Here is a 109426-nt window from a genome sequence, read left to right on the forward strand (position 1 = left end):
TACTGCCGCCCGATACGCCCGTTCCGCCCGCGCCAATCGTCACCGTCTGCGACGAAAGGCCGCTCGTCACAAGCAGTTCGCCATAAGCGCCCGCGCATCCCCCTGCGCCGATAGAAACCGTTGACGCGCCCGACGCCGCAGCACCGCCGCCCGCCCCGCCCGCCCCTATCGCCCGTACGCGTGCTTTCGTCGCAGTAATGCCGTTGTATGTGCCCGGCGTGTAGGCGCTGCTCGCGGTGAAAACCTGAATGCCAAGCAAGCGGCCGGGCATAGATTTCTTGAGGTTCGCCAACAACGTCGCCGTCGTTCCATCATCCGCTGAATTCGCGCCGGTCTGATCGCTGATAAACTGCGCCAGGACGGCCGCCATGATGCTGGACTGTCGCCACGTCTTGTTCAGCGCAGCCGACTGCGCGACGCCCGACGAGTAGCCGTTTGTGATCGCCGAAAGGGCAGCGTATGCTGATTGAGACAGCACGTTAGCCGATCCGCCTACTGCGAACGGAAGAAAATCATTCGTTGCCATTTATGCTCCGGGCATAAAAATGCCACCCGGCTGGGTGGCTCGTTTCGAAATGTTTGCGTATCAGGCCGGCAAGCCCCACGCTCCAACGTCGAATCCTGAAATCAAGTCGTTTTCCACGTCGAAGCCGAACAGCGAGCCTCCAGAGATCGATGTCACGAGGTAGCCGTTGATGTGGACCGCCTCTGGCTTTAGCGGAATGTATCCGCCTTTCAGCAGAGCGATGAATATCGGAAGAGGTACATCGCCCGCCACACCGTAAGTGATCGACATGTCCCCGTTGTCTTGGATGAAGACATCCGTACCGGTTGGGAAAATGCTGTTAAGAATTGCCGCGGACGATCCCTGTGTTCCGTCCCAACTGTTGGCGCCGATCTTTGCCCTGATGAGCAGACGGTACGTATCGTCGTCGAGCGACACCACCCCAGTGTTCGGATCGAATGGGCCTTGCCAAACACCTTGGTCAAACCCTAGTCCATCGACGTCCAACGAAAAATAGACACCCGTGAGCGGGGTGTCGACGTTGCGCGTGACACCGACCCAAAGACCGACCACGTCGAGCTGCACGCCCACTGCGGAGTCGAGATCGAACGCTGGCGGCGTCGCGTCGAGTTGATTCTGGATGTCGACGAACGCCTGCGCGACGCCGCCGACCATCGCTGTGAATTTAGGCTTGTTAGCGTGCTCGCTGGTGATTAGGCCCGTGTAATCGCTGACTTGCGCCATATCAGGTAACCGTGAGAGTGACGCTCGCCGGAGCGCAGGTGGCCGACTGGTTGAACGCGAGCGGTACGTCCGGCGTTCCAGCGCCACCCGGTCCAGCCAAGGTCAATGCCGTGATTTTGAATGTGTTGCCACCCGCGACTCCCTTCGCCGCCGCGATGCATGAATCCCATTCGACCGCGCCAGCAGCGCCGCCACCGATCGCGACAGAATTTACGTAGTCCGAGATCGCCTGCTGAACCGCGGCACCGATGACAGATGAATACCCAGCGAGCGCCTTCAACGAGACCGCGACTGTGATCGCTTGCGTCGTCGGGCGATAGAAGTTGATCGGATGCGGGATGCCGTAGACGTCCGTCACCGTGACAGTCGTCGTGCCGTACGTGCCGCCGCCCGGAGTCTTCTTCGCAGCGATCGCATTCGCGATCGCAGTCGAGTCGCCGCCCTCTACTACAAGCGAAATCGTGTGCGGCGGAAGCGTGTTCGAGTCCGTCGAGTTCGTGTCGTTCTCGTACGCCGCGTAGCGCGTCACGCCCGACACGCCTGCGACGGCGCCGATGATTCCTGCTAGGACCGTCAACGATGGAATCGCAACCGATGTCGCCTGGCGCGAGCGAAGCTTGGCATCCGTTTCGACCGGAGCGCCCGGCGTCGCGTCATCAGCCGCCGTGGCTGTTTGCCATCCCAAGGTCGGTGTCGAGATCTGAAGCGATGTCCCATTCGCGAGCGCTACAGCACCTTGCGTCTGACATTTGGCTGTGACAGTGACGGATCCACCGGGCGGAATTACGACCGATGCAGGCAACGCCCACTGGTTCTGCTTCCCATCGGTGACGATGCCGTTCGTGATAGTCGCGCCAGCTTGTCCTACGATCGTGACGTCGACGGTCGACTGCGATGAGACAGATCGCCCAATGCCATTGATTTTCACGACGCTCGAGAGATTCGCGCCCTGAGAGGTGGCCGGCGAGAACGCGTTGTAGCATGCGACCGCGGCGTTGTTGCAGTCGTTGATGGCCGTCGCGATGTTCGCGATCCACTGGCCGTCCTGGCTGTCAGCGGTCACGACGACATCCGAGCCGTAGATGCTCTGGAAGGTCGCGATCAGGCTCTGGTAGATGTCATTGAACGAGGGAATCGAAATCCCCGCGCTGGTGATCGTCGGACCGAGCGTTGCGAGAGGGTAAGTCGCCATCAGAGAGCCGCCGTGATTGTCGTTTGGCCGTAGATCGTGTCGATGGTCACCGCGACCGTGAAGGCCCGCGTCGAAGGATCGACCACGCTCGCATAGTCGGTGATGCCGGTCACGCCCTGCGTTTCGAGGATGCGTTCCTGAACCGCTAGGTCGCGCGTCGATGCGGTGCCGCTGCCGAGGATCTCAGTCGCGTATGGCGTGCCCTCTGTCATGTCGAGGAACCATTCACCGGTCGAGAGCTTGAGCCGCGTCAGCACGAGCTGCGCGACTGCGTCGGGCGAGTCCACGAGGAAGTTCGTCGAGCCCTGCCCGAAGGAGTAGTCGCCGTTTTCGTCGAGAGTGCGATAGCGCATGATCAGTTCGGCTGGTTCGTGTTGCTGCCTGCACCGTTTTCATGGTGCGTGTGTGTGCTGACGCTCTTGCCGGCCGCGGTGACGTCGTTGACGACCGTGATCGGACCTTGCAGCGTCGCGGGGTATTTCGTCGAGCCGGTGCCCTGCGCCAGTTGGCCGTTCAGAGTGATCGTCGGCGCATCGACTTCGAAGCCGCCTGGCGCCACGACTTTGACCGCCTTTGAGGACGGGTTCAGTTCGATGTATGCGCTGCCGTCGTTGCTGCGAAGCTGCACCGCACTCGTGCTCACGCCGCTGACCTTCGTCGCCTGCGAGAACGGTCCGAGAATCGCGAAGCCGTCCGACAGATCGTGCATGCGAAGCTCGGCCTGCACCTGAACGCCGCCCGACTGCCACCATGCATCGATGCAGCGCGACGAGAACACGATGAGCGCCTCGTCGCCGGCCGCGACTGGAAATGTCAGCGTGCATCCGCCACCGCGCGGAAAGCACACTGGAACGTCGACAAGCAACGGAAGCGCGACCCACGAAGTGCTACCATCCTGCGCGCGCACCTGTGCCTGAATGGCGGGTTGCGCAGTGCAGGTCAATGCGTTAGCGTCGAAACTCTGGATGATCGCCGGGAGTGCGGTCCAGATTTCGGCCTCGTGGCCGCCGAGCGCGGCGCGCAGCGCGTCTTCGATGCTGGCTGAGCGTTCGGTTTGGAGCATAGGAACCTGAGAATGAAAATAACTACACTGCTTTTGGCCCTTCCGATCACGGCGGCAGCCGCTCAGACGGACAACCCCGAGATCACCATCGCACCGGCCACGGTCGCGGAGCAGCCTGCGCCGACGGCTCGAGTTCCGACCGCGCGCGGCATAGATCTCGTCGATGGCGCGATCGTGTGCGGCTCGTACGACCTCGCAGAGTTCATGTATGGACAGGTCAATTCGGCGCGTCACGCGCGCGCATCGCTACCTCAGGAACTAAGGCGGCAGGCGGCGCTGACCAATGGCTATGACCACGGCGCCGAGCCGCGGCTGTCAGACTATGGCTGCGTCATGGTCCCCGCCGGAACGAAGCTTTCCGTCGCAAAGGGCAATTTAGTGCCAGTGGTAACGGGCATGCTTCCGGATGGCCGAAAGTTCACCGGCGTCACACTGCCGCAGATGATCGCGCGCTAGCCGGCCGCCTGGACTGAACTGCTAGCGGGCGCGGATGTATCGACCGCCAAGCAGATCAGATCGCAATACCACTCCTGCCCGCGCGTGTCCCCGATGAACTCTGAGACGAGCACACGATAGAAGCCGGCGGCCGTCGTCTGCGCTGCAGCGGACAACCCTGTATAAGAGAGCCCCTGCTGCTTGATCGTCAGCGTGTTTATGTCGGCCTGCGCGATCTGCACCAGACATCCGATCCGCACGAGCGGATTCAGAAGGATGCGCGCTCGCACGCCGTCAGACGTCGCCTCGGGCACGCCGATTAGGCCGGTCGTCGACGACAGCACGACAGCCTCGCCAGGCCGGTAGCCGGTGACCGGAACGACCACCGCCTGGCCGTTCTGAATGCTCCACCGGAATCCGTTCTTCGCCGCCCAGTCCCGCGCGTAGTCGCGCGACATCCCGAACAACACCTTGCCGCGCGCGAGCGCTTGCGCCGGCACCCCGCCCACGAGGCCGTTGACGTCTGTCGCGTAGGGCAGTTTCCCAGCGTCGGCGTTCTGCTTCGTGATCGAGTCAAGAATCTGCTTCGGCGTGCTGCCGGCGGCCAACGTCTGGTTGACCATGCCGAAGTTATAGAACTCGTCGCCGTCCGCCGCCCAGATGTCGAGAAACGAATCGACGTTGCGCTCCTTCCCGCGCACGAACTGCTTGATCGTGCCTTGGAAGATGATGCCGAAATTACCGCTCTCGTAACCCGCCTGCAGAGTGATCGTCGTGAACTCGCCCTGAATCGCCTTGACCGTCGCGGGCGCGAGATTGTAGACGCGCACATAGAGCGTGTTCGGCGCCTGCGTGTCTGCCTGTCGCACCTCGAACTTGAAGCGGAGCTGCGAAAGATCGAGCCCCTTCGATCCGGCCGAAACGATCAGTGTCGCCTTCCGTCCGAATTGATCGCTCATGAGGTCACGAAGTAAAGATGCCCTGTCGCCCCGATGTTATCGAACGTCGGAACCGCATCGGGGTCATGGTCGGTTTGCACCACCAGTTTCCCGGTGAAGCCGAGATATGCGTATTGCCCGAGCAGATCAACGCCAGTCACAAGCGGGATGCTTCCGGCCATCGGCTTGCCCGTCGCATCCGCAATATCGAGCATCCACGCGGCGGCCGGCACGTTCCAGCGGAGCGTCATCTTGTAGGTGACGCCGCCGAGCGCGATGCTGAACAGCTGCGGCTTGGCCGACAGCGGGATCTCGTATGCGTTCATGGAATGGCTGTCACATTGATGTTCGGTGCTGGAACCGGCGAAGTCGTTCCAGCGTCTTCAGGAGATGCGGTACTCGCTGGGTTCGACATGACGCTCGAATCAGGCACCGTCACCGTCTGGGTCTGCACCATCAAAATCTGACGGCACGCGATCCTGACGATGACGGAGTTTTCGGTCTCGGCATTGGTCGTCGCCGAGAGCGACTTGATGATCATGTTCCGATACTGCCTCTTCCCAGTGTAGATAGTGAAGAGGTATCGGTTGTGATACATGTCGACAAGCTTCATGTACGCCTTCTTAGAAGGCGTCCAGCCGCTTCCGAGCATGTTCATCACGCCGCTCGCCAACTCAACAGCGCCTACAAGCGCCCGAGCCGCGCCGCTCTGCGCAGCTGCAAATCCGCCCAATGCGCCGAGGATGCTCGTCTGGTTTGGGCTGTTAGACCAAGCTGCGGTGATGATGACCTCCGCAGGCCGCACGAATGCATGGTCCGCGATAACCGTTCCCTGCTCGACCGGATGCTCAGTCACTTCGAGCTCGTCGTTATGGACTTCCTCGAGCGTCGCATCAGGCACCGTGAAGGTACCGTCTGTGGGGTCCAAGAAGCCGCGCTTTGGCTTAATGGTCAGAAGCTGAAGCCCGAGCTGTGCGCCCGATTCGATGTAGCCAAGAACGCTCACACGTAAGCCCCTGTCATGTTGCGCACGAGATCAGCATTCACGCGCGCCTGCTCACCGGCGACCGCGCGCCCGGTGCCGCCCGGATCAGGCGAGCCATGTACGTGCACGTCAGTCTTCTGGCTGATCGTTACCGACTTCGACGCGGCAGAAGCCCCGCCGGCGCCGAGCTTCCCGTAGACAGAGCCGTTCTCGTGCTGAAAGATCGATCCCGCCACGCCCCTAAGTTGCTCGCCGTTCAGTTCGAGATCGGCAGACACGCCGAGCTGCTTCGCAACGTTGGCGATATACGCCTGCGTGTCGTTCTCATTAGCGGGTGCCCAGCGCGAGATAATCTTGCGAATCGTGTTGAAACCTCGATCGGCATAACTGTGCAGCAGCTTAGCGGTCGCCTCCATGCCTGCTTGCATGTCAGAGAAAACCGCAAAGCCCCCACTGTCCGCGCCAGTAGCGCCTGCGCTCTTTGCAAACTCGCCGTAACGGATATTGCCCGGATTGTTGTTCCGAATGCCGCGCGGCGTCTGAGCTTGTGCCGGGCCCGAAGATGGCCCTGCGCTGGGCGCTCCTTGCTGGCCGCGCGAGCCAGAAACAGCAGCAGCACCGGTCGATGACGGAGTTCCGTCGAACCGATCGTGCAGCGATTGCACCTTGTTGCGCAGCCACCCGATGAACGGACTGTCGCCAGCCCGCGCGCCGCTCGTTGAAGACTTTTGCAATGCCGGCGCAGGGACTTCGATGATGGTGCCGGGCGGTTGATCGCCGTTGTCCGGTGTTGCGGCAGGCTGTGCCGGCTGCTCTTCAGAGCCATCACCTCCGAACCACCGCGCAAGCTTCGCCACACCGCCGACGATGTTGCCGATCACCTCAGCCACCTTTCCGGCCTTGTCGAGGAAGATGTCGACGTCCTTGCCGACCTCGGACCAGTTGATCTCTGAGACCCACTTCGCCACGGCCTCTAGTGCCGACGCGATCTTGCGCGCGACTTCATCGGCGTGTCCCGACTCCCACCGCTCAAACTCCGTCGCAATCTTGGCGAGCACCGGTGCGAGGTGCTCCTGCAGCAGAACCCAGAACAGGTGAATGTCGCCCGTCAGATCTCGGATCGAGTTGTCGAACGCGCGTCCGGCGTCCGCCGCCTGCTCGGGATTGATCCCGAACGCGCTCAGCTTCTGACGATACTTCTCCTGCGCCGCCTGGATCTTCGGCAGGCCGTTTTCGAGCATCAGCAGCGTGTCGGGATCGATCCCGAACAGGCTTGCGTATTGCGCCGCGATGTACGGCTGCATCTGCTTCATCTTGCCGATGAAGCTTTCGAACTGCTCGACCGGGCCCTTGCCTGTCACGCCGAGCTGCGAGAGCAAACCGTTCATGCCAGGGTTCAGCCGCAGCGCGCGCGTGAAGCCCTCAAGCGACGCCTGCGCCTGGTCCGCGGTGAGACCGATCTGCCCGGCCGCATAGCGCAGCGCCATGATGTTGCCGACGGTCTCGCCTGTGCGCTGCGAGGCGTAATACAGGCGCTCCATCTCTCCGGAGATGACTTTCACGCCCGCGACCACAGCGACGGCAGTCGCTGCCACCGCGGCGCCGAGCTTCATCACCGTCTTCGTGACGCTCGCGAGCGATGCCGTGAACCGCTTCAGGCTGGTCTCGTCGGTCTTGTAGCCGATCGAGACCAAAAACTCCTTGATGACTTCTTCGTTCATCGCTTGCTCTTTTCCATGTGGTCTTGGACGCGCGCTTCGTTCTCGCGCTTGACCGACAGCGCGTCATTCAGCAGAGCGACGTCGCACAGATCAACCGTGCCGTCGATGAGAGACTCGTACTTCAGCAGCCCCTCCATCACCGGCAGCAGCAGCCAATCCTCGCCATCAGGAAGCGAAGCTAACTCGACGCCGCTCAGGCCGCCGCGGTCGAAGCTGGCGACGGCCCGGCGGGAAAAAAACTGCCGAGGTTCTGCTGAATGACTGCGACCGTCAGCTGGAGCATCGCCGGCAGGTCGATGTCCTGAAACAGCAGGCCGCCGTTCTTCACCATGACGCTCTGCCAGCCCTGGCCGGACTGTCGCTGAACGACGAGCAGACACGTGTCGAGCACGTAGTCCGTGTCCTCGTCGGACATCTTCGCCAGCGCTTCGGCGATCGGGCTGACCATCTCGGCGAAGCCTTTCGCCTCACCCTTGAGTGCACCACCGAGCCCCGCCAGCAGCGGAGCCAGCCGCCGCGCGACGTGGAACTGGCGCTTCGCATCGAGGCGGCCGATCCGGTACTGCTGGCCGCTGATTTCGACAAGTTCGCTCATGGTCAGATGCCTGCGGCCAGTGCCGGGTCGATGATGCCGGCGTTGAATTCCCATTCGAGCGCGCCGGCTTCCTTGGCGTAATCGTTCTTCGGGAACTTCGTGAACGCCACAAGCTGGCACGTATAGACGTCGCCGCGCACGGTGTCGGTCGCGGTGAAAATGTTCTGCGCCCAGTTTGCCGAGCTCGTGCGCTGGAAGTTGTACATCGCCGAGAGCAGAGCGTTTACCGGCGACGTCTTCTGCACGCGGATGGTCAGCTTGCCCGCCTTGCTCGGGTTCAGGCTGTGCATCGGCGTGCCGTCGGCGCCGATCTTCATGTTGTCGGCGTCCTCAGTGAATTCGACCGAGAAGCCGCCTTCGTCGATGCCAGTGCCCGCGCCCAGCGAGATCGCCCCGCCGGGGCCGATCAGCGACGCGTTGAAGTTTTGAAACGAATAAACGCTCATGTGCGCCCCTTTATTGGTTCACGGTGATGGCGATGTCCACCGAGTGGATCGCGCCGGCTTCCTTCGCTGCCACTTGGAACGCGACGGACTTGCGCGCGGCGCGATTGGCCTGGCTCTGGTTCGCGATCGGCGGCGCATAAACGTAGAAACCCTTCGGCATGTAGTCGCCCTGGCTCAACGTTCCGAATCCGCCCGAGTTCCACACGCCCGCGGCGAGGAAACCGTTGCTCACGTACTGAGCGCAGACTTGCTCGATCTTTGTGGCGATAAGGTGATTGCCCGCGTCCGTCTGCGGAATCTTCGTGGTGCTCGTATAGAGCAGGTTGAAGACCGCGTTCTGGATGTCGATCGCGAGGTTGTCTGCGCCCATCACCGAGTCGATGAAGTCGCCCGACGAGCAGACACCTTGCTCGATGATCGCGGTGTCGTTCTCATACTCGACGAACACGTTGCAGTTGAACGCTTCCAGCGCGTTCGCCTGCGTCGTGTTGAGGTTCTCGGCGGCAATACCAGGCTCGTCCTTGAACTTCAGCGTGATGACGGTATTGTTGCCTGTGTAATCCGTCGTCAAGATGCGCGCCAGCAGCGACACGACCGCGTAGGCGTTCGAGCTCGAATACTGCACCGCTGTTTTCTTGTACCCCAGCGCCTTGAGCTGATACGCGACATTCGTCGTGTCGCTTGCTACCAACACTCCGGCCTCCTGCGTTGACACACCGTAGAAGTGCTTCGTGGCCGTAGCTTCGATGTAACCGGCGACCGCGACGTGATCGGCATCGACAGCCGACGGGATAGTCAGCGCATACCATTGCTGGCCGAAGTTTGCATCGAAAAGCGTCGCGGCAGCGAGGGCGGTTTCAGCCGCTGCTCCGCCGGAGACATATGCGCCGGAGAACGTTGACGTCAGGCCCATAAGGCCCGAGATGTCCGTCCCAGAAACTGGCGCCTGTGCGAAGCTAACCGCCGAGGTCGCGCCGGTCGTCGCGCTCGTGATCTCGAAGCGCTGGAACGCCGCATTCCAGACGCACGTGCCGGCGCTGGCGAGAGCCGTCGTAACAGCCGACGCGACGCCATTCAGATTGGTCACGCTGCTCAAGTTGATCGAGGCGAGCGTCTTGAGCGTGCCGTCGATCGTGATCTTCATGCCGCCAGCCGTGACTGCGGTGAAGTTCGACAGCGCTTGTTGCGCGGCCGACAGCGTGCCGCCGAGAAGCTGGCCTGCGGCGGCCGTCTTCGCCCATCGGCCGATCGTGACCGATGCCGGCTGCGGCGCCTGCTGAAACCAGAGAACAGCAGCCTTGTATTCCTCCGACGAGGTGCCGAAATCGGTACCGACGGAGGTGATGTCGCCGTATGTCCGGAAGCGCGACACGAGGTCGATGACCGCCGAGGTTCCGAGAATCAGCAGCGTCGAGGTGTTTTGCGATTGCGCGGCTTTCTGCGTGAGCGTGATCGTCGCGTTGACCAACCGGCTAATCGGCAGTGTGTTCGACATGTGTGCGTCCCAAATAGAAAAGGCCCGCGCGCGGCGGGCCTCGATGCTTTGTGAATGAGGTGTTACTGCGAGACGTGAATCTCGGTCGTTACGGTGTCGGTGTTCAACGTCGAGTCAGACGACAGCACGTTCAGCACGCTGTACGTGCGCACGACCTGTCGGCGAACGCGGAATGAAAGATCGAACCGGCGAAGCCACTGCTGATTGATCAGTTCGGGCGCCGCGGTCATCTTGCCGACGTCGACCAGCCCCATCGAATTCAGGGTGAGCATTCCGTGGTTCTGCTCCACGTAGATGCCGTCGCGCGCCTGCGCGGCGTACTGCATGGCCGACGGCCCATAGAAGCTGGCGAGCAACGTCAGGATCTCGTGCCGGTAAAGCTTGTCCGTGCCATCGGTGTCGGGCACATGCACGAACGCTGGCCGGGCATCCTGCTCGATCTCGGTGACGCCGATAGCGCACCAGTTCTGGTTCGGCTCGGGCATCTTCGGCGTGACCGGCTGCCAGCGCGGCCGCACCATCGCGCCGGGAATCCCCGTCAGGCCGACGATCATCTGCTGGAAGATCGCGTCGAGCGCGGCATCTTCGATCGGCGGCGATGCGACGACTGGCTGAAGGTATCCGCCAGTGCTTGAGTCGTTCGCCATGTCAGCCTCCCGAGAGCGGGATCAGTTCGCACTGCGCGGCCACGAAGCCGCGGCCGTACGTCGACCAGTCCCGCACGTTCACGACGGTGTATTGCCGGCCCTGCCATGTGACGAGGTCGGCGTCGAAGCCGATCTTCCCGTCAATCAGACCGAACCGCGTATGGATCGTGATTGATCCTTCGATGCGCGAGCCGTCCGCCCGGCGCATCAGCTGGTCGCCGGTGTCGTTTGTGACGACGCCTGCGAACCGCGTGACCGCCTGCGCGTTGCTCGCCATGCCGTTCGCGTCGATCGTCTGCGCCTGGCGCGTGCACGTCAGGCTGGTGTCCTGAAACATCGGGTCATTCAGGACATCGGTTACGTCGAGCAGCGGCATTATTTCTTCTCACGAATGACGTGCGTGACGGAGTTGCGAAGCGAGCCGGTGTCGACCAGCGTGTTCTCGCGGGTCACGCCGCGCGCGCGCCGCGCTGCTAACGTTGAGTCGGCGAGCTTCGGCTGGATGTTGCTGTTGATCTTGGCCTTGACGCCCATCTCGGCAGTCAGGCCGGCAGCAGTAAGCGCCGAGTCGACGCCCTGCTGATTGCCGCTGAGCGCGGCTGTCGCGCCTTTCTTCAGACGCTCGGCGCATTCGCTCTGCACCTCTTCAACACCCGGGACGAGCCACGGCCGCGCCGGGATGTTCTTCGCGGGCGAGCCGCGGTCGAGGATGTAGCCGATCTGCGCGTTCGTGACCGGCGTGTCTCTGCGCTCCGGTGCGCTGTCAGGGATGCCGACCAGCACATCCTTCTTGACCAGCGCGTTCATGCTGCGGAGCACTTCCTGCAGCTTGTCGCGCGTGATCTTGACGCTCATAGCTGCATGCCGCCAGCACCCATCAGACGGGCTAGCCCGAGGAAGCGGATGCCGTAGCTGGTCATGTTCCAGAACCCGGCATCGGTCAGACTGACAGCGCCGGAGTCATACCCGACGCTGACCTTGTCGACCGACTTCGAGTTCGTCGGGCCGGTGACTTGCCCCGGGATTCCGCCAGCCGTGGCCGCCTGCTCATCGCGCGCGGCCATCGCGAGATGGTGAGCCGTGACCAACTCGATCCCGATGTTCGTCAGATCGCCCCAGCGGCACGCGTTCACGAGCGAAGTGCCGACGGTCAGCCAGAGATTTACCATCGCGTCGGGGTACTGCGTCGTGTCGGCGAACTCGGGGAAATCCGTTCGGAATTGAGTTGAATCCACGGCTTAGCCTTTGGTCTTGGCGGTCTTCGTCTCGGGCTTCACGACTTGCGCGTGCTCCTGGACGTACCAGTGTTTGGCGATCGCGTCGTCAACCTCATGCTCGCCGGCCGCGAACTCTCGCTGGCCGGCGGCATCGGTGAGAACGAACGGCTTCTCAACGATGATTTTCGGCATCGTTAGATACCGTCACGATAGCCGAGCGTCTCCGGATACACCACTTCGACGACGCCCAGACGGCCGAAATAGGTCGTCAGTTGGCGGATGTCGCGGTATTCCAGCGGCGTGCGTTGCAGCGGCACGAGCGGGAAGCGCACGCGCTCTGCGTCCTTCGTGTACGCGACCATGCGGTTCGTGCTGCTCGTGCCGCGGCTGGTCAGCCACTTCGACGGCAGGATCTCGAGCGGGCGTCCGTTGATCGCGTTCGACAGCGAGTTCATCTTCAGGAACTCGAGGACGCTGATGTTGCCGGCCGAGCTGACGAGCGTCGCGACGAGGCGCGAGTAGCTCAGCGGGTCGATCAACAGGCGATCCGGGCAGATTGCGTACGCCGAAGCCGCCCACACGCTGTTGAGCAGTTCGTTCACGTCCGCGAGCATCTGCGCCGGCGTTGCCGTGCCCCAGCCGCCGGTGACAGCGTTCGAGACGTTCGTCACGTTGGCGTTGTTCACCAGACCCGTCACGCCCAGCACGGTGTCGCCGATGTAGACCTGCTCATCGACGTCCATGTTGTGCTTCAGGTTCATGCCGGCGAACTTTTGCTGATCCACCGGGCGGCCGAGCTTCTGAGCCGATTCCAGTTCCGGAATCGTCCAGCCGATCTGCATCGCCCAGAGGGTCAACGGGTTCGGCGTCTTGCCGATGTCCAGCGCGATGCCGGCGATTGCCGATGCATCCTTGCCGACCCACGACTTGCCGTTCGGCGATGCGCCGCCGGCTGCCGCGAAGGTCGAGTTCGTGAACGACGACGTTTCGTCGGCGATCGACACGTCTTCACGCAGATCGATGTCGCGCGACCAGGTGACCGACGACAGCGGCATGTGGAGGCGCTGATCGAGGCGTTCGAGCTCGCCGATCAGGAATGCGCCGGTGCTGTCGACCGTCTGCGAGTCGAACGTCAGCAGGCTGTCGCGCGTGCGCGAGCGGATGATCGCCGGAGCGCGAACACCAGCGCCGACGATTGCGATTTTCTTGGTCATGAGCTGATTGCCCCTCAGATGTTGAATTCGATCTCGACGTTGCCGTTGGCATCGCCTGCGTTCTTGAACACCGCGCCGGCCATGACGACCGTGTTGGTGCTGTCAGATGCCGCTTCGATGCCGCCGATCGGCTTGCCTGCCGCAGCAGCGGCAACGCGCACGTACACGGTGCCGCCATCTGCCGGCGCGCCCGCGTTGTTCTTGACGGTCATGTAACCGCGGCGCAGCACGTCACCCACGGCGGTCGTCTGCGGCGGCGTCGACGTGCCGACCGGGTCTTGCGACGAGACCGTCGGGTACGGGCGCACGAGCAGGCCGATGATGACCGACGCAGCGTCGCCGGACGCTACCGGACGGATCTTGCCGCTGACCTTCTTGACGGGGATACCGTACGAGGCGAACGGAAAGGCGGAGTCGAAAACGCCGGGTTCGACGGTCGCCTGCGATTGGCGGCTGATGTCACCCGGAATGCCCGAAGGCATGCGAAACAGAATTGCGTTGCCCATGAGGCTTCTCCTTACTTGGCGGACCGATCGGCCCAGTATTCGCGGTTGCGTTGGTTGATGTCGGCGACGGTCGAGCGCTTCCCGAAATCCTTGGTCGGCGCGGCGGATGCGTGCGCGCGGCCGTTGTTCAGCGCCTTCATCAGCTCCGAGGCGCCCATGAACGCGGTGTTCACCATCGCGACCGGCATGGCTTCGAAGTCGGCCGTCATGCCGCCGATGAACGGGGCGATGGCGGCCTTACCGGCGTCCGTCTGGTACGCGAGGTCGAGCGCCTTGCGTTGGCACTTGCACAGCGATGCTGCACGGTCCGCCGTGCTGGCCTTGGCGTCCATCGTCGGCAGCTTGATGCCAGGCGACAGGATTTCCGCGCGCGACAGGATCGTCTTCGCCGAGTCGCCGGTGTAGAGGTCGACTTCAGCCTGATTCAGCTTTCCGGCCTGCTCAGCCTCGAGGATGTCGTCGCCGGTTTCGGCTTTCTCTTCCTCTTCTTCGTCGTCGCCGTCCGCGTCCTTCGCGGTCGCCTTGACGAGCGTCGCGAGCGAGGCGAGGAGCGCATCCTGCGCTTCCATGCGCTTCATGAGCGTCTTGATCAGCGCGGAATCGCCGGTCTGTTCCTTCTTCTCTTCGACCTCTTCCGACTCTTCGTCGTCGGTCTTCTTTTCCGTTTCCATCTCTGCTTCGGCGTCTTTCATCAGAGCGCGAAGCTTGTCGAGAAAGCTGGGCTTCTTCTTCATCTCAGGTTCCTTATCTCCGATCGCGCAACGCGGGCCGCAGCGGCCGCGCTCAACGAGGGCTACGTGGTTGACAACGATGTTCCGCTGAACCCCGCGGCCGGGTGATACCTGTTCGTAGTCGGCTTCATAGCCGAGCGAGACTTCTTCGATGCCGTCGTCCTGCACCGCCTTGATGGCTTCGGCTTCGGTCACCAGCAGGTCGGCGATGATCAGGTCATCCTCGATACCGGTGCCGCGGCGCACATTGAACATCGTGCCGCGCGACAACTGGCCGAAGTTGGCCGGGCCGACGAAGTCCTGCGGGTGATCGAGCGTTACCGGCTTGCCCTCGCAACTCGCGAGCGTCTCCACGCGGAACACTTCCTCCGGCGTGCGGCTGATGCGAATGAGGCCGTCGTGAGCGGGCTCGACTGGCACCTCGCCGGCGCCGTAGAGCATCTCGCCCGTTCGCGCGACCGGAACCTCCTGACACAGCAGGAAGCCCTCGGGCGTCAGCGATCGCTTCGGGCCGAGCTTCTGGATGGTGTAAAAGCGCATGTCGGTCGGGAATCACTGGTTCTGGATAGCAGCGGCAGTTATAGATCTGGCCGGCGTGCGTGACCGTGCCATCCGATAGCCTCGGGGGCGTGTCCCATCGCACATACTTGCCGTTCATCTCCTTGTGCGAGTGCCGCACGTCGGAGTCGTTTGAGGTGCGCCATATATAACCGTCCGAGCCAATATGCTCGGCGCGCGCCTGCGTGAGCACTGACGCTGTCCGAGCAACCTCCGTGCGTGCGATGAGCTTGGCGCGGTTCGCCGACACCTGACCGGAGCGAGCGATTTCCTTCTCGATCTCTTTCGCGCGCGTGCTGTTCTCGATGCCGGCAAGCGTCAGATCGTGCACACGCTGCGCGGCGTCGAGCGGCAGGCTCTTAATGAGCGTCACCTGGTCGGCGAGCAGCGCGCGCATCAGTTCGCCCGTCGGCGCGGTGCGGATCTCGACAGCCAGCCCGCGCGATAGCTCGCGAGCCTGTTCCATCCATGCTTGCTCGTCCCGTCGGTTGACGTCGGCAAGCATGCGCGTCGCGGTCGCCTCAGCCCACGGCGTGAGCGCCTCGGCGTATCGGCGCAGGACATCGGTCATCGTCGGAACGACAGCCGGATCGCCGGGCGGAAAGCCGTTGATCAGCACGCCCACCTGATGCGCGACCTTGCGCAACTGGGTGGCGTACTGAATCTCAGCTTTGCGCGCCCGGACCGGATTCTTGTTTCGGTCCCGCTTCTTGTCCCGCGTTCGGATCATTTGCAAGCTCGGAGAGATCCGGCAGTTCGTCGTCGGCGTCGTTGATGTCTTTGTCGCTGATGTTGCTGAACACGCCAGTGATGTGGCTCGACTGCCGCAACTCCTTCAGCGCCGTCTGCTGGCTTATGAGACCAGCGCCTTCGACCTGCGTTACCGCGTCGCTGATGGTCTTGGCGATGTTCGCCTTGTCCGTATCGGACATCTGCCAGAGCGGATTGAACCCGAACTGGAATCCTTCCGGCGGCGCCTCGCCGATCTCAGACCGGCAGACGACCTGAAGCAAGCGCGTCAGCGGGTTGCGCAGCTTGCGCTCCTGCTGCTGCTTCGTGCTGTCGTAGTAAAGACGGATGTCCGAGTCGCCGGTCGAGTTCAGGCCGGCAGGCGACTGGCCGAACAGGCGAACCAGCGGAATGCCTGTCGCGCCGGACAATTGCTGTCCGAACTGCAGCAGCACGTTGTCGAGACCCGAAAACGAATACTGGTGCGTCTCGAACTTGTCCTTCGCGTCGATGATGGTGATGCCCTCGTTCGACTGAAAGCGCCGGATCATGTCAACGTTCTTGAGCAGGGCTTCCATCGCCGGGCCGCCCATTGCGATGACGCCGCGCAGGTCATCGACCGCCAGCGTGCGCAGGTGCGCCTTATAGACGAGCTGCGCGGCGCCGGCCGTCGTGCTGTCGAACGCGATCAGGCGGTCGAACAGACGTTCAATGACCGACTGGCCCCAGAGGTTCTCGCTGATCTTCTGCCAGTACGGCAACTCGACGCCGTCGAGGCGCAGCACGCGGCTGTAATGGATACGCTGACGCGGTAGCGCCATTGAATCGGCGACCACATCGTAGAACTTCGGCTGGCCCATGTCCGGGCCGTATTCCGTCACCAGATCGTTCAGCGACGGCTGCACGAGCCACCGGTCGAGCACGAAAAGGCCCTTGAACTGATCCGGTCCGATGCCGTCGAGATTGAGCGGCGTTTCCGGCCGCTGCCCGTCGATCATCATCACCGCGAGGGCGCCGCCATATAGGCGCGACCACTTGATGGTGTCGTTGATCCGATCCCAGATCGACATGCGTTCGAACGCGGCGTGGATCCTGTCCATCTTGTCGGGCGCGAGGTCCGACTCGATCTCGATTCCCGCGCGCGTCATGTCGTCGGCAACGACGTCTGTTACAGCGCCCACGACCCACGAGGAGCGATACATCGCCTCGAGCTGGATGCGGTTGCGGCTGATGAAGTCGAAGCCGTATCCCGACCCGGACGTCTGGTTGTTCGTGCCTACGCCGACGCGCGCTTCGAAGTTCTGGAACGAGTCGCCGGCCACCCAGCGTTTGTTGCTCGTCGCTTTCGCGGCGCGCGCGACTGAATTTCCCCGTTTGCGTGTCATGTAAGCAAAATCCTTTCTTGCCACGCGGTGGGCGTCAGCATATTTATCCAGCGAGGCGTGACCAGATGTCGAGCGAGCGAGCCGCGGGCTGATAACAGATCATCACCGCGTCAGCCAAGTTCGGCGACTTCGTGCCGTCCGGCTTCTTGTCGATCGCCACCTTGCCGACGGCATTTATGGTGTAGGTCGGCTGCGATAGCTCCATGATCAGCGTCGACAACTCAGGCAGGTCCGAGCGGATTGAGATGATCGCGTCCGGGTCGTAAGCCATGCGTTCGACCACCGCGCGATAAGTCTCTTGGAACCGCATGCGAAGCGACCACCACGACTGCGCCTTGGCGTTCAGGAAGAAATCCTTATTCTTCCGCTTCGAGATCATCTCGCCTTCCGGATCGTGGACTGCACCGGACCCGCGGAACGGCTCGACCCGCACCATACGGTGACCGGCCTCGCGCCGCTTCTCGTTGATCTCGCGCGAGTCGCCGCGCACACCCGCGCCGAGTCCGTCAGCGTCGTAGTCGAACACCTCGTAGCCGTGTTGGTCACAGATCGAGAACGTTTTGACGACCGTCTGATAGATGTCGCCGCCCTTCCCTGACCACGATTGCAGATGCTGCAGCAGCACGCCATGCCGGCCCGCGAATGCGTTCTTGTCGATGCCTTCGTCGGCAACGTCAAGGCCGCCGCGCAGCGCGCCAGTCGGCTCCATGCCCAGCTTCACATGCGCGTCGATCGCGGCCTGCACCCACGCAGACGGGATCACGACGCCCTCGACAGAAGCCGAGTAGTTGATGTCGATTTCCTGCGCGACCGTCACCGCATCGAGCTCGTTGACCTGCTTCTGATACCAGGCGTCATCCTTGCGCGGATCGTCGCGCCAATGGAACGTGAACACCTTCATCTTCCCGCTGAAACGCTTCTGCGCGAACGGGTTGCCCATCCCATTGGGCGTCGAGATGTCCTGCCGGCAGTTGGTCGTCTGAGAGAGCGACGCATCGACAAGCATCGGCCGCTCGAGGAACGCCGACTCGTCTACGATGTAGAAGCTCGATCGGTCGCCCCGGCCGATTCCATCACCAGACTCGCCGGTGATCGTCGAATCAGTGTCCGGAAACATGATGCGCATGTGAGGTGCATGCTTGTTGATGTCCCAGCTTCCGCGAAACTCCGGCGGAAGCATCTGAAGGAACATCCGAGCCTTCCAGAACAGGGACTTCGGCGCGCCGATCTTGTCGACGTATTCCTCTTTGCGCGATCCGAAACCGGCCACGACGCCACGATTGAACAGGCAGACCGAATCCGCCAGCGCGATCGTCAGCCACGACATTCCCATGTCGCGGGTCTTTTCCGTGATGCCCGGCTCTTGGCTCTTCCAGCGATCGATGAACCAAAGGATCCACTCCTCCTGCTTCGGGAAAAGCAGAAAGGGGATGCTAGCCGGCAGGCCGCGCTCAACGTTTCGAGGATCGAACGTCATGCCCCAGTCGATGATGAACTGGGCCGGGTTGTCCTTGTAGAACGTCTTGAGCGCTGGCAATGCGCCAGGATTCGCACGAATGCGCTGCAGCCGATCGATCCGCCACTCGAACACGGCTTTGTAGTCCGGGTCGCGGAAGTCGAACGGGAACGGCAGCGGCATTACTTTTCCATCATCATCTGCTGGTAGATTTTCGCCGCGTCTTGGGCTGTCGCTGCCTCGGTCACCGCAGGCGGCTCATCAGCTTCGAGCGGCCTGTCCTTGTTCGCATTCAGCAGGTTCAGCGCGATCTTCCCAGACTCGTTCGCAAGCGACGTCAGCGCGGCAATGCCACGCAAGCTCTCGGCACTCGACAACGGATTCGCGTCGTCGATCTTCTCCACTTCGGAATGCGCAAGCGCGCTCAACCGGTGCGCGGTCGCTGCGCCGTAGTCCGCTGCGCTAGCAAGGTGGTTGCTGATGGAGCGGAGCTTCGATGCGAGGTTTTGCGCGGTAATCTGCGCGGATATTGGCAGTGCCGAAAGCGCGCGCTCAGTAATAACTATCTGATTCGCAACGCTTTTGATTTCCGAAACCTGCGCGGAAACCTTCTCGCGGATCGAAGATTCGGAGATACCGAACTCTTTGGCGATCGCGCGTCGTGACTCTCCCTCGAGCAAGCGGCGCTTTATCTGCTCCCACTGGTCATCGGTTAGCTTTGACTTACGACCCATGGTGCGCACGCTAAAAGAAACGCCCCGGGGATTAGCCGGGGCGCCAAACTCTCATCCGAGAGCGAGGAGACACGAGGACGTGTTCAGTGCTTCGGCAGGAAGCCGCGCAGCTCGTCGAACTCTTTCGCGAGGTGCGCGCGGGCTTCTGCCGACAGGAAACGGAAGTTGCCGATGAAGGATTCGAGCCGGTCGACGATGCCGTTCGCTTCTGCTGCGGGGCTCGTGACGGGTTCGGTGCTGCTGGGTGCGGCGTCGGGCATGGTGTGCTCCATCAGAAGTGCTTCTCGCGCGGATCGCAGCAGCGCTCTCCATCGGAAAGTTCACGTGCGCACCACCAGCAGCGGATTCTTTTCGTCATGATCATTGGCGCTCTCAGATTGACGTCGCCCGGGTGTGCTCTCCGGCGCCGACCGCCGGGTGACGGCGCCAATCTGAAAACGCTTTAAGAGACCCGCTCGCGGCACAGAGCCGGCATTCACCGGTTAGCTGCCTTGAGCGGTCCCGCTGTGTCCGCGCCCACTGCGGTGGAATCGAATCCACGCACAAACAGTCGTTGGCGACGCTGTGGCTCACACAGAGCCGTTGTCTTGATCGAAATCTTTGCCGTGCTCAGTCGAGCGTTTAAGTGGCGAAAGCCCTGCTCATCGCTTCATGGCTCACCTCGCAAGCTTGGAACGACAAAAAGCCCGCTCAGTGGCGGGCTTCTCTCAGGTTCAATTCGTGACCAACTCGGCTTTGTCTTGAGGCACCGATTCCTCCCTACGAGGATCGATAAGCTCACGCCGAAGCGGAATTGGTAATCTGAGTAGCATTTTAGCGAAATCTTCGGGGTTTACAAGCACTTTCTTCAGTGAAGCCTCCGCCTCGGCGATGATCAGGTTCCACGGCCGGCCGCGCAGATTGATGCCGTGCGCCTTGCGCATCCGGGTGATGACCTGCGTCTCGCCCATGTTCCAGATGTAGTGATACTTGAGGATGAACTTGTGCACGGGGTGCTGCATCGACGACCATGCGCGCTCGACCAGCCATGCATCGAGTTCGTCCTTCGTCAGCCCGAGCGGTGCGCCGTCGTACTTCGCCTCAGAATCACGGATCGAGACATACCAGCGCGCCCATTGCGCGCACACGCCCGACTGGAACTTCGGAAGGCGCACCACACGCGCCCAATTGTCGAGGCGCTCGCCGAAAGTCTCAAAGTTCATTCATCCCCCGTGTCGTATCGCGCGCAGCGCTTCGATTGCCAATCATCCCGCCAGTGCTTCGACTGGTCCTTCTTGCACGCCATGTAACTGACGTCGAAGACCCGCTGTTCGACGAAGTGCCTGCATCCTCGGCAGGTCCGAGCCTCGCGCTCTTCCACGACGATCGCCGGATCTCTGTAGTCGCCTCGCCGCATGCGCTTCTCACTCATTAGGACGACTCATTTTACCTGAAGGACATAAGGCAAACAATTGTTTCCTATGACATTTCGGCGTTTCAAGCGGCCTCCCTGCCAAGCTTGCGGGCGCGGATCGGCTCCCAGCGCTCATATGCGAGATCCCACGCAGAGAACTTCTCCTCTCGGGGTGCCGGCCCTTGATCGATCCACGCATGACAAGTGAAGCACCCTGGCACCGTGAAGGCGTGCGCGGCCTTCAATGCGCCGCCCTTGCCATGTCTCGACTGGTTACTGTGCGCCGGGACTACGGTATCCCATCGGCCGCAGCAGACGCCTTCGACGCGTAGATAGCACGGTTCATCGCGGCAGGCCGCCAGATACTTCGAGCCCTCCGCGACTGTCGGCTTCTTCGACCGGCGGCGCAGCGTCGTCTTCCGATCAGCCAGTGCGAACGGCTTCGGCTCCTTGCGCTTGAACCAGGTGCGCTTCATCGGTGCCGAGCGCTTCATGCCTGAAACTCCACACCGAGTTCCCCGCTCGCGTATGCCTGCACGTCACTCAGGAACGTCGAGAACTCACCGACGCTCATCTGCGTGGTCGACTTGCGGCGCGTGATGATCTCGCCGTCGGGCAGCACCAGCTCGTCGAGCACGCCGAACTTGCGCGCGAAGAATTCGTGCCAAGCGTCCTTGTCGAACTGGCGGCCATCGACCCACGCCTGCTCGGCGATGTGCTTCAGGACGCCGCCCCAGTAAAAGCGGTTCTGCTGCGCGTTTCGCTGCTTCTCCTCAGCGGTGACGATCACGCGGAGCGGCTCGCCTTTCTCGGCGAAGACGCCCGCGTTGGCTTTGAGGAACGCGACAAGATGATGCGCGACTCCCGGATCGTGCAGACGGAACTCGCGGTACAGAACCTCGCTCATGCGTAAGCGCTCCCTGGCTGGCCCCGCTCATTGCTATTTGTGCACGCGTTGCGGTGATCATTCGCGTGCGGGCAGCGCTTGTTGCCGCACGTTGCGCAGAGGACCATTCGCGTTGCGAGAATCGGCCAGTCGCGGCCGCCAACCTCGAACGTCTTTCCTTCGAGGCAGCTTCGGCATTCGCAGCCGGCATCTGGAAGAACGCGCATTTCAACGGCCGGACCGTTTGCCGCGAGCAGAGCCGACTGCGCGGCCTGCCACGTCTCCCAGTGCTTTTCCTTCACCGTGGCGAGGAGGCAGCCGCCGGACTCCTCGTAGTAGCGGTCGAACTGTTCCCGGGCGCTCATTGCTGCGGCGCCTCCGCCGGCTTCGTCCAATCCTTGCGCTTGATACCCAGCGCAAACCAGAGTGCGTCGAAATCGTCGTTCATGCTGCCCTCGCGAAAAGTGCTTGAATGATCGGATCCTGCATACGTGGGGCCTTGCGCTTTCGTGCTGCGTACCGCTGCTTTCGGATTTCCCCCTCGACCGGGTCAATGCGCTTCATGAAGCGCTCAGCTCGCTGTTTCTGGGTCATCCGCTTCGGCTTCGGCTGGCTGACGCCCGCGCCGATGACATAGAGCGCCTGCCACTGCCCGTTGCACCCGGCCTGCCGCCAGAGCGTGATGTGCGCACGCCCTTCGTTGACAAGTCGGCCGAGCAGCTCACGCGCGTGGCCGAGATCGATGTCGATCTCCTTGAAAACGTCGGCGGCGGCCCGGCATTTGCCGTCAGCCATCAGATCCGCGACCACGCCAAGCATTTCAGAGTGGCCGCGGTGCTTCGCGCCGAATCCCAACTGCTTCGCCTTGCGGAACGCGTACTGCATGCTTCGGCCCGGCAGGAGGTGCATCTGATCCTTCATCGGCACAGACGATTGCCACATGACGCGCAGCGTCTCGATCTCTTTTTGCGTCCATACCGCAGCCATCACGCAGCCCTCAGTTCGAATCGTTTCGTGCCGCCGCTGTTTCGGACCATCACGACCTTCCCGCTTTCGTTGCGCCGCACGGATTCCCCAGCGGCCCTCGTGTATTGAAGCTTCGTCACCGTCTCGATCAACTGCTCAAACAGGTCGATGCCGCTATTCATGGCCGGGAGGCCACCGGCACCGAACACCAGCCGGCCCGTCGCATGAAACCGCTCCGCGGCGTCGATCATCGCGTTCTGCGCCGCGTAGACGACTTCAAGGCCAACCTTTCCGTTGCCCGCCTCTTCGCAGAGGATTTGCGCGATGTTCAGAGCATTGACGACCGTGTGCCATGCGCTCTTGACGTTCTCGCCGCGCGAGATTGACAGTGCCGCTGCATGAACGGCCGTCAGAATCGCTGTGCGCGTGCTGTTGTCGAGCGGCGCGTTGCCCTCGAATAGGAAAGACGTGATGTCCTTCCGCTTAGATCTCGCGATGTATGGCTTTCTGGTCTTTCGGTTCGCCGGCATCACGCGGCCCTCCCCATCAAATAATTAATTGCCTGTTCCGGCGTCTCGACTACGTATGCTTCGCCCTTCCAGTTCCCGAACCAGACCGCCTCGTCGTCGGTCAGCTTCCTCGCGCTGGGCGGCTTCGCCCCGTCCTTCACTTCCATCACCACCGTCCTGCCCCTGAACCCGACCAGCAAATCGGGGCAGCCTGAGCCGACCATGTGAATCGGCGTAACGCTCGCCCCGACTTTCCGCAGCGCCGAGACGACCTCGGCTTGATTCGCATCCACCTTCGCCGCTCGCCTCAATCGAAACCTCTCGTGCGCGATGTCTTGTTCACTGTTGCCGTCGGCCAGGCGCCGGCATGGTTCTCGAACTTCATGAACTCGCCGCGATACGTCAGGGGCACGTCACCAGTGCGGCCGTGGCGGAATTTGGCGACACGCAACTGCGCAAATCCTTGCCACTGCTCGCCGGCCTCCGGGTTCGAGACTTCCTCGCGGTGGATGAAAAGCACGGCGTCGGCGTCCTGCTCGATCGAGCCAGAGTCGCGCAGGTCGGAGAGCATCGGCAGACGGTTGCTACGTTCCTCGACCTTCCGGTTGAGCTGCGCGAGCGCCACGATCGCGACGTTCAGTTCCTTCGCGAGTGCCTTCAGGCCGCGCGAGATACCTTCGATCTCGGCATTCCGGTTCGCGCCCTCGCCCGTCATGAGTTGCAGGTAGTCGACGACAATCACGTCTAGGCCAGCCTTGCGCTTGACCAGACGCGCCTTCGAGCGCACGTCGAGCATCCGAAGCGCTGCCTGATCGTCGATGTACAGGTTCAGGTCGCGGATCTTCATCGTTGCGGCCGTCACGCGGTTCCAGAATTCGTTGTCGTCTTCGGGCGACGCCATCACGGTGTCGAGCGGGATGCGGCCCAGCGACGCGAGGTTCCGGTCGTGGAGCTCCGATTCGGGCATTTCCATCGACAGAAACAGCGCGCTGTGATCGATGGCAACGTGAGTGGCGATGTTCAGTGCCAGAGCCGTCTTGCCCATGCCGGGGCGCGCAGCGAGGATCACCAGCCAGCCCGGGCGCAGGCCGCCGTTTAGTTGTCGATCGATGTCGTCGAGGCCCGTCTTGATGACGCGATCGGAACCGGTCGAGCGGCGCTCAAGCGCGCTGATGTGCTCGGCGAGACCTTGCGCGGCCAGCTTCGGTTCGCGCTTGATCGTCGCTTCACCGAGCGCCTCGAGCTTTGCCGCAGCGCGGTCGATCAGCGTTCCAGCGCTTTCCGGCGTCGCGCCGACAGAATCCTGAATCTCTGCCGCGACGGTGAGCAGGCCGCGCTTCTGGGCCCGGTCACGGACGATTTCGGCATAGCGCGCGACGTTGGCCGAGCTGGGCGTGCTCTGCGCCAGGTCGTTCAGGTACTTCAGGCCGCCCACGTCAGCCGCACGGCCGTCGACGTTCAGGCGCTCGAACACGGTCATCACATCGGCGCCGACGCCGCCAGCAATCAGCTTCGTGATCTCGGCGAAAATCGTCCGATGATCCGCGCGGTAGAAATGCTCGGTGCGCAGGTCACCGATACGGTCGATCGCGTCGTTGTCGATCAGCAGCGCGCCGATGACGCTTTGCTCATGCTCGATGCTGTGCGGTGTCGCTCGTTGGATGTCGTTGGCGCTCATGCTGCTTCCTTGTTCTCGTAGTTGCCCTGGATGACCTTCGCGAAGTTCTCGGCCTTCATGAGCCAGCCAAGGTCGCAACTGGTCCACTTTCCGCTCCGACCGGTCAGGAAGTCGCTTTCACTGACGAACCGGAAGAACCGATCGAAGAACGCCAGAGCCGTCTCCTCGTCCGTCGCGTACCGGCTGCCGTCACGCTTCGTCGCCGTCAGAGCCCAGCGCCACCGAGTCCGCATCGCCTTCTGGCGCTCGCCTTCCCACACCCGGGGGAAAGGCAGAGTCGGCAAATGCTGGGCGTACAGGTCGATGAGCTTTTGCTGAGGGCAGTTCGGCAACTTGTCGCCAGAAGCGGAATCGGCATCGCCGATTGCTACCTCACCGTCAGGTGAGGTTTTCTCTTGCTCCTGCTCTTGCTCCTGCTCTTGGCTTGCAAGGGGCTTAGAAGGGGCTTCGATGAGGCTTGGCTTTCCCGCAGCTTCAGGGCGACATTTGCTCATGTGAAAGACCGAGCGAAACTTGTCGAAGAAGGCCGCCAGATAAGGGTTTTCAGGGAGTGCGTTGTACTCGTTCTGAACGCCTGCGCAGCGCTTGTCGGTCGCCACGAGAGACGATGCGATCTGATACGACGCCATCTCCATCACCCAGACCATCTCCGAAGCCTCGTCGTACTGGCAAAAACCCGCTTCGATGCAGCTTTGAAGCCCCTTCGAAGCCCCTTCCATGCCTAATCCAGTCTCATGCGCGATGTAGAGCATCGGCACGTAGTAGAGGCCGAGCATGTTGGCGTGCGGAGACGTCATCAGGTAGAGGCCGACAACCTGAGCTTCGGCTCCGGCCTTGCGTAGCCTCTTCCCGGTCTCGCCGATCCAGAATTGCGGGCTAACCTTCGAGTAGTCGCGCATGTCAGGCTCCAACAGCGGCCAGTGCGTCGTTGAGACGGACAAGACGCGCGTCGCTCAGAGCCTTGATCTCGCGCATCAGCTGGTCACAAATCCAAACGCGCGCGGCGCGCTCCTCGCACACCGTCATGCGATGGCAAAGCTCGCTGATGTGTGCTTCGCGCTTCGAGTCGAGGTTGGTCGCATCCATGATTAAGCCTTGGACAATCCGAGAAGTTCTTGACGCTTGCCGGTGTGCAGATCGCGAACCGAACCGCGAACCTGCAGGCGGCCAGCATCGATCAGCGCGCGCGCACGGCCGCACACACTGGAAAGCTTCAAGTTGGTTTGCGCGCTGATCTGCTCACGCGTCAGGAGGATTTCCGACGAATCGAAGCAGTCCATCACCATCTGCTGGGTGTGACAGAGCTGCTTGACCGTCAGCGAGTGAAACGACTCCGACTGGGTGTCGGAGACTCGGCGACCGGACCGGCCGCTGTAGTGTTCTGTGTTCATATGGGTTTCTCCTTTGAGGAGTACTAAATCGGAACAGAAGGAGGCTCCCGAAGAACCTGCTTGTGTGTCGACTCATCCCATTCGATGCGCCGGCAGGCCGTGCCGGCGCGGTGTTCTAGTGCCCTTGCTGCGTGGACTGCATCAACTGACCGATCTGTTTGAATGCTTCGAACAAAGTCGGGTCGGTTGCTCGCTGCTGCCTGAGGTCCTCCCTTATGGCGTTTTTGTCGTCTCCCACTCGGCTTCTCGCTGCTTCGATTGCCTTGTGGACTCTTGCAAGTGCTTCCTCGTCAGACATGTCACCTCTTGTTGGCGATCATTCTCTCCAATATGGTCAACTCGACCCGGTCAGCCCACCACTGACTGACGGCCCGGTTGCCTACAACACGCTCGAACTCGTCGACCTTTTCGGCCGGCAGGTCCGCCCGCTTCTTGCCCTTCGCATCGAACGCCTGCGGATTCACGAAGTTCGTGACGTGCGGCGCATACAGGCCGCACAGTTCCGCGAGTGTTCTTTTCGTCATGCCTTTGACGGCCCGGTTCTCCCAGGCAAGCCAAACGGCATCGCGAAAAGTCGCACACTGAGCGATCTCGTCGTCGGGAAGGAACCGCGGTGCATCTGCAGGGCCTTCCGACTTCAGGTTGGTTGCAGCGGCCTTGTGCGGCGTTTGTTGTGTCTGCATCGTCCTTTCCATTTAGTTAAAAACAATCGCATTACGACTTGGATTACTGCATAGAGCCGGGGGAAATTGAAGGGGTCGACCGACCCCTTTACCCCATGAAACTCACCCAGAAGAAAGTCCGCCAGATGATGCGCTCGAGACGAATCTCAACCTCAGGACAAGCCCCTGCGCTTGCTCAGGAAGATGTGCGGCCAGTCGAGCTTGACGGCCGCCGGTATGCCACGACGCTTCCAGTTGTCGACGCGCTGGACTCCCCCGAGTCCGAAGTTGAGGGTCTTGGCAACCTGAGCAGACCCACCGAGGGACTCGATGAGCTTACGGTCGGCAGTGATGTTGGGTTTGGTGTCCATGCCTTATTAAACACGATGTTTAAACAAAACGCAAACACTATGTTGAACAACAAAGTGTTTAAGTGCGAGAACATCCGCACTATGCACGACACAATGATTCGCCTCTACGAAGCAGCGCGGCTACTTTGCGGGCTCAAAACGCCCACGGAGGTTGCTCGGCTGCTCAATTTGTCGCCCCAGGTCGTAAACAACTGGGAGCGCCGCGGAATTTCCAAGGCTGGGATGCTCGACGCGCAGGAAAAGGTAGGCTGCAGTGCGGTATGGCTTATGACGGGCCAACCGCCGATGACAGTTGAGGGCAATCACGGCACCACGGCATCCAATTCGTCGAACAGCGAACAAAAAGGGGACGAAATCGCCTCTTCAGCGGCCACTGAACGCAGTACGATGGCCGTCGAAACTGATGCGGCTCGGATGTCGGCCCCTCAACGGGTGCGAGCAGCGCTCCACAACAAGGGGCTGACCGCCGCGGAGATCGCTTCCGTCGCGGGCGTGGGCGTCGATACCGCATCGAAGTGGCTAGAGGGCGAAGGCCCCGAGCTGACGCTGCCGCAAGCTGTGGCTTTGCAGAACACGTATGGCGTGAATTCGGTCTGGCTGACGAAGGGTAAGGGCGAGCCCGGCATCGCGATTCAGTTCGCGGACGAGTATCGGCCGATCACAATCACGAATTGGAGAGCTATTCCAGTGGTAGGCAGGGCACAACTGGGCGACAACGGACACTGGGCCGACCTTGAATATCCGGTCGGGCACGGCGATGGTTACGTCGACTTCCCATCTAAAGATCCAGACGCCTATGCGCTCAAGTGCGAGGGTGACTCGATGCGCCCCCGCATCAAGGCCGGCGAGTTCGTGATCATCGAGCCGAACCAGCCGATCGAGCCCGGCGACGAGGTGCTCGTGAAGTCGAAGGATGGCCGCGTGATGGTCAAAGAATTCCTCTACAAACGCGGCGGCCGGACGCACCTGATCTCGGTCAACGACGCGCATAAGCCGATGGCGTTCTCGGACGACGAAATCGAGAAGATACACTTCGTGCGTGCGATCTGCCGGCCGTCGACGTGGCGGCCGGAGTAGTCAGGCGATAGCGAAAATTCACGCGCCGAGTGCGGTCCAACACCTATAAAAAACGTAGCACAAACCTATAATTTTTAGGGTATATTCCGTGGCGTGGTCGAAGAGGGACTGGGAAAAACACATCAGAAAGCTGTCGACATCCGACGAATGCATTTTCTGGTCCAAACACGCAAAGCAGCAGATGCGCAGTCGATCGATCACGATCCCATCTGCCATGGATGTCATCAGGAAGGGCGTGATTCACCTCGAGCCCGAGGTTGACATGAAGAAGGGAAATATCGTCTGCAGGATGGAGAGGTTTGTGTCTGGGCGCTCATTGGCGATTTGTGTCGCGCTCGAGTGCGAAGGCGCATCCGAATGCCTCGTAGTCACTGCAATCGTAATCGGGAGCTAGTCGTGTACAAATTTACAGACGGCGGCCTGCGCAATGTCTGGCTCGCCAATGGTTACAAGATCAAACAGACGCCGTATGGCGAGGCAGTGTCGTTCCAGCATTTGGACGGCCTAGTAAAGGCAATTTGCCATGCACTGATCCGCAAGAAGTCCAAGTTGACCGGCGCCGAGTTCCGTTACATCAGACAAGCCATGCTACTGTCGCAAGCGTCGATCGGAAAGACGCTTGGCCGGACAGACCAAGCCGTAGCGTTGTGGGAAAAGCGAAGCATGGTGCCGAAGTTCGCCGATATGATGATCCGAGTGCTGTACGCAGCTCATGCCGACGGAAATGAGAGGGTCAAAAATATCGTGCATGCACTGAACGACACCGAGCGGACGATCCACATCGTCCTAAAGGAAACAGCCAGGGGATGGACTCACACGGAACAAGATGAAGTCGAGGACGAACTTGAGCCTGCCTGACCCCTGCTTTCCGCCACGATAAGCCCCGCCCCGAGCGGGGCCTTTCACATCTTCCCTAGCCCGCCGCGTGCGGGCTTTTTTGCGTCCGCGCCACACTCCCCTCCCCGCCTTAAACAGCCTCATCTCTCGTTAAACAAAATGTTTGACAGCAGTTTAAACATAGTGTTTAATTCGTTCATGCGCTGAACGAACAGCGCGGCGGCGAAAGCCGGTGCTCTTTAACACGACTGGAAACGATAGAACACGCCGATGGCTCTTCGGAGCGGCTAGGCGCAGGACGTAACCCTCGACTCCTGATGAAAGACCCGAGGCTATCCGTGATCCGCCTGGCTGCCAGATGCAGCTATAGAACGGGTCACGGATTGAATGGTTTTATCAGTGCGCCACGTGTTGACGCACCGCTAAGACAAACGGAGATGGGAATGAGCCAGAACGCGCAAGACCTGATGGAGCTGCAGCGCCTCGCACAAGGAGGTGCCGGTGCGCTGACCGAAACCCTGCTGCGTGAATACGCGCTGCGGATTATCGCCGCGGGCTTGCGCGACGAACGAGGAGGTTTGTGATGGGAGCGATCACCCCGATTCACGTGACGAGAGCGGGCGAGCACGTCTTCGGACGCGAACTTGACGCACTCGAGCGACTGGACGAAGCAGCGCAGGCTGCGCGATACCAAGCGGAACAAGACTCGACGTTCGACGAAGTGCTCGAGGAGATCGCCGAGAGCTTCACGAGCATCGACAAGGCGATGTTCATGGATCGCCTGATGAAAGACACGGACGAAGCGCGCAAGGTGCTGCACCGGCTCTGCCAGAAGACATACGAACGTGTCGTCGAGAAGGTAATCACGCGGCAGGCAGCGCAGTAAGCCTGCCGAAAAGGAATCCAGCAGGGCCCTGACTGATGAGCGTTCAAGAGCGCTTATTTTTCAGTGCCTTGCCATTAGCAGTCCTACCCGCCTGGCTGAGTCTCAGGCACTTGGAGATCACATGGAAACGAAGGAACTGACCGTCGTAGAGCGCGCAGCAGTCGCACTCGGCACGCCGGAGCACGAGAAGAAGCTGGTCGAGCTGGTGAAGCAGTCGGCCACGATCGTCGAGATCAAGAACGCCGATGCGCGCACGCAGTGCCATTCGGCTTACATGGTGCTGAAGACGGCCCGGGTCGACATCGAGAAGGCCGGCAAGGCAGCGCGCGAGGATGCGACGGCGTTCTCGAAGGCGGTGATCGCTGAAGAGAAGCGGCTGGTCGGCATCACGTCCGCCGAGGAAGCACGGCTGCAAGGTCTGCGCGACGTGTGGGATGACGCGCGAGAGGCAGAGAAGCGCGCTATCCGCGAGGCGGAAGAGCGGCGAGTAGCGGCGATTCGCGCTCGCATCGAAGCTTTCATGCTCGACGCGGTGACGGTGGCATCGAAGTCGTCTTCCGAGATCGCAGCGCACGCCGAGAGCGTCGAAAAGATGGCGATCTCGATCGACGAGTTCGCGGAACTGACCGGCGAAGCGCAGGCAAAGCAGTACCAGACGGTCAAATGGCTGCGTGAGCGCCACGCGGACGCGGTCGAGAAGGAAGAGGAACAGCAGCGCCTCGCAGCTGAGCGCGCCGAACTCGCCCGTCTCCGGGCAGAGCAGGAAGAGCGCGATCGCAAGGCAGCCGCGGAGCGTGCGGAGCAGGAGCGCAAGGCGCGCGCCGAGCGTGAAGCCGAAGAGGCGAAGCTGCGCGCAGAACGCGAGGCACACGAAGCAGCGTTGCGCGCCGAGCGCGAGGCAGAAGAAGCACTGCTCCGCAAGCATCGCGAGGAGCACGAGGCGAATATGCGCGCGCAACGCGAAGAACTCGCCCGTCATCAGGCCGCCATCGATGCCGCGCGCCGTAAGGTCGAAGAGGAAGCGGAGGCGAAGCGCAGGGCCGAAGAGCAAGCGGCACGCAAGGAAGCCGAGCGCATCCGCGCCGAGCAAGACGCCAAGATCGCCGAGCAGAAGCGCCGAGAGCGTGAGCAGTTCGTCGAGAAAGGCCCCACCGATGACGAGCTCGTCGACGTTCTCGCCTCTCACTACGACGTGACGGCCGGCGACGTTCTTCGCTGGCTCGAGGCCTTCGACGTCGAGTCGTTCAAGTCCAACATCGCAGGTTAAACAAGCGCATCACCGCGCCCGCACGAGGAAAAAAAGCATGGGATGCGACATCCATCTGTACAAAGAAAAATTTGTCGAAGGCAAATGGGTCACGGCCGATGAATGGGAGGCCTACGATTTCGGCGACGACGACAAGGGAATCGAAGTTCCGTGGAAGAAGCGCTTCACGGAACGTAATTACCAGCTTTTCGGGCTGCTCTCGAAAGGCGTGCGCAGCGTGCATCCGTTCTCGTTCGAGCCCCGCGGGCTGCCGTTTGACCCGTGCGCGGAGATCGCTCAAGAAGCAGAGCGCTGGGGAGAGGACGGCCACAGCCATAGCTACCTGTTCCTCCACGAACTGAATGCGATGCTGCGCTACGTCGAAGCCAAGACGATCCCGATCAGCGGCATGAAGGACAAGGAAGGACTTGAGGCTCTGAACGCTTCAATCGCCAGCGGGTCGCCGAACTGGGATCTTCTCTGGCCTTACTGCCAATGGACGAGCAGCGACCAATACGTCGAGTTCAATGTGGACGTTCCCGCGTCGCTGTACTTCGGCGAATCGCTCCAAAAGATCATCGACGGCTTCGAAGGTATGGACGGTGAAAACCACCGCATCGTCTTCTTCTTCGACAACTAAGTCTCCCGAAACCCAATCCACGACGCCCGACAGAGTCTCGGGCAAGGAGAAATCATGTCTGACCTGATCCCGGCGCAGTCCTTTGACCTGTCGCCCAAGTCCCTCGAGGAAGCGCTGAAGTTCGCCGACTACCTCGCTGATTCCAGCATCGTCCCGAAAGACTTCCAGCAGAAGCCCGGCAACATCCTTGTCGCCATCCAGTGGGGCATGGAACTCGGCTTGAAGCCGATGCAGGCCATGCAGAACATCGCCGTGATCAACGGCCGCCCTTCCCTCTGGGGTGACGCAGTTCTCGCGCTAGTGCGCGCCTCGCCGCTCTGCGAGTACGTCTACGAGTCGTTCGAGAACGGAACGGCCATGTGCCGCGTGAAGCGCCGCGGCGAAGACGAGCAGTTCCGGACGTTCTCCGAGGCCGACGCGAAGCAGGCTGGCCTGATCGGCAAGCAAGGCCCGTGGGCGCAGTACCCGCAGCGCATGAAACAGATGCGCGCCCGGGCATTCGCGCTGCGCGACGTCTTCCCCGACGTGCTGAAAGGAATGCCGATCGCAGAAGAGGTTAGCGACTTCGCAACCGAGAAGGACATCACGCCGCGAGGCAAGCAGACGCCGACGCAGATCGCCCAGGCGGCGCAACAGTCGGCTCAGATCGCTCGCACCGATAAGCACGAAAACATGATCGCCGACCTTGAGTTGATCGCGAAGGAAGGCGGGCCGGAGCCCCTCGCCGCAGCGTGGGGCCGCATGACGAAGGAAGACCGCAAGGCGATCGGACCGGACGAACTGAATCGTCTGAAGGCAATGGCCGGCGCCGAAGACGTCACCCCGAACGAAGGAGCAAGCCATGAGTGAAGCCATCGAGCAACGGTCGGACGAGTGGCGCGCGCAACGCGCCGGCCGCCTGACCGCTTCGCGCTTCGTCGACGTGGTCAGCATGACGAAGGCCGGCAAGCCGACGGCAGCGCGCGACAAGTACATGCGCGAGATCGTCTTCGAGCGGCTCGCGGCGGCGCCGAAGCATTCGATCGACGGCCATGCGCTGCGCTGGGGAACGGAGGTCGAGGCGTTCGCAAAGGAAGCCTTCGAGCTCGAAACCGGCCACATCGTGATGCCCGCCGAGTTCACGCTGCACCCCGACTATCCGTTCATCGGGGCCAGCCCGGACGGGCTGATCCGTGCCGACGGCGGCTATGAATCGAAGTGCCCGATGGATGAAGCGGTGCACATCAACACGCTGCTCAACGGGATGCCCGACGAGCACAAGCCGCAGGTTCAGGGCTGCATGATGGTCACCGGCCGGAAGTACTGGATGTTCGTCTCCTACGACCCGCGCGTCTCCGAGCGCTTCCGCCTCTTCCACCAGCGCATCGAGCGCGACGACGCCTACATCGACCAGATCCTCCTGCCAGGCCTGCTGCAGTTCAACGCAGAGGTCGAGCAGATGATCGCCGAACTCAACCGCCGCGCCGCGTAACGGAGAACGACATGAGCGAGATCGCCAACAAGCGAGTGCTGATGGAACGCGCGCAGGCTCTGATCAAAGCGTCCGAGCCGACGCTCGATCAACTAGGCGGCGTCGCTGAGGCGCTCGCTCAAGTCGCAACGGACCTGATCGGCGCCGATTGCCGGATCGTCATCAAGGTAGATCAGAAGGCGCTCCAAGTCGCCATTGAACGGAACGAACGAGTCAGAGGGGCAGCATGAACCACACAGCAGATCCCGCACCGCTCTCCGAAGTCGAAGCCATGCTCGGCGCGGTGCTTGTCCTTTCCGTCGTCGGAATCGCAGCGACGGTGATCATCGCAATCCTCGGGAGCCTGGCCTGATGAAATCGCCCAGCAAAAACACCGACCTTCGCCACCTGGACACGAGCGGCGCGCTGACTACCGAAGAGCGCCGCGCGATACAGCGGCAGCGCCAGCGAGAAGCACTCGGCTTGACCGGCCCGCGCGTGAAGATCAGCAGCCTGTTTGTGCCGGCGCGCGTCGCCAAGCAGTTCGCCTACATCCACGTCGGCGCTCGATAACTCCCGCAAAGGCTCACCGATGGAAACCCTTCTCGTCGCGCTCGTCTGGGCGCTTTGCTGTGCCGCCGTGTGTGTATTCATCCACGGCGCGAAGAAAGCGCGTCGCACTCGGAGCTGGGTCGACGAAGCGCGCCGCAACGTGAAGTGGCCGGCAAGAACTGAGTAACGAGCGCACGAACGCTCAGAGGTAACCGCTGCGACTACTCGTGAGGCTTTCGGTTGCTTTTTTGCATTCCACAGACGCCGAATCAAGTAGGGCCGCGACTTCGCCAAGGAGGAAACTTATGCCGTTTGCAGCTTCCTTTCTGCGATTGCTTTCCGCGCGCCCTGGGCTTTTCATAAAGGCTCCAAGCGTTTCAACCACTGAATGAAGGCGGTCATTCGCGCCAGCCAGCTTGTACGCGCAATTGTTTGGAAGGGGGATAAGAGCAAGTTGCTCGTCCCTTGTGCTCAATTTAAGACCGGACAGCCGGGCAAACCACCAATCGAACTTCGTCGGGTCCCCATCGGCTTGCCCTGCTGCCTTAAAAAAATCACGAGCGCCCTCAACAAGGGTGACGTTGATCGAAAGCTTGGTGGTCATTCCAGAAGCGCTCAGTTTGGCCGCGATGAGCGACTGCTCCTTTCGTCGCCTATCTTCCTGCGATGCAAGCCAGATCGCTGCGCCGACCGCGGCAACGCTTCCAATCGCTTGAGCCCAAGACGCCCAATCGCTCCTGTTCAGTTCCCAGAAGTTTTGGGCGGCGATCACGCATGCGATGAGTACTACCGTGGCTACGTATCCGCTAAGCCATCTGTTCATACATCCCTCCGATTTTGCGACGGCATCGTATCACGAGCGGAAACATCGAAAAATTAGACAACGCTGGCGCATCGCGCCGGACACGATAGAGAGAAGAATATGAGCACTGAGCACAACGTCGTTTCGGTTTCTGGCGGCAAAGATTCGACGGCCCTGCTGCTGCTCGCTATCGAGCGCGGCACAGAGAACTTGCAGGCCGTGTTCGCGGACACCGGCCACGAGCACCCGGAGACGGTCGCGTATGTCCAGTACCTGAACGACACGGTGTTCCCGATTCGGACGATCCGCGCGGACTTCACTGATCGGATCGCAGCGAAGGCTGTGTTCATCGCGGACGAGTGGCGGGAGCAAGGCGTTGCCGAGGAAAAGGTTCTGCGTGCACTGGCGGTAATGAAGCCCACCGGCAACCCGTTTCTCGACCTGTGCATCTGGAAGGGTCGCTTTCCGTCGACGAAAGCCCGTTTCTGCTCGGAAGAGTTGAAGCGTAACCCGATCATCGAACAGGTCCAGCGGCCCCTTCTCGATGCAGGCGATGACGTGGTTTCGTGGCAAGGCGTGCGCCGCGACGAGTCTGAAAACCGGCGCAATCTGCCCGAGCGCGAGTGCAAGGAAGTCCGTGCCGATACCGGTGCGGAACTGTGGAACTACCGCCCTATCCTCGACTGGACCGTCGACGACGTGTTCGCGATGCACCGCAAGCACGGCATCAAGCCTAATCCGCTGTATCAGCAAGGCATGGGGCGCGTCGGGTGCATGCCGTGCATCCACGCGCGCAAAGACGAACTTCTGGAGATTGCTTTGCGCTTTCCTGAAGAGATTGAGCGCGTGTCGGAGTGGGAGCGAATCGTTGGAGACGCCGGCAAGCGAGACGTCGTAGGACAGACGTTCTTCACCGCGCGTGGCGAGTCAAATGAAACCGCGTACTCCGTGGGCTCGATATGGCAGCGCATCGAATGGTCCAAGACCAGCCGAGGCGGCCGCCAGTACGACATTTTCAGAACCGAAGGCGAGCAGGAAGGCATCGCGCTCTGCACGTCGATTTACGGGCTATGCGAATGACCCCCACAAAGACAGCCGCTCTCACGCACCTACGAGCGCTATGCAACGCCATGAAGCCGACGAGCGTGCTGCTGCATCAAGCGGCGGCGTCGAGCGCGGCACTCTTTTCAAAATGCGCCGGTCAGCCGGTCGAGATCAAGATCGGCACCGTGCTGATCGCAAGGAGCAGAAGTGAGCTCTGAAAAACGCGAGTACATCATTGTTTGTCCGCACTGCGAGCACGAGATGACGGATGACGAGATGCACTCGGCACGATACGCGCCCGGTAGCGACGACGCCGATCTTTGGGGCATTGCACCCAATGAGGAACGCGTGAAGATCGTCTGCCCATCCGTGATGTGCCGAAAGCCGTTCTATGTTCAAGGCGGATATGTGCCGACCTACGCCACCGCAACGAATGAGGAGGACCTGTGACAGGCAACAAACGCGCGGCAGACGATGCGGAGCGGGAAGCGTTCGATACGTGGGCGCGAGGATGGTGGTTTGTAGATGACCCGGACGAGCCGAGCGCGCATGAGGCTGCTTGGGAAGCATGGCAAGCCGCGCTGTCGTCTCGCGCCGATGGCGGCAAGGATTCGAGCGATGTACTGGTGTGGAAACCAGCTTATGAGGCAGAACACAAGCGCGTACAGCGACTCGAAGCGATTCTGTTACGCGAACTTGGATATGACAAAGCGCGCGAAGCTATCGCCGCCATTGCAGGAGAGAAGAAATGAGCGAATCTCTGATTGAACGCCTTCGCATCCATGCGAGCGACGAACGCAATACGGCCTTCTCGCGCTCGACAATGCGTGAAGTGCTTGAAGTCCTAGCCGATGGCGGCAAGGGTGAGGCGGTGACTTTGACAGGCGCGCAATTGCTCGAAGCGCTTGATTTCGTTGCGCCGGACGGACCGCATGACGCAGACCAGCTTGAGTGTGAAGTAACGATTCAGCGGGGCGAGGGTCACGACGGACCGGGCACATATTGCTGGCTCACCGAATACCCGGAAGAAGGCGCGACCCTGCTCGACGGCAAAGCAGCCCCGCAAGCCGAGTGCGCACCGCAACAGACAGACGCCGAAGCACTCTACGAAGCATGGCAAAACACGATCAAGCATATGGACGCGCAAGCCGAGTGCGCACCGCGTGAGGCGCAGCCGGTGGCGTGGGAATACCGAAATCAGACCGGCCATTCGTTCTTGACGCATACAGACCCGGCGACATACCACCCAGACGTTCGCGCGCAGTTTAAAGACTTTAGAGCACTCGCCTACGCAACTCCTACGCCTGAGCGTGCGGACGCCGACACATCGGGGGCGAAGCCGGAAGATGCGTCGGGGGCGTGGACTTACGATCAGGTCGTAATGCTTTGCGAAACTAATGGCGTGCCTCTTCCCGTCGAGTTTATCGAATGGGTCGCAGAGAAAATGACCAGAGCAGCAAACGAAGCGTTGATTGCAGCAGGCGCGAGTCAGGAGCGTGCGGACGCCGGGAAGGATGAGGCGCTGACACTAGGCAAAGTGCTGTTTGCGCTCACTGAACGGCAAAAGGGCAATGTTACCCGCAGCGAAGATGAATACGTTGACGAAGCCCGCGCAATCCTAGCCGCGAACAAGGAGCCGAAGTAATGTGCGCCCGATGCGGAAGCATGATGCTCGCGGAGCATCCGGAAGGCTGGTGGTGCTGCATGATCTGCGGCAATACCTGGAGAGAGTGATGGCTACGATCGAGCCTCGATCTCTTGCTGCGCGACTTGGAAACCAGCATCGAATGCCTCATCCATGCTGTCGACAATCCACTGCCCTTCGACCTTTTTGCCGTCGATATATATGTGAATGGGCCATTTATCCGTCCGTATTTCGTAGCCGGTTATCACAGCGATCTCGAGCCCTTTGTGCAGATCGACCTGTTTATTCCGAATACCGCTCTCAGTCTGGACTCTCGTCATTACGTCTCCTTCGATTGGACCGAGATCCTAGCATGACGCAACACATCGAAGAATTCATGCGCGCGAGTCGCGCGTACCTTGGAGTGAAGGAATGAAAGATGAGTGAACGTCTAATGACGCCCGAAGACCTGAAGAGGATCACCGGACGCGTGCGCTACAGCAAACAGGCCGAGTGGTTCATGCAGATGTTCGGCGTGGAAATCACCCGATCGTTCGACGGCGCTCCGGTCATGACCTGGGCGCTTTACGAATCACTGCTCGCGCGCCGAGCCGGCCTTGTCGAGGCCGGAAATGATCGATCGTCCACCAGAAAAACTAAAATCTGCTCGCCCTTCGTATGAATGCACGTCGTCGTCAAAGACCATCGAATCTGCCCGCGCGCGTCTATGCGAACGGCGCGAGCTGGTACTGGGTCGTTCCCCGCACGAACAAATGGGTCCGTCTTTGCAAGACCGCCGAAGGCGAGACCGCCATGCTGGCGCGGCTCGTCGTCGAGCGCCGAAAGTATGAAGCACCGCCTGGCACTGGCGACGCAGGCCCGCTGATCGATCGATATATCGAAGAAAAGGGGCCGACGCTTAGATCACAGAAGTCATGGGCGCGAACCGGCCGCTACGCGCGCAACGCGCTGCGCGACGCAAACGTGGCCGACATCGAGCCGGGTGACATCAGCGACGTGCTCGACTTCTGGGCTGAGAAGCTGAGTATGCAGAACCACATCAGGTCGTTTCTGTCGGGGTTCTTCTTTTGGTGCGTGAAGAAGCGGCACACGAAGACCAATCCGGTGCGCGACGTCAAGGTCAAAACGCCGCCTCGGCGCGGTGTGTACATCCCGGACGACCACTTTGCGGCGATCCGGAAGCAGCTGGCGCACTTCGAGCATAAGAGCAGCACCAGAACGAAGGGAGGAACCTTCGCCCGCAATGGCCGCATGATGCAGTGCTTTGTCGATCTCTGCTACCTGACTGCACAGCGCTCGACTGAGATCCGCACGCTGAAGTGGTCACAGATCGACCGCGCGGCGGGTGTAATCCATTTCTTGCCGAGCAAGACCGCCGATAGCAGCGGAGTCACCGTCGACTTCGCCATCACGCCGGAGATCGATGCCGTGCTCGCACGCATCCGCGAGATCGACCAGCAGCCTCGCATCGGCGATGCGCATGTGATCCACAACCGCAAATTCGAGCCTTACAAGCCCGAAGCACTTCTAGCCGCCTGGACGCGCGCGGCGGAAAAAGCGGGACTCGCGGCCGAGAAATACACGATCAAGGACATCCGCGCAAAGGCGTTGACGGACGCGAAACGAGCCGGCTACGAGACGAAGGACTTGATGGTCGCCGCGGGGCACACGCGGGAAGCGACGACGCAGATTTACTTCAAAAAACTCGACATTCCAACTAGTCACGTTCGTCTAACGATCCCGAAATCCGCTTGAGCTACTCCTAATATTTTGATGATCGCTCACCGCCGTGCCGCATCCCATCGTGCTCAATTAACGAGCATTTAGTTAGGAGACAACTTACGGAACGGGAAGCCCATCAAGGAAGAAATAGACTCTTGCCCTTCTGATGGACAGTGAGCATGGGCAGGGATGGAATGTGATTTGCAAGGCGTCGTGAGTTGCGCCGCAGCATACCAACGAACCGGCGGGCGCCGAAGCGTCGAACGCAGAAGGCCGCTTCGAAAGCGGCCGGGTTCGATCACAACCAACAACGCAGGCACAAGGGAGAATTCGATGACACTCATCATTTATCTGGTCGGCTGGCTGATCTTCATCGGCGGCGTGGCGTGGGCGCTCGTCGCGATGCACGTCGCGCAGCACACGATCGCCATCGTGGCCGTCATCCTGCTCGGCATCGCCGTCATCACGGGCGCCACGCGAGTGCGCAACCGCGACCGTTCTTAGCATCACAGTCGGCGAGGAAAGGAAGCGCGCGCGGCGCGCCTCCTTTCGCCGCGCTTCAGGACATCGCGCGCGCGTTCAGCGAATCGTGGATCAACGTCACCAGTTCGTCGGGATGCGCCGGTTTGGTCATGAAATGCTGAAAGCCTTCGCCGATACTTCGCAATCGATATTCGTCGCCGTGGTGGCCCGTCAGCGCGATCGCCACGGAGGGCGGCAGATTCCCGCGAATCTCGTGATCGCGCAAACGTTGTATCAGGTAGAAACCGTCCATGATGGGAAGGTCGATGTCGCAGATCACTGCATCGGGCAGAAGCCGGATCGCGGTCTCCACGCCCTCCTCGGCATCGGCGACGGCAACCACGTCCGCGCCTTCCTCCTCGAGCAACATCTGCAACGATTCCCTGCTCTCCGGATCGTCTTCGATCAGCACGATCCTCGTGTGCCCCAGTCTTGCTACTTCGTTCATCATTTTGTTTTCAAACTGCATAAGCGGAATTCATATGCCGGCGATTCTACTGCTTGCCGCTCGACCCTATTCGCTTCCGGGTCGCGACATGGATTCCGACAGCACCGTTGTTGAGCGGTTGGAGGGCCGCGCTTGTCCGGTGCGGAACGCGCGCGGTACTTTAGGGGAAACAGGAACCCGGCGTGCCGCCGGTCCTGTCCGCATCCCGTTGAGCAAGAAGCAGGCCGGAACCTCGCTACCCCGCCACGCCCTGATGGCGCGGCACGCGCGTCCGTGCCCGAGTCCCGCGATAAGCACGACCGTGTAAATCCTCCATCGACCGTGCCCGCTTTCTAGTCAGACTTTTCGGGCGCCGCGCCGGCGTGGAGAAGCGCGCGATATTCAGTGGGCGTGACGCCGACCGTCGCCTTGAACTGGCGCGTGAATGCGCTGTGATCGGTGTAGCCGCACAGCGCGGCGACGTCGGTGACCTTGTCGTGCGTGACGAGCAGCGCGGTGGCGGCATCGAGCCGCGTCTTGAGCAGCACCTGACGCGGCGTCAGGTGAAAGACCTTGTGGAAATAGCGTTCGAGTTGCGCGATCGACATGTTCGCCATCGAGGCCAGTTCGCGCATCGTGAGCGGCTGCACGAAGTTTTCCTGGATGTGCTGCACGACCGCGGCGAGCCGGCTGTAAGCCGGATGCGTGCCTTCGGCCGCCTGCAGGTCGCGCGAAATGCCCGCGAGCCCGACCACCTTGCCCGACGCATCCTGCAACGGCTGCTTGCAGGTCATGCACCAGCCGGGCTCGCGTCCGGCATAGAGATGCAGTTCGAGCTGATCGATCAGCTGATTGCCTTGCCCGATGATCGCCTTGTCCTGCGCGGTGTAGATCCGGCCGAAGCGGCGCGGAAACACGTCTTCGGCCGTCTTGCCGATGAGCGCGCGCTTGTCCTTCTGGCCGCAGCGCCTGGCGAGCGTGCGGTTGACCATCGCGTAGCGCGCTTCCTCGTCCTTCACGAAGAACACGACGTCGGGCATCGCGTCGAAGACCGGTTCGAGCAGCATGAAGTGCCCGAGCATCGCGTCGAGCGTCGATCCGCCCGCGCTCGCGCGCAATGCGGCGGCGCCGAGTTCGTCGGGGGGGCGGTCCATCGTGATGGTCATGCGCGTATCGCTCGCGTGTTTTCCGACTTTGCCTTCATGGACGGATGCGCGCGGCCGTCGTGGCGCGGCATGGCTGCGCTCGATTATAGGGGCGCGCGGCCGCATTCAAAAATGCGTGCTCGATCGGGCTATGGGGCGATGTCGCCGGCTGCGATCAGCGTGTCGATGCGCGCCGGGCTGAACGGCTCGCGCGGCGCCCCGACGTCCCATCCGAAATAAGCCGATGCCGCCGCGCCGCACACGCGGCCCTGGCACGGCCCCATGCCGCAGCGCGTGTGCAGCTTCGCGTCGCGCCAGTTCGCGTGCGGCGCGAGCGCGCCGACGCTGACGTCCTCGCAGCGGCAGATCAGCGTATCCGGCGATGGCAGGCGGCGCGCCTCGTCGCCCAGCTCGAACGCGGCAGCGACGCGTGCGCCAAAGCGCCGCCAGCGCTCGCGCGCGCGACGCTCGGTCGCGACGCGCGCATCGTCGATGCCGAGCGCCGCGTAAGCCGCGAGCGCGCCTTCGACCCAAGCGCGTTCCATCCCGCCGACGCCCGTGCATTCCCCCGCCGCCAGCACGCCCCGTACCGACGTGCGCTGCGAATCGTCGACGCGAATCGCGCCGTTCGAATCGAGCGCGCAGCCGAGCGCCTGCGCGAGCGCGACGTTCGGCACGAGCCCGTAGCCGCACGCCACGCGATCCGCTTCGATCGACCGCTCGCGTCCGGCGGCGCGGATCGTCACCGCTTCGACGCGCTTCGTGCCGTGCGCCTTCACGACGACCGCGCCCGTCCGGTAGCGCGAAACGCGGATCGCGCGCATCAGCGCGACCGCCTGCGCCAGCTTGGCCGGCGTAAGCGCGAGCGTCGCGCCGAAGCGCAGCACCCGCCCGGCCGACGCCTGTTCGACGACGGCGCGCACGTCGCCGCCGCGCTGCGCCGCTGTCGACGCCGCCGCGAGCAGCAACGGCCCGCTGCCCGCGATCACGATGCGCTCGCCCGCGACCGGCATGCCGCCCTTGATGAGCGCCTGCAAGCCGCCCGCGCCGGTGACGCCGGGCAGCGTCCAGCCGTCGAAGGGCAGCAGCAGCTCGCGGGCGCCGGTCGCGAGAATCCAATGCGCGGATTCGATGCAGGCGGCTCCCTCGGCGGATTCGAGCAGCAGCCGGTTCGTGCCTGTCGCCGACACGACTTTGGCGCCACTTTTCACGGCGACGCGAGGCGCGGTGCCGCGCAACCAAAGCGCGAGCGGCGCCGTCGGCACGACGCCCGGGCCTTGCCGCCAGATTTGTCCGCCGGGGCGCGGATTGTCGTCGATCAGCGCGACTTGCGCGCCCTCGGCCGCCGCCACCTGCGCGGCACGCAAGCCCGCCGGCCCCGCCCCAACGATGGCGATGTCGTAGCGTTCGATCTTCATCGCGCAGTCCCGGTCGCGGTCGAGATCGCGAGGCCGTCGCGGCAAAGTGTCTGGCAGGCGAGCACATGCGCGCGCCCGTCGACGCTCACGCGGCATTCCTGGCACACGCCCATGCCGCACAGCGGACCGCGCGGCTCGCCGGTCACCGAAAGCCGCGTCGCGAGCGCGCCGTGCATCGCGAGCGCCGCGGCGACGGTCGTGAACGCCGGAACGCTGCGCGCTTCCCCGTCGATCGTGACGGTCACGGTGTCAGTCATGCGCGTGCTCCGTCGAAAAGCGGCGCGGCGCGAACGCCGCAGGATCGAGCGCGCAGGCGTGGTTCAGCATCTGCGCCGCAAGCAATTTCGCCGTGCCGAGCGAAGTCGTCACGCCGAGCCCTTCGTGGCCGGCGGCGAGCCAGATACCGTCGTCGACGTCGCGCGCCGCGCCGATCAGCGGCAAGCCGTCCGGCGACGCCGCCCGAAACCCGGTCCACGCGCGAATGGCGTTGAGCGTCGGCAAGTCCGGCAGATAGCGCGCCGCCCGCGCCAGCATCGCGGCGAGCACCTGCGTTTCGACGGCGGGATCGAGCGTATCGAACTGCCGCGACGATCCGATCAGCAATTGGCCGGTCGGCCGCGGCTGCGCATTGAACGCGACCGAGGTTCCGGCCGCGTGATGCGCGCTCTTGATGTAGCCGAGTTCGAGCAGTTGATGACGGATCAGGCCCGGATAGCGGTCGGTAATCAGCAGATGACCCTTTTTCGCGGTGAGCGGCACGTCCGGCAGCAGCTCGCGCGCGGCCAGCCCGTTCGCGACGACGACATGCGCCGCCGTGCGCGCCTCGCCGTTCGTAAGCGTGACGCGTCCGCGCTCGATCTTCGTTGCGCTGCAACCCGTCGATACGCGGATGCGCGACGCGTGAGGCGATTGCGTCAGCAGCCAGTCGGCTGCGCGCGGCGCGTAGACGATGGCGTCGTCCGCGACGAGCAGGCCGCCCGCAAACCGCTGATGCAACGCGGGTTCGGCCGTCCGCAGCGTGTGCGTGTCGAGCAGGTCCGCGTGCACGTCGTGCGCCGCGAACGCGTCGCGCATCGCGCGGGCGGCGGCCATCTCTTCGTCGTCCTCCGCGACCCACAGCGTGCCGCAACGCGCGAACGCATCGCAGGCGCGCAGCTGCGGCGCGAGTTCGAGCCACAGTTCGCGCGAATGACGCGCGAGCGCGAATTCGGCGGGCGAATCGTTCATCACCACGATGTGGCCCATGCCCGCCGCCGTCGCCCCGCCGCCGATTCCGCGCGACTCCAGCACCTCGACCGCGAGACCGTGCGCCGCCAGTTCCGCCGCACACGCCGCGCCGACGATTCCCGCCCCGACGACGATGACATCCGCGCTCATCGGATCGGGTCTGCGGGAACGGCGGGAATGCCCCACGCGAACGGATCGGCGGGATCGAAAGAAAGGCGCCCTTCGCCCATGATGTAGGCGTGGCCGGTGATCGTCGGGACGATTCCCGCGTCGGCCGGCTTGTAACTCGCCTCGTAGCTCGCCTCGAACACGCTGCCGATCACGCTCTCCTGTCGCCAGACTTCGCCCGGCGCGAGCAGCCCGTCGGCGGCGAGGCACGCCACTTTGGCGCTGGTGCCGGTGCCGCATGGCGAGCGGTCGTAGGCGCTGCCCGGGCAGAGCACGAAGCTGCGGCTGTCCAGCCCCGCGCGCGGCGAGTCCGAAAACAGTTCGATATGGTCGATGTACGCGCCATCGGCACCGGTGATGTTCTGCGCGGCGAGCGCGTCGCGGATCGCGCCGGTGAACGCGGTCAGTTGCGCGATGTTGGCCGGCGCGAGTTCGCGCCCGTGGTCCGCGACGAGAAAGAACCAGTTGCCGCCCCACGCGACATCGCCCGTGAGCGCGCCGTGGCCCGGCACGTCGACCGTCACCGCCTGCCGGTGCCGGTAGGCCGGCACGTTGCGCACGCTCACGCTGCCGTTCCCGTTGAGCGTCGCCTCGACGATGCCGACGGGCGTCTCGATCCGGTGCGGCCCCGGCGCGATCCGTCCCAGATGCGCGAGCGACACGACGAGCCCGATCGTGCCGTGCCCGCACATGCCGAGATAGCCGACATTGTTAAAAAAGATGACCGCGGCCGCGTTCGCCGGATCGTCGGGTTCGCACAACAGCGCGCCGACGACCACGTCCGAGCCGCGCGGCTCCGTCACGATGCCCGCGCGCCAGGCGTCGAATTGCGTGCGAAAGACGTCGAGCCGTTCCTTAAGCGTGCCGCGCCCGAGATCCGGCCCGCCCGCCACGACGAGGCGGGTAGGCTCACCGCCCGTGTGCGAATCGATGATGTCGAGTGTTTTCATGCTGCTATCGTAGAAACGCGGCGACGGCGCGTCTTGGCGCAGCTAACCGGTTTTCGTGACGATTTCGGCACAGTGGAGCGTTTTCCGGACTATGCCGAAATCGGCACGCGAGACGCTTGATTCGCGCAAGACGCGTGCATTTTCGCTGCCTAAACTGGCGGCTACATTCACTCGAGGAGAGCCGCCGTGGCGCATATCTGGGAAGGCGTGATTCCCGCCGTCACCACCAAGTTCAACGCGGATTTCAGCATAGACCGCGCATGGACGAAGAAGAATATCGAAGCGCAGATCGAGGCGGGCGTCGACGGCATCATCGTGGGCGGATCGCTCGGCGAGGCGTCGACGCTGTCGCTCGACGAGAAGCTCGACGTGCTCGACGTCGCCGTGGAGGCGTCGCGCGGCCGCGTGCCCGTCCTCCTGACGATTGCGGAAAACAGCACGCTCGACGGCTGCCGCCAGGCCGAACGCGCGGCCCGTCACGGCGCGGCGGGCTACATGGTGCTGCCGGGGCTGCGTTACCTGTCCGACCGGCGCGAGACGCTCAACCATTTCCGCATGGTCGCCGACGCGAGCCCGCTTCCGATCATGGTCTACAACAATCCGCTCGCGTATGGCGTCGACGTGACGCCGCAGATGTTCGCGGAACTCGCCGAAAACGAGAAATTCGCCGCGATCAAGGAATCGTCCGGCGACGTGCGCCGCATTACCGATCTCATCAACGAGACCGGCGACCGCTACGCGCTCTTCTGCGGCGTCGATAATCTCGCGATGGAAGCCATCCTGATGGGCGCGCACGGCTGGGTCGCGGGACTCGTGTGCGCTTTTCCGCACGAGACGGTGGCGATCTACCGCCTGCTGCGCGCCGGACGCATCGAGGAAGCGCGGACGATCTACCGCTGGTTCGCGCCGATGCTCGCGCTCGACGTTTCGCACAAGCTCGTGCAGAACATCAAGCTCGCCGAGGCGATCGTCGGGCTCGGCACCGAGCCGGTCCGGCCGCCGCGCCTGCCGCTCGCGGGCGAGGAGCGCAAGGCAGTCGAGGCGCTGATCCGCCGCTCGATCGAAACGCGGCCGGCGCTGCCTTCGCTGTAAGGCGTCGCGCGGCGTACGGACAAAAAAATGCCGTCTTGCGACGGCATTTTCGTTGGAGTCGTCAGGCGGCGACACCCGACGAATCGCGCTCGAGCTGTTCTACTTCGTCCCCGTAGAGATGCAGCAGCCGGTAACCGCTCTTGTAGACCGGTTGCAGCCGGAAGTGATTGACCGGCTCGATGTCGAGCGCGAGGCGCAGGCGCGACACGTGGCTGTCGATGGTGCGCGTGGTTTCGCGGAATTCGCGGCCCCAGACCATCGCGAAGATGTGATCGCGCGACAGCACGCGCCCGACGTTCGAGAAAAACAGCATCGCGAGCCGGAACTGCGTGCCGCTCAGTTGCACCGGCTTGCCGCGCACGGTCACGCTCTGCTGGCGCGCGTCGAAGTGATAGCAGCCGACGTCGATGCTCGCGGACGTCTGCGCGGGATACGCGCGCCGCAACAGCGCCTCGACGCGCGCGCCGAATTCGGCGGCGCGCACCGGGTGGGCGAGGAAGTCGTCGGCGCCGGCGGTCAGCGCGCGCACGATGTTGTGCTCGGCGCCGTCGGCGGTCACGAACATCACCGGGACGCGTTCGCCGAAGCTCGAACGCACCGACTTCAGCAGGTCGAGGCCACACAGGCCGGTGGAATGCCAGTCGAGGATCAGCATGTCGACGGTCGAGCGCGACATGGCTTTCGAGAGCACGAGGCCGTCGCCATAGACAACGCAGGTATGGCCGAGCCGCTTGACGAGTTCGCCAAGCAGGAGACGGTGAGTGGGATCGGTTTGAAGAACGGCGACACGCATGAAATCGGGCCCGGTGAGTCGGAAAATGCGGCGACAAGGATTCCGGGACCACCGGAGCTTGGTTCGCCTTGGCCCCGGAAGCAGTCGCGTCACAAGGCCAATACAGAGGCGAATTCTGAAGAAGGGCCCGAGCGTGTCACATTGGATAAGTCTTATTTTTTTACACAATGTGATGTGCTTACGAAGTGCCTGCATCGGTGCACAGCGCCTTATCCTGTAACATCCGATGTTTGGCAAAAAGTTCCCGCCTTGGCCCTGCCACCCGCAGACCGTGAAGGCAGGCTGCGCCGCGGCTCCGAGCCGCGCTTCGCGGCCGCGGTTTTCGCGCTGATCCGGCGCAGCTTTTCCGCAGTCGGGCGATGCCTCGTCCTGCGCGCTCCCACACGTTCCAACGCCGTGCGCGCGGCTTTTCCATTTACCGACGACTTTCATCGATGCAAGCAACACCACTCAACGGCGCCGTTCCCGCCGCTGGCCGCGCGCTCACGCGCGGCGACTATAAAACCCTGTCGCTCGCGGCGCTCGGCGGCGCGCTCGAGTTCTACGACTTCATCATTTTCGTGTTCTTCGCGCCGGTGATCGGCCAATTGTTCTTCCCCGCGTCGATTCCCGACTGGCTGCGCCAGTTGCAGACCTTCGGCATTTTCGCGGCCGGCTATCTCGCGCGGCCGCTCGGCGGGATCATCATGGCGCACTTCGGCGACCTGCTCGGCCGCAAGCGCATGTTCACGCTTTCCGTGCTGCTGATGTCCGTGCCGACGCTCCTGATGGGCCTTTTGCCCACTTACGCGTCGATCGGCCTGATGGCGCCGGTGCTGCTGCTCCTGTTTCGCGTGATGCAGGGCGCGGCGGTCGGCGGCGAGGTGCCGGGCGCGTGGGTGTTCGTGTCCGAGCACGTGCCGTCGCGGCACATCGGCTACGCGTGCGGCACGCTGACCGCGGGTCTCACGGCCGGCATCCTGCTCGGCTCGCTGATCGCGGCGGCCGTCAACCGGAATTTCGCGCCTTCGGAAGTCGCGGATTACGCCTGGCGCGTTCCGTTCTTGCTCGGCGGCGTCTTCGGATTGTTCTCGGTTTATCTGCGCCGCTGGCTGCATGAAACGCCGGTATTCGCTGAATTGCAGAAGCGCAAGTCGCTTGCGGCCGAGATTCCGCTGAAGGCCGTCCTGCGCGACCACGGCCGTGCCGTGATCGTCTCGATGCTGCTCACGTGGATGCTGTCGGCGGCGATCGTCGTCGTGATCCTGATGACGCCGACGCTCCTGCAGAAACAGTTCCACATTCCCGCGGCGACGGCGCTGATCGCGAATTGCGTCGCGACGCTGTGCCTCACGATCGGCTGCGTGCTCGCCGGCGCGATCGCCGGGCGCGTCGGCGCGGGCAAGACGATCTTCGTCGGCGGGATCGCGCTCGCGATCTCGTACTACACGCTGTTCCAGCAACTGGCTGTCGATACGTCCGTGCTCGTGCCGTGGTACGCGTTCACGGGCTTCACGGTCGGCGTGATCGGCGCGATTCCGTTCGTGATGGTCAAGTCGTTTCCGGCGGTCGTGCGCTTTTCGGGCATTTCGTTCTCGTACAACGTCGCCTACGCGATTTTCGGCGGCCTTACGCCGATCGTCGTCTCGCTGATGATGAAATCCAATCCGATGGCGCCCGCGCTGTACGTGGCGGCGCTGTGCGTCGTCGGCGCGTTGACGACGCTTTTCATCCGGCACGCGCCGGAAAAGCACTGAAGGCCGGGCATTGGCGGTTTTGCGGCAAGGCGCGCCTTCGGGCGCGCTTTTTTTTGCCTTCGCCACGCGCGGCCACGTTTCACGCCATCCGGAAACATCGCGTGCGCGACGCGCCTACGATGTCCACATGAACTCGAACCCCACCTCCCCTTCCTCCGGCCTCGACGCGCGGCACCTGCTGATCGTCGGTGCGACGAGCGTCGGCTTTGTCGTCTCGCAACTCGATGTGTCGATCGTCAACGTCGCGCTCGCGAGCATCGCCCACGACCTGAACGCGAGCCTCGCGAGCCTGCAATGGACCGTCGACGCCTACGCCCTCGCCTTCGCCGCGCTGATGCTCTCGGCGGGCGTGCTCGGCGAGCGCTTCGGCGCGCGGCGGCTGTTCGTCGCGGGGCTCGCGCTCTTCGCGCTGGCGTCGCTCGGCTGCGCGTTCGCGGCCGATGCGCCGCAACTCGTCACCGCGCGCGCGTTGCAGGGCGTCGGCGCGGCGGCGATGCTGCCGAATTCGCTCGCGCTCCTGAACCAGTCCTGCGGCGACGACCGGCGCCTGCGCGCGCACGCGGTCGGACTCTGGACGGCGGCGGGCGCGGTGTCGATCGCAGCGGGCCCGATCGTCGGCGGCATGCTGATCGCGGCGTTCGGCTGGCGCGGGATTTTCTGGGTCAACCTGCCGCTCTGCGCGGCCGGCATCGCCGCGACCTTCGTCTGGGTCGACGACACGCCGCGCGCGGCGCGCGCAAGCGGCGTCGATCTGCCCGGCCAGGCGCTCGCGATCGTCGCGCTGACGGCGTTCGTCGGCGCCATGATCGAACTGAGGCCGCGCGGGATCGCGCATCCGCTGGTGCTCGGCGGGATCGCGCTCGCGATCGCGGCGGGGATCGCGTTCGTCGCCGTCGAAAGGTGGAGCGCCGCGCCGATGCTGCCGCTCTCGCTCTTCGCGGACCGCACGTTCAGCGCGGCGGTCGTGTTCGGCGGGCTCGCGAACCTGACCTATTACGGGATGGTGTTCGTGCTGAGCCTGTATTTGCAGCGCGTGCTCGGCCATACGCCGTTGCAGACGGGCCTCGCGTTCCTCCCGCTGACGGGCGGCTTCCTGCTGTCGAATCTGGCGAGCGGCCCGGTGGTCGCGCGGTTCGGCTCGCGCGGGCCGATGATCGCGGGCGCGCTCATCGACGCAGCCGGTTTCGCGGCGCTCATGTTCGTCGGTGCATCGACGTCGACCGCCGCGCTGCTGCTGCCGTTCCTGCTTATCCCGACCGGCATGGGTCTCGCCGTCCCCGCGATGACGACGGCCGTCCTCGGCACGGTCGGGCAGGAGCGCGCGGGGACGGCGTCGGCGGTGCTCAACACGGCGCGGCAGTCGGCCGGCGCGATCGGCGTCGCGGCGTTCGGCGCGCTCGCGGGCCACGCCACGGACGCGAGCCAGACGGCGAGCATCGTCGCGGGCGTGAAGGGGTCGGCGGGGATTTCGGTGGCGCTCCTGATCTGCGGCGCGCTGACGGCGCGCCGGGTGCGCAACGCCGGGCAGCCGGCGGCGAAAGGCATGGCGGGCCAGGCGCCACGGCCGTGACAGCGCGGCCGGCATGGGCTTGCCGCGCCGCGCGCGGAGTTGGTGAAAACGCCGAAGGACCGCCCCGGCGTCCCATCCCGATCATCCGTCGCGGGAACGCCCCTTGCAGCGTCAAGCAAGCGCCCATCGTGCAAACGCGCGGCCCGCAGGCCGCTTGAGGAAAGCCGACATGTCCACGCCGCCCGATTCCCCGCCGCTCGATCCCGATCCGGACGAGTTGCTCGACCCCGACGCATCGCCGAATCCCGACGATCCGGACCTGCCCGACGGTCCCGATTCCGTCGCGCCGTTCGCACCCGGCGATTCGCCCCGCGCCTAAGCGCGCCGCGCGCCGATGCAAAAGCGCCCGCATCGCGAAACCGCGACTGGGCGCGAGTATGGCAGCAGCGGGCCTACAGGCTCGTGGTCTGCACTTCGCCGGTTTCGAGCGCGCGCTCGATCAGCGCTTCCTGCTGCGCCTTGCGCACCGCATCGGCGACGAAACTCTCTGGTGCTTCCACTTCCGCCTTGATCGCGCCGATGATGCCGCTCGCGTCGACGATCACGAGCGACTCCGCCGAATCCGCGCGGCTGATGATCACGCGCTGCGGCCCGCCGCCCTCCGCGATGCTGGCGCAGAACGCCATCCGCTGTCCGCCGATGGTTTGCTCGAAGGTATGGATCATCGCTTTCTCGCCCTTGTCTGATGCTTCGTTAAATGGTTCGCCGGGTCGTGCTTCCGGCGCTCTTGCTTCATCGCGAACGACGCGCGGCCCTGTTTCACTGATCGGCGGCCCGGCCGGAGGTTCCATTTCGCCTGCGCCGCCCGTCACGCGGATGCCGTCGCGCGCAAGGCGGCGGCGGTCTCGGCGTCGGCGGGAAAGAACGCCTCGATCGCCAGTTCGGACAACGTGATGTCGACCGGCGTGCCGAAGACCGTCGTCGTGCTGAAGAACGACAGCACGCCCGCCGCCGTGCGCAACCTGAACGGCACGACGACCGCGTCGATCTCGCCGTGCATACCGTGAGCAAGCCCCGCGCCCGCATGCGGCGGCGCCGGATACGACTCCAGTTCGCTCAGCAAGTCGGCCAGCACCGGATCGCCGGAAACTTCGATCTGGCGCCGCACGCGCGCGAGCAGATGCGCGCGCCACTCGTGCCAGTTGACGATCGCGCCGGCGAGCCCCTTCGGATGCAGCGACAGGCGCAGCACGTTCACGGGGCCTTCCAGCAGCACCGGATCGGCGAGCGCGACGAGCGGCGCCACGGCCGCGTTGGCGGCCATCATCGTCCAGTGGCGGTCGACGGCCAGCGCCGGATACGGCTCGTGGCCCTTCAGCACCAGATCCACCGCCCGGCGCGCCGCGGTCAGTTGCGGATCGGCGAGATTGCGCTCGCGATACAGCGGCGCGTAACCCGCCGCGACGAAGAGCGTGTTGCGCTCGCGAAGCGGCACGTCGAGCTGTTCGGCGAGGCGGATCAGCATCTCGCGGCTCGGCACCGAACGGCCCGATTCGACGAAGCTCAGATGGCGCGTGGACACCTGCGCGTCGCTCGCGAGATCGAGCTGGCTCAGTCTTCTGCGCTGCCGCCATTCGCGCAGCAAGGCGCCGACGGGCTTGCGCGGCGCGGCGTGGGCAAGGGTCGAGTTCATGACGGCGATCATAGTCGAAGCGTGTGCGGGCGTTCCATTCCGCCAAGGCCAAACCATCGTGAAAGGCACCGATTTCGGCACGCTCGACGATAACGAACGCATCGTGTCAATCAAACGCGCGGCGCGGTGTTGTAAAAACTACCTACAAAACGTTTGCCGACAAACTTTCTTTCCTCCCGCCCTAAATCTCCGCCCAACCACGCCGTTAAGACCAGAGACGACTTTGCGCAAGGTACGGCCACCGAATTTCGGATATTGCGCAAAGCCCCGGACTCTCGCGGAGAAAGAAATGTTTGTTGTAATCGGATGGGTGTTGGTCATCGGCTCGGTGATCGGAAGTTTTGTCGGCGTTGGCGGGCATCTGGCCGCGCTCGTGCAGCCGTTCGAGTTGCTGTGTATTTTCGGCGCGGCGGTCGGCGCGTTCGTCGTGTCGAATCCGATCGCCACGCTGAAGAAAACGCTCAAGGCGCTCCCGGGCATCTTCAAGAGCGGCGCGTACACGAAGGAGAAATATCTCGCGCTGATCGCTCTGCTCTACGAACTGCTTCAGAAGGCGCGCAAGGAAGGCATGATGGCGCTCGAAGCAGACGTCGACGCGCCCGAAGCCAGCCCGCTCTTCCAGAAATATGACGACGTGATGAAGGATCATCACTTGCTCGATTTCATCGTCGACTATCTGCGCATGATGTCGAGCGGCAACGTGAACGCGCTCGAAATGCAGGACCTGATGGACGAGGAACTCGAAACGCACCACACCGAGGCTTCCATCGCCGCGAACGCGATCCAGAAGATGGCAGACGGCCTGCCCGCGTTCGGCATCGTCGCGGCGGTGATGGGCGTCGTGCACACGATGGGTTCCGTCGGCGCGGCGCCCGCCGTGCTCGGCGAGATGATCGCCGGCGCGCTGGTCGGCACGTTCCTCGGCATTCTGCTCGCGTACGGCTTCATCGGGCCGCTCGCGGACCTGCTCAACGCCAAGGGCCAGGCCGAAGCCAAGCCGTATCAGTGCGTGAAGTCGGTGCTGCTCGCCTCGATGAATGGCTATGCGCCGACGCTCGCCGTCGAGTTCGGCCGCAAGGTGCTCTTCACCGCCGACCGCCCGAGCTTCAAGGAACTCGACGACGCCGTGCGCGCCACCAAGATGCCGAAATCGGCCTAATTTTCGCATCGAACGGACGAGATCATGGCTGAAAAACCTTCACGCGACCCGCTGCAATCCGTGCTCGCGCCGACCGTCGTCGTGCGCCGCAAGAAAAAGAGCGGCCACGGCGGCCATCATGGCGGCGCATGGAAGATCGCCTACGCCGACTTTGTCACGGCGATGATGGCGTTCTTCCTGCTGATGTGGCTGCTCGGCTCGACGTCGAAATACGACAAGCAGGGCATCGAGGACTACTTCAACACGCCGCTTGCCGCCGTGTTCGGCGGCAAGGACGGCAGCGGCGCCGCGCATACGAGCGTGATCGAGGGCGGCGGGCGCGATCTTTCCAGCTCGCGTCCGGGCGAAGCCAACAAGAGCCAGACGCAGCCGGTGCCGCCGTCGATCGCCCGCGCCGCCGTCGCCGCCGACGACGCCCAGCGCCTCCAGCAACTCAAGCAGAAGCTCACCGCGCTCATCGAGAACACGCCGGCGCTGCGCGCGTTCAAGGACCAGATTCGCATCGCGATCACGAGCGAGGGGCTGCGCATCGAGATCGTCGATTCGCTCAAGCGGCCGATGTTCGCCTCCGGCAGCTCGCGCCTCGAAGGCTACGTGACGACGATTCTTTCGCAGATCGGCGCTTCGCTGAACGACGTCGACAACCGCGTGTCGATCGCCGGCCACACCGATGCCGTGCCCTACTCCGGCGGTCAGGCAGGCTATTCGAACTGGGAACTGTCGGGCGAGCGCGCGAACGCCGCGCGGCGCGCGCTGGTCGCGGGCGGCATGAGCGAACGCAAGGTGCTGCAGGTGCGCGGCCTCGCCGAAGTGCTGCCGCTCAACAAGGACGTCGCCGACGAGCCGACCAACCGGCGCATCAGCATCCTCGTGCTGAACAAGGCGGCCGAACAGGCATTCTTCAGGGATGGCGGCCGCACGGCCGTCGATGAGACAAAGGCCGTGACCGAAGGCGTGATGCCGGTGGCGGAGACGGCGGCGGTGACGGGCAAGTCGTCGTAGACCGGAAGCTCGACATCGCGGGCGCCGCGACCGGCGATTGTTCGACGAGTCGCGCGCGGCCCCAAATCCGCCATGCGATCGCCGGACGCTCCGGCGATCGACTCCTCGCGCAATGCGAGACTCGCGTTGCAGCGTCATGCTTTGTGATCCCAATCAATGCATTCGAGTCCGCTCTCAATACAATCGCGTTTCCGTCCGGCCCCAATTGACGAAACGCGTTGCGATAAACTTAGCTTTCCAGATTGATCAGGTCAGCACACCGGCCATCACCGCGCGTCTGTACGTCATCGAAAGGGTCGCCCTTCCCCGCGTTCGACTGACGTTTCATGATCGCCACACTGCATTCGGTCGACAAGACCTACTGGCTCGGCAAGATCGCATTGCCCGCACTTCGAAACATCAGCATCGGCATCCGGCCCGATTGCTTCACGGTCATCGCCGGGCCCTCCGGCAGCGGCAAGAGCACACTGCTCAACGTGCTCGGCGGCATCGACCGTCCCGATCGCGGCGAAGTGGAGATTCGCGGGCAACGGCTCGGCCAGCTCGACGACGACGCATTGTCGGATTTTCGGGCCGCGCATCTCGGCTTCGTGTTCCAGAACTTCAATCTTCTGCCCGTTCTGTCCGCTTACGAAAACGTGGAATATCCGCTGGTTCTCGCGCGCACCGACGCGGCCACGCGGCGCCGGACGACGATGGACCTGCTCGAACAAGTCGGTCTCGCCGACAAGGCACGCCACCTCCCCGGGGAACTGTCGGGCGGCCAGCGGCAGCGGGTCGCCATCGCCCGCGCGCTGATCGCACGCCCGCAACTCGTTCTGGCCGACGAACCGACCGCGAACCTCGACAGCCACACGGGCGACTCGATCCTTGCACTGATGCGCGAGATGCAGCGTGAGCACCACGTTTCCTTCGTGTTTTCTTCTCATGACCACCGCCTGATCGAAGCAGCCGACGACGTGATCGAGATACGCGACGGCCGCATCGCGGCAGTGCGCCGGCATCGCCAGGCGCAGACGTCCGCCCGCGCGGAAGCGTTCGCATGAACGCCTGGACGCTGGCCGCGAGAAATCTGCAACGCAACCGCCGCCGATCGCTCACCACCCTGAGCGCGATCGTGATCGGCGTCGTCTCGGTGCTGATCTTCGGCGGCTTCTGCCGGGACGTGACCTACAGCCTGCGAACCTTCTTCATCCAGAATCATGCGCACCTGCAAGTGATGAAGCGCGACTACTTTCTCCTGGGAACGGGCGACCCGCATCGCTACGGCATCGCGCCTTACTCCGCGATCTCGGACATGATCCTGCACGATGCAGAGCTCGCGCCACTCGTCCGCGTCGTGACCCCCACGCTGCAGTTCGGCGGAATCGCCGGAAATTTTGCACAAGGCGTGTCGCGCACGGTCTGGGTCACGGGCATGGACGCCCGCGCGCAGAACCGCTTGCGCGAGTGGAACGAGTACGGCTACCGGACGGCCGGCAACCGGCTCGCGCTCGCCGGCACGCCCGACGACGCGGCCACGATCGGTGCCGGGGTCGCCCGGGTTCTGCAGCTTTGCACGACGTTGCACATCCCGGACTGCCGAACGCCCGCCCCTGCGGTTTCCGACGGCCGCGAGGCGACGGCGCGCGCGATTCCCGACGACATCGGAGCGCTCGCCGACGGTATCGGCCGCGACGCCGCATCGACGGGCGCATCGCACGTACCCGCGGGCGCGCGCATCGAACTGCTGGCGGCGACGAGCGGCGGCGCGCCGAACGTCGCCTCGCTGGCGGTGGTGTCGGCGGAGAACAAGGGGGTCAAGGAACTGGACGACGTGTTCGTCGCCATGCATCTCCAGTATGCGCAAACGCTGCTCTACGGCCGGGACTCGCCCAAGGTCACCGCGATCGAAATCCAGCTTCATCACACGTCGGACCTGCCGCGCGTGCAGCAACGGCTCGCAGCCTTGCTGAAAGCGCGTTTTCCCGGAGACGACTTCGACGTGCTGGACTACGCCGCGCTCAATCCGTTCTACGGCCAGAGCATCGCCATGTTCGACACGATCTTCGCGTTCATTTCCGTGCTGATCGGCGCGATCGTGCTGTTCACGGTGGGCAATACGATGAGCATGGCGATCATCGAGCGAACAATGGAAATCGGAACGCTGCGCGCAATGGGCCTGCGACGCCGCGCGAGCGGCGGCATCTTCATCCGCGAAGGCATCCTGCTCGGGGCGGGCGGAATGCTTCTCGGCCTTGGCTGCAGTTTCGTGCTGGGCGCGGCGATCAATCGCAGCGGGCTTGCATGGACCGCTCCCGGCGTCGCGCGTCCGGTTCTCCTGAGCGTGCGCATCTGGGGCGAAACGGGACTCATCGCCGGCACGAGCGCGGGCGTGATCGCCATGGCGGCCCTGTCCGCATGGTTGCCCGCGCGCCGCGCGGTGAAGATGCAGATCGTGGATGCCCTTCGATACACCTGAATCGCTCCCACTACCAGGAAGTCCTCATGCTTCGCACCCTGTCTCCAGTACGCTTCTCGGCCGCTCTCGCCGCCTTTTTCCTGTGCGCCACGGCCAGCGCCGTCCCGGACGCGCAGAACATTCTCGCGGCGAGCGACCTGATCCGCAATCCGGGCGGCACCTTTTCGGTGACGACGCGTCTCGCCGAATATCGCGACGGCGCGCAAGTCGGCACGGCGGGCGTCAGCGTTCTGTCGCGAACGGCAGAGGACACCGGTCAATACAGCACGCTCGTGACCTTTTTCGACCCGGCGCGCGATGCCGGCAAGCGCATGCTCAAGCGCGGCAACGATCTCTGGTTCTACGATCCGGTCAGCCAGTCGAGCATCCGCATTTCACCTCAGCAACGACTGCTCGGCGGCGCGGCCAATGGCGACGTCGTCACGGTCAACTTTGCGAAAGACTACGCGGCCACGCTCGCGGCGGAGGAAGACATCACGGACGGAGACCGGACCGCGCGCCATTGCTACCGGCTGGCGCTCGCCGCGCGCAACAAGGATGTCACCTACGACAACATCGACATGTGGGTCGACACGGCCAACAACCGTCCGGTCAAGGCCCGCTACTACGCGCAATCCGGCAGGCTGCTCAAGACGGCCTTCTATCGCGGATACCACAAGGAACTCGGCGTCGAGCGGCCCGTGGAGATCGTCATCATCGATGGACTGGACCCCAAATGGGTGACTGTCATGCGCTTTTCCGACTACAAGCTGCGCGATGCGCCGGAATCGTGGTTCCAGCGTGATTATCTCGCGCGCTATCAGCCGGGTTGATCCATGCGACATGCCTGGTTGATATTCATGCTGGCCTACAGCGAGATCGCCCTGGGACAGGACGCGGAACTGGATGCGCTCGACGTCGCGAACTCGGCGAGCGCGCTCATGCTCGGCGCGGAGCAGGCCACCACGGACCCGCGCAGGAGCGACCTCGCCGCGTCGGTCGAGCCGGCCGCGAATGTCTTTCAGACCGCGGACGATCCGGGCGCGCTCGACGCGTCCGAGCGTGCCTCGCTCGACGTGCGTTACGCCCCTGTCCTGCCCGCCGCCCGCCTGCGCTTTGGGTTGTCGGATCGTCTCGATCTTCGTCACGGCGCGGGGGCGCAGGCCAGCGTGAACACATTGCGTGAGGCGTTCGCCAGTTGGGACGCGCCCGGTGACGCATCGCTCGACGCGGGACGCGTCAACGTGCGAAACGGCGTGGGCGCCGGGTACAACCCGACGGATTATTTTCGCAGCGGCGCGCTTCGCTCCGTGACCACATCGGACCCCGACAGCCTTCGTGAAAACCGTCAGGGAACGGTCATCGTCGGCGGCCAGAAACTGTGGAATGGCGGTTCGGCTTCGGCGCTCTTTTCACCGCGCATCGAGCGCAACGGGAACACCGGCTCGTTCAACCCGAACTTCGGTGCCACGAATTCGACCGACCGCTGGCTCGTCAAGACAAGCGCGCGCGTCTGGGATGGCTTTGCGCCTGAACTGCTGGCGTTCAAGGAAGCAGGCGAATCGGCGCAGGCTGGCATCAACGCCACGGCGCTTTTCAACAACGCGACTGTCGGACACGTCGAATTCTCGGGCGGGCGCGCGCCGTCGCTCCTCGATCAGGCACTCGGACGAAGCGATGACACCGCCTTCCGCTATCGGCTGGCGGCCGGGGCAACTTACACGACGGAAGGTCGCTTGTCCCTCACGCTCGAGTATCAATACAACGGCGCGGGGCTCGAGACCCGGTCGTGGGACGCGTTGCGCAACGGGCCGCCGCCCGCGTATGGCGCCTACCGCCGATGGATCGCGGTCGCTCAGGACCCGCCGACGCGCCGCCAGGCGTTCGCCTTTCTGCGCAAGCCGGACGTGCTGATTCCGAAGCTCGATCTGTCGATGATGCTGCGCATGGATGCCAGCGACCTGAGCATGCTCGGCTGGATGGAATTGCGGTATCACTGGAAGCGCACCGATCTGGCCTTGCAGGTGCAGGGCACGCGCGGAAATGCGACATCGAACTACGGCGCGCTTCCGCAGAAACGCCTGGCCCAGCTCACTGCCACGCTTTTCGTGTAAGCGGGCGGCTTTTGCATCAAGCCTCCGGATTGTCGATGTCCCCCGCGACGATCCTGCTTCCGAACGTAGCCGCTGCCGTGCGCGCTTCCTGGCGCGTCGGAAACGGACCGATCACCGGCGCGCCCGCGAACGGGAACAGCAGCCGGCCGTCGGTCTTACGCACCACTTTCAGCGTGCCGATATACAGCCCCGCCGCGTTGACCTGATACGACGCGTAGATTTCGAAATCGTGCTCCGTCGGCGGCCCGCTTTGCAGACCCGGCTTGCGCATCGTCTTCGAATAGGCCAGTTTCGGTTTTCTCACTGCGTGCCTCCTCGTTTCACACAGTCACCTGCCGGATGTCCGGGGCGCCGTGCATTTCCTGCCGTCGTGACGCGCGCTTTTACACATCGCGTGCGAGGCGAAACGCAACCGACCGGACATTCTTAGCAAGACTACCTAGTCGTGACGGCCTCGGCGCACCGACGCGCAATGCGTATAGGCCGCGTTTCGTACATCCGGACGGCCACCGCACAAGGCGCAGCGACGCACGAGCGCGTTGCGCGTGCGCTTGCCCGCGATGCCCGATGCGCGTGGACGCCCGGTCTCGTGGCATAGCAATACGCATGCGCCGTTCCCTCTCGCGGGAGCGTGCGTGAAAGGAAGATGGGAGACGGGGGCGCAAGCCCCCGTGAATTACTGCGCGACCCGGGGCGCGAGCAGTTCGCGCAGGTCGTCCATGTCGAACGGCTTGGCGAGAATCTGCACGCCGAGATGCCTGGCGCGTTCGAGTTCGTCGGCGTAACCCGTCATCAGTACCACTTTCTGCGAGGGCAGCCGCGCGATGATCTGCTCCGCGAGGTCGATACCGTTCATGCGCCCGGGCATTTGCACATCCGACAACACGAGATCGAACCCGTAGCCCTGGCCGAGCAGGTCGAACGCGGCGTCGGCGCTTTCCTCGTGATGCACCGCGCAGCCGAACACCTCCAGCACGGCCATGATGCCCGCTGCCACATCCGCGTTGTCTTCGACGAGCAGCACCGACATCCCGCGCAATGCGTGCCCCGCTTCTTCGGCTGGCGCGGTGACGAGCGGCTCGTCCGCCACGGTCGGAGGCGGCGCCTCGACGTGCGGCGCGTGATGATGCGGCAGATAGAGGCGCACCGTCGTGCCCGCGCCCGGCACGCTCGTGATGCGCGCGGAGCCGCCCGCCTGCTCGCACGCGGCGAGCACCTGCACGAGCCCGAGACCCGTGCCCGCGCCGCGCACCTTGGTCGTGAAGAGCGGTTCGAACGCGCGCTGCCGCACGTCGTCGCTCATGCCTTCGCCGTTGTCGGAGATCGAGATCAGCACGTATTCGCCGTTCGGCAGCTCGGTTTCCCCGGCCTTCACGCGCACGTTCTGGCAGCGGATCACGATGCGTCCGCCGCGCGGCATCGCCTCGCTCGCATTGACGACGATGTTCACCAGCGCGAGTTCCAGTTCGACCGGATCGGCCATCACCGTCCACAGATCCGGCGACAGTTCGATCGACAGCAGGATGTTCGGCCGCACCGATGTCTTCACCAGTTCGGCGATCCCCGACAGCCAGACGGCCGGTTCGATGAGTTCCTGCTTGAGCGGCTGCTTTCTCGCCACGCTCATGAGTCGCCGCGCGAGCGATTCCGCGCCCGCGGTCGCGCGCTCGACGGCCAGCACTTCGCTCTCGACGTCGTTGAAATTTTTACGCCGCGCCAGTTCCATGTTCGACGACACGACCATCAGGAGGTTGTTGAAGTCGTGCGCGACGTTCGCGACGAGATTGCCGAGCGCGCCCATGCGGCGCAACTGACGGCTCGACGCCTCGATGGAAAGCCGGATCGCCACTTCCGCCTGCCAGCGTTCCCACGCGGCCTGCTCGGCGTTCAGGCGGCGGATCGAGAACACGACGAGCAGCCACACGACCACGCACGGCACCAGCGCGATCGCGCCGACCAGAAGGCCATTGCGCCACCAGTTCTGGAATATCGAATCCGTGGCGTAGCCGGCGGCGACGTAAAGCGGATAGTCGGCGACACGCCGGTAGGCGAGCAGCTTCTCGACGTGGTCGACCGTCGACGTCATGCGCACCCGGCCGTAGAGTTCGTTACTGCGAAACGCGTTGGTGAACGGCGTGTTGCTCGCCGGTTGGGCCCCCGCCGGCGCTGGCGGAAAGCGCACCATGATGCCGCCGTCGCGCCGGTACAGGCCGATGGTCAGCGCGGGGTCGCCCGCGGCGAGTTGACGATAGTAGTCGCTGAAATATTCGCGCTTGAGCGCGATCGACACCACGCCGAGAAACTGCCCGCCGTGCGACACGCGGCCCATCGTCGAGGTGAAGACGTCCGCCTGTCCGACCTTGCCGCGCAGCGGCAGCGAGAAATACGTGACGGGCGCCATTGCGCGGGCCGAGCGGAAGTCGTCGCGTTCCGCGATCGACACATGCGGCGCCGGGTAGTAGCGGCTGTTCGCCAGCAGTTCGCCGTTCACGCCGAACACCGAAATCGCCGCGACTTGCGGAAAGCCTCCGCCGACGTCGTCGAGCGTGCGGTGCAGCGTCGATTCGCGGCTCGTGATGCTGACGTCGTCGCTTTCGCCGAGCATGTCGACGATGCGCGTCTGTAGCTGCTGGTTCAGGTCCATGACCTTGACCGCGTGTTCGTTCGCGACGCGCACCACGCGCTCCACCAGTTCATCCGCGTTGGCGAGACGGCGCTGGTAGTCGTAATAGCCGTAAGCCGTGAGACACGCAAGCGGGATCAGGATCGACCCGATCAACACGATCAGGAGCACGCGGTGCGTCGCGGCGAAGTTGCGCGAAGGCAGCGGCAGGTCGAAGGTCGCAGTCTCAGTGGGGTTCAAGCGTCGGGCCTCGGAATGTCGAGTCGACATCATACCGGCGCGCGGGCCTCGGCATGGAGCCTGCCGAACGGCCAGGCTCATGCGGCGCGAGACACCGCGTCGATCGACATCGGCACGCGGCCCGGGCTCAACCGCCCGTCATGGTGCGATGCAATGCAATAGGCCGAAGAAGGCCGTCGATGAACCGTGGATGAACGCATCCACGGACCGCGAAGGCAAGCGCCGTCATTGCCCCTTGGCGTCGCTGCTGGCGTTGGCGCCGGGGAAATTGGTGGTGTCGGTCGCCGATTTTTTCGGCGACTTGGCCATTTTCTTGCTCGAACCGCTCATCGCGCCCGATGCCGGATCGCCGCCCGCGGTCGGTCCCGCCGTCGCCGCGCCGTGCGCATTGCCGCCGCCCGTGCCGCCCTGTCCGCCGGCGCTGCCGCCGCCGTTCTGCGCCATCGCGGCACCGCAAGCAAATGCGAGCAGCGTCGATAAAACCAGCTTCTTGCCGTGTTTCATGTTTCCTCCGGTTGTCCGAGCGGACGGCGTAGAGAGCCGCCGCGTCGTCGACCGTTTCAGCAAGCGATGTGCCGCTCAGCGCGCCATCTCGCGCTCTGGCGTGGACGAGATGCGATGCACGGACAGATCGGCGCCGTTGAACTCGTCCTCGCGATCGAGGCGCATGCCCACCGTGAACGCGATCGCGCCGTAGACGCCCACGCCGCCCGCAACCGCCAGCATGATCGCGCCGCCCGTGCCGATCAGTTGCGACCACATCGACACGCCGCCGATCCCGCCGAGCGCCTTCTGCCCGAAGATTCCCGCCGCGATGCCGCCCCACGCGCCGCACAGGCCGTGCAGCGGCCAGACGCCGAGCACGTCGTCGATGCGCCAGCGGTTCTGCACGCAGGTGAACATTTGCACGAAGAGCGCGCCCGCCACGCCGCCGACAATCAACGCGCCGAGCGGATGCATGATGTCCGAGCCCGCGCACACGGCGACGAGTCCCGCGAGCGGCCCGTTGTAGGTGAATCCCGGATCGTTGCGTCCGGCGACCCAGGCGGCGAGCGTGCCGCCGACCATCGCCATCAGCGAGTTGACCGCGACGAGGCCGCTGATTTTGTCGACGCTCTGCGCGCTCATCACGTTGAAGCCGAACCAGCCGACCGCCAGCACCCACGCGCCGAGCGCGAGAAACGGAATGCTCGACGGCGGATGGGCCGAGATCCGTCCGTCCTTGTGATAGCGGCCGTGGCGCGCGCCGAGCAGGAGCACGGCGGGCAGCGCGATCCAGCCGCCGAAAGCATGCACGACGACCGATCCGGCGAAGTCGTGGAACGGGGCATCGAAGGTGTTCATGAGCCAGGCCTGAATGCCGAAACGCCCGTTCCACGCGACGCCTTCCAGAAGCGGATAGATGAAGCCGACGATCGCGAAGGTCGCGAACAGTTGCGGGTTGAACTTCGAGCGCTCGGCGATGCCGCCCGAGACGATCGCCGGAATCGCGGCCGCGAAGGTCAGCAGGAAGAAGAAGCGCACGAGCGCGTAGCCGTTCTGCTCGGCGAGCACGTCGGCGCCATGCAGGAACTGCACGCCATACGCGATGTTGTAGCCGATGAAGAAGTAGGCGAGCGTCGAGACCGCGAAGTCGACGAGGATCTTGACGAGCGCGTTGACCTGATTTTCCTTGCGTACCGTGCCGAGTTCGAGGAACGCGAAACCGGCGTGCATCGCGAAGACCATCGCCGCGCCGAGCAGCAGGAAAAGGGTATTGGTTCCGGATTCGAATGCCTGCATGTTTGACGGGGCAAAAAAGCAGCTTTCAGTGCAAGTTCCGGACCAGCTTTGGTGCCACCCGCGCCGATCCTGTGCGGGACGGGCCCGCTGGCCGTTTTGGAATGGTGCATCGCGCACCGAAGCGGTGTCGGCCGATGCATGAATCTGGTGCTGACGTAGAAACCTTCGTAAGCTTGCGCACCGTTTTCGAGCAGTCATGCCCATCAATGGCGAAAGAGGGTCGCGCGCGGCGGTGAATGACCTTTTGATCAATGAAAATACGCCGAAGAAGTTCGGCCGCGTTGACTTCCCGCACGCGCGAACTAAGGTTTCTATGGAACGCGTGCGTTCGTGTCGCCGGATCATCGAGGGAAGCGCAGCATGGAATCGGTCTATGAGAATCGCGCCGAGGCGGGCCGCGTGCTCGCCGGACTGCTCGCGGGCTACGCGCATCGCGACGACGTCCTCGTGCTCGGCCTGCCGCGCGGCGGCGTGCCGGTCGCGTTCGAAGTGGCGCGCGCGCTCTACGCCGATCTCGACGTGCTCGTGGTGCGCAAGCTCGGCGTGCCGATCCAGCCGGAACTCGCGATGGGCGCGATCGCATCGGGCGGCGCGTTCTATCTGGACGACAGCATCGTGCGCTATGCGGGCGTAAGCCCGGCCGAACTCGACGCCGTGATCGCGAGCGAGCGTATCGAACTCGCGCGGCGCGAGCGCGCGTATCGGGGCGATCGCGGACCGGTCGACGTGGAAGGGCGGATCGCGATCGTGGTCGACGACGGCATGGCGACCGGCGCCACCATGAAAGCCGCCGCGATGGCCTTGCGCGAGCGCAAGCCCGCGTGCATCGTCGCCGCGCTGCCGGTTGCGCCCGCCGATTCGGAGTCGCGTGTCGAAGCGGTCATCGACGAATTCATCTGCGCGATGCGGCCGCGCAGCTATTTCGGCGTCGGGCAGTTCTATCTCGACTTCTCGCAGACGAGCGACGAGGAGGTGTTCGAGCTGCTGGGCGAAGCGCGGCGCGACAGCGAAGCGCGGCGCCTGAAGAAACCCTAGCGCGAAACGTCCGGAAGCGGCGCGGGCCAGCGATTCTCGTCGACGCACAGCGCGCCCGGCACGCGCTTCGCCCAGCCTTCGGCCTGCAGCATCGGCTCGTCGTAGAAGCGCTCGACGTGCCCGATGCAGAGAATCGCGACCGGCTTCGCATCGGCGGGCATGTGGAGCAACTGGCGCACCGCGTCGACGTCGAACAGCGACACCCAGCCGACGCCGAGCCCTTCCGCGCGCGCCGCGAGCCACAGGTTCTGGATCGCGCAGGCCACCGAGGCAAGGTCCATCTCCGGCAACGTGCGACGCCCGAAGACATGCCGCTCGCGCTGCTCCATCAGCCCCGCCACCACCACTTCGCCGCAATCGAGAATGCCCTGCACTTTGAGACGCATGAACTCGTCGGCGCGTTCGTTCAGCGCCTCGGCGGTCGCGCGGCGCTCCGCCTCGACGACTTCATGCAGCGCGACACGCAGCGCGCGGTCGGTCACGCGCACGAAGCGCCACGGCTGCATGAAGCCGACGCTTGGCGCGTGATGCGCGGCCTGCAACAGGCGCGCGAGCTGGTCGGCGCGGACCGAGGCATCGGTGAAGTGGCGCATGTCGCGGCGCTCGCGGATCGCGCGATAGACGGCGGCGATCTCGGCATCGGAGTAGCGGTTGAAGGAGTCGGGTTCGGTCATCGGAGTTATTGCCGTGCTTGGGAGGCTCGCTGACTGGCAGTGTCCGCGAGAAAAACGGATCGACGCACCCGCATTCTCACCGATGCGGCGCAAGCGTAGTAGCCGATTTTCACCCGACTCCCGACATCTCCCACGACGGCCCGCACGCCGTCACCGCGTGGATACTAACGCTGCCACGGCGCGCCGCTCGGGCGCTTGCCATAACGTTCGCGCGCGCTCGCGACCTGTGCCGCGTCGATCGCGCCGTCGTCAGCGAGCGCCTTCAATGCCGCGATGACGATCGACGCGCGATCCACTTCAAAGAACTCGCGCAACGACTGCCGCGTGTCGCTGCGGCCGAAGCCGTCGGTGCCGAGCGTCACGTAGCGGCGCGGCACGTAAGCGCGGATCAGTTCCGGCAGCGCGCGCACGTAGTCGGTCGCGGCGATCACCGGGCCGCTCGTCGATGCCAGCGCGCGCGTCACGAACGGTTCGGCAGCCGCGGCGCCGAGCCGCTCGTCCCGCTCGCAGGCCGCGCCATCGCGATGCAGTTCGGTAAAGCTCGTCACGCTCCAGACGTCGGCGGCGATGTGCCAGTCCGCTTCGAGCAACGCTTGCGCGGCGATGACCTCGCCGAGAATCGCGCCTGCGCCGAGCAGTTGAACGCGCGCGCCGTCCTTCGCTGAAAGGCGATAGAGACCCTTGAGAATGCCGGCGCGCGTCGCGTCGTCGAGATTGCCGGGCGCCGAAGGATGAGCGTAGTTCTCGTTCATCGCGGTCATGTAGTAGAACACGTCGCGCTGGCGTTCGACCATCTCGCGCATGCCTTCGTCGACGATCGCCGCGACTTCGTAGGCAAACGCGGGATCGTAGGCACGGCAGTTCGGAATCGTCGATGCAACGAGATGGCTGCTGCCGTCCTGATGCTGCAATCCTTCGCCGCCGAGCGTCGTCTTGCCCGCCGTCGCGCCGATCAGAAAGCCCCGCGCGCGCTGGTCGGCGGCGGCCCAGATGATGTCGCCGATACGCTGGAAGCCGAACATCGAGTAGTAGATGTAGAACGGCAGCATCGGCAGGTCGTGCACGCTGTAGGACGTCGCGGCCGCGATCCACGACGAGATGGCGCCCGCCTCCGAGATGCCCTCCTCCAGGATCTGTCCGCGCGTGTCCTCGCGGTAATAGAGCATCGAGCCCATGTCTTCCGGTTCGTACAGTTGCCCGAGCGGCGAATAGATGCCGACCTGACGGAACAGGTTCGCCATGCCGAACGTGCGCGCTTCGTCCGCGACCACCGGAACGATGCGCGGCCCGAGTTGCGCGTCCTTCATCAGGCTGCCGAGCATGCGCACGATCGCCATCGTGCTCGACATCTCCTTGCCGTTCGAGTCGATGGCGAACTGCGCCCAGCTTTGCATCGGCGGCACCGTCAACGCTTGCGACGCCACCTTGCGACGCCGTGGCAGATAGCCGCCGAGCGCTTCGCGTCGTGCATGGAGATAGCGCATCTCGGGACTGTCGTCGGCGGGCTTGTAAAACTTCACCGCCTCGACGTCCGCATCCGAAAGCGGCAGGCGGAAGCGGTCGCGAAACGCCTTCAGATCGTCGAGATCGAGCTTCTTTTGTTGATGCGTCGTCATCCGGCCTTGCCCGCCCGCGCCCATTCCGAAGCCCTTCATCGTCTTCGCGAGGATCACGGTCGGGCGGCCTTCGTGCGCGAGCGCGGCCGCATACGCGGCGTGCAGCTTGCGCACGTCGTGGCCGCCGCGCCGCAAGCGGTCGATGTCGTCGTCGGAGAGATGCGCGGCGAGCGCGGCTAGCTCGGGGTTCTGGCCGAAGAAGCGCTCGCGGTTGTAGTGGCCGTCGTTGGCCGAGAAGGTCTGGAACTGGCCGTCGACGGTATGCGCGAACGTGCGCAGGAGCGCGCCGGTGCGGTCGCGTGCGAAGAGCGCGTCCCAGTCCGAGCCCCACAGCACCTTGATCACGTTCCAGCCCGCGCCCGTGAACTGCGCCTCTAGTTCGTCGACGATGCGGCCGTTGCTGCGCACCGGGCCATCGAGCCGTTGCAGGTTGCAGTTGATGACGAAGACGAGGTTGTCGAGCTGTTCGCGCGCCGCAAGCGAGAGCGCGCCGATCGATTCCGGCTCGTCCATTTCGCCGTCGCCGAAGAAGCCCCAGACCTTGCGACCATCGGTCTTTTGCAACCCGCGGTTCTGCACATAGCGCATGAAGCGCGCCTGATAAATCGAGTTGATCGGCCCGATGCCCATCGATCCGGTCGGAAACTGCCAGAAGTCCGGCATGAGCCACGGATGCGGATACGAACACAGCCCCGGCCCCGCGATCTCGCGCCGATAGTGACGCAGATGTTCTTCGTCGAGAAAGCCTTCGAGGAACGCGCGCGCATAAACGCCCGGCGACGAATGCGGCTGAAAGTAGACGAGGTCGCCGTGCTGCCCGTCCTCGCCCGACGCGCGGAAGAAGTGATTGAAGCCCACTTCGAACAGATCGGCCGCCGACGCGTAGCTCGCGATATGCCCGCCGAGTTCGCCATACGCGCGGTTCGCGCGCACGACCATCGCAAGCGCATTCCAGCGCAGCACGGCCGCGAGCTTTTCTTCGATGTCGAGATTGCCCGGATAGCGCGGCTGGTCAGCGACGTCGATCGTATTGCGATAAGGCGTCACGCGGGCGCGCGCCGACTCCACGCCGATGGAGCGCGCGTGGTCCGCGAGGCGGTCGAAGAGATACTGCGCGCGTTCCTTGCCGACATGCTTGACGACGGCATCCAGCGCTTCGAGCCACTCGGCTGTTTCCTGCGGATCGGTATCTTCGCGACCTTTCGCTAAGGAAATGATCTGACTGGTTCCGCTCGCTAAATCCGTCATGGCGCGACTCCGCAAAAGGGCTCAAGGCGATTCGAATAGATTCAAAAGAGCATAGCCATCGCCGGCCAGAATGTGCGTCTCTTTTGTCTGGCCTTCACGCCACGGATAGTGTATTTATTCCTGGTCCCGAGCTTTTCACGGAATATATCGACTATGACGGCATCGGCCAAACAGCGTCTCGACCGGATCGACATCGGCATCCTCAACCAGCTTCAGCACAATGCGCGCATCACCAACGCGGAACTAGCGCAGGCGGTGAACCTCTCGCCGACGCCGTGCTTCAACCGCGTGCGTGCGCTCGAAAAGGCGGGTCTCTTCAAGCAGCATGTCACGTTACTTAATCCCGAAGTGCTCGGGCTGCGCATCAACGTGTTCATCCAGGTGAGCCTCGAAAAGCAGGTCGAGGATGCGTTGCGTCGCTTCGAGGAAGCGATCAGCGCGCGCCCCGAGGTGATGGAGTGCTACCTGATGACGGGCGACGCCGACTATCTGTTGCGCGTGGTGATGCCCGACATGATGGCGCTGGAACGCTTCATCCTCGAACGGCTCACGAAGATTCCGGGGGTGTCGAATATCCGGTCGAGCTTCGCGCTCAAGCAGGTGCGCTACAAGACGGCGCTGCCGTTGCCGACGGCGGGTCTCACGCTCGCCGACCCCGACGACACGCCGACGGACTGGACCTGAACCCGACCGTTCACGGTTCTTGCGGTCGCGCGGCCCGTCGCCTATAAATCTCAGGGCATCAGCGAAGAATTTTCCGATTGGCGCGGGTCAAGCGAGAAAGATATGAACATCGAAACGGTGCGCGTTTTCATCATGACCCGTGGGGTGGACTTCGCGATCAACGTGATCGCGGCCATCGCTCTGTGGATCATCGGGCGATGGCTGATCGGCGTCGTGATCGGCATGATGCGCAAGGTGCTCGCGCGCAACGGCCGCGTCGATCCCACGCTCGCGCACTACCTCGGTTCGATCATCGGCGCGCTTCTGAACCTGCTGCTGATCCTCGCGATCCTGCAGGTCTTCGGCGTTCAGACGACCTCGTTCGCCGCGCTGCTCGCGGGCCTCGGACTTGCAATCGGCGTCGCGTGGGGCGGCCTGCTCGCGCACTTCGCGGCGGGCATCTTCATGCAGGTGCTGCGGCCGTTCAAGGTCGGCGACTTCGTCACGGCGGGCGGCGTGACCGGCACGGTCATGGAACTCGGCCTCTTCGGCACGATGATCACGACGCCCGACAACGTGGCGACCATCGTCGGCAACAACAAGGTCTTCTCCGACACGATCTGGAACTACAGCCTGCTGCCTAACCGGCGTGTCGAACTGACCGCGAAGATCGCGAACGGTGTCGATCCGCTCGACGCCATCGCACGGCTGAAGGCGGCGGTCGCGCAGATACCGAACGTGGCCGAGAGCCCCGCACCGGATGTCGAGATCCTCTCGTTCACGCCCGAAGGCCCGCTGCTCTGCGTGCGTCCCTACACCACGACGGAACACTACTGGCAGGTCTACTTCGACACCAATCGCGCGATTGCCGAGACGTTCAAGCAGGCGGGCTTTCCGACGCCGGAAACACCGTTCGTGCATCGCACGGCGGGCTAGAATGGTTGATAGCCGGGCCTGCCTCGCGGCCCGGTGTTGGAGACGAGTCATGCCGACCTATCAGTATCGATGCGAGCAGTGCGGCGAAACGTTCGAGCACGCAGAACATCTCGCCGAGCACGCAACGATTCATCTGCGCTGTCCGAAGTGCGGAAGCGAAAAGGTGCAGCACGCGCCGACGCACTTCGTCGCGAAGACTACCCGCAAGAGTTGACCTTCAGCGCCCGTTGCGGCGGCGCGCGATCACGACCGCATAAATCGCCACGTTCACGGCGGTCAGCACGAATGCGAGCCCATAGCGGAGCATCGGCGTGAGGTCGCCGGGATAGAGCACGCGTCCGATGAGATGCTCGATGAAGCCGCCCGCGTAACCCGCTTCGCCGCCCAGTTTCAACAGACGGTTTTCGAGCGGCGTCAGCGGGCAGACCCGGCCTGCGAGTTCCACCGCGATGCCCCATGCGAGCGCCGGCAAGTGAAGCCATGCGAAGCGCCGGTGGCGCAGCACGAGCAAGCCGCCGAACGTCACGAACGCGACGAACGCCAGATGCGCGATAAGCACGGCATTGGCGAGCAGGATGTAGGTCATGCGTCAGGGCGCGCGTCGTGCGCCCACCCGGCCCTATGCGTTGAGTTCGTTATGCAGCGCGAGATATTCCTGCGCGAGCTTGTGACGCGGTTCGAGGTAGATCATCGGCCGGGCGTGCTGATGGCTCTCGCGAATCTTCACCGAGAGCGACAAGTGCGAGTTCAGCACCGGCAGGTCTTCGCCGCGCAATTCGTCGACGAGTTGCTGGGGCAGGCTCGCGCGCGGCTGGAACTGATTGATTACGATGCCCTCGACGGCGAGCCCGGGATTATGGTCGTGGCGAATCTCCTGCACGTTTTCGAGCACGGAATAGAGCGCGCGGCGGGAGAAATCGTCGCAATCGAATGGAATCAGGCAGCGCTCGACCGCGATCAGCGCCGAACGCGTAAAGAAATTGAGCGCGGGCGGCGTGTCGATATAAACGGCGTCGTAGTTCTGCAGGCCTTTCAGCGCATCGCGCAGCTTATATATTTTGTAACGCGATTCGAGTTTTCCCATCAGCGCATCGAGGCCCGGATGTGACGGAACAATGTCGAGATTGTCGAATGGTGTCGAATGGATGAACGAATTGAAATCCGGCTCGCGGAAACTGTAACTCAGCGCCGATTCGAAGAAACTGGCGAGATTCGGCTGCGCATCCTGTGCCTTCGCACCGAGCAGATACTGGCTGGAATTGCCTTGCGGATCGAGGTCGATCACGAGCGTGCGCAACCCTTGCGACGCACTGATCGCGGCCAGATTACAGACGATGGTGGATTTTCCGACCCCACCCTTTTGATTGAACACTACTCGGCGCATCGATTTTCGATCCTCGGTTAAAAACCATCGTTAATTCGAATCTTCGCGATTTTTTCGCTTTTTTTAAAGCATCTCGGGGAAATTCGGCGGCGCGTCAATGCGCGTGCTTCGCATACCGGCAAGTGATCTTAGCGCATCAGAAAAAAGCCGCGCGAAGCGCGCGGCCTGAATTCACGGAAAGGCGGGAATCGTCGGGTCCGTGCCCTCGACGTCCGCTTCGGGATGGTGGCTCTTCACGAGTTCCTCGATCTCTTCGACCCGATCCTTCGGCACGTCCACCATCATCAGCAACTCGCCGTTCTCGATCGCCTTCTCGAAGCGTTTGAGCCGCGTGTTCGGCACGTCGACGCCGATCATCGTTGCGGTCCATGCGCCGAAGCCTGCGCTCGCGAGCGCCATGCAAACCACCGCGCCGCCGGCGATGGTGAGCCCGGCCGGCGGAAACGCCATCGCGACGAGACCCGCCAGCATGCCCGTCACGCCGCCCGCGGCCGTGCCGCGTCCAAGCGCATAGAGCAGGTCGCTGCGTTGCGCGAGCGTCGCTTGCGGCAGGTCTTCGAGCGGCGTATGTGGCCGCGCGAGCACGTGAATGTGACGCCACTCGACCCGCTTGAGCAGCAGTTCGTCGATGATGCCCTTCGCGCTCTTCACGTCGGGCAAAAGAAAATAGATGCGCCGCATGTCGTCCCTCCTTGCAGGACGCGCGGACCATAGTCCTGCTCTTTCAATATAGTCCCATTCAGGAGCGGATGCGTTCGCCCGAAGCCTGGTCGAAGAAATAGACGCGCTCGCGGTTCACGCGCACGCCCGCCTCGCTGCCGATCTCGCCTGCAAACATGTTCGAGACCTTCACGACCACCTGCTGCGCGCCGACATTCATCGTAACGAGCGAATGGTCGCCGATCAGTTCGACCGAGTAGATGCGCCCTTTCAATTCTCCATCGGACGCGGCCACGAGCGTGCATTCCTCCGGGCGCACGCCGAGCGTCGCTTCGCCCTTTTGCGTGACGCTTGCACCGAGCGCGAGGCCTGGCGCTTCGAAGCGATGATCTGCAAGCGTGCCGCGCAGGAAGTTCATCGGCGGCGAACCGATGAAACCCGCAACGAACAGGTTGGCCGGATCGGAATAGATGCGCGCGGGCGTATCGAGCTGCTGCAACACGCCCTTGTCGATCAGCGCGACGCGATGCGCGAGCGTCATCGCCTCGATCTGGTCGTGCGTGACGTAGATCGTCGTGATGTCGAGCTGGTGCTGCATGTGCTTCAGTTCCGCGCGCATGTGTCCGCGCAGCTTCGCGTCGAGATTCGATAGCGGTTCGTCCATCAGGAACGCGGCGGGCCTTCTGATGATCGCGCGCGCGAGCGCAACGCGTTGCCGCTGGCCGCCCGACAACTGGCGCGGATAGCGCGCGAGCAACGGTTCGAGCTGCACGCTCGCCGCCACTTCGCGCACGGCGGCATCGATCTCGGTCTTCGGGCGTTTTCTCACCAAGAGCGGATACGCGATGTTCTCGAACACTGTCTTGTGCGGATAGAGCGCATAGGACTGGAACACCATCGCCACATCGCGGTCGCGCGGCAACTGCTGCGTTACGTCCTTGTCGCCGACATGCACGGTGCCCTCGGTCGCCGACTCCAGCCCCGCGATAATCCGCAACGCGGTGGTCTTGCCGCAGCCCGATTCGCCGAGCAGCACGAGGAACTCGCCCGCGTGCACGTCGAGCGTGAGATCGCGCAGCACGCGCGTGTCGCCGAACGTCTTGCCGACGTTGCGCAGCGAGACGCTCTTCGAATGCTGGCCCGCCGCGATCTGGCCGAGCCGCGCGTCTTGCGCGGGCATCTGCATGTCCGTCATCCCTTGACCGCTCCCACGAGAATGCCCTTGACGATAAAGCGCTGCAACGTGAGCGTCAGCAGCATCACCGGCAGGATCATGATCAGAATCAGCACCGACATGTTCCACCATTGCGGACCGCGCGTCGCGTTCTGCGCGGCCACCAAGAGCGGCATCGTCTGCGCGTTGGCCGTCGTGAGGAAAAGCGCGAACAGGTACTCGTTCCACGAGAGGATCAACACGAGCAGGCTCGTCGCCACGAGGCCCGGCGCGACGAGCGGCAGCACGATGCCGAACAGAATGGCGAAGCGCGTTGCGCCGTCGATCTGCGCGCTCTCTTCGATTTCCTTCGGCACGCCGTCGAAGAAATCGAACATCAGCCACACGACGATCGGCACGTTCGCGGTCGCGTAGGTGATGATGAGCGCGAGATGCGTGTCGAGCAGGCCGACGCTCTTGAAGGTGAGATAGATCGGGATCACCGTGACCACCGGCGGCAGGATGCGCTGCGAAACGATCCAGAAGAGGATGTCTTCGTTGCCGAGATGCCTTCGCGCGCGACGGATCAGCGGGCGCAGCAGCAGGAAGAAGAGCGCGAGCGCAGCGGCTGCCGCGATGCGCAGATCCACGCCGCCCCAGCCGACCGCCGCCACCAGCGCGGCGATCAGCAGCGCGCCCAGGCCGACCGCCGCGACGGGCGGCCGGTACTCGATGCGCGCGAGCGCATACGCCGCCATCGACCCGAAGAAGACCGCCGCTGCCGTGCCGCACGTCGCGACGATCAGCGAGTTCAGGTACGGCCGGAACGTGTCGGGCCCGAGGTCGACGAAGATGTAGTGCCACGCGTCGAGGCTCGGCTTGAAGTCGACGAAGGGCAGATACGCGGGACCGCTCGACACGTCGACAGGCAGCTTGAACGACGTGATCGCCATCCAGTAGAGCGGAAACAACACGACGAGCGACCACAGTGCGAGCAGCGCATAGGCGACGAGGCGCGCGCCCGGCGGCATCTCGTCGATGCGCGCGCGTACGAAAAGACGCTTGAATGCGTTCATGAGCGCTGCCCTCGCGCGCGTCTCACGACGAGTTGAAAGAACGACACGCAGGCGATCGTCGAAATGAAGAACAGCATGTAGGCCACCGCCGACGCGCCGCCCAGATTGAGCGTGCGCCATTCGATGAACGCGTGCAGGGTCATCGATTCCGTCGCGATGCCGGGGCCGCCGTTGGTCAGCACGTTCGGCAGATCGACGATCTTGAATGCTTCGATAAGCCGTATCAGCACGGCGCTCGCCGCAACCGGCGCGATCGACGGCCAGGTGACGTCGCGGAAGATGCGCCAGCCCGATGCACCGTCGAGTTGTGCCGCCTCGATCTGGTCGCGCGAGGTGCCTTCGAGCGCCGCGAGCAGCACGAGGAACATGAACGGCACCCATTGCCACGTATCGCCGATCACGACCACGATTCTCGCGAGCCACGGGTCCGCCGCCCACGCGATCTGGCCGAGGCCGAGCAGCGACCAGAGCGGCGCGAGCGGCCCGACCGACGTGTCGGCCATCATGCGGAACATGTACGCGATGCCCACGGGCGTCACCATCAGCGGCAGGAAGAACAGCAGGCGAAAGAAGCGGCCGCCTTTGAGCGGCAACGTGCAGAGATACGCAAGCCCGAGCCCGATCAGAAACTGCAGCACCACGCCGAGCACCACGTAGAAGAGCGTCACCATCAGGCTGCCGAGCGCGCCGCCCCTGCCCGTCGTTTTGATCGCGAGCCATACGATCGCCACGAAGGTCACGGCCAGGATCGACCGCCCGGCGAAGCCCGTGACCGAGCGCCGCGTACCGCGCAGATAGCGCACGAGCCACCAGGCGGTCGCAAGCAAAGCTGCGAGCGTCACCGCCATGCTCACGACGCCGGGCGGCCGGAACACGCCGACGAAGTGGAACTGCTGCGTGCCACTGAAGAGCCGTACGTAGTTGCGCAAGCCGACGAACGACAGCTCGTACCCGCCCTCGCCGATCCCGAAGCGCATCAGCGAGAGATAGGCGGAGGTCACGAGCGGAAAGATCGAGAAGCCGAGGATGACGAGCACCGTCGGCAACACGAACACATACGGCGCCTGCCGGTCGAGCCAGTTCGAGACCGACGAGCGCCGCCATGCGTGACGCGGCGTCTCAGCCGATGAAGCATGCGACGAAGATTGCATCGAAGCGGGCCTCCCGTAGTCGCTACTTCGCCCCGATCGACGCCTTGTAGGCGCGCAACTGGCCGTCCTTGCCGAGGTCGTCGGTGATTTCGTTCCAGCCGCTTTCGATGGCCTTCATCGTGGCATCCGCGTCGAGTTCGCCCGCGAGAAAGCGCGCGACCGCCGTGTCGAGCACGACCTGTTCATAGCGCTGGTTCTGCGGGATGCGCAAGTCGATGACCATGTTCGGGCTTTCGAGGCTCGTCTTGATCGCGCCGAGATAGGAACCCGCCGCCGTATCGCTCATGCCCGCCTTCTTCCACATCGCCATGTCGGTGAACTGCGAGCGTCGATACGGATTGAAGCCGCTCGCGCCGATCGTCACGTCCACGTTCGACTGGGCCGGCTGGCTCATGAACGAGAGGAACGCATAGGCCGCTTCCTTGACCTTCGGCTTAGCCTTAGCGTTGATGCCGCCCGACCATCCGCCGAACGCCGCAAACGGCGCGTGATTCACGCCATCGACCGCGTAGGGGCACGTGCTCGTGTCGCACGCCACGAGCTTGCCGGTGTCGCGGTTCAGCACCTTCGTCGAGCCGGGCAAGATCACGGCGCCGACCTTGTCGATCACCTTCGACTGCTTCGGATCGATCGCGAGCACGCCGACGTCGCCCCAGTCGAGCGTCAGCGCGCAGTGCCCCGAGATGAATGCGCTGCGCGTATCGCCGACGTCGAGGTTGATCTCGTTCTGCGGACCATAGTTCGTCGATTCCTTCAGCACTTTGAGCGCGGCCTTGAAGGCGTCGTTGTTCACGAGCGGCTTGAAATCGCGCGGGTCGAAGAACGCGCCCTGCGCCGTGCCCTTCGACTGGAGATAGCCGCCCGCGATCGAGATGATCGCCCAGTAGGCTTGCGCGTTGCGTTTCTTCGAAATGCACGAACCCGCGACCGGCTTGCCGTCGCCGCCGAAGGTCTTGCCGTTCGCAGCCTTAGCGATGTCGAGATAGTCGTCCCAGGTCTTAGGCGGCTGCTTGCCGAGCTGCTTGAGGATGTCGGTGCGGTAGTAGACCATCTGGAAGTCGCCGTCGAGCGCAACCAGATACGTCTTGCCATTGAACTTCTGCGAGAAGTCGCTAAAGAACGGCATCACGTCGTTCTCCTTGAGCGCTGCGTCGTTGGCGATGCGCCCCGAGAGGTCTTCGAGAAAACTGCCCTTCGTATAGTCGACCATCCATTGCGGCGCGAACACCGCCGCATCGACCGAGTTCGATCCGGAAGCCCAGTCGGTCAGCAGCTTCTGATAGAGGTCGGAGAACGGCACCGTCTGGATGTTGACCTTCGCGCCCGTCAGCTTTTCGAATTCGGGCGCGCGGCGTTGCAGCGGTTCCGCGATCTGCGGGCCGGCGAAGGTCATCACGTTGACCGTCACGCCCTTGAAGTCTTCCGCGGCCCGCGCACCGGTCGCGACCATGCCCGCGGCCGCCAGTATCGCGGCCGCGCTTGCCAGTTTTAGCAGCTTCATTTGTTTGTCTCCTCCACACCGAGTTGACTGCATTGAGCCTTTTGTTTCGCGTCTTACTCCTTGAACAGATCGGGTCTTTCGCCAGCAAAGCGCCGCAACTCGGCGACCACTTCATCGAGGTGACGATGCATCGCCTGCGCGGCGGCATCCGCATCGCCTGCGCGGATTGCATCGACGATGCGCTCGTGCTCCAGCAGCGTGTTCGCGTGACGCTCCGGGCTCGCCATCAGGCGCCGCGCGCGGTCGAGCGCACTGCGCGAGACCGCGACGATCTCCTTCACGCGCGGCAGCCCGATGGCGTCGAGCAGGATCTCGTGAAAGCCGAGATCGAGCGTGTGAAATTCCGGGCGCAGCCCCGCTGCGACCACCTCGCGCTGCCTCGCGAGATTGGCCTCCAGCGTGTCGAGCGTGTCATCAGAGGAATCGCGGTCAGCGCTCGCGAGCATGCGGACGGTCTCCACTTCGAGCGCGCTGCGAATGAAAAGATGCTGGCGGATGTCGTGCATCACGATCGGCATGACGCGCGTGCCGCGCTGCGGCAAGACTTCGACGAGCCCCGCCGCCGCGAGCTTCGCGAGCGCGGCCGACACGGGAAAGCGCGAGACGCCCATGCGTTCGCAGATCGCGAGCTTGTCGATCATCATGCCGGGCTCCATCGCGAGGCTGACGATAGCGGCGCGCAACGCTTGTGCAACCGCGTCGGTAAGGCTGCCGCGGCCAGCGCCATGAAGCGTCGCGAGCGCGCGGTAGGGGTCGGCGGCGAGATGCGTATCGTGGGTCGAATCGCTCACACCGCCCCTTGATTTCGAACTAACATGCTAGCAGGCTAGGAGGCGGAATCAAGCTTGTCAACGTCCTCTTAGGCGATGAGATCCGAAGTGCGATCCGCCTGAACATATCGTCGCGGCTTTTAAGCCGTCATGTTCTTTTCAAGGAGCCGACAATGACCACCATCACTAAGCTGTCCGCGCGCGACATCCGCTTTCCGACCTCGCGTTCGCTCGACGGCTCCGATGCGATGAACGCCGCGCCCGACTATTCCGCAGCCTATGCAATCCTCGAAACCGATTCGCCCGACGGGCTTGCCGGTCACGGCCTTACGTTCACGATCGGGCGCGGCAACGAGGTGTGCGTGGCCGCGCTCGAAGCGCTGGCGCCGCTCGTCGTCGGCCGGCCGCTGGAAGATATCGCGGCGGACATGGGCGACTTCTGGCGCGCGATCACGTCCGACAGCCAGTTGCGCTGGCTCGGCCCAGACAAGGGCGTGATCCATCTCGCGACCGCGGCAGTCGTGAACGCAGTGTGGGATCTATGGGCGAAGGCCGAGGGCAAGCCGGTGTGGAAGCTGCTCGCCGACATGAGCCCGGAAGCGATCGTGCGCTGTCTCGACTTTCGCTATGTCACCGATGTGCTAACGCCTCATGAAGCGCTTGCCATCCTGCGCCGCCATGCGCCCACGCGTCACGAGCGCGAACGCGAGATGCTCGCCAAGGGTTATCCCGCATACACGACTTCGGCAGGCTGGCTCGGCTACGACGACGACAAGATCCGGCGTCTCGCGCGCGAAGGCGTGGCGCAAGGGTGGACGCACTTCAAGCAGAAAGTGGGCGGCAATCTGGACGAGGACGTGCGGCGCGCGCGCATCCTGCGCGAGGAGATCGGCGCCGAACGCAAGCTGATGATGGATGCGAACCAGGTCTGGGAAGTGGATGAAGCGATCGCCAACATGCGACGCCTCGCCGAGTTCGACCCGTGGTGGATCGAAGAGCCGACGAGCCCCGACGACATCCTCGGTCACGCGACGATCCGGCGGCGGCTCGCGCCCATCGGTGTCGCGACGGGCGAGCACTGCCACAACCGTGTGATGTTCAAGCAGCTGCTTCAGGCGCAGGCCATCGACTTCTGTCAGGTCGACAATTGCCGGCTCGGCGGCCTGAACGAAGTGCTGCTCGTGCTTTTGATGGCCGCCAAGTTCGGCGTGCCGGTCTGCCCGCACGCGGGGGGCGTCGGATTATGCGAGTACGTGCAGCATGTTTCGCTGTTCGACTACATCTGCGTCTCCGCATCGCTCGACAATCGCGTGCTCGAATATGTCGACCATCTGCACGAGCACTTCATCGATCCCGTCGTGATCGCGAACGGGCGCTACATGCCGCCGCAAGCGCCGGGGTACAGCATCGAGATGCATGCGGCGTCGCTCGAACGTTACGCGTTTCCAGACGGCGCGGCGTGGCAAACGTGAAGACACCAAAGACGCCTCAGGCGATCGAGCGCTCAGGCGCGCTGTGCGGCGCGCGGACGCTCTCGCTCGTTTCAGTCCAGGCGTGCCAGGTCGTCGCGCGAACGCCCCGGCCGCAGCGCTTGGCTTGGTACATCGCCTGATCGGCCTTGCGCACGAGATCGCTCGCGGTGTCGCCGGCGCCGAGCACCGCGAGCCCGAGGCTCGCGCGAATCACATAAGGCTTGCCATGCACGCTCACGTCCGCTGCAAGCGCGGCCGCGATGGCTTGCGCGCGCGCCATCCCGGCATCGAGCGCATCGCGTGTTTCGATCACGACGAGAAATTCGTCGCCGCCGAGCCGTCCGATCGCGCCGTGCTCGCCCACCGCCGAGCGCAGCCGGTCGGCGACGACCGTGAGCACCTGATCGCCGCACTGATGACCGTAGCTGTCGTTGAGTTGCTTGAAATTGTCGAGGTCGACGAAAATCGCCGCGACGTTGCCGCATGCGCCGGGCGCCGCGACCGCGTCGTGCAACACGTCCTTGATGCGGCCGCGGTTGTAGAGTCCCGTCAACCGGTCCGTTTGCGCGAGGCGCCGCAGTTCGTCCTTGCCCCGGTGCAGTTTCGACACGAGCGCCATGATCCATACCGCAAAGCCGATCAGCATCGCGGAGATGACGGCGGCCATCGTCACATAGACGCGGCGCATGTGGTAGTAGTCGTCGAGCGCTTCGTCGAGCGAGAGGCCCGCGACCACCGCGAGCCCGTACCGGTCCACCGTGCTGCCCGCGACAACCCGTTCGATGTGATCGACCGGATCGACCATCGTCGCGACCGGCGCATGCGAGATGTCGCGATAGCGGTCGAGTGTCGGTCCGCCTGTCGTGCTAGGCGCTTCGCCCGCGCGGCGCGAGAGCGTGAAGCCCTGCTTCGAGATCACCGCGATCAAACCGTGTCGTCCCAGGGCCGCGCTGTTATAGAAGCCATCGGTGAGATACGCGGGGTTTTCCGAAATCACGACGACACCGCCGAAACCGCCGTCCGAAGCGTCGATGCGGCGGGTCGCCTGAATCGACCATTGCTTCGACACGCGGCCGATCACGGGACGACTGATGAACAGTCCTGTCTGAGGATTCGAGCGGTGCACGAGAAAGTGTTCGCGATCGCTCAGGTCGACCACGCCCTTGAACGGCAGCGTCGAACTGAGCACATGGCCGTTGGCGCCGACGACCGTCACTTGCAGCGCGGTATCGGCGGTGATGAGCCCGTAGGCCTGATAGCGTGCGAGATCGAACGTGAGGGGCGCGGTTTCGTAACCGTACTTGATGAGCAGCGCGATGACGTCGACGTCGTGAATCGTCTTGAGCGTGTGGATCTGCAGCGAACGCGCGATCGTACGCGCGGCGTCTTGCGTATCGCGCAGCACGGCCGACTTCTCGATCTGCAGCCGCACGAGAATGGTGATCCACAGCACGCACAAGACGAGAAGCGTCAGCGCGGGAATTTGCACGAGTGCGCGAAGCCGTGCCTTTTCCCCGTCGATGGCCGGCCGGATCGGTCGCATGATTGCCTTGAGTTCTTACGTTGGCAAGCATTGTGCGCGCGGCATCGCGCCTGCGATCCGACGATTAGCGCGCGCTTGGGCCGTCTCTTCGGCGAATTGGCGTGCGGCCTCCTAGAATCAGTGCAACGCGTCTCATGCAATACGCAATAAGCACGGCCGACCATCGACGATGAACCCCGCTGACGACGACCAGGTCGTGGCCGCGCTCGCGCCGGGGCCGCCTTCGGGCCGCAACGGCATGTCGGCGGAATTCATCATGGGATTGCAGGCCGCAACCGGCGCGCTCGCGATCGTAGCGATGAACGACGCAATCGGTCTTGTCGAATCCTCTTGGGCGATCACGGCCTGCACCTACGTCGTCGCGGGCTCGGCAACCGGGACGCTTGCCCGGGTGCGGCGCCGGATCGTCGGGACGCTGGTCGGCGTGCCGCTCGCGCTTGCGTGCCTGCCGCTCGCCGCGCATGCGCCGCTCGTGCTCTGGTGCGTGGCTGCGTTCGCGATGATCGTCTATGCCATGGCCTTGCCGGAACGCTACGACATCGCATGCGCGGCCTTCGCGTTCACGCTGATCGTGACGATGGCGGCAAGCGGCACGCACTCGCTGCCGCTCCTCGCCGCGCGTGCGTGGGAAACGTTGACCGGCGGCGTGCTCGGCATCGTCGCGGCCGTTGTCATCTTTCCGTTGAGGGCCGGGCGTGAATAATCGAAGCCGCCTTGCTACCATCAAACCATCTGCTTCAACAATCCCCTCGACACGACCCGACGAGAACGCATGGACCGCTTTCTGGAAATGCAGGTGTTCATCCGCATTGCGGAGAGGAAGAGCTTCACGCAGGCCGCCGACGATATGCAGATTCCACGCGCGACCGTGACGAACCTGTTAAAGCGCATGGAGGAGCGGCTCGGCACGCGCCTGCTCGAACGCACGACGCGCACGGTGCGCCTCACGCACGACGGCGAGGCGTATTACCGGCGCTGCGTGCGCCTTGTCGCGGACGTGGAAGAAGCCGAAGGATCGTTTCGTCATGTCGCGCCTAAAGGTCTCCTGCGCGCGAACGTGCAGGGCACGCTCGCCAGACACTTCGTCGTGCCCGCGCTGCCGGCGTTCATCGCGCGCTACCCGGACATCGAGTTGCAGATCGGCGAGGACGACCGGCTCGTCGATCTCGTGCGCGAGGGCATCGATTGCGTGCTGCGCGCGGGCACGCTGCAGGATTCGTCGATGGTCGGCCGGCGCGTCGCGCTGATGGAGCAAGTGACAGTGGCGAGTCCCGCGTATCTCGCGAAGCATGGCGCACCTGCATCGCTCGATGCGCTCGGCAAGCCGGGCGCCCATCGCGCGGTCAACTACATGTCGAGCGGGACGGGCCGCATGATGCCGCTCGAATTCAGCGTCGGTGGCCGCCTCGTCGAGATGGAACTGCCGTCGAGCGTCTCGATGACGGGCGCCGAGCTCTACACCGGCGCCGCGCTGGCAGGCCTCGGCATCGTTCAGGTGCCGCGCTATCGCGTGCTCGACGATCTTTCCGCCGGCAGGCTCGACATCGTGCTCGCCGGCTTTGCGCCGCCGTCCATGCCCGTTTCCGTCCTTTATCCGCAAAGCCGTCAGCTATCGTCGCGCGTTCGCGTCTTCACGCAATGGCTGCGCGATCTTTTCGAAGGCACGGCCTGACGCGCTTCCCGCAACAAACCGGGGCGCGGGCAAACGCTTGCGCGATGCGACTTGCTGGTGGTGTGTGTGCGGACGAACGTTACGCAGACGAATCCCCGGTGCACCATATTGGCAAGCAAGCCCGCGAGCGATAGGCTTCTTTTACCGAGGGTCACGAAGTAGCGGATAAAAATTACCGGACCCTCTGCGGCGCTCCATGCGGGGCGTTCTGCATCGCCTGAAAACCATAAGTTCAAAACAAACATAAGGCGAGCCGCGTCCGTCGATTCGAACCGACGCGAAGCTCGCCCCCGAAAAAGCGCGGCAATAAAAACCGCGCACCAGAGCAAGAAGTCTGCATGACAGCAGAACGCGTTCGGCACGTAAGCGGAGAAAACCAATACCGCACGGCCGGCCGTCGCACATGGCATCGCGGAAATACTATCGCGCCAGCGTTCACGCGAACGCGGACCGCTCGGGGTGGGCGGCGAACGCACTGGCATTCGGGTGATTCAACGAGAAGAACAAATGAACCATGGATACGAAGGGTCGCTCGTCAAACGTGTGGTGAACCAACTGGTTACCGGCATCGTCAATGGCGAATACGCAGCCAATGTGCTGCCACCGCAAATCGAGCTCTCGAAGAAGCATGGCGTGAGCCGGACCATCATGCGCGAGGCGCTTTCGATTCTGATCTCGCGAAGGATGCTCGACGTGCGGCCGAAGACGGGCACGCGCATCCGGCCGCCCACGGACTGGCTCATCATCGACCATGAAGTCGCCGAATGGCGGCTGCGCGCGGCGGCGGACCCGGCGTACCTGCGCGGGCTGATCGAATTCCGCTTGTTCGTCGATCCGCGCGCGGCGGCGCTCGCGGCCGAGCGCGCGACCCGCAACCAGCGCATCGCGATTACGGCGGCGTATCAGAAGTTCGCTCAGTCGGACGCAAACAGTGCGGCGGTGTGCGCGGCCGAGGACGCGCTGCAATCTGCGATCGTCGATGCGAGCGGCGACGAACTCCTGCGCCAGATGGGCCATATCGTGCGCATGGCACTGCGGGCGGCGAAGCCGGCCGACCATCCGCACGCGCTCGCGCACGAGTCCAATCTCGCGGACTACGCGAAGGTCGTGCAGGCGATCGAAGCCTCCGACGCCGACAGCGCCCGGAACGCCATGACGTACCTCCTCGCGAACTGCGCGACACGGCTGTTAGAGGAAGCTGCCTGAAGCGCGCCTCGTCCGGGACACCGAAACCGGATGCGCGCGCCTTTGTCGTGGCGCCTTGGCACGCTTTCCTCTTCCATGTCCCACCGTGGTCTTGGGACCATATCTTGCGCACAGAGCGCATCGTCGCGAAGGCGATTCGACAAACGCCTCGCACGATCCGCCCGCGTGACTACAATTAGCTGATGTCGGAGATCGCGGCTAACAGCGGCCCGACGCGTCGCGCACTGGCCGCGCAAGACACGAATGGAGGCAGCAATGTCAGAGATCGACAAGGAAATCGACAAGGAAAAAGTCGTCGCCGTGCTGAACCAGATTCTCGAGTCCGAACTGGCCGGCGTCGTCCGCTACACGCACTATTCGTTTCTCGTCTTCGGCTTCGGGCGCATCCCGATCGTCTCCTGGCTGCGCGAACAGGCCGACGAGTCGCTGCTGCATGCCCAGCAGGTCGGCGAGTGGATCACGACGCTCGGCGCGTATCCGTCGCTCACAATCGGACCGCTGCTCGATTCGCACACGTTCGATATCGCGTCGATCCTGCGCGAATCGCTTCAGGCCGAGAACGTCGCGCTGAAGCTCTATCGCGATCTGCTCGCGCTCGTCGAGGACCGCTCCGTCGCGCTCGAAGAGTTCGCAAGGCAGATGATCCATACCGAAGAGATGCATGCGGGCGAAGTCGACAAGATGCTGCGCAGGCCCGGCGAAGTGACGACTTCGCCCGAGCGCCAGACGGGCAAGACCTGACACCAGCGCCACACCGATGACGATGCGGGCCTCGGGGGAGCATCGGCGCGCGGTATTTCTATTAGGGTAATCCTGTGCCCGCGAGTGTCGACGCCCATGCGGGTGCGCTGCACAATTCGGGGAGCGAACGCATGGGGCGCAACGCGCCGTGCGTTGGAGTCTTCACTCTCGGGGTCATAAAAAATGGATAAAGGTACGACCGTCAACATCCAGACGTTCCTGAACGAGCACCCGTTCTCTGGATTTCAGTGGCGCATCTTCGTGATGTGCTTCGTCGTCGTGCTGCTCGACGGCTTCGATACGGCCGCCATCGGCTTCATTGCGCCGTCGCTCGTCGCGGAATGGCACATCAGCAGGCCGGCGCTCGCGCCGGTGCTGAGTGCGGCGCTCTTCGGACTCGCATTCGGCGCACTCGCCGCGGGTCCGCTCTCGGACCGGCTCGGGCGGCGTCTGCTGCTGATCGTCTCGGTGACCGTCTTCGGCTTGGCGTGCCTTGCATCGGCGTGGTCGGGCGACCTGTTCCAGCTCACCGTATTGCGCTTCGTCACCGGCCTCGGGCTCGGTGCCGCGATGCCCAACGCGGTCACGATGATGAGCGAGTACTGCCCGGACCAACGCCGTGCCACGCTCACGAACCTCATGTTCTGCGGCTTTCCGCTCGGCGCGGCATTCGGCGGCTTTCTTGCCGCGTGGATGATCCCGCATTTCGGCTGGCGCAGCGTGCTCGTCCTCGGTGGCGTGACGCCGCTCATTCTCGCCGTGCTGCTGATGATCGTGATGCCCGAATCGGTACGCTACATGGTCGCTAAGAACCATCCGGTGGAGAAGATTCGCGCAGCGCTCTCGCGCGTGTCCGCGAGCGCGTCGCGCGCGACCGCCTTCATCATGACCGAACAGGCGCCGCGCACGAGCGCCAAGGGCGGCCTGAGCGTGGTGCTTTCGCGGTCATACGTGGTCGGCTCCGTCATGCTGTGGCTCGCGTATTTCATGGGCCTGGTGATCTTCTACGCGTCGATCAACTGGATGCCGATTCTCTTGAAGGAAGCGGGCCTCACACCGCAGCGCGCAACGCTCATCTCCGCGCTCTTTCCGCTCGGCGGCGTGGGCGCCGTGCTGTTCGGCATGTTGATGGACCGCTTCAATCCGAACCGCGTGATCGCGGCCGGCTATGCACTGACCGCCGTGACCGTATATGCGATCGGCCAGTCGATCGGCGATGTGGGTTGGCTCATGGTCAGCGTCTTCGCAGCCGGTATCCTGATGAACACCGCGCAATCGTCGATGCCGGCGCTTGCGGCCGCGTTCTATCCGACTCAGGGTCGCGCGACTGGCGTCGCCTGGATGCTCGGCATCGGGCGCTTCGGCGGGATCGCGGGCTCGTTTCTCGTCGCTGAACTCACGCGCCGGCAGTTCACGTTCGCGGGCATCTTCACGGTGGTCGCGGTAGCGGGTCTGATCGCGTGCGTCGCGCTGCTGATCAAGCAGGCCGTCCATCCGGTCGATGCCGCGACGGCGCCCGCCGATCCGTCGATCGCGGCCCACTAAAAAAAGGCCGCACCCTCGACAGGTGCGGCCGGCCACTTCCGCGCGACAGCCTTACTTTGGCTGCTCGACCGTACGCAGATACGGCTTCAGCGTCTTGAAGCCCTGCGGATACTTCTTCTTTGCGTCCTCATCCGACACCGACGTCGGAATGATCACGTCCTCGCCTGGCTTCCAGTTCACAGGCGTCGCCACTGCGTGCTTCGCGTTGAGCTGCAGCGCGTCGAGGAGACGCAGCACCTCGTCGAAATTGCGGCCCGCGCTCATCGGATACGTGAAGGTCGCCTTGATCTTCTTGTCCGGGCCGATGATGAACACGGCGCGGATGGTGGCGTTGTCCACCGCCGTGCGCGGACCGCCGCTCGCGTTCGGATGGATCATGTCGTAGAGCTTGGCGACGTTGAGATCGGCATCGCCGATCATCGGGTAGTTGACCGCCGTGCCCTGCGTTTCCTCGATGTCCTTCGCCCACTTCGCATGATTGTCGACAGGATCGATGGACAGGCCAATCACCTTGGTGTTGCGCTTGTCGAATTCGGGCTTGAGTCGGGCCATGTAGCCCAGTTCGGTCGTGCAGACCGGCGTGAAGTCTTTCGGATGCGAGAACAGGATGGCCCACTTGTCACCGATCCACTCGTGGAAGCGGACGGTTCCTTCAGTTGTTTCTGCCGTGAAGTCGGGGGCTTCATCACCAATACGAACGGACATATTCAATCTCCACTGAGTGAGTAACCCGGGGGGGGACCCAAGGGTCCACTGGCTCGCAAACCTGACCCGGGGTGAAAACGTGCGACTTACATTGCGATTATAGTGCGGTCCGGGCGCGCGTCTTGCTCGCGTTTAAAGCTCGAATTGTTCTATCAAATCTGCTATCACGGTATAAGCTCGCCCCCTTCAATGATGCCTCAGGGAACAGGAGAGTATCGTGACGATGATGCAAAGAAAGTCCATCGATGCATTACAGGCCGAGGCCTCCGAAAACGATGAGGTCCTGCATGAGGCGGGCGGCCATACGCTCATGCGGTCGCTCTCCGGCCTCGACCTCACCATGCTCGGCATCGGCTGCATCATCGGCGCGGGGATCTTCGTGCTGACGGGGCACGCGGCCGCAACCAACGCGGGACCGGCCATTACGATTTCGTTCGTGCTCGGTGGCATCGTCTGCGGGCTCGCGGGGCTGTGCTACGCGGAGATGGCCTCGACCGTGCCCGTCTCCGGCAGCGCCTACACGTATGCCTACGCGACGATGGGCGAGTTCATCGCGTGGCTGATCGGCTGGGACCTGATCCTCGAATATGCCGTGGGGGCGACGACCGTCGCGATCGGCTGGTCGGGGTATGTGGTCAGCTTTCTGCATTCGCTCGGCGTCGACATTCCCGCGCGTCTCTCGCAGGCGCCCTTCTCCTACGAACCCGGGCACGGATGGAGTCATGCGGGCGCGCTCCTCAATGTGCCGGCGATGGTGATCGTCGGGCTGATCACGATACTGCTCGTGATCGGCATCCGCGAATCGGCGCGCGTGAACAGCTTCATCGTGATCGTGAAGGTGGTGATCGTGATCGCGTTCATCATCGCGGGCTTCGGATACGTCGATACCGCGCACTGGAAGACGAGCACGAATCCGCAGGGCGCGTTCATCCCGCCGAACACGGGCGAATCGGGCGTATATGGCATTAGCGGCGTGGTGCGCGGCGCGGCGGTCGTGTTCTTTGCCTACATCGGCTTCGATTCCGTATCGACTGTCGCGCAGGAGACGAAGAACCCGAGCCGCGACATGCCGCTCGGCCTGCTCGGCTCGCTTGCGATTTGTACGCTGCTTTACGTGCTCGTGTCGTATGTGCTCACGGGTATCGTGTCCTACGACAAGCTCAACGTAGCGGACCCGATTGCAGTCGGCGTCGATGCGATCGGCATGCGCTGGCTCTCGCCGATCGTGAAGCTCGGCGCGATTTTCGGGCTGACGTCGGTCGTGCTCGTGCTGCTTTTGAGCCAGCCGCGGATTTTCTACTCGATGGCACGCGACGGGCTGCTGCCGCCATTTGCTTCGAAGATTCATCCGCGCTTTCGCACGCCGTACATCACGACGATCATCACGGGCCTGATCGTGATGGTGCTTGCGGGGTTGTTGCCGATCGGGCTGGTCGGAGAGCTGGTGAGCATCGGGACGTTGTTCGCATTTGCGGTCGTCTGCATCGGCGTGCTCGTGCTGCGGATCACTCAGCCGGACTTGAAGCGGGCGTTCAGGACGCCGGCCGTGTTCGTCGTCGCGCCGCTGGGGGCGCTGTCTGCCGTGTTTCTGATGGCCGGGCTGCCCGCCGATACATGGATTCGCCTTATCGTCTGGATGGGCATTGGAGTCGTCATCTATTTCGGATATGGCATCCGGCACAGTCGGTTGAAGATTGCCGCTGACGGCGAGGCTCGGCGCCGACGCGTGCCTTAACGCAATCACACGGCGTTATGCGCGCCCCCGGCAGCAGCCGCACGCGCTTCCTCCGGACTCTCATAGATATACGCGGCCAAGCCGCGCTTCTTAAGCGCATCGCCGAGCTTGAGCCTGAGAAAACTCGAAGTCGTGTACCGCGTAACGCCTTCATAACAGCCATTCACGAGCTTCGTGACCATCTCCGAGTAAGCATCGAGCATGTCCGGCCGGATCGAGAAATTGTCATAGTTGACGATGGCGTGCGGCCTGACTTTCAGCCCGCTGAGCTTCGCCTCGACTTCGCGCCGTATCGCCTCCACATCGTCGAGCGTGGCGACTTCATGTCCTTCGAAGTTGATGAAGAACATGTTCTTCTCGGCGTCATAGCTGAACCGTTCGTCAAGACGCAAGCGCAGCAGGATATTGCGCAACCCCATCGGCGTATTCTGGAAGATGCGTGCATCCATCAAACGCGGCGGCTTCTTGATGACGGGCGCGAAGCCCATCTGCGAAACGATGTCGCGCTCCACGTCGATGCCCGGCGCGACCTCGATCAATTCAAGCCCTTCGGGCGTCAGCGAAAACACGCAGCGCTCGGTGATATAGAGCACCGGCTGACCGCGCCCGGCCGCATACCCGCCGCTGAACGTTCGGTGCTCGACGGCATCGACGAACTTCTGGCAAGTGCCTTCGCGCACGATCCGCAGACGCCCGTCTTCGATCGCGATATCCAGCTTGCCCGCGTTGAACGTGCCGACGAACACCACCTTCTTCGCGCTCTGGCTGATGTTGATGAAGCCGCCCGCACCCGCGAGCTTCGGGCCGAACTTGCTCACGTTCAGATTGCCTTCGCGATCGGCCTGCGCAAGTCCGAGGAACGCAATGTCGAGTCCACCGCCATCGTAGAAATCGAACTGGTACGGCTGGTCGATGATCGCCTGGGTGTTGGTCGCGGCACCGAAATTCAGCCCGCCCGCCGGAATGCCACCGATCACGCCAGGCTCCGTCGTCATCGTGAAGAGATCGATCACCTGCTCTTCGTTCGCGACGCTCGCGATCCCCTCCGGCATGCCGATGCCGAGATTCACGATGCTGTTCGCCATCAGTTCGAACGCAGCCCGACGCGCAATGATCTTGCGCTCGGACAGCGCCATCGGCGGCACCGAACTCGCGGCGACGCGCAGTTCGCTCGCAAATGCGGCGCTGTATAGCTCGCCGAACGTCTGCCAGTGATGCTCGGCCTCTGCGACCACCACGCAATCGACCATCACGCCGGGAATCTTCACCTGCCGCGAGTTGAGCGTGTTCGACTCTGCAAGCCGCTCCACCTGCGCGATCACGATACCGCCGGAATTGCGCGCGGCCATCGCGATCGACAGCCCTTCGAGCGTCAGCGCTTCCTTTTCCATCGTGATGTTGCCGTTGACGTCGGCCGTCGTACCGCGCACGATCGCGACGTCGATCGGAAAGGTCTTGTAGAAAAGATATTCCCGGCCGTCGATCTGCATGAGCGTGACGAGATCTTCTGTCGTGCGCGCATTGAGCTTGCCGCCGCCGTTGCGCGGATCGACGAACGTGCCGAGACCAACCGTCGATAGTTGTCCGGGACGGTGCGCGGCAATATCGCGAAAGAGTTGCGAGATCACGCCTTGCGGCAGGTTGTACGCTTCGATGCGATTGTTGATCGCGAGCTGCTGCAAGCCGGGCACGAGGCCCCAGTGTCCGCCGATCACGCGGCGCACGAGCCCTTCGCGCGCGAGATGATTGAGTCCCTTCGACTTGCCGTCGCCCTGACCCGCTGCATAGACGAGCGTCAGGTCGCCGACCGGTTCGCCGCTCGCGCTATCGCCTTCGAGGAACCGCTCTTCGAGCGCGACCGCCACCGCCTCCGCAAAGCCGATGCCGACGAAGCCGCTCGTCGCGATCGTGTTCCCCGAGCGGATCAGGCGCACGGCCTCGCGCGCCGATACGATCTTGCCCCGCTCGACCGTGCGTGCGGTCGCGGGAAGATGAGGCCGGACAGCTTCGCTCATGTCGTCTCCGTTCAGCACGTCGTCGCGTGCTTGTCAGTGGTCGGTCGCGTTCAGATCTCGACGCGCGCCCCGAGTTCGATCACGCGGTCGGCGGGCAGTTTCAGATAAGCAGCGACGTTGCCCACATTGTGCAGCATGACGGCAAAGAGCCGTTCACGCCAGAGCGCCATGCCCTTGCCCGGCGTCGGCACGACTGTCGCGCGGCTCAGGAACCACGAGATCTGCGTGCGATCGAACCGCACGCCCGACGATGCGCACGCTTCGAGCGCAGCGGGCAAATCGACTTCGTCCTTGAAGCCGTAAAGAACCGTCACCTGATAGCAGCCCTGTCCGAGCGCCTGCACCGACACGCGTTCGTTCGACGGAATCCACGGCACCTCGCTGTTCGCAACCGTCAGAAAGATCACGGTCTCATGCAGCACGCGGTTGTGAACGAGATTGTTCAAAAGCGAATGCGGCACGCCATGCGGATCGGCGTTCATGAAGATCGCGGTGCCTTCCACGCGCACCGGCGGCTTCGCCAGCAACGATGCGAGAAACGGCTTGAGCGGTGTCGTGCCCGCGCGCAGACGCGCTTCGGCCAGCATCATCTCCCAGCCGCGGCCCCACGTCGCCATGATCGTGAACATGACGAGGCCGATCGCGAGCGGGAACCAGCCGCCCTGCGCGATCTTCAACAGATTCGCGGAGAAGAACGTCGCATCGATCACGAAGAAAAAGGCCGTCGCGCATGCGCATAGCAGCCAGTTGTAGTGCCACGCGTAGCGAATCACGAAGAACGTCAGCACGGTCGTGATGAGCATCGTCCCCGTCACCGCGATGCCATAAGCGGAGCCGAGCGCGGTCGACGAACCGAACGCGAGCACCGCCCCGACCACGGCAACCAGTAGTGTCCAGTTGATGCCGGGCACATAGATCTGCCCGATCTCCTTGGCCGATGTGTACACCACGTTCATGCGCGGCAGGAAGCCGAGCTGCATCGCCTGCTTGGTCATCGAATAGGTGCCGGAGATCACGGCCTGCGATGCGATCACGGTCGCGACAGTCGACAGCCCGACCATCGGATAGAGCATCCATTGCGGAAAGAGTCGATAAAAAGGATTCTGCAGCGCGGACGGATCGGCGAGAAGTAGCGCGCCCTGCCCCAGATAGTTCAGCGCGAGCGCAGGAAAGACCATGCCGAACCAGGTCAGGCGGATCGGTCGCGCGCCGAAGTGACCCATGTCGGCATAGAGCGCCTCGGCACCCGTCAGCGAAAGCACGACCGCGCCGAGCGCGACGAACGCGAGCCAGCGGTGACGCATGCAAAACGCGAGACCCGCGAGCGGATCGAGTGCTTCCAGAATGCGGGGCGCGTCCGCGATATTCACGGCACCCGCGATCGCGAGGACGAAGAACCACACCACCATCACCGGCCCGAACACCGCGCCGATGCCGGCGGTGCCGTGCTTCTGCATCATGAAGAGCGCGATGAGCGCGATCAGCGTGATCGGAATGACGTAAGGCTTGAGAAGCGGCGTGGCGACTTCGAGTCCCTCGACTGCACTCAGCACGGAGATGGCTGGAGTGATCACGCCGTCGCCATAGAACAGCGCGGCGCCCATCACGCCGATGCCGAGCAGCACATGGCGCAGCCGCGGCCGGTTTGCGACCGACGAAGCCGCGAGCGCGAGCAACGCCATGATCCCGCCTTCGCCGTGATTGTTCGCGCGCAGGATCAGCGTCACGTACTTGAGCGACACGACGACGATGAGCGACCAGAAGATCAGCGACACGATGCCGATCACGTTGAGCGGTTCGAGCGGCAGTCCGTAGGCGGGATCGAATACTGTTTTGAGCGTGTACAACGGGCTCGTGCCGATGTCGCCGTAGACGATGCCGAGTGCCGCGAGCGCAAGACTCCAGAGGGCCGGATGATGCGGGGCCGGATGAGGGGAAGCGGGCGCGTCGCCCGATGCAGTCAATCCCATGATTCCTCCAGATTCACGCTACCGCGCGCTCGTTTATTCGACAGAGGATGAGAGCTGCTACTTGTGCATCAACGAAGTATAGGAACGGCCGCGCGCGCCGTGCAGAGTAAATGGGCCCGCATAGGTCGTGCTTCTATCGGCGGCGGCCGTTCGATGCGGCGGTCACGCGTATTTGATTTGCGAAACCGCGCGAAGCTCGTCGGGCGTCGCCGTGCCGAAGCCGAAAAACTCCAGGTACGCGGGGATCATCTCGAACAGCATGTCGGTGCCGACCTGCACCGTGCAGCCCTTCTCCTTCGCGGCGCGCAGCAACGGCGTGTACTCCGACTTCATCACCACTTCGCCAACGAACGTGCTCGGCGCGATGCGGTCGATATCGAACGGGAGCGGATCGTCTTCCTTCATGCCGAGCGGCGTCGCGTTGACGATCACGTCGAAGCCCGCCGGGTCTTTCGATCCGGTCGTGACGACGAGTTGCGAATAGTGGTCGCGCAGGCGGCCCGCGAGCGCTTCGACGGAAGCCGTGTTGGTATCGAAGAGCGCCATCTCCGCTACGCCGGCTGCGGCGAGCGATGCAGCAATTGCCGAGCCCACTCCGCCGCTGCCCACGACGAGCACGCGTGCGCCCTTGAGCGCGCGGCCCTTGCGCTCGATGCCGCGCACGAAGCCCGCGCCATCGAACTGGTCGCCGACGAGCTTGCCGTCCGCACGTTTGAGGATGGCGTTGCAAGCGCCCGCGATGCGGCCGGTGGGCGTCACTTCGTCGACGAGGCCGACGGTCGTGACCTTGTGCGGCATCGTGACGAGCGCACCCCGGATGTTGCTCAGGCGGAACAGCATCGGCAGGAAGGCCTCGTAGTCCTCGGGCTTGACCCCCATCGGCATCACGACTGCGTCGATGCCGTTCTTCTCGAACCACGGGTTGTAGATCATCGGCGCCTTGAACGCCTCGGTCGGGAATCCCAGATGGGCGATAAGCGTCGTCTTTCCGCTGATCATCGCAGCGCTCCTTTTTTCTAACGAGTTCCTGGATCAGGCCTTACGGTTCCGCTGCAAGCACGTCGACGGCCGACATCACCCTCATAGTGCGCCTGCCGGCGACCGCGCGCCAGCACCTGGAATCGCAGCGCCTGAATATGTACCAAATAGTACATTTTATTGCGAACGACGTCCATCACGATTACCCGCATTCAGCGTCTGCTGAACAAGAGTGGTTTTTGACAGCACGTGGGTGATGCGCGGCGGCACGCTGTTTCGTCCGATTAATCGGTGCGTGCCGCGATCTTGCGCAAGTTGGGGTCGACCGTTGGCGGTCAGTGGCTGGTGCCGAGGTAGGCGGCCTTCACCGAAGGATCGTTGCGTAGCTGTTCGGCCGGGCCGTGCGTGGCGATGCGGCCGTTTTCCAGCACGTAGCCATAGTCCGCGACGTTGAGCGCGGCGGCCGCGAACTGTTCGACGAGCAGCATCGTCACGCCTTCCTGCTTGAGCCTTGCGATGATGCGAAAGACTTCTTCGACGAGGATGGGAGCGAGGCCCATCGACGGTTCGTCGAGCAGCACGAGATCCGGGTTGAGCATGATGGCGCGTGCCATCGCGAGCATCTGCTGTTCGCCGCCCGAGAGCGTGCCGGCGAGTTGATGACGCCGTTCCTTGAGGCGCGGAAAGAGTTCGATGGCGCGTTCGAGGTCGGCGGCGACGTCGCCCTTCGGACGCGCCCAGGTCAGGCGCGGGAATGCGCCCAGGATGAGGTTGTCGGTGACCGACATGGTCGCGAAGACGCGCCGGCCTTCGGGCGAATGCGCGAGGCCCAGGCGCGCGATCTTGTGCGAGTCCATCGCGTCGATGCGTTTTGCGTCGCTGCCGACGCCCATGGTGATCTCGCCGTCGGTCGCCTTGATCATGCCGGAGATCGCGCGCATCGTCGTGGTCTTGCCGGCTCCGTTGGAGCCTATCAACGTGACTACCTGCGCCTTCGGCACGTCCATCGATATGCCATGCAGCACTTTTACCTTGCCGTAGCCGGCGTGCAGGTTTCTGATCGATAGCATTTTTTTCGGTTCTCTGTGTGGCGGTTTCGTCTTGCGGGAAACTTGGTTTCGCGTCGCTAAAAGACCGCTAAGAAAGCAAGTTCCATGGAGGCGCAGATACGGCAAACGGCGCGCGAGCGACAACCGCTCTACGCCGCCTGCCCCCCTAAATACGCCTCGATAACCTTCTCATCGGCCTGCACCTCGGCAGGCTTCCCTTCCGCGATTTTCTGCCCGAAGTCCAACACCGAGACCGTGTCGCAGACACTCATCACCACGTCCATGTGATGCTCGATGAGCACGAGCGTGATCCCGTGATTCCTTACCTTGCGAATGATCGCGATCAGCTCGCGGATATCGGGCGCCGTGAGCCCCGCCGCGGGCTCGTCGAGAAGGAGCAGTTGCGGATCGAGCGCGAGCGCCCGAGCGATCTCCAGGAGCCGCTGGCGTCCATAGGGGAGATTGCGCGCCTCCTCGGTCGCAACATCCTCGAGCCCGACGAAGCGCAGCAGGTTGAACGCGCGCTCCCGCGCGGCACGTTCTTCGCGCCGGTAGCGCCCGGTCATCAACCCGACATCGGCGAAATTGGATTTGAACGTGTGATGCAATCCGACCAGCACGTTCTCCAGCGCTGTCATCTCGCCGAACAACTGCACGTTCTGGAACGTCCGCGCAATGCCCGACAGCGCGATGTTCGCCGACGTCCGCCCCGCAATCGACTGACCGTCGTATTCGATCGCCCCCGCGCTCGGCACATAGATGCCCGTCAGCACGTTCATCATCGTGCTCTTGCCCGATCCGTTTGGCCCGATCAGACCGTGAATCGTGCCGCGCCGCACCGTCAGGTTCACGTCGTTGAGCGCCTTCAGGCCGCTGAACTGCATCAGGATGTTGCGCAATTCCAGGATGTTCTCGGCACCCTCGGGGCGCACCGCGAGCACCGCATCGGCCTGCGCGTCCTCGAGATCGGCGGGATCGATCTTCGTCACGCGCACGCGCCCGAGACTCAGGATCTTGCGCACGAAGCCGACAATGCCGTCCTGCAGGTAATACACGACCAACAGGATCATCAGGCCGAAGATGGTCAGGCGCCAGTCGGTCAGTGCATCGATCCAGTACGAAAAGATCGCGAGGCCCGCCGTGCCGATCACCGGAATCGCCACCTTCTTCGGCGTGCTGACGCGGCGCGCGAGCGCGATCACCGCGCCGATCACGACGACCGCTGCAAGCAACGTCGACACCGTGCGGAACATCGAGATGTCGTCGAGCAGTTTCGGCAGCAGCACGATGATCGTCGAGCCGAGCACCGCGCCCGTGCGCGTCTTGCGTCCGCCCATGATGATCGCGAGCAGGAACAGGATCGTCAGTTCGAAGTTGTAGGTGTTCGGCGAGATGTACTGCTCGGAATACGAATACAGACAGCCGGCAAGACCCGCGAAACCCGCGCTGATGACGAACGCATAAACCTTGTGGCGATACACCGACACGCCCATGCAGTCCGACGCGATCGGGCTGTCGCGCAGCGCCTCGAACGCGCGGCCCAGATGCGACTTCAGCACGCGATGCACGACCACCAGCGACACCACCAGCAGCACCGCGACGAGCCAGTAGTACTCGACTTCGTCCAGCCTGTGACCGGCGATCGTGGGCTTCGGAATCTTGAGGCCCATCGGTCCGTTGGTCAGGAAATCCATCTCGTTGATGAGGATCTGGATGATCGTGCCGAACGCGAGCGTGACCATCGCGAGATACGGGCCGGACACGCGCAGCGCAGGCAGCGCGAGAATGGCGCCGAAGCCCGCCGTCACCAGGATCGCGAGCGGCGCCGTGACGAAGAACGGCATGCCGAGCTTGATGAAGAGCACGCCCGCCGTATAAGCGCCGACGCCGAAGAGCCCCGCGTGCCCGAGCGACACCTGCCCCGTATAGCCCACCACGATGTCGAGACCGAACAACAGGATCGCGTAGATCATGATGGTCTCGACGAGATGGATGTAGTACGGATTACCCGACAGCACCGGGAATACCGCGAGTGCGACGAGCCCGACAGCACCCGCGACGATTTTCTTGATATTCACGGTAGCCTCAGACTTTCTTGATGGCGGTCTTGCCGAAGAGACCCGCCGGCTTCATCGCCAGCACGATTAGCAGGAGTACGAGTCCCGGCACGTCCTTGTAGCCGGTCGAAATATAGAAGCCGGTCGTCGTCTCGGCGATGCCGAGAATCATCCCGCCCACGATGATGCCCATGCCGCTCGACAGCCCGCCGATGATCGCCACCGCGAACGCCTTGAGGCCGAGCACCGCGCCCATCGTCGCGCCGGTCAGCGTGAGCGGCGCGATCAGCACGCCCGCGAATGCGGCCGTGAGCGACGAGAGCGCGTACGAGAACGTGATCACGAGTCCGGTATTGATGCCCATGAGCGAAGCGGCATCGCGGTCGTTCGCGGTCGCGACCACGGCCTTGCCGAAGATCGTCTTGCGGTTGAAGAACTCGACCGCGAGCATCATCACGAGTGCGCCGCCGACGACGAGCAGTTCCATCGGCAGCACGTTGGCGCCGAACACCTTGATCGGCGCTTCGGGCAACGGCGACGGAAAGCGCAGGTCGTCGCGGCCCCATACGTTTTCCGCGACGTTCTTGAAGATGATGCCGAGCGCGATCGTCGACATGATCCAGCCGAATTCGGATTTGATCTTGATCGCGGGCCGCACGCCGATGCGTTCGACGAACGCGCCTTGCGCCAGGCCGAAGAGGCATACGAGCGGAATCATCAGCCAGTAGTTGACGCCCAGCGAAACGAGCGTGAGGCCGACGAGCGCACCGAGCATCAGCGCATCGCCTTGCCCGAAGTTCAGCGTGCCGGACGTGGCAAACGTGAGTTGATAGCCGAACGCGATCACGGCATAGATCATGCCGAGCGCGATGCCGCTATAGACAAGCTGGAGAAGAATGGACATCGTCGGGCCGTCGAAGGGAACCATAAGGAAAAGCCGCCTTCGCCATCAGGCGAAAGCGGCTCCCGCGCACATGACCAACGTCTTAGTTGGATGCCGTCGTCTGCTTCGTGCGAAGCGTGCTGCCGCCCTTCTTGTCGGCGTCGTAGGCGTAGACCACGCGGCCGCCCTTTACTTCGCCGACTACCGGCACGTTCGGGCTGATCGCGTCGTGATCGCCGTGCGTGAACGGCTTGTCGTAGACCATCACGACACCTTCCACTTTCGAGTTCAGGTTTTCGAGCGCGGCGCGCACCTTCGCACCTTCGGTCGAACCGGCCTGCGTGATCGCCGCGGCGAGCAGGTAGATGGAGTCGTAGCCCTGCGCCGCCGACACCGGCGAATCGATGCGATCGTTCTTCGGCTTGAATTCCTTCAGGTACGCGTCGATGAACGTCTTGCGCTTCGCCGTGTTCGCTTCCTGGATGAAGGTCTGCGGCATGCGCGCACCTTCGCCGTTCGCGCCGGCGTTGTCGATGTAGTTCGCCATCGAAAGCGTCCAGCTGCCGACGAGCGGCACCTTCCAGCCGAGCTTCGCCATGCCGTTCGCGATCTGCGCGAGTTCCGGTCCGATGCCATATGTGAGCACGGCTTCGGCGCCCGCTTCCTTCGCCTTCAGCAACTGGGCCGTCATGTCGACGTCCTTGATGTTGAACTTCTCGACGGCCACCGGCTTCACGCCCTTCGCCGACAGCGCCTTCTCCAGATCCTCGCGGCCGAGCTGACCGTAGTTCGTGGAGTCGGCGAGAATCGCGACCTTCTTGAAGCCGCGCTTCGTGATCGCTTCCTCGACGATCATCGGCGCCTGGATGCGGTCAGGCGCTGCGTTGCGGAAGACATAGTTGTCAGGCTGGTCGTCGAACTGGCGCGTGATGATCGTGCCCGTCGCGACGTTGTTGAAGACCGGCACCTTCGCTTCCTGGAAGAAGCGCTGCGACGCGAGCGCGACACCGGTATTGATGTAGCCGACCACCGCGACGACCTTCTCCTTGTTGATCAGCTCCTGCGCGATCTGCACGCCGCGTTCGTTCTTCGCTTCGTCGTCGCGTTCGACGAGCACGATCGGCCGGCCAAGCACGCCGCCCGACTTGTTGATCTCGGCGGTCGCGAGACGCACGCCGTCACGCATGCTCACGCCCATCGACGAAGAGCCGCCGGTGAACGGGCCGTCGACGCCGATCTTGATCGGATCCGCCGCGTAGGCCGTGGCGAATGCGCCAAATGCGAGCGCACCCGCGATGAGCTTCAGTTTGATACCCATGATGTGTCTCCGTCGCATGAACCGTTTTTGCCGGACGGGATGCCTGTTCGTGGCGTGCCGCTGGCGCTTTTCTTTCCGAACGTTTGTGCATAACCGATCGGTGATCGAGTGTAGAAATTGTAAGGATCAGACAATATTCGGAGATACCCGAACGCATGCGCGCTGGCGCACATGAAAAAGCGGCGGGTTTGGCGAAAAACCCGCCGCTTTGTTGTGTCCGATGAAAGTGAGCGAAGCGTTCTTGTCGTTCGACCGCGCTGTCTTGTGTCTTCAGGTTTTTGTCATCGCTTCGCCGGCCGGGCCGGTGTCGCTCTGGTCTGCCGAAACCGGTTCGACATCGTCGCCGCCGAGATTCGCGCGCGCCTCTTCCCAAAACTCGTCGGCACGCCCTTCCGGGTTGCCCGCCGCTTCCCAAAGTTCATACGCTTTCCTGCGGATTGCTTCTTCCTTCGACATGTCGTCCATACGGGGCTCCAGGGAGTCGGTCAGACGGATGATTCGCTGCCCGCGCGCACCCTGACGATGCGTGCGTGCCGCCACGCCATCCGTTTGCGCTGCGGCCTCGCCATGTCAGCAATCACCATGCCGATGGCGAAACGTTTGCGCTATGTCTTCCGTCAGCGGCTTTCGTCCGTCTGAAGCGCCTGCGCGAACTGGCGCAGCACCGAACTCGATGCGTCGCTGACCGCCCAGTAGCTCATGCCGTCGCGATGCCAGTTCGCGAGCGCATAGCCATCGTCGGACTGCGTGACGGCCGTCGACGGTTTGCCCGCCGGCGCGTTCGCGGCATGGCTGCCGTCGGGAAACACGTAGACGTCGATCGGATGCTTCAGGTAGCGATACACCAGCACCGCGACCGGCCGATGCCCCACATAGTCGAGCCGCCCGCCGACGAGCGCGAAGCCCGGCTCGCGCGGATCGACGACCGGCGGCACATAGTCGATGCGTCCGTTGAACCACGGCTTGACGGTGTGCTTGTCGCTCGACAGCACGTCCATCGTGCGGTCCGAGATCAGCGCGCGCACATGGCTCGACACGACCTCCTGGGCGATGCCGTCGGACGGCGCGGGGCGCTGCAAGGTCAGGAACGCGGTGAACGCGAGCGCGCACAGTGCGCTGCCCGCCAACGTCCCGCCGACGAACGGACCGGACCATGTCGTCCATGCAGGCCAGCTCCAGCGCGAACGCTTGTCCGGACTCGCCCGCCGCGCGGGCGTCGCTTCGCTGCGCACACGCGCCACGATCTGCGCGCGCAGATGATCCGGTGCGCGCTGATACAGCGAGCCGTCGCGCAGCCGCGCGCCCAGCGAAACGATGTCGTTTTCATTGTCCATTGCTCGACTCCCCTGCGTCGGCTGATCCCAACGATGGCCTGCGCACGAGCCGCACGCCCGGCCGCTCGCCCGCACCGCCTTGCGCGGCGCGCACCGCGGCGGCAAGCAACGGCCGGCCGCGCGCGAGCCGCGACATCACCGTGCCGACGGGCACGCCGATCACCGATGCGACATCGCGATAACTCAGGTCCTCCAGTTCGCGCAGCACGAGCACTTCGCGGTAAGCGACCGGCAGCGCTTCCAGCGCGCGGTGAATCAGGTGCACTTCGTCGCGGCGCACGGCGAGCGTCTCAGGGTCGTTGCCCGACTCGTCGATCCAGCCGGGCAGCGGATCGTCGCCCTGCAGATCGTCGTCGTAGGACGTGCTGTCCGCCTTGTGCAGCCGGCGCCGCCATTCCGTGAACCACGTATTGCGCACGATGCGCAGCAGCCACGCCCGCGCGTTGCCGGCCTCTTCGCCTTCGAAGCTATCGAAGAAGCGGAATGCGCGCAGAAACGCTTCCTGCACGACATCGTCGGCGTCGCTCGGACTGCCCGTCAGCCAGCGCGCAAGGTTGTACGCGGCGTCCAGATGCGGAAGCAGCGTCGCCTCGAAGCGCGTTGGCGCATCGCGGGCGTCCTGTTTGGCGGATCTCTGATGCCACATCGCGCGGCTCTCCTTTCGTATGACGCCGCCGTGTTGCCGCCGCGCCGTCTCTGCTTCCAAAGACTGACGCCGCCCGCGGTTTATTCCCGCTTTCGCCCGCCGATGCAAAAAATATAGATGGAATAAGCGCGCGGCGCCGCGGGTTCGATGGACGAATGCCGCGCGGGCCTCGCCCGACAGCGGCTCGTTCGTTCACGCAACCGGCAGCGGCGCATCGCGATGACAACGCCGCAGCCTTTTCGAGGAGACCGCAATGACCGCTTCCACCAATTCGACCAATTCGACCGATCACGACCTGAGCGCACACGGCCAGCGCCGCCGCACGGCGCTCTCATGCATGGCGTGGGCGGGCGCCGGGGTCGTCTGGACGCTTTCCGGCGGCGTGCCCGGTTCGCGCTTGTTCAACAGCGCCGAGGCCGCGCAGACCGACAGCCGCGCGTTCAGCTTCATCCAGATCAGCGACAGCCACATCGGCTTTGCGAAGGACCCGAACATGGAGCCCGCGAGCACGCTCGCCGACGCCGTCGCGAAAGTGCGCGCGATGCCGCAGCGTCCCGCGTTCATGATCCACACCGGCGACATCACGCATCTCTCGAAGCCCGCCGAGTTCGATACGGCCGCGCAGATCATCGACGGCGCCGGGCTCGACGTGCATTACGTGCCCGGCGAGCACGACGTGCTGGTCGACGAAGGCGCGCCCTACTTCGAGCGCTTCGCGAAGAGCAACGGCGGCACGAAGTGGTACAGCTTCGACCAGGGCGGCGTGCATTTCATCGGGCTCGTCAACGTGATCGACCTGAAGGGCGGCGGCCTCGGCTTTCTCGGCGACGCGCAACTCGACTGGCTCAGGCGCGATCTCGAAGGCCGTGCGAGCAGCACGCCGATCGTCGTGTTCGCGCACATTCCGTTGTGGTCGCTGTATCCGCAATGGGGCTGGGGCACCGACGACAGCGCCCGCGCGCTCGCGCTGATGCAGCGCTTCGGCTCGGTGACGGTGCTGAACGGCCACGTCCATCAGGTCGCGCAGAAGGTGGAAGGCACGATGAGCTTCTACTCGGCGATGTCGACGGCGTTCCCGCAGCCCGCGCCGGGCGCGGCCGCCGGCCCCGGGCCGATGAAGGTGCCCGCCGAGCGCCTGCGTTCGATGCTCGGATTGCGCTCCGTGAACTACATCGCGCAACGCGGCGAACTCGCCATCGTCGATACGACCCTCGGAGCCTGATCATGAACGAGTCACGCAGACACGCCGCCCTGACCCTCTTCGCGCTCGCCGCGATCGCCGCAAGCCCGCTCGCGCGATCCGCCAATTCCAATGCCAAACCCGATGCCAACGACGCGACGATCCACATCGACAACTTCGCGTTCAGCCCGCAGACCCTGCGGGTGGCGGCGGGCACGAAGGTGACCTGGGTGAATCGCGACGACATGATCCACACCATCGTCGACGAGAACAAGAGCGCGTTCAAATCGACGCCGATGGACACGGACCAGAGCTTCTCGTTCGTGTTCTCGAAGCCGGGGACATACCGTTACTTCTGCTCGATTCATCCGCAGATGACAGGGACGGTAGTGGTGGAATGACGCGGCCTCAGACCGCCGGATTCAACTGCGTCTTCTCCGATCCGAACAGGTCCTGCGCATGCACGACCACCGCCGAGATGTTGTCGCGCCCGCCGCGCGCGAGCGCGAGTTCGACGAGCCGCGCGGCCGCCCGCTCGCAATCGCCGGTGGCGAGCTCGCTCAGGATCTCCTGCTCGCTCACTTCGTTGGAGAGACCGTCGCTGCACAACAGGAAGGTGTCGCCGTCGTTCAGGTCGACGGCGTCTTCGTCCAGTTGCAGCGAATCAGTCGCGCCGACCGCGCGCGTGATCAGGTGCTGCGCCGGATGATGCAGCGCTTCCTCGGCGGTGAGCTGGCCCCGTGCCTTCAGTTCCTCGACGTGACTGTGGTCGCGCGTGAGCTGGCGCAGGCGCCCGTCGCGGCACAGATAGATGCGGCTGTCGCCGGCCCACAGATAGCCGCAGCAGCGCTCGCGCGCCAGCAGCAAGACGACGGTGCTGCCGATGCGCTGCACTTGCCGCCGCGCCGCTTCCATGCGCAACTGGCCGTTCACGTGCACGAGGCGCTCGCGCGCATCGGCGACGACGCTCGCGAGGCCGTCGGGCGCCCTGACGCCCGCGAGGCTCTCGATCACGAGACGGCTCGCCAGATCGCCGACGGCATGGCCGCCCATGCCGTCGGCGACAGCCCACAGGCCGCGCGCCGGCTCGTCGAGCAAGGCGTCCTCGTTGATCTGCCGCACGCGTCCCGCGTCCGTGCGAGCGGCCGATGTCCATCGAAACTCAGTGGTCATGGTCACGACACCCTCTGCGATCTTCCGATCATCAATACTGCGTTGATCCGATGCGGCGCGGCGGCACTCGCGGTGCCGTTCAATTGTGCACCCGCGCGCCGTGCCTCGCGTGGCAAATCGAGCAGGTCTCGCTCGCGCGGCCTCGTCGCTAGACCGTCTTGGCGTTGCCGGCGATCGCGTTCGGGCTCACGGTGATGTTGGAGTTGTCGCCGCTGTTGCGGACATCGACCGACTGGAACTGATTGATCATCTGGTCCGCGGTGAAGTTGTTGGTGATGTCGTAGATGTTCACGACACCGCCGAAGCCTTGCTGCCGCTGCGGCGAATAAGGCGTGATCCATCCATAGACCCAGGGCGCGCCGCCACCGCCGCCGATGGAGGCCATCGCCTGGTGGTCGAGGTCGCGGTCGTATTGCAGGTCGGTAACGGTGATGGCGCTCATGTCGGGTCTCCAGGCGTGTGCGTCGAAGATGGAACGCCCGGTATCTTGCAAGCCCCATGCCGGTTTTCACTTCGACGCCTGCATTCGCGCCAGCGCCTGACGCGGCGGGCTCGCCCGCGTTTTCGCGTTGCCGGCGCAGCGCCCGGCCGCTCCGCTTTCGTTGGCGCGACGCCAACACCCGGCGTTGCATGCCCCGCGCGCCGCCAACACTCCCTCATCCCTTCCCCGGCTTAAATGCGCGCTGAAGGCAGTGATGCAGGGCACCCAACCAACCTCCTTCGAAAGTGTTGGTCACGTCGCGACAGGCGACGGCTCAAGTTCGCCCACCAAAACGATATTTTCCATTTAAATCAATAACTTGAAAGAACTGGCCCGATTGATGCAATGACCTTCGCAACGAGACGCAAAACAGACACTCAGCGGCTCAGACGAAAAAACAATCGGAGCGAGCCATGTACGTCAACCAACCTTCCGCGATATTCGAACACCAGGGCGCCGTCTCCGCGACCGCCTTCTCGTTCGACACGGAACCGGCGCTCGGCACCCAACTCGTCACCCTCCGCTCCGGCTACGAACACCACGGCATCTACATCGGCAACGGCCGCGTCATTCATTACGCGGGCTTCGCCAAGTCGCTGCATCGCGGTCCGGTCGAAGAAATCTCGCTCGACCAGTTCGCCGCCGGCCATCAGGTTTCGATTCGCCTCAACCCGACCGCCGCATTCGTCGGGCTGGAGGCCGTTCGCCGCGCGCAAAGCCGCCTCGGCGAAGACGACTATCGGCTGCTGACGAACAACTGCGAGCACTTCTGCGCGTGGTGCCTGTTCGGCGTGAACCGCAGCCAGCAAGTGGAAGCCTGCTTCGCCAGCCCGCGCGTCGCGATTCATGCGGTCGCGGTACTTTTCCGGGCGTTGATCGTTGCAAAGCGCAGCCGGTTCTTCGCCGGCGCTCACGCTGCCTGAAGCGCAGCTCGCCTGGACCCAAGGGGAAGATCATGCACACGGACACGAAATCGCTGCACTGGGCCGTCGACAAATGGCTCGCGCCCACGCCAGCCATGCCGGCCCGCGTCGTACGCTTTTGCCGCACGGCGCTCGGACGCCATGTCTGCGTCGAGGCGCTGCGGCCGACCGGCATGCTCGCGATCATCTTCTTCCGTCACGACGACGGCTCGTGGAACGTGTTTCCGCCGCAGGCCAAGCGGCCGTCGATGGGCGTGGGGCGGCTGGCTGCGTGAGGCTTTATCCGGGGCTGCCGGTACGGTCTTTGCGTGAGCCGGTGCACCGCGCGGCAAGCCCGACGTCGCCGGCTTTGACATCCCGATCGCGCAACCGCTACTCTACGGGCAACTTTTCCCCCTTTGCGTGACGTGGCCGCTGCGGCCCGCCTGTACCGCGCATCGCCTGGATGCTTGCCGACCCATTAGAGATAAAGCCGATGACTCACTTCGACTCCGATTCTTCCGCCCGCCCGACGCCCGACGAAGGCGCCGGCGACAATCCGCTTGGCATCGCGGGACTGGAATTCGTCGAGTTTTCGAGCCCGGACCCGGAGGGACTCGCGGCGCTGTTCGGGCGCATCGGCTTCGTGCCGGTCGCGCAGCACGTCAGCAAGGCGGTGACGCTGTACCGGCAGGGCAGCATGAATTTCCTCATCAACGCCGAGCCCGACTCGTTCGCGTCGCGCTTTGCAGAGACGCATGGCGTGGGTATCTGCGCGATCGGCATCCGCGTGCTCGACGCGCAGACGGCGCACGAGCGCGCCGTCGACTTCGGCGCCTGGGATTTCGAGGGCGAGAAGATCGGCCCGAACGAACTGGCGATTCCGGCCATCCAGGGCATCGGCGACTCGCACATCTATTTCGTCGATCACTGGCCGGGCAAGCATCCGTCGGGCGACAGCGAGGCCTCGATCTACGACATCGACTTCCGTCCGGTCCAAGGCGCCGATGCCGAAAGCGAGCCGGACGCGGGCACGGGGCTTTTCGAAGTGGATCACCTGACGCAGACGGTCGGCGCGGGACGCATTCGGGAATGGCTCGATTTCTACCGCGAAGTGCTGCACTTCGAGGAGATTCATCAGGTGCATCCGGACTGGCACGTTTCGCAGGATTCGGCGGTGACGGTGTCGCCGTGCGGTTCGATCCGGATTCCGGTGTACGAGGAAGGCACGTACCGCACGGATCTGATGCAGCAGTATCTGCCCGATCACGAAGGCGAAGGCGTGCAGCATATCGCGCTGGCATCGACGGATATTTTTGCTTCCGTCGATGCGTTGATTGCGCGCGGCGTGCGCTTCGTCGAGCCGCCGGCGCGCTATTACGATCAGCTCGATGCGAGGCTGCCGGGGCACGGGCTCGACGTCGCGCAATTGCGTTCGCGCGGCATTCTCGTCGATGGCGAGATCGGCGAGGACGGCACGCCGGAGTTGTTCCTGCAGACGTTTCTCGAACGCGCGCCGGGCGACATGTTCTTCGAGATCGTGGAGCGGCGCGGGCACCACGGCTTCGGTGAAGGCAACCTGGGCGCGCTCGCGCTGGCTCGCTCGATGGGTTGACCGGCTAGCGGTTCAGCCCTCCTTGTCTCGCTGGCGAAAGTCCTTTGAATGAAGTCCGTGCTTCTTCAAGAGCATCTGCACGTGCGAGCGATTCATCTCGAAGCGCCGCGCCAACTCCGCGACCGTTCCGCCGACTTCTATCAACCCGCGCTCAAGGAACGCGCGCTCCGCTTCATCGCTCGCGGTGCGCTTCGCTTCGCTGAGCGACGTCGCCCCGCCGATACCGACGCTCACCTGCGCATCGTTCATCGCGACCATGCCCGCCGACTTCGGCCGGATATCGAGCGGCAAATGCTCGATGTCCGCCATATCCGCCGCGAGACAAGCAATGCGGTAAACCACATTGCGCAGCTCGCGGATATTGCCCGGGTAATCGTAGTTCTTCAGGAAGTCGCGTAATCTCGGCGACATCCGCACGGGCCGGCGCTTGAGCGTTGCCGCGGCCTCGTCGCCGAAATAGGCGAGCAGGAGCGCAATCTCGTCGCGGCGCTCGCGCAGCGGCGGCAAGGTCAGATGGATCACGCTCAGCCGATAGAACAGGTCCTCGCGAAAGCGCCCTTCCTCGCAAGACTTGCGCAGGTTGCGATTCGTCGCCGCGACGATGCGCGTGTCCACGCCGATCGGCTCGTCCGACCCCACGCGCTGGATCTCGTGCGCCTCCAGCACGCGCAGGAGCTTGACTTGCCCCGACAGCGGCAACTCGCCGATCTCGTCGAGAAAGATCGTGCCCGTATGCGCGCTCTCGAACTTGCCTTTACGATCGTTCGACGCGCCCGTGAACGCGCCCTTCTTGTGCCCGAACAACTCCGACTCCAGCAGGTTGTCCGGAATCGCGCCACAGTTCACGGAGATATACGGCTTGTCCGCGCGCAACCCGTTCGCGTGGATCACCTTCGCCATCAGTTCCTTGCCCGTGCCGCTCTCGCCGTCGATCAGAACCGGCAGGTCGGTGGGCGCCGCCTTCTCCGCGATCTCCAGCGCTTCGAGCAGTTTCGGGTTGTCGCCGAACGTGCCTTCGAAGATGAAGCTGCGTTCGAGCAGCCCCTGGCGCCGCGCGCCGGGCGTCTGATCGACGCGCTTTGGCTCGGCGGTCGCCGCCTGCACGAAGCGCTCCTTGTGCGACAGTTGCATGACCTCGTCGCGCAGGGAACTCGCCTGCTTCAGCAGCTTCTCGATCTCGGGCCGTTCGAGCTTCGACGACCATCGCAATGTCGAGCGAAGAATCTCGATCTTCTCGATGAGCCCCGCATACGAGATGGCCGAGCCGGGCTGAGGCGTGATGTCTTCCGGTTGATCGAGTATTTTCATGCTGCGCTCAGTTGCTTCTGCACCAGTTGATAGTACATGCCCTTGCGCGCGACGAGTTCGTCGTGCCTGCCTTGCTCGACGATGCCGCCCTCGTATAGCACGAGAATCTTGTCGGCGCGCATGATCGTCGAAAGCCGGTGCGCGATGATCACCGCCGTGCGGCCCTTGAGGATCTCCTGCATGTTGCCGAGGATGTTGCTCTCCGATTGCGTATCGAGCGCGGACGTCGCTTCATCGAATACGAGTAGCCGTGGGTCGTGATAGAGCGCACGCGCGATGCAAAGCCGCTGAATCTGTCCGCCCGACAAGCCCACGCCCCGCTCGCCGACGATCTGCTCATACCCGAGCGGCATCTTCGCGATGAACGCGTGCGCATCGGCCATCTTCGCGACTTCCTCGATGCGCCGCCGGTCGGGCGCTTCGTCGCCGCTCGCGATGTTCTCCGCGATCGTCCCCGAGAACAGCAGGTTGCTCTGCATCACGTAGCCGATCTGCGCGCGGTAGTAGCCCTTGTCGATCACGTTGATGTCGTAGCCGTCGACCATCATCTTGCCCTCGGTCGCGGTATAGAAGCCGACCAGCAGTTTCGCGAGCGTCGTCTTGCCCGAACCGCTGCGCCCGACGATCGCAACCAGTTCGCCCGGCTTGATGTCGAAGCTGATGTTCTCCAGCACGTAGTCCGCATCGGACTCACCGTATTTGAAGTACACGCCGTTCAGGCTAATGTCGCCTTGCAGGTCGGGCAGCATCACGCGCGATGCCAGATCGCCGGGCTTCTCTTCGGGCTCCATGTCGAGAACGTCGCCGAGACGTTCCATCGCGACGCCCGCATCGTTGAGCAGGCTCCATAGTCCGATCAGCCCCATCAGCGGCGAGAGCACGCTACCCATGAACGCATTGAATGCGATCAACTGGCCGATCGTCATCTCGTGCGCGAGCACCATGTTCGCGCCGACCCAGAGTATCGCGATCGTCGTCGCCGTGTTGAGCAACTGGCTGCCGAGGCCCACGGCAATATTGAAGCGCTGCGCCTTGTACTGCACTTCCAGCGACTTCGCGTACTTCTTCTCCCACTTCAGGCGCACGGGCCGCTCGATGCCCATGCCCTTTACCGTTTCCACACCGCCGAGCGCTTCCATCAGGAACGACTTCGCATCGGTGGCGGCGGAGAAGACTTCGCGGGCGTAGTGCTTGATCCTCGGCGTGGCAACCGCGGTCAGCACCATGATCGGAATCACGAACACGATGAGGATCAGCGTCATCTTCACGTTGTAGAGGAACATGATCGTGAAGTAGATGAAGATCATCAACAGGTTCAGCACGGTCGTAACCGTCGATTCGGTCAGGAACGCGCGGATCGTGTGATTCTCCTGGAAGCGCGCGAAGATGTCGCCGGTCTTGCGCTTCGCGAAGAAGCCGAAGGGCAGCGAGAGCGTGTGCTTGAAGAACTGCGACATCATCGCGAAGTCCATGTTGCGCACCATGAAGTTCGCGAGATAGGCGCGTATCGTCGACATCAGTTGAGAGAACAGGTTCGAGATGATGAGCCCGACGATCAGCACATGCAGCAGCCCGACGTTCTGATGCACGATCACGCCATCGAGGATGTTCTGGATGATGAGCGGCGGGATCACGCCGAGCACCTGGATCACGAATGTCGCGAGGAAAAGATGCAGCAGGATCTTGTGATACGGCTTGAGGTAGCCGACGAAGCGAATCCACGGGGAGCGCGACACCGAGATCTGCGCCATGTCCTGCCCGGGAGTGAAGAGCAGGCACGTGCCGCTCCAGCCGCGTTCGAATTCGTCGATCGTCATTTTCTTGAAGCCGATCGCCGGGTCCGCCACCCACACGCATTCCTTCGACACACCATACACGATGATGTAGTGGTAGCCCTCCCAGTGCACGATGAACGGCAAGTCGAAGCCGCGCAGCGATTCGAACGTGCATTGCACGCCGCGCGTCGTGAAGCCGAGCGATTCGCCCGCACGGGCGAGGCTGTCGAGCGTTGCGCCCTGCGTCGTGACGTTCGCGAGTTCGCGCAGCTTGCCGAGCGTCATCGAGATGCCGTAGTGCTTGCAGATCATCGCGAGGCAGGCGGCGCCGCAGTCCATTTCCTCGGCTTGTTCGACCCACGCGAACCGCTTGATGATGCGCTCGCCGAATTCGGGCTTCGTGTGCAGGTCGAGCATCGAAGGCAGCTTGCGGCGCTCCGCGAGCTTCTTCTGCCGCTGCAATTCCCGTTCGGTAAAACGAATGCGCTCTTCCAGCACTTCGCGCAACTTCGTGTTGCGCTCCAGAATGAAGTGCACCGTCTTTTCGGGAATCACGAGCAGGCGTGTGTCCGCGCTCGCGACAACTGAAGCCATCTGCTCCTGGCGCATCACGCACGCTTTCTCGCCGAAGATTTCGCCGGGGCCGAGCGTCGCGATGAGATGCTCCGTGCCGCCCTCGTTGCGCACGATGCGCACTTCGCCCTGCCGCACGACATAGAGGCGCCGGTCGTCGCGCGAATCCTGCTTCAGGATTTCCTTGCCCGCGCCGACACGCTTCACGCCCACGCTGCGCACGCATTCCTCGAGTTCCGGCTTGTTCAGCTTGCCGCGCAGATCGAAAAGACGCGCGACGAAACCACCCGCCGAATTGATCGCGACATAGCTCGTCACGAACGCGAGCGCGGCCGGATTCATCGAAATGACCGGTTCGATGATGCTGCGGGGAATGAAGAGCAGTTCGGTCTTGCCCGAAGACCGCACCGAAGACTCATGGCGGTATTCGCGCAGCATCGCGATGTCGGCGAAGACTTCGCGCTCCTTCTTCACCCCCATGCTGATTTCCTTGCCGTGCTCCTCGGTGAAGATGCGCACGGACCCGGCCTTGATCACGAAGAGTCCCTCGGCGACGTCTCCCGCGTTGCACACGGTCTCGCCGAATGCG

126 protein-coding genes and 2 pseudogenes (2 of these 128 only partly in view) are annotated in these 109426 nt (G+C 63.6%); 48 read left to right on the plus strand and 80 right to left on the minus strand.

Annotated elements, in window-relative coordinates; all coding sequences use genetic code 11:
• The 5 genes in view from AWB66_RS07335 to AWB66_RS07355 are tightly spaced (at most 60 nt apart) and all read right to left on the minus strand, a layout consistent with a single transcriptional unit that may run on beyond the window.
• Positions 1-526: the 5' portion of a hypothetical protein gene (locus AWB66_RS07335; protein ID WP_087629614.1), read on the minus strand. 395 nt of this gene lie to the left of the window's left edge; only the first 526 of its 921 coding nucleotides appear in the window; its start codon is at positions 524-526; its stop codon lies off the left edge, out of view.
• A 60-nt stretch (positions 527-586) separates the two neighbouring features.
• Entirely contained in the window at positions 587-1249 is a 663-nt protein-coding gene (locus AWB66_RS07340; RefSeq protein ID WP_087629615.1) for a DUF2612 domain-containing protein, read from the minus strand.
• Position 1250: 1 nt separating this feature from the next.
• On the minus strand, positions 1251-2441 hold the full coding sequence (locus tag AWB66_RS07345; protein WP_087629616.1) for a baseplate J/gp47 family protein: 1191 nt from the start codon (positions 2439-2441) through the stop codon (positions 1251-1253).
• Positions 2441-2794 (minus strand): contractile injection system sheath initiator, encoded by a 354-nt coding sequence (locus AWB66_RS07350; RefSeq protein ID WP_087629617.1) that lies wholly within the window; start codon positions 2792-2794, stop codon positions 2441-2443. The genes AWB66_RS07345 and AWB66_RS07350 overlap by 1 nt, the downstream gene beginning before the upstream one ends.
• Before the next feature lie 2 nt (positions 2795-2796).
• Positions 2797-3504, minus strand: a complete 708-nt coding sequence (locus tag AWB66_RS07355) for a Gp138 family membrane-puncturing spike protein (protein WP_087629618.1) — start codon at positions 3502-3504, stop codon at positions 2797-2799.
• Positions 3505-3537: 33 nt separating this feature from the next.
• Here AWB66_RS07355 and AWB66_RS07360 point away from each other — a divergent pair, with 33 nt between their 5' ends.
• A complete protein-coding gene (locus tag AWB66_RS07360; protein WP_125469675.1) occupies positions 3538-3960 on the plus strand; it encodes a hypothetical protein in 423 nt (140 codons plus the stop codon).
• Here AWB66_RS07360 and AWB66_RS07365 read toward each other — a convergent pair.
• The 34 genes and pseudogenes from AWB66_RS07365 to AWB66_RS07525 form a co-directional block, all read right to left on the minus strand.
• Positions 3957-4898, minus strand: coding sequence for a phage protein (locus tag AWB66_RS07365; protein WP_087629620.1), 942 nt, complete (start codon positions 4896-4898; stop codon positions 3957-3959). The two genes, AWB66_RS07360 and AWB66_RS07365, sit on opposite strands and share 4 nt — an antisense overlap.
• Positions 4895-5203, minus strand: coding sequence for a phage baseplate plug family protein (locus tag AWB66_RS07370; protein ID WP_087629621.1), 309 nt, complete (start codon positions 5201-5203; stop codon positions 4895-4897). The genes AWB66_RS07365 and AWB66_RS07370 overlap by 4 nt, the downstream gene beginning before the upstream one ends.
• A complete protein-coding gene (locus tag AWB66_RS07375) occupies positions 5200-5883 on the minus strand; it encodes a phage baseplate protein (protein ID WP_087629622.1) in 684 nt (227 codons plus the stop codon). Before AWB66_RS07375 ends, AWB66_RS07370 begins: the two co-directional genes overlap by 4 nt.
• A complete protein-coding gene (locus AWB66_RS07380; protein ID WP_087629623.1) occupies positions 5880-7583 on the minus strand; it encodes a hypothetical protein in 1704 nt (567 codons plus the stop codon). Before AWB66_RS07380 ends, AWB66_RS07375 begins: the two co-directional genes overlap by 4 nt.
• The gene (locus tag AWB66_RS33990; RefSeq protein ID WP_200818940.1) at positions 7580-7720 is read right to left on the minus strand and encodes a DUF6889 family protein; all 141 of its coding nucleotides are present in this window, start codon (positions 7718-7720) and stop codon (positions 7580-7582) included. Before AWB66_RS33990 ends, AWB66_RS07380 begins: the two co-directional genes overlap by 4 nt.
• A gap of 56 nt (positions 7721-7776) precedes the next feature.
• Positions 7777-8178, minus strand: coding sequence for a phage tail assembly chaperone (locus AWB66_RS07385; protein ID WP_087629624.1), 402 nt, complete (start codon positions 8176-8178; stop codon positions 7777-7779).
• A 2-nt stretch (positions 8179-8180) separates the two neighbouring features.
• Positions 8181-8624, minus strand: a complete 444-nt coding sequence (locus AWB66_RS07390) for a tail tube family protein (protein WP_087629625.1) — start codon at positions 8622-8624, stop codon at positions 8181-8183.
• Between the two features lie 10 nt (positions 8625-8634).
• A complete protein-coding gene (locus tag AWB66_RS07395) occupies positions 8635-10119 on the minus strand; it encodes a DUF3383 domain-containing protein (protein ID WP_087629626.1) in 1485 nt (494 codons plus the stop codon).
• Positions 10120-10181: 62 nt separating this feature from the next.
• Positions 10182-10766, minus strand: a complete 585-nt coding sequence (locus AWB66_RS07400; RefSeq protein WP_087629627.1) for a phage neck terminator protein — start codon at positions 10764-10766, stop codon at positions 10182-10184.
• 1 nt (position 10767) lies between these two features.
• Entirely contained in the window at positions 10768-11142 is a 375-nt protein-coding gene (locus AWB66_RS07405; protein WP_087629628.1) for a hypothetical protein, read from the minus strand.
• The gene (locus AWB66_RS07410) at positions 11142-11621 is read right to left on the minus strand and encodes a hypothetical protein (protein WP_087629629.1); all 480 of its coding nucleotides are present in this window, start codon (positions 11619-11621) and stop codon (positions 11142-11144) included. The genes AWB66_RS07405 and AWB66_RS07410 overlap by 1 nt, the downstream gene beginning before the upstream one ends.
• On the minus strand, positions 11618-12001 hold the full coding sequence (locus tag AWB66_RS07415) for a DUF4054 domain-containing protein (protein WP_087629630.1): 384 nt from the start codon (positions 11999-12001) through the stop codon (positions 11618-11620). Before AWB66_RS07415 ends, AWB66_RS07410 begins: the two co-directional genes overlap by 4 nt.
• Before the next feature lie 3 nt (positions 12002-12004).
• Positions 12005-12175, minus strand: coding sequence for an STY1053 family phage-associated protein (locus AWB66_RS33610; RefSeq protein WP_159462885.1), 171 nt, complete (start codon positions 12173-12175; stop codon positions 12005-12007).
• Between the two features lie 2 nt (positions 12176-12177).
• Positions 12178-13197, minus strand: coding sequence for a DUF2184 domain-containing protein (locus tag AWB66_RS07420; RefSeq protein WP_087629631.1), 1020 nt, complete (start codon positions 13195-13197; stop codon positions 12178-12180).
• Positions 13198-13211: 14 nt separating this feature from the next.
• Positions 13212-13703 (minus strand): structural cement protein Gp24, encoded by a 492-nt coding sequence (locus AWB66_RS07425; RefSeq protein WP_087629632.1) that lies wholly within the window; start codon positions 13701-13703, stop codon positions 13212-13214.
• Between the two features lie 11 nt (positions 13704-13714).
• Positions 13715-14974, minus strand: coding sequence for a DUF2213 domain-containing protein (locus AWB66_RS07430; protein WP_087629633.1), 1260 nt, complete (start codon positions 14972-14974; stop codon positions 13715-13717).
• Between the two features lie 28 nt (positions 14975-15002).
• Positions 15003-15722: pseudogene (locus AWB66_RS07435) on the minus strand (phage head morphogenesis protein); the annotation flags it as partial.
• Positions 15658-17106, minus strand: coding sequence for a DUF1073 domain-containing protein (locus AWB66_RS07440; protein WP_087629634.1), 1449 nt, complete (start codon positions 17104-17106; stop codon positions 15658-15660). The gene AWB66_RS07440 and the pseudogene AWB66_RS07435, both read right to left, overlap by 65 nt.
• Positions 17107-17149: 43 nt before the next feature.
• Positions 17150-18745, minus strand: a complete 1596-nt coding sequence (locus AWB66_RS07445; RefSeq protein WP_087629635.1) for a TerL protein — start codon at positions 18743-18745, stop codon at positions 17150-17152.
• Positions 18745-19296, minus strand: coding sequence for a helix-turn-helix domain-containing protein (locus AWB66_RS07450; RefSeq protein WP_087629636.1), 552 nt, complete (start codon positions 19294-19296; stop codon positions 18745-18747). Before AWB66_RS07450 ends, AWB66_RS07445 begins: the two co-directional genes overlap by 1 nt.
• An 83-nt stretch (positions 19297-19379) precedes the next feature.
• The gene (locus tag AWB66_RS33480) at positions 19380-19556 is read right to left on the minus strand and encodes an ATP:cob(I)alamin adenosyltransferase (RefSeq protein WP_143328349.1); all 177 of its coding nucleotides are present in this window, start codon (positions 19554-19556) and stop codon (positions 19380-19382) included.
• 453 nt (positions 19557-20009) lie between these two features.
• Positions 20010-20498 (minus strand): hypothetical protein, encoded by a 489-nt coding sequence (locus AWB66_RS07460; protein WP_087629638.1) that lies wholly within the window; start codon positions 20496-20498, stop codon positions 20010-20012.
• Positions 20495-20707 (minus strand): hypothetical protein, encoded by a 213-nt coding sequence (locus AWB66_RS07465; protein ID WP_087629639.1) that lies wholly within the window; start codon positions 20705-20707, stop codon positions 20495-20497. Before AWB66_RS07465 ends, AWB66_RS07460 begins: the two co-directional genes overlap by 4 nt.
• Before the next feature lie 65 nt (positions 20708-20772).
• Positions 20773-21183: a hypothetical protein gene (locus tag AWB66_RS07470; protein ID WP_200818941.1), complete on the minus strand. Its 411-nt coding sequence runs from the start codon at positions 21181-21183 to the stop codon at positions 20773-20775.
• The gene (locus tag AWB66_RS07475) at positions 21180-21596 is read right to left on the minus strand and encodes a recombination protein NinB (protein ID WP_087629640.1); all 417 of its coding nucleotides are present in this window, start codon (positions 21594-21596) and stop codon (positions 21180-21182) included. Before AWB66_RS07475 ends, AWB66_RS07470 begins: the two co-directional genes overlap by 4 nt.
• Positions 21593-21940: a hypothetical protein gene (locus tag AWB66_RS07480; RefSeq protein WP_087629641.1), complete on the minus strand. Its 348-nt coding sequence runs from the start codon at positions 21938-21940 to the stop codon at positions 21593-21595. Before AWB66_RS07480 ends, AWB66_RS07475 begins: the two co-directional genes overlap by 4 nt.
• A 79-nt stretch (positions 21941-22019) precedes the next feature.
• Complete coding sequence (locus tag AWB66_RS07485; RefSeq protein WP_087629642.1) at positions 22020-22562, minus strand: hypothetical protein; 543 nt, start codon at positions 22560-22562, stop codon at positions 22020-22022.
• Positions 22562-23074, minus strand: a complete 513-nt coding sequence (locus AWB66_RS07490) for a hypothetical protein (protein WP_125469676.1) — start codon at positions 23072-23074, stop codon at positions 22562-22564. Before AWB66_RS07490 ends, AWB66_RS07485 begins: the two co-directional genes overlap by 1 nt.
• Entirely contained in the window at positions 23071-23343 is a 273-nt protein-coding gene (locus AWB66_RS07495) for a hypothetical protein (protein WP_200818942.1), read from the minus strand. The genes AWB66_RS07490 and AWB66_RS07495 overlap by 4 nt, the downstream gene beginning before the upstream one ends.
• Before the next feature lie 14 nt (positions 23344-23357).
• Positions 23358-24815: a replicative DNA helicase gene (gene dnaB, locus AWB66_RS07500; protein WP_235021027.1), complete on the minus strand. Its 1458-nt coding sequence runs from the start codon at positions 24813-24815 to the stop codon at positions 23358-23360.
• Complete coding sequence (locus AWB66_RS07505; RefSeq protein WP_087629646.1) at positions 24725-25627, minus strand: hypothetical protein; 903 nt, start codon at positions 25625-25627, stop codon at positions 24725-24727. Before AWB66_RS07505 ends, dnaB begins: the two co-directional genes overlap by 91 nt.
• A gap of 1 nt (position 25628) precedes the next feature.
• On the minus strand, positions 25629-25814 hold the full coding sequence (locus AWB66_RS07510) for a hypothetical protein (protein WP_087629647.1): 186 nt from the start codon (positions 25812-25814) through the stop codon (positions 25629-25631).
• Positions 25815-25816: 2 nt separating this feature from the next.
• Complete coding sequence (locus AWB66_RS07515; RefSeq protein WP_087629648.1) at positions 25817-26119, minus strand: hypothetical protein; 303 nt, start codon at positions 26117-26119, stop codon at positions 25817-25819.
• Positions 26120-26418: 299 nt separating this feature from the next.
• Complete coding sequence (locus AWB66_RS07525) at positions 26419-26802, minus strand: hypothetical protein (protein ID WP_087629650.1); 384 nt, start codon at positions 26800-26802, stop codon at positions 26419-26421.
• Between the two features lie 95 nt (positions 26803-26897).
• Between AWB66_RS07525 and AWB66_RS34300 the strand changes: the two genes are divergently transcribed.
• The 13 genes from AWB66_RS34300 to AWB66_RS33620 all read left to right on the plus strand — a co-directional run bounded on the left by AWB66_RS34300 (position 26898) and on the right by AWB66_RS33620 (position 34027).
• Positions 26898-28229 carry a LexA family transcriptional regulator gene (locus tag AWB66_RS34300; RefSeq protein ID WP_235021028.1) on the plus strand — a complete coding sequence of 444 codons (1332 nt, stop codon included), beginning with the start codon at positions 26898-26900 and terminating at the stop codon, positions 28227-28229.
• Positions 28230-28317: 88 nt separating this feature from the next.
• The gene (locus AWB66_RS35090) at positions 28318-28623 is read left to right on the plus strand and encodes a DUF4258 domain-containing protein (RefSeq protein ID WP_125469677.1); all 306 of its coding nucleotides are present in this window, start codon (positions 28318-28320) and stop codon (positions 28621-28623) included.
• Between the two features lie 2 nt (positions 28624-28625).
• Positions 28626-29087: a helix-turn-helix domain-containing protein gene (locus AWB66_RS07550; protein ID WP_087629654.1), complete on the plus strand. Its 462-nt coding sequence runs from the start codon at positions 28626-28628 to the stop codon at positions 29085-29087.
• A gap of 422 nt (positions 29088-29509) precedes the next feature.
• Positions 29510-29650, plus strand: a complete 141-nt coding sequence (locus tag AWB66_RS33995; RefSeq protein WP_087629655.1) for a hypothetical protein — start codon at positions 29510-29512, stop codon at positions 29648-29650.
• On the plus strand, positions 29650-29952 hold the full coding sequence (locus AWB66_RS07560; protein WP_087629656.1) for a hypothetical protein: 303 nt from the start codon (positions 29650-29652) through the stop codon (positions 29950-29952). Before AWB66_RS33995 ends, AWB66_RS07560 begins: the two co-directional genes overlap by 1 nt.
• A gap of 274 nt (positions 29953-30226) precedes the next feature.
• Positions 30227-31219 (plus strand): coiled-coil domain-containing protein, encoded by a 993-nt coding sequence (locus tag AWB66_RS07565; RefSeq protein WP_125469678.1) that lies wholly within the window; start codon positions 30227-30229, stop codon positions 31217-31219.
• A 37-nt stretch (positions 31220-31256) separates the two neighbouring features.
• Positions 31257-31838: a hypothetical protein gene (locus tag AWB66_RS07570; protein WP_087629658.1), complete on the plus strand. Its 582-nt coding sequence runs from the start codon at positions 31257-31259 to the stop codon at positions 31836-31838.
• Positions 31839-31892: 54 nt separating this feature from the next.
• A complete protein-coding gene (locus tag AWB66_RS33615; RefSeq protein ID WP_159462886.1) occupies positions 31893-32687 on the plus strand; it encodes a recombinase RecT in 795 nt (264 codons plus the stop codon).
• The gene (locus tag AWB66_RS07580) at positions 32680-33309 is read left to right on the plus strand and encodes a lambda exonuclease family protein (RefSeq protein ID WP_087629659.1); all 630 of its coding nucleotides are present in this window, start codon (positions 32680-32682) and stop codon (positions 33307-33309) included. The genes AWB66_RS33615 and AWB66_RS07580 overlap by 8 nt, the downstream gene beginning before the upstream one ends.
• An 11-nt stretch (positions 33310-33320) precedes the next feature.
• Positions 33321-33539 carry a hypothetical protein gene (locus tag AWB66_RS07585; protein WP_087629660.1) on the plus strand — a complete coding sequence of 73 codons (219 nt, stop codon included), beginning with the start codon at positions 33321-33323 and terminating at the stop codon, positions 33537-33539.
• Complete coding sequence (locus AWB66_RS34885) at positions 33536-33661, plus strand: hypothetical protein (RefSeq protein ID WP_268811142.1); 126 nt, start codon at positions 33536-33538, stop codon at positions 33659-33661. Before AWB66_RS07585 ends, AWB66_RS34885 begins: the two co-directional genes overlap by 4 nt.
• The gene (locus tag AWB66_RS07590; protein ID WP_087629661.1) at positions 33661-33861 is read left to right on the plus strand and encodes a hypothetical protein; all 201 of its coding nucleotides are present in this window, start codon (positions 33661-33663) and stop codon (positions 33859-33861) included. Before AWB66_RS34885 ends, AWB66_RS07590 begins: the two co-directional genes overlap by 1 nt.
• 19 nt (positions 33862-33880) lie before the next feature.
• A complete protein-coding gene (locus tag AWB66_RS33620; RefSeq protein WP_159462887.1) occupies positions 33881-34027 on the plus strand; it encodes a hypothetical protein in 147 nt (48 codons plus the stop codon).
• A gap of 15 nt (positions 34028-34042) precedes the next feature.
• Here the strand turns inward: AWB66_RS33620 and AWB66_RS07595 are convergent, their stop codons facing one another.
• Entirely contained in the window at positions 34043-34663 is a 621-nt protein-coding gene (locus AWB66_RS07595; RefSeq protein ID WP_087629662.1) for a hypothetical protein, read from the minus strand.
• Positions 34664-34762: 99 nt separating this feature from the next.
• Here AWB66_RS07595 and AWB66_RS07600 point away from each other — a divergent pair, with 99 nt between their 5' ends.
• The 5 genes from AWB66_RS07600 to AWB66_RS34000 are packed head-to-tail and all read left to right on the plus strand — an operon-like array spanning position 34763 to position 37331.
• A complete protein-coding gene (locus AWB66_RS07600) occupies positions 34763-35722 on the plus strand; it encodes a phosphoadenosine phosphosulfate reductase domain-containing protein (RefSeq protein WP_087629663.1) in 960 nt (319 codons plus the stop codon).
• 50 nt (positions 35723-35772) lie between these two features.
• A complete protein-coding gene (locus AWB66_RS34890) occupies positions 35773-35904 on the plus strand; it encodes a hypothetical protein (RefSeq protein WP_268811144.1) in 132 nt (43 codons plus the stop codon).
• Positions 35894-36136, plus strand: coding sequence for a hypothetical protein (locus tag AWB66_RS07605; RefSeq protein ID WP_087629664.1), 243 nt, complete (start codon positions 35894-35896; stop codon positions 36134-36136). Before AWB66_RS34890 ends, AWB66_RS07605 begins: the two co-directional genes overlap by 11 nt.
• Entirely contained in the window at positions 36133-36438 is a 306-nt protein-coding gene (locus AWB66_RS07610; protein ID WP_087629665.1) for a hypothetical protein, read from the plus strand. Before AWB66_RS07605 ends, AWB66_RS07610 begins: the two co-directional genes overlap by 4 nt.
• Positions 36435-37331 (plus strand): hypothetical protein, encoded by an 897-nt coding sequence (locus AWB66_RS34000; RefSeq protein WP_200818943.1) that lies wholly within the window; start codon positions 36435-36437, stop codon positions 37329-37331. Before AWB66_RS07610 ends, AWB66_RS34000 begins: the two co-directional genes overlap by 4 nt.
• A gap of 92 nt (positions 37332-37423) precedes the next feature.
• Here the strand turns inward: AWB66_RS34000 and AWB66_RS07620 are convergent, their stop codons facing one another.
• Positions 37424-37651: a hypothetical protein gene (locus AWB66_RS07620; RefSeq protein ID WP_087629666.1), complete on the minus strand. Its 228-nt coding sequence runs from the start codon at positions 37649-37651 to the stop codon at positions 37424-37426.
• Positions 37652-37749: 98 nt separating this feature from the next.
• Here AWB66_RS07620 and AWB66_RS07625 point away from each other — a divergent pair, with 98 nt between their 5' ends.
• The 3 genes from AWB66_RS07625 to AWB66_RS34005 all read left to right on the plus strand — a co-directional run bounded on the left by AWB66_RS07625 (position 37750) and on the right by AWB66_RS34005 (position 39557).
• Positions 37750-37992, plus strand: coding sequence for a DUF4224 domain-containing protein (locus tag AWB66_RS07625; protein WP_087629667.1), 243 nt, complete (start codon positions 37750-37752; stop codon positions 37990-37992).
• Positions 37993-38123: 131 nt separating this feature from the next.
• Positions 38124-39086 carry a tyrosine-type recombinase/integrase gene (locus AWB66_RS07630; RefSeq protein WP_235021029.1) on the plus strand — a complete coding sequence of 321 codons (963 nt, stop codon included), beginning with the start codon at positions 38124-38126 and terminating at the stop codon, positions 39084-39086.
• A 300-nt stretch (positions 39087-39386) separates the two neighbouring features.
• On the plus strand, positions 39387-39557 hold the full coding sequence (locus AWB66_RS34005; protein ID WP_200818944.1) for a hypothetical protein: 171 nt from the start codon (positions 39387-39389) through the stop codon (positions 39555-39557).
• A 55-nt stretch (positions 39558-39612) separates the two neighbouring features.
• On the opposite strand, the gene AWB66_RS07635 is transcribed toward AWB66_RS34005, so the two are convergent.
• The 6 genes from AWB66_RS07635 to AWB66_RS07660 form a co-directional block, all read right to left on the minus strand.
• Positions 39613-40044 (minus strand): response regulator, encoded by a 432-nt coding sequence (locus AWB66_RS07635; protein WP_087629669.1) that lies wholly within the window; start codon positions 40042-40044, stop codon positions 39613-39615.
• Positions 40045-40355: 311 nt separating this feature from the next.
• On the minus strand, positions 40356-41084 hold the full coding sequence (locus AWB66_RS07640) for an AraC family transcriptional regulator (RefSeq protein ID WP_407642272.1): 729 nt from the start codon (positions 41082-41084) through the stop codon (positions 40356-40358).
• 212 nt (positions 41085-41296) lie between these two features.
• Positions 41297-42565 (minus strand): FAD-dependent oxidoreductase, encoded by a 1269-nt coding sequence (locus tag AWB66_RS07645; protein WP_087629671.1) that lies wholly within the window; start codon positions 42563-42565, stop codon positions 41297-41299.
• Complete coding sequence (locus AWB66_RS07650; RefSeq protein ID WP_087629672.1) at positions 42562-42822, minus strand: (2Fe-2S)-binding protein; 261 nt, start codon at positions 42820-42822, stop codon at positions 42562-42564. Before AWB66_RS07650 ends, AWB66_RS07645 begins: the two co-directional genes overlap by 4 nt.
• Complete coding sequence (locus AWB66_RS07655) at positions 42815-43942, minus strand: NAD(P)/FAD-dependent oxidoreductase (protein WP_087629673.1); 1128 nt, start codon at positions 43940-43942, stop codon at positions 42815-42817. The genes AWB66_RS07650 and AWB66_RS07655 overlap by 8 nt, the downstream gene beginning before the upstream one ends.
• Positions 43939-44910 (minus strand): 4-hydroxyproline epimerase, encoded by a 972-nt coding sequence (locus AWB66_RS07660; protein WP_087629674.1) that lies wholly within the window; start codon positions 44908-44910, stop codon positions 43939-43941. Before AWB66_RS07660 ends, AWB66_RS07655 begins: the two co-directional genes overlap by 4 nt.
• 186 nt (positions 44911-45096) lie before the next feature.
• Between AWB66_RS07660 and AWB66_RS07665 the strand changes: the two genes are divergently transcribed.
• Positions 45097-46002 carry a dihydrodipicolinate synthase family protein gene (locus AWB66_RS07665; protein ID WP_087629675.1) on the plus strand — a complete coding sequence of 302 codons (906 nt, stop codon included), beginning with the start codon at positions 45097-45099 and terminating at the stop codon, positions 46000-46002.
• Between the two features lie 61 nt (positions 46003-46063).
• On the opposite strand, the gene AWB66_RS07670 is transcribed toward AWB66_RS07665, so the two are convergent.
• Positions 46064-46795 (minus strand): response regulator transcription factor, encoded by a 732-nt coding sequence (locus AWB66_RS07670; RefSeq protein ID WP_087629676.1) that lies wholly within the window; start codon positions 46793-46795, stop codon positions 46064-46066.
• 434 nt (positions 46796-47229) lie between these two features.
• Between AWB66_RS07670 and AWB66_RS07675 the strand changes: the two genes are divergently transcribed.
• The 3 genes from AWB66_RS07675 to AWB66_RS33625 all read left to right on the plus strand — a co-directional run bounded on the left by AWB66_RS07675 (position 47230) and on the right by AWB66_RS33625 (position 50420).
• On the plus strand, positions 47230-48531 hold the full coding sequence (locus tag AWB66_RS07675; RefSeq protein WP_087629677.1) for an MFS transporter: 1302 nt from the start codon (positions 47230-47232) through the stop codon (positions 48529-48531).
• Positions 48532-48658: 127 nt separating this feature from the next.
• Positions 48659-50101, plus strand: a complete 1443-nt coding sequence (locus tag AWB66_RS07680; protein WP_087629752.1) for an MFS transporter — start codon at positions 48659-48661, stop codon at positions 50099-50101.
• Between the two features lie 169 nt (positions 50102-50270).
• Positions 50271-50420, plus strand: a complete 150-nt coding sequence (locus AWB66_RS33625; RefSeq protein WP_159462888.1) for a hypothetical protein — start codon at positions 50271-50273, stop codon at positions 50418-50420.
• Between the two features lie 73 nt (positions 50421-50493).
• Here AWB66_RS33625 and AWB66_RS07685 read toward each other — a convergent pair whose 3' ends face one another.
• Together AWB66_RS07685 and AWB66_RS07690 are read right to left on the minus strand one after the other, a co-directional pair.
• Positions 50494-50766: a hypothetical protein gene (locus tag AWB66_RS07685; protein ID WP_087629678.1), complete on the minus strand. Its 273-nt coding sequence runs from the start codon at positions 50764-50766 to the stop codon at positions 50494-50496.
• 143 nt (positions 50767-50909) lie between these two features.
• On the minus strand, positions 50910-51734 hold the full coding sequence (locus tag AWB66_RS07690; protein ID WP_087629753.1) for a helix-turn-helix domain-containing protein: 825 nt from the start codon (positions 51732-51734) through the stop codon (positions 50910-50912).
• A gap of 289 nt (positions 51735-52023) precedes the next feature.
• Here AWB66_RS07690 and motA point away from each other — a divergent pair, with 289 nt between their 5' ends.
• From motA to AWB66_RS07720, 6 genes are all read left to right on the plus strand, one after another.
• On the plus strand, positions 52024-52893 hold the full coding sequence (gene motA / locus AWB66_RS07695) for a flagellar motor stator protein MotA (RefSeq protein WP_087629679.1): 870 nt from the start codon (positions 52024-52026) through the stop codon (positions 52891-52893).
• A 24-nt stretch (positions 52894-52917) separates the two neighbouring features.
• On the plus strand, positions 52918-53895 hold the full coding sequence (gene motB / locus AWB66_RS07700; RefSeq protein WP_087629680.1) for a flagellar motor protein MotB: 978 nt from the start codon (positions 52918-52920) through the stop codon (positions 53893-53895).
• 326 nt (positions 53896-54221) lie between these two features.
• On the plus strand, positions 54222-54941 hold the full coding sequence (locus tag AWB66_RS07705) for an ABC transporter ATP-binding protein (protein ID WP_087629681.1): 720 nt from the start codon (positions 54222-54224) through the stop codon (positions 54939-54941).
• Positions 54938-56356: an ABC transporter permease gene (locus AWB66_RS07710; RefSeq protein ID WP_087629682.1), complete on the plus strand. Its 1419-nt coding sequence runs from the start codon at positions 54938-54940 to the stop codon at positions 56354-56356. Before AWB66_RS07705 ends, AWB66_RS07710 begins: the two co-directional genes overlap by 4 nt.
• Before the next feature lie 26 nt (positions 56357-56382).
• Complete coding sequence (locus AWB66_RS07715; RefSeq protein WP_087629683.1) at positions 56383-57168, plus strand: outer membrane lipoprotein-sorting protein; 786 nt, start codon at positions 56383-56385, stop codon at positions 57166-57168.
• A gap of 27 nt (positions 57169-57195) precedes the next feature.
• Complete coding sequence (locus AWB66_RS07720) at positions 57196-58449, plus strand: hypothetical protein (protein ID WP_087629684.1); 1254 nt, start codon at positions 57196-57198, stop codon at positions 58447-58449.
• Between the two features lie 16 nt (positions 58450-58465).
• Here AWB66_RS07720 and AWB66_RS07725 read toward each other — a convergent pair whose 3' ends face one another.
• From AWB66_RS07725 to AWB66_RS07740, 4 genes are all read right to left on the minus strand, one after another.
• The gene (locus tag AWB66_RS07725) at positions 58466-58753 is read right to left on the minus strand and encodes a DUF6723 family protein (RefSeq protein WP_327353956.1); all 288 of its coding nucleotides are present in this window, start codon (positions 58751-58753) and stop codon (positions 58466-58468) included.
• Between the two features lie 372 nt (positions 58754-59125).
• Complete coding sequence (locus AWB66_RS07730; RefSeq protein WP_235021030.1) at positions 59126-61312, minus strand: hybrid sensor histidine kinase/response regulator; 2187 nt, start codon at positions 61310-61312, stop codon at positions 59126-59128.
• 225 nt (positions 61313-61537) lie between these two features.
• Positions 61538-61816: a hypothetical protein gene (locus AWB66_RS07735; RefSeq protein ID WP_087629685.1), complete on the minus strand. Its 279-nt coding sequence runs from the start codon at positions 61814-61816 to the stop codon at positions 61538-61540.
• A gap of 75 nt (positions 61817-61891) precedes the next feature.
• Entirely contained in the window at positions 61892-63094 is a 1203-nt protein-coding gene (locus AWB66_RS07740; protein WP_087629686.1) for an ammonium transporter, read from the minus strand.
• A 360-nt stretch (positions 63095-63454) separates the two neighbouring features.
• On the opposite strand from AWB66_RS07740, the gene AWB66_RS07745 reads away from it, so the two are divergent.
• The gene (locus tag AWB66_RS07745; RefSeq protein ID WP_087629687.1) at positions 63455-64129 is read left to right on the plus strand and encodes a phosphoribosyltransferase; all 675 of its coding nucleotides are present in this window, start codon (positions 63455-63457) and stop codon (positions 64127-64129) included.
• Here AWB66_RS07745 and bluB read toward each other — a convergent pair.
• Both bluB and mdeB read right to left on the minus strand, forming a co-directional pair.
• Positions 64126-64803: a 5,6-dimethylbenzimidazole synthase gene (bluB, locus tag AWB66_RS07750; protein WP_087629688.1), complete on the minus strand. Its 678-nt coding sequence runs from the start codon at positions 64801-64803 to the stop codon at positions 64126-64128. The two genes, AWB66_RS07745 and bluB, sit on opposite strands and share 4 nt — an antisense overlap.
• A gap of 164 nt (positions 64804-64967) precedes the next feature.
• Positions 64968-67667, minus strand: a complete 2700-nt coding sequence (gene mdeB / locus AWB66_RS07755; protein WP_087629689.1) for an alpha-ketoglutarate dehydrogenase — start codon at positions 67665-67667, stop codon at positions 64968-64970.
• A 153-nt stretch (positions 67668-67820) separates the two neighbouring features.
• On the opposite strand from mdeB, the gene AWB66_RS07760 reads away from it, so the two are divergent.
• The 3 genes from AWB66_RS07760 to AWB66_RS07770 all read left to right on the plus strand — a co-directional run bounded on the left by AWB66_RS07760 (position 67821) and on the right by AWB66_RS07770 (position 69480).
• Positions 67821-68351: an Lrp/AsnC family transcriptional regulator gene (locus AWB66_RS07760; RefSeq protein WP_087629690.1), complete on the plus strand. Its 531-nt coding sequence runs from the start codon at positions 67821-67823 to the stop codon at positions 68349-68351.
• Positions 68352-68453: 102 nt separating this feature from the next.
• A complete protein-coding gene (locus AWB66_RS07765) occupies positions 68454-69266 on the plus strand; it encodes a mechanosensitive ion channel family protein (RefSeq protein ID WP_087629691.1) in 813 nt (270 codons plus the stop codon).
• A 49-nt stretch (positions 69267-69315) separates the two neighbouring features.
• A complete protein-coding gene (locus AWB66_RS07770; protein ID WP_062632372.1) occupies positions 69316-69480 on the plus strand; it encodes an FmdB family zinc ribbon protein in 165 nt (54 codons plus the stop codon).
• A gap of 3 nt (positions 69481-69483) precedes the next feature.
• On the opposite strand, the gene AWB66_RS07775 is transcribed toward AWB66_RS07770, so the two are convergent.
• The 8 genes from AWB66_RS07775 to AWB66_RS07810 form a co-directional block, all read right to left on the minus strand.
• Positions 69484-69852 carry a DUF2784 domain-containing protein gene (locus AWB66_RS07775; protein WP_087629692.1) on the minus strand — a complete coding sequence of 123 codons (369 nt, stop codon included), beginning with the start codon at positions 69850-69852 and terminating at the stop codon, positions 69484-69486.
• 33 nt (positions 69853-69885) lie between these two features.
• Positions 69886-70650, minus strand: a complete 765-nt coding sequence (locus AWB66_RS07780) for a ParA family protein (protein ID WP_087629693.1) — start codon at positions 70648-70650, stop codon at positions 69886-69888.
• 171 nt (positions 70651-70821) lie between these two features.
• Complete coding sequence (locus AWB66_RS07785) at positions 70822-71331, minus strand: hypothetical protein (RefSeq protein ID WP_062632374.1); 510 nt, start codon at positions 71329-71331, stop codon at positions 70822-70824.
• A gap of 58 nt (positions 71332-71389) precedes the next feature.
• Positions 71390-72490, minus strand: coding sequence for an ABC transporter ATP-binding protein (locus tag AWB66_RS07790; protein ID WP_087629756.1), 1101 nt, complete (start codon positions 72488-72490; stop codon positions 71390-71392).
• An 11-nt stretch (positions 72491-72501) separates the two neighbouring features.
• A complete protein-coding gene (locus tag AWB66_RS07795; protein WP_087629694.1) occupies positions 72502-73539 on the minus strand; it encodes a carbohydrate ABC transporter permease in 1038 nt (345 codons plus the stop codon).
• Complete coding sequence (locus tag AWB66_RS07800) at positions 73536-74690, minus strand: carbohydrate ABC transporter permease (protein WP_087629695.1); 1155 nt, start codon at positions 74688-74690, stop codon at positions 73536-73538. Before AWB66_RS07800 ends, AWB66_RS07795 begins: the two co-directional genes overlap by 4 nt.
• Before the next feature lie 22 nt (positions 74691-74712).
• Positions 74713-76191, minus strand: a complete 1479-nt coding sequence (locus AWB66_RS07805) for an ABC transporter substrate-binding protein (protein ID WP_087629696.1) — start codon at positions 76189-76191, stop codon at positions 74713-74715.
• A gap of 53 nt (positions 76192-76244) precedes the next feature.
• Complete coding sequence (locus tag AWB66_RS07810; RefSeq protein WP_087629697.1) at positions 76245-76982, minus strand: GntR family transcriptional regulator; 738 nt, start codon at positions 76980-76982, stop codon at positions 76245-76247.
• Positions 76983-77134: 152 nt separating this feature from the next.
• On the opposite strand from AWB66_RS07810, the gene AWB66_RS07815 reads away from it, so the two are divergent.
• On the plus strand, positions 77135-78433 hold the full coding sequence (locus AWB66_RS07815) for an L-fuconate dehydratase (protein ID WP_087629698.1): 1299 nt from the start codon (positions 77135-77137) through the stop codon (positions 78431-78433).
• Positions 78434-78449: 16 nt separating this feature from the next.
• On the opposite strand, the gene AWB66_RS07820 is transcribed toward AWB66_RS07815, so the two are convergent.
• Complete coding sequence (locus AWB66_RS07820; RefSeq protein WP_087629699.1) at positions 78450-79976, minus strand: sensor domain-containing diguanylate cyclase; 1527 nt, start codon at positions 79974-79976, stop codon at positions 78450-78452.
• A gap of 175 nt (positions 79977-80151) precedes the next feature.
• Between AWB66_RS07820 and AWB66_RS07825 the strand changes: the two are divergent.
• The 5 genes and pseudogenes from AWB66_RS07825 to AWB66_RS07845 all read left to right on the plus strand — a co-directional run.
• Positions 80152-80679 (plus strand): annotated as a pseudogene (locus tag AWB66_RS07825) (FUSC family protein); the annotation flags it as partial.
• Positions 80680-80748: 69 nt separating this feature from the next.
• Positions 80749-81648: a LysR family transcriptional regulator gene (locus AWB66_RS07830; RefSeq protein ID WP_087629701.1), complete on the plus strand. Its 900-nt coding sequence runs from the start codon at positions 80749-80751 to the stop codon at positions 81646-81648.
• 507 nt (positions 81649-82155) lie between these two features.
• The gene (locus AWB66_RS07835) at positions 82156-82854 is read left to right on the plus strand and encodes a FadR/GntR family transcriptional regulator (protein ID WP_087629702.1); all 699 of its coding nucleotides are present in this window, start codon (positions 82156-82158) and stop codon (positions 82852-82854) included.
• Positions 82855-83109: 255 nt separating this feature from the next.
• Positions 83110-83595 (plus strand): ferritin-like domain-containing protein, encoded by a 486-nt coding sequence (locus AWB66_RS07840; protein ID WP_087629703.1) that lies wholly within the window; start codon positions 83110-83112, stop codon positions 83593-83595.
• A gap of 183 nt (positions 83596-83778) precedes the next feature.
• The gene (locus AWB66_RS07845) at positions 83779-85140 is read left to right on the plus strand and encodes an MFS transporter (RefSeq protein ID WP_087629704.1); all 1362 of its coding nucleotides are present in this window, start codon (positions 83779-83781) and stop codon (positions 85138-85140) included.
• A gap of 51 nt (positions 85141-85191) precedes the next feature.
• Here AWB66_RS07845 and AWB66_RS07850 read toward each other — a convergent pair whose 3' ends face one another.
• Positions 85192-85845, minus strand: a complete 654-nt coding sequence (locus AWB66_RS07850) for a peroxiredoxin (protein WP_087629705.1) — start codon at positions 85843-85845, stop codon at positions 85192-85194.
• Positions 85846-86071: 226 nt separating this feature from the next.
• Between AWB66_RS07850 and AWB66_RS07855 the strand changes: the two genes are divergently transcribed.
• Positions 86072-87580, plus strand: coding sequence for an amino acid permease (locus AWB66_RS07855; RefSeq protein WP_087629757.1), 1509 nt, complete (start codon positions 86072-86074; stop codon positions 87578-87580).
• A 5-nt stretch (positions 87581-87585) separates the two neighbouring features.
• Here AWB66_RS07855 and AWB66_RS07860 read toward each other — a convergent pair whose 3' ends face one another.
• From AWB66_RS07860 to AWB66_RS07905, 10 genes are all read right to left on the minus strand, one after another.
• Entirely contained in the window at positions 87586-89595 is a 2010-nt protein-coding gene (locus AWB66_RS07860) for an acyl CoA:acetate/3-ketoacid CoA transferase (RefSeq protein ID WP_087629706.1), read from the minus strand.
• A gap of 50 nt (positions 89596-89645) precedes the next feature.
• Positions 89646-91565, minus strand: coding sequence for a potassium transporter Kup (locus AWB66_RS07865; protein ID WP_087629707.1), 1920 nt, complete (start codon positions 91563-91565; stop codon positions 89646-89648).
• 162 nt (positions 91566-91727) lie between these two features.
• On the minus strand, positions 91728-92564 hold the full coding sequence (locus tag AWB66_RS07870) for a shikimate dehydrogenase family protein (protein WP_087629708.1): 837 nt from the start codon (positions 92562-92564) through the stop codon (positions 91728-91730).
• Positions 92565-92878: 314 nt separating this feature from the next.
• The gene (locus AWB66_RS07875) at positions 92879-93613 is read right to left on the minus strand and encodes an ABC transporter ATP-binding protein (protein WP_087629709.1); all 735 of its coding nucleotides are present in this window, start codon (positions 93611-93613) and stop codon (positions 92879-92881) included.
• Between the two features lie 128 nt (positions 93614-93741).
• Positions 93742-95670 carry a branched-chain amino acid ABC transporter ATP-binding protein/permease gene (locus AWB66_RS07880; RefSeq protein ID WP_087629710.1) on the minus strand — a complete coding sequence of 643 codons (1929 nt, stop codon included), beginning with the start codon at positions 95668-95670 and terminating at the stop codon, positions 93742-93744.
• Positions 95671-95677: 7 nt separating this feature from the next.
• On the minus strand, positions 95678-96553 hold the full coding sequence (locus AWB66_RS07885) for a branched-chain amino acid ABC transporter permease (RefSeq protein WP_087629758.1): 876 nt from the start codon (positions 96551-96553) through the stop codon (positions 95678-95680).
• Between the two features lie 82 nt (positions 96554-96635).
• The gene (locus AWB66_RS07890; RefSeq protein ID WP_087629711.1) at positions 96636-97850 is read right to left on the minus strand and encodes an ABC transporter substrate-binding protein; all 1215 of its coding nucleotides are present in this window, start codon (positions 97848-97850) and stop codon (positions 96636-96638) included.
• Positions 97851-98120: 270 nt separating this feature from the next.
• Positions 98121-98390, minus strand: coding sequence for a DUF2934 domain-containing protein (locus AWB66_RS07895; RefSeq protein WP_235021032.1), 270 nt, complete (start codon positions 98388-98390; stop codon positions 98121-98123).
• Between the two features lie 77 nt (positions 98391-98467).
• On the minus strand, positions 98468-99184 hold the full coding sequence (locus tag AWB66_RS07900; RefSeq protein WP_087629713.1) for an anti-sigma factor family protein: 717 nt from the start codon (positions 99182-99184) through the stop codon (positions 98468-98470).
• Entirely contained in the window at positions 99174-99830 is a 657-nt protein-coding gene (locus AWB66_RS07905) for an RNA polymerase sigma factor (RefSeq protein ID WP_087629714.1), read from the minus strand. Before AWB66_RS07905 ends, AWB66_RS07900 begins: the two co-directional genes overlap by 11 nt.
• 253 nt (positions 99831-100083) lie before the next feature.
• Here AWB66_RS07905 and AWB66_RS07910 point away from each other — a divergent pair, with 253 nt between their 5' ends.
• Together AWB66_RS07910 and AWB66_RS07915 are read left to right on the plus strand one after the other, a co-directional pair.
• Positions 100084-101052 carry a metallophosphoesterase family protein gene (locus tag AWB66_RS07910; RefSeq protein ID WP_087629715.1) on the plus strand — a complete coding sequence of 323 codons (969 nt, stop codon included), beginning with the start codon at positions 100084-100086 and terminating at the stop codon, positions 101050-101052.
• 2 nt (positions 101053-101054) lie between these two features.
• Entirely contained in the window at positions 101055-101411 is a 357-nt protein-coding gene (locus AWB66_RS07915; protein WP_087629716.1) for a cupredoxin domain-containing protein, read from the plus strand.
• Between the two features lie 7 nt (positions 101412-101418).
• On the opposite strand, the gene AWB66_RS07920 is transcribed toward AWB66_RS07915, so the two are convergent.
• A complete protein-coding gene (locus tag AWB66_RS07920) occupies positions 101419-102189 on the minus strand; it encodes a PP2C family protein-serine/threonine phosphatase (RefSeq protein ID WP_087629717.1) in 771 nt (256 codons plus the stop codon).
• Between the two features lie 142 nt (positions 102190-102331).
• A complete protein-coding gene (locus AWB66_RS07925; RefSeq protein WP_087629718.1) occupies positions 102332-102625 on the minus strand; it encodes a hypothetical protein in 294 nt (97 codons plus the stop codon).
• A gap of 452 nt (positions 102626-103077) precedes the next feature.
• Between AWB66_RS07925 and AWB66_RS07930 the strand changes: the two genes are divergently transcribed.
• The 3 genes from AWB66_RS07930 to AWB66_RS07940 all read left to right on the plus strand — a co-directional run bounded on the left by AWB66_RS07930 (position 103078) and on the right by AWB66_RS07940 (position 105181).
• Positions 103078-103587: a lecithin retinol acyltransferase family protein gene (locus tag AWB66_RS07930; RefSeq protein WP_087629719.1), complete on the plus strand. Its 510-nt coding sequence runs from the start codon at positions 103078-103080 to the stop codon at positions 103585-103587.
• Positions 103588-103619: 32 nt separating this feature from the next.
• Positions 103620-103862, plus strand: a complete 243-nt coding sequence (locus tag AWB66_RS07935) for a hypothetical protein (protein WP_087629720.1) — start codon at positions 103620-103622, stop codon at positions 103860-103862.
• A 200-nt stretch (positions 103863-104062) separates the two neighbouring features.
• Positions 104063-105181, plus strand: a complete 1119-nt coding sequence (locus AWB66_RS07940) for a 4-hydroxyphenylpyruvate dioxygenase family protein (RefSeq protein WP_087629721.1) — start codon at positions 104063-104065, stop codon at positions 105179-105181.
• 12 nt (positions 105182-105193) lie between these two features.
• On the opposite strand, the gene AWB66_RS07945 is transcribed toward AWB66_RS07940, so the two are convergent.
• Positions 105194-106489, minus strand: coding sequence for a sigma-54 interaction domain-containing protein (locus AWB66_RS07945; protein ID WP_087629722.1), 1296 nt, complete (start codon positions 106487-106489; stop codon positions 105194-105196).
• Positions 106486-109426, minus strand: partial view of a peptidase domain-containing ABC transporter gene (locus tag AWB66_RS07950; protein ID WP_087629723.1) — the 3' portion only. 131 nt of this gene lie beyond the right edge of the window; the window shows 2941 of its 3072 coding nt (coding positions 132-3072); its start codon lies beyond the right edge, outside the window; its stop codon occupies positions 106486-106488. Before AWB66_RS07950 ends, AWB66_RS07945 begins: the two co-directional genes overlap by 4 nt.

The sequence above is a fragment of the Caballeronia telluris genome, from assembly GCF_001544495.1.
GTDB classification, from domain to species: domain Bacteria; phylum Pseudomonadota; class Gammaproteobacteria; order Burkholderiales; family Burkholderiaceae; genus Caballeronia; species Caballeronia telluris.

Coding starts and splice junctions, on each gene's coding strand:
- AWB66_RS07340 (WP_087629615.1), bottom strand. CDS start 1,249: ATGGCGCAAGTCAGCGATTACACGGGCCTAATCACCAGCGAGCACGCT.
- AWB66_RS07345 (WP_087629616.1), bottom strand. CDS start 2,441: ATGGCGACTTACCCTCTCGCAACGCTCGGTCCGACGATCACCAGCGCG.
- AWB66_RS07350 (WP_087629617.1), bottom strand. CDS start 2,794: ATGCGCTATCGCACTCTCGACGAAAACGGCGACTACTCCTTCGGGCAG.
- AWB66_RS07355 (WP_087629618.1), bottom strand. CDS start 3,504: ATGCTCCAAACCGAACGCTCAGCCAGCATCGAAGACGCGCTGCGCGCC.
- AWB66_RS07365 (WP_087629620.1), bottom strand. CDS start 4,898: ATGAGCGATCAATTCGGACGGAAGGCGACACTGATCGTTTCGGCCGGA.
- AWB66_RS07370 (WP_087629621.1), bottom strand. CDS start 5,203: ATGAACGCATACGAGATCCCGCTGTCGGCCAAGCCGCAGCTGTTCAGC.
- AWB66_RS07380 (WP_087629623.1), bottom strand. CDS start 7,583: ATGAACGAAGAAGTCATCAAGGAGTTTTTGGTCTCGATCGGCTACAAG.
- AWB66_RS33990 (WP_200818940.1), bottom strand. CDS start 7,720: ATGGAGGGGCTGCTGAAGTACGAGTCTCTCATCGACGGCACGGTTGAT.
- AWB66_RS07385 (WP_087629624.1), bottom strand. CDS start 8,178: ATGAGCGAACTTGTCGAAATCAGCGGCCAGCAGTACCGGATCGGCCGC.
- AWB66_RS07390 (WP_087629625.1), bottom strand. CDS start 8,624: ATGAGCGTTTATTCGTTTCAAAACTTCAACGCGTCGCTGATCGGCCCC.
- AWB66_RS07395 (WP_087629626.1), bottom strand. CDS start 10,119: ATGTCGAACACACTGCCGATTAGCCGGTTGGTCAACGCGACGATCACG.
- AWB66_RS07400 (WP_087629627.1), bottom strand. CDS start 10,766: ATGGCGAACGACTCAAGCACTGGCGGATACCTTCAGCCAGTCGTCGCA.
- AWB66_RS07405 (WP_087629628.1), bottom strand. CDS start 11,142: ATGCCGCTGCTCGACGTAACCGATGTCCTGAATGACCCGATGTTTCAG.
- AWB66_RS07410 (WP_087629629.1), bottom strand. CDS start 11,621: ATGAGCGTCAAGATCACGCGCGACAAGCTGCAGGAAGTGCTCCGCAGC.
- AWB66_RS33610 (WP_159462885.1), bottom strand. CDS start 12,175: ATGCCGAAAATCATCGTTGAGAAGCCGTTCGTTCTCACCGATGCCGCC.
- AWB66_RS07420 (WP_087629631.1), bottom strand. CDS start 13,197: ATGACCAAGAAAATCGCAATCGTCGGCGCTGGTGTTCGCGCTCCGGCG.
- AWB66_RS07425 (WP_087629632.1), bottom strand. CDS start 13,703: ATGGGCAACGCAATTCTGTTTCGCATGCCTTCGGGCATTCCGGGTGAC.
- AWB66_RS07430 (WP_087629633.1), bottom strand. CDS start 14,974: ATGCGCTTTTACACCATCCAGAAGCTCGGCCCGAAGCGATCGCTGACG.
- AWB66_RS07440 (WP_087629634.1), bottom strand. CDS start 17,106: ATGACACGCAAACGGGGAAATTCAGTCGCGCGCGCCGCGAAAGCGACG.
- AWB66_RS07445 (WP_087629635.1), bottom strand. CDS start 18,745: ATGCCGCTGCCGTTCCCGTTCGACTTCCGCGACCCGGACTACAAAGCC.
- AWB66_RS07450 (WP_087629636.1), bottom strand. CDS start 19,296: ATGGGTCGTAAGTCAAAGCTAACCGATGACCAGTGGGAGCAGATAAAG.
- AWB66_RS33480 (WP_143328349.1), bottom strand. CDS start 19,556: ATGCCCGACGCCGCACCCAGCAGCACCGAACCCGTCACGAGCCCCGCA.
- AWB66_RS07460 (WP_087629638.1), bottom strand. CDS start 20,498: ATGAACTTTGAGACTTTCGGCGAGCGCCTCGACAATTGGGCGCGTGTG.
- AWB66_RS07465 (WP_087629639.1), bottom strand. CDS start 20,707: ATGAGTGAGAAGCGCATGCGGCGAGGCGACTACAGAGATCCGGCGATC.
- AWB66_RS07470 (WP_200818941.1), bottom strand. CDS start 21,183: ATGAAGCGCTCGGCACCGATGAAGCGCACCTGGTTCAAGCGCAAGGAG.
- AWB66_RS07475 (WP_087629640.1), bottom strand. CDS start 21,596: ATGAGCGAGGTTCTGTACCGCGAGTTCCGTCTGCACGATCCGGGAGTC.
- AWB66_RS07480 (WP_087629641.1), bottom strand. CDS start 21,940: ATGAGCGCCCGGGAACAGTTCGACCGCTACTACGAGGAGTCCGGCGGC.
- AWB66_RS07485 (WP_087629642.1), bottom strand. CDS start 22,562: ATGGCTGCGGTATGGACGCAAAAAGAGATCGAGACGCTGCGCGTCATG.
- AWB66_RS07505 (WP_087629646.1), bottom strand. CDS start 25,627: ATGCGCGACTACTCGAAGGTTAGCCCGCAATTCTGGATCGGCGAGACC.
- AWB66_RS07510 (WP_087629647.1), bottom strand. CDS start 25,814: ATGGATGCGACCAACCTCGACTCGAAGCGCGAAGCACACATCAGCGAG.
- AWB66_RS07515 (WP_087629648.1), bottom strand. CDS start 26,119: ATGAACACAGAACACTACAGCGGCCGGTCCGGTCGCCGAGTCTCCGAC.
- AWB66_RS07525 (WP_087629650.1), bottom strand. CDS start 26,802: ATGCAGACACAACAAACGCCGCACAAGGCCGCTGCAACCAACCTGAAG.
- AWB66_RS34300 (WP_235021028.1), top strand. CDS start 26,898: ATGAAACTCACCCAGAAGAAAGTCCGCCAGATGATGCGCTCGAGACGA.
- AWB66_RS33995 (WP_087629655.1), top strand. CDS start 29,510: ATGAGCCAGAACGCGCAAGACCTGATGGAGCTGCAGCGCCTCGCACAA.
- AWB66_RS07560 (WP_087629656.1), top strand. CDS start 29,650: ATGGGAGCGATCACCCCGATTCACGTGACGAGAGCGGGCGAGCACGTC.
- AWB66_RS07565 (WP_125469678.1), top strand. CDS start 30,227: ATGGTGCTGAAGACGGCCCGGGTCGACATCGAGAAGGCCGGCAAGGCA.
- AWB66_RS07570 (WP_087629658.1), top strand. CDS start 31,257: ATGGGATGCGACATCCATCTGTACAAAGAAAAATTTGTCGAAGGCAAA.
- AWB66_RS33615 (WP_159462886.1), top strand. CDS start 31,893: ATGTCTGACCTGATCCCGGCGCAGTCCTTTGACCTGTCGCCCAAGTCC.
- AWB66_RS07580 (WP_087629659.1), top strand. CDS start 32,680: ATGAGTGAAGCCATCGAGCAACGGTCGGACGAGTGGCGCGCGCAACGC.
- AWB66_RS07585 (WP_087629660.1), top strand. CDS start 33,321: ATGAGCGAGATCGCCAACAAGCGAGTGCTGATGGAACGCGCGCAGGCT.
- AWB66_RS34885 (WP_268811142.1), top strand. CDS start 33,536: ATGAACCACACAGCAGATCCCGCACCGCTCTCCGAAGTCGAAGCCATG.
- AWB66_RS07590 (WP_087629661.1), top strand. CDS start 33,661: ATGAAATCGCCCAGCAAAAACACCGACCTTCGCCACCTGGACACGAGC.
- AWB66_RS33620 (WP_159462887.1), top strand. CDS start 33,881: ATGGAAACCCTTCTCGTCGCGCTCGTCTGGGCGCTTTGCTGTGCCGCC.
- AWB66_RS07595 (WP_087629662.1), bottom strand. CDS start 34,663: ATGAACAGATGGCTTAGCGGATACGTAGCCACGGTAGTACTCATCGCA.
- AWB66_RS07600 (WP_087629663.1), top strand. CDS start 34,763: ATGAGCACTGAGCACAACGTCGTTTCGGTTTCTGGCGGCAAAGATTCG.
- AWB66_RS34890 (WP_268811144.1), top strand. CDS start 35,773: ATGAAGCCGACGAGCGTGCTGCTGCATCAAGCGGCGGCGTCGAGCGCG.
- AWB66_RS34000 (WP_200818943.1), top strand. CDS start 36,435: ATGAGCGAATCTCTGATTGAACGCCTTCGCATCCATGCGAGCGACGAA.
- AWB66_RS07620 (WP_087629666.1), bottom strand. CDS start 37,651: ATGACGAGAGTCCAGACTGAGAGCGGTATTCGGAATAAACAGGTCGAT.
- AWB66_RS07625 (WP_087629667.1), top strand. CDS start 37,750: ATGAGTGAACGTCTAATGACGCCCGAAGACCTGAAGAGGATCACCGGA.
- AWB66_RS07630 (WP_235021029.1), top strand. CDS start 38,124: ATGCTGGCGCGGCTCGTCGTCGAGCGCCGAAAGTATGAAGCACCGCCT.
- AWB66_RS34005 (WP_200818944.1), top strand. CDS start 39,387: ATGACACTCATCATTTATCTGGTCGGCTGGCTGATCTTCATCGGCGGC.
- AWB66_RS07635 (WP_087629669.1), bottom strand. CDS start 40,044: ATGCAGTTTGAAAACAAAATGATGAACGAAGTAGCAAGACTGGGGCAC.
- AWB66_RS07640 (WP_407642272.1), bottom strand. CDS start 41,084: ATGCTCGGGCACTTCATGCTGCTCGAACCGGTCTTCGACGCGATGCCC.
- AWB66_RS07645 (WP_087629671.1), bottom strand. CDS start 42,565: ATGAAGATCGAACGCTACGACATCGCCATCGTTGGGGCGGGGCCGGCG.
- AWB66_RS07650 (WP_087629672.1), bottom strand. CDS start 42,822: ATGACTGACACCGTGACCGTCACGATCGACGGGGAAGCGCGCAGCGTT.
- AWB66_RS07655 (WP_087629673.1), bottom strand. CDS start 43,942: ATGAGCGCGGATGTCATCGTCGTCGGGGCGGGAATCGTCGGCGCGGCG.
- AWB66_RS07660 (WP_087629674.1), bottom strand. CDS start 44,910: ATGAAAACACTCGACATCATCGATTCGCACACGGGCGGTGAGCCTACC.
- AWB66_RS07670 (WP_087629676.1), bottom strand. CDS start 46,795: ATGCGTGTCGCCGTTCTTCAAACCGATCCCACTCACCGTCTCCTGCTT.
- AWB66_RS07675 (WP_087629677.1), top strand. CDS start 47,230: ATGCAAGCAACACCACTCAACGGCGCCGTTCCCGCCGCTGGCCGCGCG.
- AWB66_RS07680 (WP_087629752.1), top strand. CDS start 48,659: ATGAACTCGAACCCCACCTCCCCTTCCTCCGGCCTCGACGCGCGGCAC.
- AWB66_RS33625 (WP_159462888.1), top strand. CDS start 50,271: ATGTCCACGCCGCCCGATTCCCCGCCGCTCGATCCCGATCCGGACGAG.
- AWB66_RS07685 (WP_087629678.1), bottom strand. CDS start 50,766: ATGATCCATACCTTCGAGCAAACCATCGGCGGACAGCGGATGGCGTTC.
- AWB66_RS07690 (WP_087629753.1), bottom strand. CDS start 51,734: ATGAACTCGACCCTTGCCCACGCCGCGCCGCGCAAGCCCGTCGGCGCC.
- motA (WP_087629679.1), top strand. CDS start 52,024: ATGTTTGTTGTAATCGGATGGGTGTTGGTCATCGGCTCGGTGATCGGA.
- motB (WP_087629680.1), top strand. CDS start 52,918: ATGGCTGAAAAACCTTCACGCGACCCGCTGCAATCCGTGCTCGCGCCG.
- AWB66_RS07705 (WP_087629681.1), top strand. CDS start 54,222: ATGATCGCCACACTGCATTCGGTCGACAAGACCTACTGGCTCGGCAAG.
- AWB66_RS07710 (WP_087629682.1), top strand. CDS start 54,938: ATGAACGCCTGGACGCTGGCCGCGAGAAATCTGCAACGCAACCGCCGC.
- AWB66_RS07715 (WP_087629683.1), top strand. CDS start 56,383: ATGCTTCGCACCCTGTCTCCAGTACGCTTCTCGGCCGCTCTCGCCGCC.
- AWB66_RS07720 (WP_087629684.1), top strand. CDS start 57,196: ATGCTGGCCTACAGCGAGATCGCCCTGGGACAGGACGCGGAACTGGAT.
- AWB66_RS07735 (WP_087629685.1), bottom strand. CDS start 61,816: ATGAAACACGGCAAGAAGCTGGTTTTATCGACGCTGCTCGCATTTGCT.
- AWB66_RS07740 (WP_087629686.1), bottom strand. CDS start 63,094: ATGCAGGCATTCGAATCCGGAACCAATACCCTTTTCCTGCTGCTCGGC.
- AWB66_RS07745 (WP_087629687.1), top strand. CDS start 63,455: ATGGAATCGGTCTATGAGAATCGCGCCGAGGCGGGCCGCGTGCTCGCC.
- bluB (WP_087629688.1), bottom strand. CDS start 64,803: ATGACCGAACCCGACTCCTTCAACCGCTACTCCGATGCCGAGATCGCC.
- mdeB (WP_087629689.1), bottom strand. CDS start 67,667: ATGACGGATTTAGCGAGCGGAACCAGTCAGATCATTTCCTTAGCGAAA.
- AWB66_RS07760 (WP_087629690.1), top strand. CDS start 67,821: ATGACGGCATCGGCCAAACAGCGTCTCGACCGGATCGACATCGGCATC.
- AWB66_RS07765 (WP_087629691.1), top strand. CDS start 68,454: ATGAACATCGAAACGGTGCGCGTTTTCATCATGACCCGTGGGGTGGAC.
- AWB66_RS07770 (WP_062632372.1), top strand. CDS start 69,316: ATGCCGACCTATCAGTATCGATGCGAGCAGTGCGGCGAAACGTTCGAG.
- AWB66_RS07775 (WP_087629692.1), bottom strand. CDS start 69,852: ATGACCTACATCCTGCTCGCCAATGCCGTGCTTATCGCGCATCTGGCG.
- AWB66_RS07780 (WP_087629693.1), bottom strand. CDS start 70,650: ATGCGCCGAGTAGTGTTCAATCAAAAGGGTGGGGTCGGAAAATCCACC.
- AWB66_RS07785 (WP_062632374.1), bottom strand. CDS start 71,331: ATGCGGCGCATCTATTTTCTTTTGCCCGACGTGAAGAGCGCGAAGGGC.
- AWB66_RS07790 (WP_087629756.1), bottom strand. CDS start 72,490: ATGCCCGCGCAAGACGCGCGGCTCGGCCAGATCGCGGCGGGCCAGCAT.
- AWB66_RS07795 (WP_087629694.1), bottom strand. CDS start 73,539: ATGAACGCATTCAAGCGTCTTTTCGTACGCGCGCGCATCGACGAGATG.
- AWB66_RS07800 (WP_087629695.1), bottom strand. CDS start 74,690: ATGCAATCTTCGTCGCATGCTTCATCGGCTGAGACGCCGCGTCACGCA.
- AWB66_RS07805 (WP_087629696.1), bottom strand. CDS start 76,191: ATGAAGCTGCTAAAACTGGCAAGCGCGGCCGCGATACTGGCGGCCGCG.
- AWB66_RS07815 (WP_087629698.1), top strand. CDS start 77,135: ATGACCACCATCACTAAGCTGTCCGCGCGCGACATCCGCTTTCCGACC.
- AWB66_RS07820 (WP_087629699.1), bottom strand. CDS start 79,976: ATGCGACCGATCCGGCCGGCCATCGACGGGGAAAAGGCACGGCTTCGC.
- AWB66_RS07830 (WP_087629701.1), top strand. CDS start 80,749: ATGGACCGCTTTCTGGAAATGCAGGTGTTCATCCGCATTGCGGAGAGG.
- AWB66_RS07835 (WP_087629702.1), top strand. CDS start 82,156: ATGAACCATGGATACGAAGGGTCGCTCGTCAAACGTGTGGTGAACCAA.
- AWB66_RS07840 (WP_087629703.1), top strand. CDS start 83,110: ATGTCAGAGATCGACAAGGAAATCGACAAGGAAAAAGTCGTCGCCGTG.
- AWB66_RS07845 (WP_087629704.1), top strand. CDS start 83,779: ATGGATAAAGGTACGACCGTCAACATCCAGACGTTCCTGAACGAGCAC.
- AWB66_RS07850 (WP_087629705.1), bottom strand. CDS start 85,845: ATGTCCGTTCGTATTGGTGATGAAGCCCCCGACTTCACGGCAGAAACA.
- AWB66_RS07855 (WP_087629757.1), top strand. CDS start 86,072: ATGCAAAGAAAGTCCATCGATGCATTACAGGCCGAGGCCTCCGAAAAC.
- AWB66_RS07860 (WP_087629706.1), bottom strand. CDS start 89,595: ATGAGCGAAGCTGTCCGGCCTCATCTTCCCGCGACCGCACGCACGGTC.
- AWB66_RS07865 (WP_087629707.1), bottom strand. CDS start 91,565: ATGGGATTGACTGCATCGGGCGACGCGCCCGCTTCCCCTCATCCGGCC.
- AWB66_RS07870 (WP_087629708.1), bottom strand. CDS start 92,564: ATGATCAGCGGAAAGACGACGCTTATCGCCCATCTGGGATTCCCGACC.
- AWB66_RS07875 (WP_087629709.1), bottom strand. CDS start 93,613: ATGCTATCGATCAGAAACCTGCACGCCGGCTACGGCAAGGTAAAAGTG.
- AWB66_RS07885 (WP_087629758.1), bottom strand. CDS start 96,553: ATGTCCATTCTTCTCCAGCTTGTCTATAGCGGCATCGCGCTCGGCATG.
- AWB66_RS07890 (WP_087629711.1), bottom strand. CDS start 97,850: ATGGGTATCAAACTGAAGCTCATCGCGGGTGCGCTCGCATTTGGCGCA.
- AWB66_RS07900 (WP_087629713.1), bottom strand. CDS start 99,184: ATGGACAATGAAAACGACATCGTTTCGCTGGGCGCGCGGCTGCGCGAC.
- AWB66_RS07905 (WP_087629714.1), bottom strand. CDS start 99,830: ATGTGGCATCAGAGATCCGCCAAACAGGACGCCCGCGATGCGCCAACG.
- AWB66_RS07910 (WP_087629715.1), top strand. CDS start 100,084: ATGACCGCTTCCACCAATTCGACCAATTCGACCGATCACGACCTGAGC.
- AWB66_RS07915 (WP_087629716.1), top strand. CDS start 101,055: ATGAACGAGTCACGCAGACACGCCGCCCTGACCCTCTTCGCGCTCGCC.
- AWB66_RS07925 (WP_087629718.1), bottom strand. CDS start 102,625: ATGAGCGCCATCACCGTTACCGACCTGCAATACGACCGCGACCTCGAC.
- AWB66_RS07930 (WP_087629719.1), top strand. CDS start 103,078: ATGTACGTCAACCAACCTTCCGCGATATTCGAACACCAGGGCGCCGTC.
- AWB66_RS07935 (WP_087629720.1), top strand. CDS start 103,620: ATGCACACGGACACGAAATCGCTGCACTGGGCCGTCGACAAATGGCTC.
- AWB66_RS07940 (WP_087629721.1), top strand. CDS start 104,063: ATGACTCACTTCGACTCCGATTCTTCCGCCCGCCCGACGCCCGACGAA.
- AWB66_RS07945 (WP_087629722.1), bottom strand. CDS start 106,489: ATGAAAATACTCGATCAACCGGAAGACATCACGCCTCAGCCCGGCTCG.